Annotated in this window: 106 protein-coding genes and 1 pseudogene (2 of these 107 cut by a window edge); 56 read left to right on the forward strand and 51 right to left on the reverse strand. The window is 55.4% G+C overall.

Annotated elements, in window-relative coordinates; all coding sequences use genetic code 11:
• On the forward strand, window positions 1-178 hold the 3' portion of the coding sequence (locus AC4OVS_RS10775) for an ABC transporter substrate-binding protein (RefSeq protein ID WP_317579081.1). It extends 1421 nt beyond the left edge of the window; only the last 178 of its 1599 coding nucleotides appear in the window; the start codon falls outside the window, past its left edge; it ends in the stop codon at window positions 176-178.
• 101 nt (window positions 179-279) lie between these two features.
• Window positions 280-513 carry a YdcY family protein gene (locus tag AC4OVS_RS10780; protein WP_022648243.1) on the forward strand — a complete coding sequence of 78 codons (234 nt, stop codon included), beginning with the start codon at window positions 280-282 and terminating at the stop codon, window positions 511-513.
• A gap of 3 nt (window positions 514-516) precedes the next feature.
• On the opposite strand, the gene AC4OVS_RS10785 is transcribed toward AC4OVS_RS10780, so the two are convergent.
• Both AC4OVS_RS10785 and AC4OVS_RS10790 read right to left on the reverse strand, forming a co-directional pair.
• Window positions 517-966 carry a DMT family transporter gene (locus tag AC4OVS_RS10785; protein WP_022648242.1) on the reverse strand — a complete coding sequence of 150 codons (450 nt, stop codon included), beginning with the start codon at window positions 964-966 and terminating at the stop codon, window positions 517-519.
• The gene (locus tag AC4OVS_RS10790) at window positions 963-1481 is read right to left on the reverse strand and encodes a GNAT family N-acetyltransferase (RefSeq protein ID WP_023306282.1); all 519 of its coding nucleotides are present in this window, start codon (window positions 1479-1481) and stop codon (window positions 963-965) included. The genes AC4OVS_RS10785 and AC4OVS_RS10790 overlap by 4 nt, the downstream gene beginning before the upstream one ends.
• A gap of 148 nt (window positions 1482-1629) precedes the next feature.
• Between AC4OVS_RS10790 and AC4OVS_RS10795 the strand changes: the two genes are divergently transcribed.
• The 3 genes from AC4OVS_RS10795 to AC4OVS_RS10805 all read left to right on the forward strand — a co-directional run bounded on the left by AC4OVS_RS10795 (window position 1630) and on the right by AC4OVS_RS10805 (window position 4231).
• Window positions 1630-2205 (forward strand): helix-turn-helix domain-containing protein, encoded by a 576-nt coding sequence (locus AC4OVS_RS10795; protein ID WP_017382277.1) that lies wholly within the window; start codon window positions 1630-1632, stop codon window positions 2203-2205.
• Between the two features lie 66 nt (window positions 2206-2271).
• On the forward strand, window positions 2272-3306 hold the full coding sequence (gene curA / locus AC4OVS_RS10800; protein WP_069596603.1) for an NADPH-dependent curcumin/dihydrocurcumin reductase: 1035 nt from the start codon (window positions 2272-2274) through the stop codon (window positions 3304-3306).
• 256 nt (window positions 3307-3562) lie between these two features.
• Entirely contained in the window at window positions 3563-4231 is a 669-nt protein-coding gene (locus AC4OVS_RS10805) for a GntR family transcriptional regulator (protein ID WP_022648238.1), read from the forward strand.
• A 132-nt stretch (window positions 4232-4363) separates the two neighbouring features.
• Here the strand turns inward: AC4OVS_RS10805 and pqqU are convergent, their stop codons facing one another.
• Window positions 4364-6481 (reverse strand): TonB-dependent receptor PqqU, encoded by a 2118-nt coding sequence (pqqU, locus tag AC4OVS_RS10810; protein ID WP_491922390.1) that lies wholly within the window; start codon window positions 6479-6481, stop codon window positions 4364-4366.
• Between the two features lie 247 nt (window positions 6482-6728).
• On the opposite strand from pqqU, the gene yncE reads away from it, so the two are divergent.
• Entirely contained in the window at window positions 6729-7790 is a 1062-nt protein-coding gene (yncE, locus tag AC4OVS_RS10815; protein WP_473003128.1) for a 7-bladed beta-propeller protein YncE, read from the forward strand.
• Window positions 7791-7882: 92 nt separating this feature from the next.
• Here the strand turns inward: yncE and ansP are convergent, their stop codons facing one another.
• Window positions 7883-9379 (reverse strand): L-asparagine permease, encoded by a 1497-nt coding sequence (gene ansP / locus AC4OVS_RS10820; protein ID WP_038416116.1) that lies wholly within the window; start codon window positions 9377-9379, stop codon window positions 7883-7885.
• A gap of 327 nt (window positions 9380-9706) precedes the next feature.
• Window positions 9707-10597, reverse strand: coding sequence for a LysR family transcriptional regulator (locus tag AC4OVS_RS10825; protein ID WP_491922391.1), 891 nt, complete (start codon window positions 10595-10597; stop codon window positions 9707-9709).
• Between the two features lie 112 nt (window positions 10598-10709).
• On the opposite strand from AC4OVS_RS10825, the gene AC4OVS_RS10830 reads away from it, so the two are divergent.
• The 11 genes and pseudogenes from AC4OVS_RS10830 (at window position 10710) to AC4OVS_RS10880 (ending at window position 20694) form a co-directional block, all read left to right on the forward strand.
• Window positions 10710-11108 carry a (R)-mandelonitrile lyase gene (locus tag AC4OVS_RS10830; RefSeq protein ID WP_108367597.1) on the forward strand — a complete coding sequence of 133 codons (399 nt, stop codon included), beginning with the start codon at window positions 10710-10712 and terminating at the stop codon, window positions 11106-11108.
• A gap of 108 nt (window positions 11109-11216) precedes the next feature.
• The gene (locus AC4OVS_RS10835; RefSeq protein WP_491922392.1) at window positions 11217-12218 is read left to right on the forward strand and encodes an MsnO8 family LLM class oxidoreductase; all 1002 of its coding nucleotides are present in this window, start codon (window positions 11217-11219) and stop codon (window positions 12216-12218) included.
• The gene (locus tag AC4OVS_RS10840) at window positions 12215-13336 is read left to right on the forward strand and encodes an amidohydrolase (RefSeq protein ID WP_017382285.1); all 1122 of its coding nucleotides are present in this window, start codon (window positions 12215-12217) and stop codon (window positions 13334-13336) included. Before AC4OVS_RS10835 ends, AC4OVS_RS10840 begins: the two co-directional genes overlap by 4 nt.
• Before the next feature lie 16 nt (window positions 13337-13352).
• A pseudogene (locus AC4OVS_RS10845) lies at window positions 13353-15616 on the forward strand (NtaA/DmoA family FMN-dependent monooxygenase).
• Between the two features lie 9 nt (window positions 15617-15625).
• Window positions 15626-16135 carry a GNAT family N-acetyltransferase gene (locus AC4OVS_RS10850; protein WP_193543642.1) on the forward strand — a complete coding sequence of 170 codons (510 nt, stop codon included), beginning with the start codon at window positions 15626-15628 and terminating at the stop codon, window positions 16133-16135.
• A 9-nt stretch (window positions 16136-16144) separates the two neighbouring features.
• On the forward strand, window positions 16145-17071 hold the full coding sequence (locus AC4OVS_RS10855) for an amino acid ABC transporter permease (protein WP_022648227.1): 927 nt from the start codon (window positions 16145-16147) through the stop codon (window positions 17069-17071).
• Window positions 17055-17828 carry an amino acid ABC transporter ATP-binding protein gene (locus AC4OVS_RS10860; RefSeq protein WP_491922393.1) on the forward strand — a complete coding sequence of 258 codons (774 nt, stop codon included), beginning with the start codon at window positions 17055-17057 and terminating at the stop codon, window positions 17826-17828. The genes AC4OVS_RS10855 and AC4OVS_RS10860 overlap by 17 nt, the downstream gene beginning before the upstream one ends.
• Window positions 17829-17895: 67 nt before the next feature.
• Window positions 17896-18513 (forward strand): glutathione S-transferase family protein, encoded by a 618-nt coding sequence (locus AC4OVS_RS10865; RefSeq protein WP_022648224.1) that lies wholly within the window; start codon window positions 17896-17898, stop codon window positions 18511-18513.
• A 37-nt stretch (window positions 18514-18550) separates the two neighbouring features.
• Window positions 18551-18781, forward strand: coding sequence for a tautomerase PptA (gene pptA, locus AC4OVS_RS10870; protein WP_022648223.1), 231 nt, complete (start codon window positions 18551-18553; stop codon window positions 18779-18781).
• Window positions 18782-18966: 185 nt separating this feature from the next.
• Window positions 18967-19968: a Kdo(2)-lipid IV(A) acyltransferase gene (locus AC4OVS_RS10875; protein WP_171936113.1), complete on the forward strand. Its 1002-nt coding sequence runs from the start codon at window positions 18967-18969 to the stop codon at window positions 19966-19968.
• A 90-nt stretch (window positions 19969-20058) separates the two neighbouring features.
• Window positions 20059-20694 carry an ECs1377 family protein gene (locus tag AC4OVS_RS10880; protein WP_022648221.1) on the forward strand — a complete coding sequence of 212 codons (636 nt, stop codon included), beginning with the start codon at window positions 20059-20061 and terminating at the stop codon, window positions 20692-20694.
• A 140-nt stretch (window positions 20695-20834) separates the two neighbouring features.
• On the opposite strand, the gene AC4OVS_RS10885 is transcribed toward AC4OVS_RS10880, so the two are convergent.
• Window positions 20835-21311: a GNAT family N-acetyltransferase gene (locus AC4OVS_RS10885; RefSeq protein WP_022648220.1), complete on the reverse strand. Its 477-nt coding sequence runs from the start codon at window positions 21309-21311 to the stop codon at window positions 20835-20837.
• Window positions 21312-21396: 85 nt separating this feature from the next.
• Here AC4OVS_RS10885 and AC4OVS_RS10890 point away from each other — a divergent pair, with 85 nt between their 5' ends.
• On the forward strand, window positions 21397-22332 hold the full coding sequence (locus AC4OVS_RS10890) for a LysR family transcriptional regulator (RefSeq protein ID WP_491922394.1): 936 nt from the start codon (window positions 21397-21399) through the stop codon (window positions 22330-22332).
• Here the strand turns inward: AC4OVS_RS10890 and AC4OVS_RS10895 are convergent.
• Window positions 22327-22629, reverse strand: a complete 303-nt coding sequence (locus tag AC4OVS_RS10895; RefSeq protein WP_022648218.1) for an ArsR/SmtB family transcription factor — start codon at window positions 22627-22629, stop codon at window positions 22327-22329. The two genes, AC4OVS_RS10890 and AC4OVS_RS10895, sit on opposite strands and share 6 nt — an antisense overlap.
• Before the next feature lie 161 nt (window positions 22630-22790).
• On the opposite strand from AC4OVS_RS10895, the gene fusA reads away from it, so the two are divergent.
• Window positions 22791-24893 carry an elongation factor G gene (fusA, locus tag AC4OVS_RS10900; RefSeq protein ID WP_023300184.1) on the forward strand — a complete coding sequence of 701 codons (2103 nt, stop codon included), beginning with the start codon at window positions 22791-22793 and terminating at the stop codon, window positions 24891-24893.
• A 67-nt stretch (window positions 24894-24960) separates the two neighbouring features.
• Here fusA and AC4OVS_RS10905 read toward each other — a convergent pair whose 3' ends face one another.
• The 3 genes from AC4OVS_RS10905 to AC4OVS_RS10915 all read right to left on the reverse strand — a co-directional run bounded on the left by AC4OVS_RS10905 (window position 24961) and on the right by AC4OVS_RS10915 (window position 26300).
• On the reverse strand, window positions 24961-25386 hold the full coding sequence (locus tag AC4OVS_RS10905) for a DUF3828 domain-containing protein (protein ID WP_250116436.1): 426 nt from the start codon (window positions 25384-25386) through the stop codon (window positions 24961-24963).
• 3 nt (window positions 25387-25389) lie between these two features.
• Entirely contained in the window at window positions 25390-25602 is a 213-nt protein-coding gene (locus tag AC4OVS_RS10910; protein WP_223862043.1) for a hypothetical protein, read from the reverse strand.
• Between the two features lie 125 nt (window positions 25603-25727).
• Window positions 25728-26300: a flavin reductase family protein gene (locus tag AC4OVS_RS10915; protein WP_045622528.1), complete on the reverse strand. Its 573-nt coding sequence runs from the start codon at window positions 26298-26300 to the stop codon at window positions 25728-25730.
• A 105-nt stretch (window positions 26301-26405) separates the two neighbouring features.
• Here AC4OVS_RS10915 and nhoA point away from each other — a divergent pair, with 105 nt between their 5' ends.
• Both nhoA and AC4OVS_RS10925 read left to right on the forward strand, forming a co-directional pair.
• On the forward strand, window positions 26406-27251 hold the full coding sequence (nhoA, locus tag AC4OVS_RS10920) for an N-hydroxyarylamine O-acetyltransferase (protein WP_017693381.1): 846 nt from the start codon (window positions 26406-26408) through the stop codon (window positions 27249-27251).
• A 94-nt stretch (window positions 27252-27345) separates the two neighbouring features.
• Window positions 27346-27795: a hypothetical protein gene (locus tag AC4OVS_RS10925; protein WP_047365085.1), complete on the forward strand. Its 450-nt coding sequence runs from the start codon at window positions 27346-27348 to the stop codon at window positions 27793-27795.
• A gap of 88 nt (window positions 27796-27883) precedes the next feature.
• Here AC4OVS_RS10925 and narI read toward each other — a convergent pair whose 3' ends face one another.
• From narI to AC4OVS_RS10955, 6 genes are all read right to left on the reverse strand, one after another.
• A complete protein-coding gene (narI, locus tag AC4OVS_RS10930) occupies window positions 27884-28564 on the reverse strand; it encodes a respiratory nitrate reductase subunit gamma (protein ID WP_022648214.1) in 681 nt (226 codons plus the stop codon).
• Window positions 28561-29256 carry a nitrate reductase molybdenum cofactor assembly chaperone gene (narW, locus tag AC4OVS_RS10935; protein ID WP_022648213.1) on the reverse strand — a complete coding sequence of 232 codons (696 nt, stop codon included), beginning with the start codon at window positions 29254-29256 and terminating at the stop codon, window positions 28561-28563. Before narW ends, narI begins: the two co-directional genes overlap by 4 nt.
• The gene (gene narH, locus AC4OVS_RS10940; RefSeq protein WP_023306263.1) at window positions 29256-30800 is read right to left on the reverse strand and encodes a nitrate reductase subunit beta; all 1545 of its coding nucleotides are present in this window, start codon (window positions 30798-30800) and stop codon (window positions 29256-29258) included. Before narH ends, narW begins: the two co-directional genes overlap by 1 nt.
• Window positions 30797-34537 (reverse strand): nitrate reductase subunit alpha, encoded by a 3741-nt coding sequence (locus AC4OVS_RS10945; RefSeq protein ID WP_063145867.1) that lies wholly within the window; start codon window positions 34535-34537, stop codon window positions 30797-30799. The genes narH and AC4OVS_RS10945 overlap by 4 nt, the downstream gene beginning before the upstream one ends.
• Window positions 34538-34604: 67 nt before the next feature.
• Entirely contained in the window at window positions 34605-35990 is a 1386-nt protein-coding gene (locus tag AC4OVS_RS10950) for a NarK family nitrate/nitrite MFS transporter (protein ID WP_058646716.1), read from the reverse strand.
• A gap of 210 nt (window positions 35991-36200) precedes the next feature.
• On the reverse strand, window positions 36201-36776 hold the full coding sequence (locus AC4OVS_RS10955) for a TetR family transcriptional regulator (RefSeq protein ID WP_022648209.1): 576 nt from the start codon (window positions 36774-36776) through the stop codon (window positions 36201-36203).
• 116 nt (window positions 36777-36892) lie between these two features.
• On the opposite strand from AC4OVS_RS10955, the gene AC4OVS_RS10960 reads away from it, so the two are divergent.
• Complete coding sequence (locus tag AC4OVS_RS10960) at window positions 36893-38383, forward strand: MFS transporter (protein ID WP_303756073.1); 1491 nt, start codon at window positions 36893-36895, stop codon at window positions 38381-38383.
• 44 nt (window positions 38384-38427) lie between these two features.
• On the opposite strand, the gene ompC is transcribed toward AC4OVS_RS10960, so the two are convergent.
• Together ompC and yddG are read right to left on the reverse strand one after the other, a co-directional pair.
• The gene (gene ompC / locus AC4OVS_RS10965; RefSeq protein ID WP_022648207.1) at window positions 38428-39501 is read right to left on the reverse strand and encodes a porin OmpC; all 1074 of its coding nucleotides are present in this window, start codon (window positions 39499-39501) and stop codon (window positions 38428-38430) included.
• A gap of 623 nt (window positions 39502-40124) precedes the next feature.
• Complete coding sequence (gene yddG, locus AC4OVS_RS10970) at window positions 40125-41003, reverse strand: aromatic amino acid DMT transporter YddG (RefSeq protein ID WP_045308154.1); 879 nt, start codon at window positions 41001-41003, stop codon at window positions 40125-40127.
• A 220-nt stretch (window positions 41004-41223) separates the two neighbouring features.
• On the opposite strand from yddG, the gene fdnG reads away from it, so the two are divergent.
• Genes fdnG through fdnI form a run of 3 tightly spaced genes read left to right on the forward strand, consistent with a single transcriptional unit; the run spans window position 41224 to window position 45816 of the window.
• Window positions 41224-44271 (forward strand): formate dehydrogenase-N subunit alpha, encoded by a 3048-nt coding sequence (gene fdnG / locus AC4OVS_RS10975; protein ID WP_491922395.1) that lies wholly within the window; start codon window positions 41224-41226, stop codon window positions 44269-44271.
• 11 nt (window positions 44272-44282) lie between these two features.
• Complete coding sequence (gene fdxH / locus AC4OVS_RS10980) at window positions 44283-45167, forward strand: formate dehydrogenase subunit beta (protein ID WP_003857048.1); 885 nt, start codon at window positions 44283-44285, stop codon at window positions 45165-45167.
• A complete protein-coding gene (fdnI, locus tag AC4OVS_RS10985) occupies window positions 45160-45816 on the forward strand; it encodes a formate dehydrogenase-N subunit gamma (protein WP_023300174.1) in 657 nt (218 codons plus the stop codon). The genes fdxH and fdnI overlap by 8 nt, the downstream gene beginning before the upstream one ends.
• Window positions 45817-45875: 59 nt before the next feature.
• Here the strand turns inward: fdnI and ppk2 are convergent, their stop codons facing one another.
• The gene (ppk2, locus tag AC4OVS_RS10990; protein WP_022648203.1) at window positions 45876-46694 is read right to left on the reverse strand and encodes a polyphosphate kinase 2; all 819 of its coding nucleotides are present in this window, start codon (window positions 46692-46694) and stop codon (window positions 45876-45878) included.
• Between the two features lie 161 nt (window positions 46695-46855).
• Between ppk2 and araJ the strand changes: the two genes are divergently transcribed.
• Window positions 46856-48031: an MFS transporter AraJ gene (gene araJ / locus AC4OVS_RS10995; protein WP_491922396.1), complete on the forward strand. Its 1176-nt coding sequence runs from the start codon at window positions 46856-46858 to the stop codon at window positions 48029-48031.
• Between the two features lie 39 nt (window positions 48032-48070).
• Here araJ and AC4OVS_RS11000 read toward each other — a convergent pair whose 3' ends face one another.
• Window positions 48071-49273, reverse strand: coding sequence for an NAD(P)/FAD-dependent oxidoreductase (locus tag AC4OVS_RS11000; protein WP_155018917.1), 1203 nt, complete (start codon window positions 49271-49273; stop codon window positions 48071-48073).
• A 130-nt stretch (window positions 49274-49403) separates the two neighbouring features.
• Between AC4OVS_RS11000 and AC4OVS_RS11005 the strand changes: the two genes are divergently transcribed.
• Window positions 49404-49913, forward strand: a complete 510-nt coding sequence (locus AC4OVS_RS11005) for an RrF2 family transcriptional regulator (protein ID WP_069596592.1) — start codon at window positions 49404-49406, stop codon at window positions 49911-49913.
• 39 nt (window positions 49914-49952) lie between these two features.
• Here the strand turns inward: AC4OVS_RS11005 and adhP are convergent, their stop codons facing one another.
• From adhP to AC4OVS_RS11050, 9 genes are all read right to left on the reverse strand, one after another.
• Window positions 49953-50963, reverse strand: coding sequence for an alcohol dehydrogenase AdhP (adhP, locus tag AC4OVS_RS11010; protein ID WP_022648199.1), 1011 nt, complete (start codon window positions 50961-50963; stop codon window positions 49953-49955).
• 205 nt (window positions 50964-51168) lie between these two features.
• Window positions 51169-52878: an ABC-F family ATP-binding cassette domain-containing protein gene (locus AC4OVS_RS11015; protein ID WP_023300168.1), complete on the reverse strand. Its 1710-nt coding sequence runs from the start codon at window positions 52876-52878 to the stop codon at window positions 51169-51171.
• A 586-nt stretch (window positions 52879-53464) separates the two neighbouring features.
• Entirely contained in the window at window positions 53465-53947 is a 483-nt protein-coding gene (locus AC4OVS_RS11020; protein ID WP_491922397.1) for a DUF2778 domain-containing protein, read from the reverse strand.
• Window positions 53944-54429, reverse strand: a complete 486-nt coding sequence (locus AC4OVS_RS11025; RefSeq protein WP_063152220.1) for an Hcp family type VI secretion system effector — start codon at window positions 54427-54429, stop codon at window positions 53944-53946. Before AC4OVS_RS11025 ends, AC4OVS_RS11020 begins: the two co-directional genes overlap by 4 nt.
• Window positions 54430-54728: 299 nt before the next feature.
• The gene (locus tag AC4OVS_RS11030) at window positions 54729-56426 is read right to left on the reverse strand and encodes an NAD-dependent malic enzyme (RefSeq protein ID WP_022648194.1); all 1698 of its coding nucleotides are present in this window, start codon (window positions 56424-56426) and stop codon (window positions 54729-54731) included.
• Between the two features lie 176 nt (window positions 56427-56602).
• The gene (gene sra / locus AC4OVS_RS11035) at window positions 56603-56740 is read right to left on the reverse strand and encodes a stationary-phase-induced ribosome-associated protein (RefSeq protein ID WP_023300167.1); all 138 of its coding nucleotides are present in this window, start codon (window positions 56738-56740) and stop codon (window positions 56603-56605) included.
• 95 nt (window positions 56741-56835) lie between these two features.
• The gene (gene bdm / locus AC4OVS_RS11040) at window positions 56836-57051 is read right to left on the reverse strand and encodes a biofilm-dependent modulation protein (protein WP_022648192.1); all 216 of its coding nucleotides are present in this window, start codon (window positions 57049-57051) and stop codon (window positions 56836-56838) included.
• 141 nt (window positions 57052-57192) lie between these two features.
• Complete coding sequence (locus tag AC4OVS_RS11045) at window positions 57193-57714, reverse strand: VOC family protein (RefSeq protein WP_169441122.1); 522 nt, start codon at window positions 57712-57714, stop codon at window positions 57193-57195.
• Between the two features lie 51 nt (window positions 57715-57765).
• Window positions 57766-58617, reverse strand: coding sequence for a Vmh family MBL fold metallo-hydrolase (locus AC4OVS_RS11050; protein ID WP_491922398.1), 852 nt, complete (start codon window positions 58615-58617; stop codon window positions 57766-57768).
• A 111-nt stretch (window positions 58618-58728) separates the two neighbouring features.
• Between AC4OVS_RS11050 and AC4OVS_RS11055 the strand changes: the two genes are divergently transcribed.
• Together AC4OVS_RS11055 and AC4OVS_RS11060 are read left to right on the forward strand one after the other, a co-directional pair.
• Window positions 58729-59616, forward strand: coding sequence for a LysR family transcriptional regulator (locus AC4OVS_RS11055; RefSeq protein WP_491922399.1), 888 nt, complete (start codon window positions 58729-58731; stop codon window positions 59614-59616).
• A gap of 69 nt (window positions 59617-59685) precedes the next feature.
• Window positions 59686-60114 carry an OsmC family protein gene (locus tag AC4OVS_RS11060; RefSeq protein WP_003857069.1) on the forward strand — a complete coding sequence of 143 codons (429 nt, stop codon included), beginning with the start codon at window positions 59686-59688 and terminating at the stop codon, window positions 60112-60114.
• 30 nt (window positions 60115-60144) lie between these two features.
• On the opposite strand, the gene AC4OVS_RS11065 is transcribed toward AC4OVS_RS11060, so the two are convergent.
• Genes AC4OVS_RS11065 through AC4OVS_RS11095 form a run of 7 tightly spaced genes read right to left on the reverse strand, consistent with a single transcriptional unit; the run spans window position 60145 to window position 66973 of the window.
• Window positions 60145-61071 (reverse strand): oligopeptide/dipeptide ABC transporter ATP-binding protein, encoded by a 927-nt coding sequence (locus tag AC4OVS_RS11065; protein ID WP_023306245.1) that lies wholly within the window; start codon window positions 61069-61071, stop codon window positions 60145-60147.
• Window positions 61064-62050, reverse strand: a complete 987-nt coding sequence (locus AC4OVS_RS11070) for an ABC transporter ATP-binding protein (RefSeq protein WP_022648186.1) — start codon at window positions 62048-62050, stop codon at window positions 61064-61066. The genes AC4OVS_RS11065 and AC4OVS_RS11070 overlap by 8 nt, the downstream gene beginning before the upstream one ends.
• Window positions 62047-62943, reverse strand: coding sequence for a D,D-dipeptide ABC transporter permease (gene ddpC / locus AC4OVS_RS11075; RefSeq protein WP_022648185.1), 897 nt, complete (start codon window positions 62941-62943; stop codon window positions 62047-62049). The genes AC4OVS_RS11070 and ddpC overlap by 4 nt, the downstream gene beginning before the upstream one ends.
• A complete protein-coding gene (locus AC4OVS_RS11080; protein ID WP_003857077.1) occupies window positions 62940-63962 on the reverse strand; it encodes an ABC transporter permease in 1023 nt (340 codons plus the stop codon). Before AC4OVS_RS11080 ends, ddpC begins: the two co-directional genes overlap by 4 nt.
• Window positions 63963-63985: 23 nt before the next feature.
• Window positions 63986-65518 carry an ABC transporter substrate-binding protein gene (locus AC4OVS_RS11085; RefSeq protein ID WP_491922400.1) on the reverse strand — a complete coding sequence of 511 codons (1533 nt, stop codon included), beginning with the start codon at window positions 65516-65518 and terminating at the stop codon, window positions 63986-63988.
• A gap of 15 nt (window positions 65519-65533) precedes the next feature.
• Entirely contained in the window at window positions 65534-66106 is a 573-nt protein-coding gene (gene ddpX / locus AC4OVS_RS11090) for a D-alanyl-D-alanine dipeptidase (protein ID WP_252065658.1), read from the reverse strand.
• Window positions 66107-66118: 12 nt separating this feature from the next.
• Window positions 66119-66973 carry a MurR/RpiR family transcriptional regulator gene (locus tag AC4OVS_RS11095; protein ID WP_023300159.1) on the reverse strand — a complete coding sequence of 285 codons (855 nt, stop codon included), beginning with the start codon at window positions 66971-66973 and terminating at the stop codon, window positions 66119-66121.
• Window positions 66974-67240: 267 nt separating this feature from the next.
• On the opposite strand from AC4OVS_RS11095, the gene AC4OVS_RS11100 reads away from it, so the two are divergent.
• From AC4OVS_RS11100 to dsbG, 11 genes are all read left to right on the forward strand, one after another.
• Entirely contained in the window at window positions 67241-68716 is a 1476-nt protein-coding gene (locus tag AC4OVS_RS11100; RefSeq protein WP_491922401.1) for an alpha/beta hydrolase, read from the forward strand.
• Window positions 68717-68803: 87 nt separating this feature from the next.
• Window positions 68804-70015, forward strand: coding sequence for a diguanylate phosphodiesterase (locus AC4OVS_RS11105; RefSeq protein WP_063841982.1), 1212 nt, complete (start codon window positions 68804-68806; stop codon window positions 70013-70015).
• An 88-nt stretch (window positions 70016-70103) separates the two neighbouring features.
• The gene (gene cscK, locus AC4OVS_RS11110; protein ID WP_063148908.1) at window positions 70104-71000 is read left to right on the forward strand and encodes a fructokinase; all 897 of its coding nucleotides are present in this window, start codon (window positions 70104-70106) and stop codon (window positions 70998-71000) included.
• Window positions 71001-71171: 171 nt separating this feature from the next.
• Window positions 71172-72689 carry a carbohydrate porin gene (locus AC4OVS_RS11115; RefSeq protein WP_491922402.1) on the forward strand — a complete coding sequence of 506 codons (1518 nt, stop codon included), beginning with the start codon at window positions 71172-71174 and terminating at the stop codon, window positions 72687-72689.
• A 66-nt stretch (window positions 72690-72755) separates the two neighbouring features.
• Window positions 72756-74126: a sucrose-specific PTS transporter subunit IIBC gene (locus AC4OVS_RS11120; RefSeq protein WP_491922403.1), complete on the forward strand. Its 1371-nt coding sequence runs from the start codon at window positions 72756-72758 to the stop codon at window positions 74124-74126.
• Window positions 74126-75532 (forward strand): sucrose-6-phosphate hydrolase, encoded by a 1407-nt coding sequence (locus tag AC4OVS_RS11125; RefSeq protein ID WP_491922404.1) that lies wholly within the window; start codon window positions 74126-74128, stop codon window positions 75530-75532. Before AC4OVS_RS11120 ends, AC4OVS_RS11125 begins: the two co-directional genes overlap by 1 nt.
• 27 nt (window positions 75533-75559) lie before the next feature.
• Window positions 75560-76576, forward strand: a complete 1017-nt coding sequence (locus AC4OVS_RS11130) for a LacI family DNA-binding transcriptional regulator (RefSeq protein ID WP_017693400.1) — start codon at window positions 75560-75562, stop codon at window positions 76574-76576.
• 95 nt (window positions 76577-76671) lie between these two features.
• Window positions 76672-78222, forward strand: a complete 1551-nt coding sequence (locus tag AC4OVS_RS11135; protein WP_491922405.1) for a methyl-accepting chemotaxis protein — start codon at window positions 76672-76674, stop codon at window positions 78220-78222.
• A 191-nt stretch (window positions 78223-78413) separates the two neighbouring features.
• Window positions 78414-78827, forward strand: a complete 414-nt coding sequence (locus tag AC4OVS_RS11140) for a hypothetical protein (RefSeq protein WP_063149932.1) — start codon at window positions 78414-78416, stop codon at window positions 78825-78827.
• 5 nt (window positions 78828-78832) lie between these two features.
• Entirely contained in the window at window positions 78833-79390 is a 558-nt protein-coding gene (locus AC4OVS_RS11145; protein ID WP_173651615.1) for an RNA polymerase sigma factor, read from the forward strand.
• 41 nt (window positions 79391-79431) lie between these two features.
• A complete protein-coding gene (gene dsbG / locus AC4OVS_RS11150; protein WP_250116448.1) occupies window positions 79432-80208 on the forward strand; it encodes a thiol:disulfide interchange protein DsbG in 777 nt (258 codons plus the stop codon).
• 39 nt (window positions 80209-80247) lie between these two features.
• On the opposite strand, the gene AC4OVS_RS11155 is transcribed toward dsbG, so the two are convergent.
• The 3 genes from AC4OVS_RS11155 to AC4OVS_RS11165 form a co-directional block, all read right to left on the reverse strand.
• A complete protein-coding gene (locus tag AC4OVS_RS11155) occupies window positions 80248-81537 on the reverse strand; it encodes a glycoside hydrolase family 10-like protein (protein WP_491922406.1) in 1290 nt (429 codons plus the stop codon).
• A gap of 7 nt (window positions 81538-81544) precedes the next feature.
• Window positions 81545-81832: a VF530 family protein gene (locus AC4OVS_RS11160; protein ID WP_023300148.1), complete on the reverse strand. Its 288-nt coding sequence runs from the start codon at window positions 81830-81832 to the stop codon at window positions 81545-81547.
• A gap of 123 nt (window positions 81833-81955) precedes the next feature.
• Complete coding sequence (locus AC4OVS_RS11165) at window positions 81956-83443, reverse strand: UbiD family decarboxylase (protein WP_045622687.1); 1488 nt, start codon at window positions 83441-83443, stop codon at window positions 81956-81958.
• A 111-nt stretch (window positions 83444-83554) separates the two neighbouring features.
• Here AC4OVS_RS11165 and AC4OVS_RS11170 point away from each other — a divergent pair, with 111 nt between their 5' ends.
• Window positions 83555-84439, forward strand: coding sequence for a LysR substrate-binding domain-containing protein (locus AC4OVS_RS11170; RefSeq protein ID WP_045308132.1), 885 nt, complete (start codon window positions 83555-83557; stop codon window positions 84437-84439).
• On the opposite strand, the gene AC4OVS_RS11175 is transcribed toward AC4OVS_RS11170, so the two are convergent.
• The 4 genes from AC4OVS_RS11175 to AC4OVS_RS11190 all read right to left on the reverse strand — a co-directional run bounded on the left by AC4OVS_RS11175 (window position 84430) and on the right by AC4OVS_RS11190 (window position 87948).
• Window positions 84430-85338, reverse strand: coding sequence for a LysR family transcriptional regulator (locus AC4OVS_RS11175; RefSeq protein WP_155025310.1), 909 nt, complete (start codon window positions 85336-85338; stop codon window positions 84430-84432). The genes AC4OVS_RS11170 and AC4OVS_RS11175 overlap by 10 nt on opposite strands.
• A 1-nt stretch (window position 85339) precedes the next feature.
• Complete coding sequence (locus AC4OVS_RS11180) at window positions 85340-86317, reverse strand: MBL fold metallo-hydrolase (RefSeq protein ID WP_199008561.1); 978 nt, start codon at window positions 86315-86317, stop codon at window positions 85340-85342.
• Window positions 86318-86424: 107 nt separating this feature from the next.
• Window positions 86425-87309, reverse strand: a complete 885-nt coding sequence (locus tag AC4OVS_RS11185) for an SDR family oxidoreductase (protein WP_022648162.1) — start codon at window positions 87307-87309, stop codon at window positions 86425-86427.
• A 111-nt stretch (window positions 87310-87420) separates the two neighbouring features.
• Window positions 87421-87948, reverse strand: a complete 528-nt coding sequence (locus tag AC4OVS_RS11190; RefSeq protein WP_022648161.1) for a GNAT family N-acetyltransferase — start codon at window positions 87946-87948, stop codon at window positions 87421-87423.
• Window positions 87949-88079: 131 nt separating this feature from the next.
• Here AC4OVS_RS11190 and treZ point away from each other — a divergent pair, with 131 nt between their 5' ends.
• From treZ to glgX, 3 genes are read left to right on the forward strand one after another with little or no spacing between them, the layout of a single operon-like run.
• Window positions 88080-89867, forward strand: coding sequence for a malto-oligosyltrehalose trehalohydrolase (gene treZ / locus AC4OVS_RS11195; RefSeq protein ID WP_063149937.1), 1788 nt, complete (start codon window positions 88080-88082; stop codon window positions 89865-89867).
• On the forward strand, window positions 89864-92332 hold the full coding sequence (gene treY, locus AC4OVS_RS11200) for a malto-oligosyltrehalose synthase (RefSeq protein ID WP_427179134.1): 2469 nt from the start codon (window positions 89864-89866) through the stop codon (window positions 92330-92332). The genes treZ and treY overlap by 4 nt, the downstream gene beginning before the upstream one ends.
• A gap of 15 nt (window positions 92333-92347) precedes the next feature.
• Window positions 92348-94423 (forward strand): glycogen debranching protein GlgX, encoded by a 2076-nt coding sequence (gene glgX, locus AC4OVS_RS11205; RefSeq protein ID WP_022648158.1) that lies wholly within the window; start codon window positions 92348-92350, stop codon window positions 94421-94423.
• Here the strand turns inward: glgX and AC4OVS_RS11210 are convergent.
• On the reverse strand, window positions 94420-94968 hold the full coding sequence (locus tag AC4OVS_RS11210; RefSeq protein WP_022648157.1) for a winged helix DNA-binding protein: 549 nt from the start codon (window positions 94966-94968) through the stop codon (window positions 94420-94422). The genes glgX and AC4OVS_RS11210 overlap by 4 nt on opposite strands.
• A gap of 224 nt (window positions 94969-95192) precedes the next feature.
• Between AC4OVS_RS11210 and AC4OVS_RS11215 the strand changes: the two genes are divergently transcribed.
• The 3 genes from AC4OVS_RS11215 to AC4OVS_RS11225 are packed head-to-tail and all read left to right on the forward strand — an operon-like array spanning window position 95193 to window position 97903.
• On the forward strand, window positions 95193-95915 hold the full coding sequence (locus AC4OVS_RS11215) for a DUF969 domain-containing protein (protein ID WP_022648156.1): 723 nt from the start codon (window positions 95193-95195) through the stop codon (window positions 95913-95915).
• On the forward strand, window positions 95912-96898 hold the full coding sequence (locus tag AC4OVS_RS11220) for a DUF979 domain-containing protein (RefSeq protein WP_038416071.1): 987 nt from the start codon (window positions 95912-95914) through the stop codon (window positions 96896-96898). The genes AC4OVS_RS11215 and AC4OVS_RS11220 overlap by 4 nt, the downstream gene beginning before the upstream one ends.
• 9 nt (window positions 96899-96907) lie before the next feature.
• On the forward strand, window positions 96908-97903 hold the full coding sequence (locus AC4OVS_RS11225) for a DUF2891 domain-containing protein (protein WP_155025307.1): 996 nt from the start codon (window positions 96908-96910) through the stop codon (window positions 97901-97903).
• Between the two features lie 3 nt (window positions 97904-97906).
• Here the strand turns inward: AC4OVS_RS11225 and AC4OVS_RS11230 are convergent, their stop codons facing one another.
• From AC4OVS_RS11230 to AC4OVS_RS11245, 4 genes are read right to left on the reverse strand one after another with little or no spacing between them, the layout of a single operon-like run.
• Window positions 97907-98980, reverse strand: coding sequence for a fimbrial protein (locus tag AC4OVS_RS11230; protein WP_023306219.1), 1074 nt, complete (start codon window positions 98978-98980; stop codon window positions 97907-97909).
• Window positions 98981-98995: 15 nt separating this feature from the next.
• On the reverse strand, window positions 98996-101500 hold the full coding sequence (locus AC4OVS_RS11235; RefSeq protein ID WP_491922407.1) for a fimbria/pilus outer membrane usher protein: 2505 nt from the start codon (window positions 101498-101500) through the stop codon (window positions 98996-98998).
• Between the two features lie 44 nt (window positions 101501-101544).
• The gene (locus tag AC4OVS_RS11240) at window positions 101545-102213 is read right to left on the reverse strand and encodes a fimbrial biogenesis chaperone (protein WP_023300135.1); all 669 of its coding nucleotides are present in this window, start codon (window positions 102211-102213) and stop codon (window positions 101545-101547) included.
• Window positions 102214-102272: 59 nt separating this feature from the next.
• Entirely contained in the window at window positions 102273-102884 is a 612-nt protein-coding gene (locus tag AC4OVS_RS11245) for a fimbrial protein (protein ID WP_491922408.1), read from the reverse strand.
• Between the two features lie 367 nt (window positions 102885-103251).
• Between AC4OVS_RS11245 and AC4OVS_RS11250 the strand changes: the two genes are divergently transcribed.
• From AC4OVS_RS11250 to AC4OVS_RS11275, 6 genes are all read left to right on the forward strand, one after another.
• Window positions 103252-103779, forward strand: coding sequence for a fimbrial protein (locus AC4OVS_RS11250; RefSeq protein WP_022648149.1), 528 nt, complete (start codon window positions 103252-103254; stop codon window positions 103777-103779).
• Window positions 103780-103823: 44 nt separating this feature from the next.
• Window positions 103824-104507: a fimbria/pilus periplasmic chaperone gene (locus AC4OVS_RS11255; protein WP_491922409.1), complete on the forward strand. Its 684-nt coding sequence runs from the start codon at window positions 103824-103826 to the stop codon at window positions 104505-104507.
• Between the two features lie 38 nt (window positions 104508-104545).
• Window positions 104546-107128: a fimbria/pilus outer membrane usher protein gene (locus AC4OVS_RS11260; RefSeq protein ID WP_303756092.1), complete on the forward strand. Its 2583-nt coding sequence runs from the start codon at window positions 104546-104548 to the stop codon at window positions 107126-107128.
• Window positions 107128-107706, forward strand: a complete 579-nt coding sequence (locus AC4OVS_RS11265; RefSeq protein WP_491922410.1) for a fimbrial protein — start codon at window positions 107128-107130, stop codon at window positions 107704-107706. The genes AC4OVS_RS11260 and AC4OVS_RS11265 overlap by 1 nt, the downstream gene beginning before the upstream one ends.
• 23 nt (window positions 107707-107729) lie before the next feature.
• Complete coding sequence (locus AC4OVS_RS11270; protein ID WP_063145892.1) at window positions 107730-108866, forward strand: type 1 fimbrial protein; 1137 nt, start codon at window positions 107730-107732, stop codon at window positions 108864-108866.
• 120 nt (window positions 108867-108986) lie between these two features.
• On the forward strand, window positions 108987-109544 hold the full coding sequence (locus AC4OVS_RS11275) for an OmpH family outer membrane protein (protein WP_045622668.1): 558 nt from the start codon (window positions 108987-108989) through the stop codon (window positions 109542-109544).
• On the opposite strand, the gene AC4OVS_RS11280 is transcribed toward AC4OVS_RS11275, so the two are convergent.
• A complete protein-coding gene (locus AC4OVS_RS11280) occupies window positions 109523-110911 on the reverse strand; it encodes an MFS transporter (RefSeq protein ID WP_022648143.1) in 1389 nt (462 codons plus the stop codon). The genes AC4OVS_RS11275 and AC4OVS_RS11280 overlap by 22 nt on opposite strands.
• Window positions 110912-111040: 129 nt before the next feature.
• On the opposite strand from AC4OVS_RS11280, the gene AC4OVS_RS11285 reads away from it, so the two are divergent.
• From AC4OVS_RS11285 to AC4OVS_RS11295, 3 genes are all read left to right on the forward strand, one after another.
• Entirely contained in the window at window positions 111041-111970 is a 930-nt protein-coding gene (locus AC4OVS_RS11285; RefSeq protein WP_126314878.1) for a LysR family transcriptional regulator, read from the forward strand.
• 63 nt (window positions 111971-112033) lie between these two features.
• Window positions 112034-112300, forward strand: a complete 267-nt coding sequence (locus AC4OVS_RS11290) for a type II toxin-antitoxin system TacA family antitoxin (protein WP_003857131.1) — start codon at window positions 112034-112036, stop codon at window positions 112298-112300.
• Window positions 112288-112773, forward strand: coding sequence for a GNAT family N-acetyltransferase (locus AC4OVS_RS11295; protein WP_063139083.1), 486 nt, complete (start codon window positions 112288-112290; stop codon window positions 112771-112773). The genes AC4OVS_RS11290 and AC4OVS_RS11295 overlap by 13 nt, the downstream gene beginning before the upstream one ends.
• A 25-nt stretch (window positions 112774-112798) precedes the next feature.
• Here the strand turns inward: AC4OVS_RS11295 and AC4OVS_RS11300 are convergent, their stop codons facing one another.
• On the reverse strand, window positions 112799-113230 hold the full coding sequence (locus tag AC4OVS_RS11300) for a hypothetical protein (RefSeq protein ID WP_317579057.1): 432 nt from the start codon (window positions 113228-113230) through the stop codon (window positions 112799-112801).
• 204 nt (window positions 113231-113434) lie between these two features.
• Window positions 113435-114658, reverse strand: partial view of a glycoside hydrolase family 28 protein gene (locus AC4OVS_RS11305; RefSeq protein WP_491922411.1) — the 3' portion only. Its footprint extends 69 nt past the window's final position; only the last 1224 of its 1293 coding nucleotides appear in the window; the start codon falls outside the window, past its right edge — the gene reads right to left on this strand; its stop codon occupies window positions 113435-113437.

Below are 114658 nucleotides of genomic sequence, written 5' to 3' on the forward strand. Positions count from 1 at the left end.
GACCAGCAACCCGGACGAACGTGCGAAGCTGTATGGCCAGGCACAGGAGATTTTCTACCAGCAGGCACCGTGGATTGCGTTAGCTAACGGCAAAACGTTCTACGCGACCCGCAGCAACGTGAGCGGGTACAGCGTGAGTCTGATGGGCAGTGACTTCTCGAAAGCGAAGCTGAACTGATCGTATTCTTGCCGTGTGGCGGCTATGCCTTACCCGGCCTACAGTTACCACCCGTAGGCCCGGTAAGCGTAGCGCCACCGGGCATGTGGAAAGGAGTGACAATGTCACATTTAAACGATGTTATCGCCCGCGTCGATGCCACCATCGAAGAGAGCGTAATTACTCACATGAACGAACTGCTGATCGAATTAAGCGATGATGCAGAGCTCAGCCGTGAAGATCGCTATACCCAGCAGCAGCGCCTGCGTACCGCGATTGCGCATCATGGCAAGCAGCATAAAGAAGAGGCGGAGGCGCGCCATGCCCACCTTACGCAGGGCGGGACTATTCTGTAAGGGTCAAAACTGGCGCCGTGCCACCAGCCAGGCGCCGACCACCAGCATCACTGCGCCGCAGACCGGGCCAACCAGCGCGCGCAGGGGAACGCCGTTGCTCTTAAGGATGTCCATCACCAGGCCGCCAATCAGCTGGCTTGCCACCAGGACGGCAATGGTCGTTGCCGCGCCCACATTCTGATAGCCGCTAATACTGGCAAAGACAAAAAAAGACCCCAGCAGGCCGGGGATCAACGTCCACCAGCGCACCGTTGACGCCAGTTCGTTAAACCCCGCCAGGCCATTTTTCACCAGCAAAATGCTGACAAACAGCACAATCCCCACCAGCGAGTTCAGCAGCATGGCGATAAGAATGGTGGAGGAAGATTGCGTAATGCGCACCATCAGGGTGTTTTGCACCACCAGCCCAATCCCGGCGGCTACCAGAAACGCTAACGTCAACGATTGATTCATGGCAGAGCATCCGGATCGCTGCGCTCATCAAGCTGGAGCTGCATAAAGGTTAAGTCCAGCCAGCGACCGAATTTGGTTCCCACCTGCGGCATATTGCCGGTGGTAATAAAGCCCAGGGTTTCGTGCAGATGAATTGACGCCTGGTTCTGCGCCTCAATACCGGCAACCATCACGTGTTTACCGATCTGGCGGGCTTCCTTGATTAACTCCGTCATCAGCAGCCGGCCAATGCCTTTGCCCTGATGTTCGGGATGAACGTACACCGAGTGCTCCACCGTGTGGCGAAATCCGTCGAACGCTCTCCAATCGCCAAATGAGGCGTATCCCGTCACCACTCCGTCTTCTTCACTGACCAGCACTGGATAACCCGACAGAGTACGCGCCTCAAACCATGCGATACGGTTATCGGTGTCGACAGTTTTATCATTCCAGATGGCGGCGGTGTGCAGCACCGCATGGTTATAAATTTCACCGATAGCGGCACAATCTTCTTTGCAGGCATGACGAACAATCATGGGTAACCTCTGGCTGTGTTGTTCACTATAGTAGTACGATTTACTCACAATATTACACAGTTCTTATATTGCATTGCTACGACAAAATCCCTATTTTTTTGTCACAAAACTGCCCCGAAAAACCATCCGTACACTATAGTATGACGTCATGAATACAATGACAGACAATATGAATCAACGCATTAGCGCCCGCATACGCCTTGAACGCGAGTCGCGGGGCTGGTCATTAAGCGAACTGGCCGAACGGGCAGGTATCTCACGCGCCATGATCCATAAGATTGAACGGGGTGACAGTAGCCCAACGGCGACGCTGCTTGCGCGGTTATCCGGTGCCTTCGGTATTAGCATGTCTACGCTTATTGCGCGCGCGGAAATGCAGGAGGGCAAACTGTTACGTCTGGCGAACCAGCCCGTCTGGCGCGATCCGCAAACCCACTATTTGCGTCGCCATGTGTCGCCGCGCAGCGATATGCCTATCGACCTCGTCCAGGTGGAGCTACCCGCAGGTAGCGATGTGCCGATGCCCGCCTCCTCTTATGCGCTGGCACGACAGCTGATTTGGTTGCAGGCAGGTGAACTGGTCTTTCTGGAGGGGGATACTCGCCATGAAATGAAGGCCGGAGATTGTCTGGAACTCGGGCCGCCGAACGACTGCCGGTTTATCAACGAAACGGATGAATCGTGCCTTTATCTGGTCGTGCGGCTTAATCAGTCCGGCTCATAATGCACAGGCGATCCGCAGGATAACGTGCCAGACTTGAATGACATTTTCAGCAGTAAGGAGCGATGAATGAGTCAATCTACTACGCAAAACCGACGCTGGGTACTGGCTTCCCGTCCACACGGCGCGCCGGTTGCCGATAATTTCCGCCTGGAAGAGCAGCCGATCCCCGCGCCCGCAGAGGGGCAGGTGTTATTACGCACCGTATGGCTCTCGCTTGATCCGTACATGCGAGGCCGTATGAGCGATGCGCCATCCTATTCACCTCCGGTCGAGATTGGCGCGGTGATGGTGGGCGGCACGGTAAGCCGCGTCGAGACCTCCCGTCATCCGGATTATAAAGAGGGTGAATGGGTTCTGGGTTACAGCGGCTGGCAGGAGTATGAACTATCCGACGGGCAGGGGCTGGTGAAGTTGGGTGAAAACCCGTCGCATCCTTCATGGGCACTCGGCGTGCTAGGGATGCCGGGCTTCACCGCGTATATGGGGCTGCTCGATATCGGCCAGCCTCAGGCAGGGGAAACCCTTGTCGTGGCGGCGGCCACGGGGCCGGTCGGCGCAACGGTGGGGCAGATCGGTAAAATCAAAGGATGCCGGGTCATCGGCGTGGCTGGCGGGGAGGAGAAATGCCATCATGCGGTCGACGTGCTCGGTTTCGATGCCTGTCTGGATCACCATGCGGATGATTTTGACGAACAACTGGCTAAAGCCTGCCCGCAGGGCATTGATGTGTATTACGAAAACGTCGGCGGTAAAGTCTTTGACGCCGTGCTGCCGCTCTTGAATACCTCCGCGCGCGTGCCGGTTTGCGGACTGGTCAGCGGCTACAATGCGACCAACCTGCCGGAGGGTCCGGACCGCTTACCGCTACTGATGGGGACCATCCTGAAAAAACGCATCCGTATGCAGGGTTTTATTATCGCGCAGGACTATGGTCATCGTATTGACGAGTTCCAGCAGGAAATGGGCCGCTGGGTGCAGGAAGGCAAAATTCACTATCGCGAGCAGGTTACGGAAGGGCTGGACGCGGCGCCGGACTCCCTGATTGGCCTGCTTGAGGGGAAAAACTTCGGCAAGGTTGTGATCCGCGTGGCGGCCGACTAAACAGAGCATCGGTTATGGCGGGCAGTGTCCGCCATAATTATTTGTGAAGATACGATATATTGTCTTTAATTAATCCATAAGCTTTGCGCGCCTCGGCCCAGCTGAGCCAGAAGTAAAAAATGCAATATTATTTGAACGATTTTAATATTACGCGCGCCCCTCATACCAGGCATGACGATACAGGATATATCTAACCGGCGATGTTTTTTTAAACAGACGCTGAAAATGGCATTTTGTTTGGCTACGGGAATTAAACATGCTTGATTTGGAACATATGGAAAAAGCACAAAGAATCAGTCTGACTTTGCAAGTAGAGAACAGTTTAAAGGGAGCATTAATTACGGGCTCATTAAAACCTGGGGCTCGACTCGTTACAAAAGAGATTGCGGATAAATTGGGCACCAGTATCACACCGGTGCGCGAAGCCCTGCTGCGCCTGGTGTCGGCGGGGGCATTACAGGCCACGCCAGCGCAGGCGTTTTTGGTGCCAGAAGTGACGCTGGAACGCTATAACGAAATTAACGCCATCAGAAAGCAGCTTGAACCGATGGCCGTTGCGGCGGCGTGCCAGAATATGACCGAGACCAAACTGGATGCGTTACGCGCGCTGTCAGATAACTTCAGTGCCGCCATGCATCAGGGCGATGTACAGAAAGCGATCCATGCCAACCGCGTGTTCCGGTTCACGCTCTATCAGTATGCCGAGATGCCGACCCTTCACTCGCTGATTGAGCAGCTCTGGGTACGGATTGGTCCGTGCATTCACTATCTGCATGAAGAGTTAAGCGAGGTTCCCGCAGCGACCTATCATTATGACGATCTGCTTTCTGCGCTTGAGCAAAGGGATGTGACGGCCAGCCGGGAAGCGATCGACAAAGCCATTGATGAAGCCAATATTCTTCTGCAACGGCAATACTACAGTTAAGGATCCCTCTGGCGCACTTATTTGTTTATTTGTATCAAACGTCCTTGATTATATTCCCGGCGCATCAGGCAACCGGGAATGATGTTATTTTGCTTATTTTTTTACCGGCAACGTGCGCTGCCGGAGAATGGTTTACTCAAAACGATAAGAGACCGACAGGCCCACGCCATAGTTACGACCAGGGGCAGGTTCGTAATAGCGGTTGTAGCCAGCGTTAACAATCTCTGAACCGGCGTACTCTTTATCGAACAGGTTATCGACGCGACCAAAGACGTCCATTCCCCATTTGCCGTAGTTGAGTTTATAGCCGGTATTCAGGCCCACAACGGTATAAGAGGGCGCTTTAGCGGTGTTGATATCGTTGGCCATGACATCGCTCATGTAGCGGGCATCTGCCCCCGCGTACCAGCCTTCCTCAGGCTCCCAGCCAAACGACGCATATCCCATGTTACGGGCGATCCCCGGCATCCGGTTGCCGCTACAGTCTGCATTGCTACAGACGTTGGTGCGGTAGGTGGCATCAAGATAGGTCCACGCCATCTTCAGCTTCCAGTTCTCGGCAAACTGCTGGTCGAGCGCAATTTCCACACCCTGACGGCGCGTTTTTCCCGCGTTTTTATAAGTCGTGCGACCATCCTTGCTTTCGTCCACCACGATCTCATTGTCGGTATCCGTGCGGAACAGCGCCGCCGTCAGGATGCCATTGCCGATGCGGGTTTTGCTGCCAATCTCATAGGTGTTGTTGGTGGACGGTTGCAGGTTCATATTGAGGCCACCTTTGCCATCAGAACGGTAGGAAAGTTCGTTGATGGTCGGCGTCTCAAATCCCCGTCCTGCCGCGGCATACAGGTTCCATGCGTCGGTCACGGCGTATTTCACCGCACCTGCCGGGAGCCATTTGTGGTAGCTGGCGTCGCCGCTGTCATCACCGTTTTGCGGGGTAATGTAACGATCGTTGGAGTCAAACCAGACGGAGCTATAACGTACGCCCGCCTCTAAGGACAGTTTTTGCGTTAGCTGCCACTGGGTTTGCAGGTAGGGATCCAGGTTCCACATCAGATTGCGTTCGTCACGGCGTTTATTACCCTTCACGCCATAATCTGGCACGCCGTTGCCCATCACGAAGTTCTCATACCCGCGACGATTTTCGCTCATGTTTTCGTAGTTCAACCCGGTGGTAAATGTCACCGGAACCAGCAGTTCGCCGCGGTGGGTCCAGCGCGTATCAATACCCTGATAGTGACGCTGCATATCAATCACACCGCCCGAATGCGCAGGATTCTCGCGCTGAGTGGACGCCGGAATGGACTGGTACTGAGTCATTTCACGCTCACCGGCATACATCATCACGCTGAGGTCGTCCTGTTCGCTCAGCTGACGGTCGTAGCGGATCCCGGCCTGGGTCTGCTTAATGGTCTTACGCGTGTTGTACTGATCGCCACGTGGTGACTGGCGCGGGTTATTCTGCCACTCCTCATAGCTCAGTCCGCCTGGATCGTTGGCTTTCATGTCCACGCTGTTAAAAATCAGCGTCAGCTTGCTGACATCATTAATGCGCACGCCCAGTTTCGCGTTGGCGAGGTTTTTGCGCGCGCCGCTGTGGTCGCGATAGCCATGGGTGGTAAAACGGGTAGTGGATACGGCGTAATCCACATCGCCCGCCTGAGTACCATCACCCACCGCCCCGGTGGCCTTCATACCGTAACGCCAGGTGCCGTAGCTGCCGTAATAGCTGCTGGCTTCAATGGTGGCTGGCTGTTGTCCGGTCTGGGTGTTGATGTTGATCACGCCGCCGGAGGCATTACCGTACAGGGCAGAGAAGGGGCCGCGCAGCACGTCGACGCTCTCTATGCTGTTGAGGTCAATGTTTGATGTCTGCCCCTGGCCGTCGGGCATGGTTGCCGGAATGCCGTCCACGTACATACGGATCCCGCGTACGCCGAAGGTTGAGCGCGCGCCGAATCCGCGAACGGAAAGTTGCAGATCCTGAGCATAGTTCTGGCGGTTCTGGATTTGCAGGCCAGGTACGCTCCCAAGGGATTCAGAAAGGTTGATGCGCGGTGTGGCATGTCGCATATCCTCGCCGCTCACCACGCTGACTGCGGCCGGGGTGTCCAGTTCGGAGACGGTTTGCGGCGTGGCGCTGACGATCAGGGTCTGTTCATCCGCGGCCATCGCACTCAGCGGGCCAAAAATGACGGGAACGAACAACAGGGGTAGTGAGGCCTTATGGGCAGTAATAATTTTCATGGAGTAAGCCGGTTAAGAAAAAATTCGAACCAAATCAACTGGAACCTGTGTATATATGTTAAATCCTTTGTAAATGTTATGAAAACTATAACCGCACATTTCGTGAATGTAAGGTTTTGCAGGAAAGAAATACTCCACATTCAACTCATTAATGATTACTATTCTCATTAAAATAACGGCAAAGCGATGACTTTGCCCGCCGGAAGCGATGTCAGCGGTAAATCTCCTCATTTAAAAAGGAATTGTTATGTCTTTACGTCATCTGTGCTCGCCGCGCCTGCGTGGGTCTCTGCTGTTGGGCTCTTTACTGTTTGCCGGTACGTTCCAGGTTCATGCCGCTGAAGAGATGCTGCGCAAAGCGGTCGGCAAGGGCGCGTATGAAATGGCCGTCAGCCAGCAGGAAAACGCGCTGTGGGTTGCGACGTCACAAAGCCGCAAAACCGATAAGGGCGGCGTGGTCTATCGTCTGGATCCGGTCACGCTGGAAGTGACGCAGGCGATTCATAACGATCTCAAGCCGTTTGGCGCCACGATCGATAACGCCACCCAGACGCTGTGGTTCGGTAACACCGTCAACAGTGCCGTGACGGCGATTGACGCCAAAACGAGCGAGGTGAAAGGGCGCCTGGTGCTGGACGATCGCAAACGTAGCGACACGGTGAAGCCGCTTCAGCCGCGCCAGCTGGTGGCCGATGACACGACCAATACGGTATACATTACCGGCATCGGCAAGGAGAGCGTGATCTGGGTTGTTGATGGCGCAACGCTGAAGCTGAAGGACACCATTAGGAACACCGGCACGTTCAGCACCGGTCTGGCGCTGAATGCGAAGGCAAAACGCCTGTATACCACCAATGCGGACGGTGAGCTGGTGACCATTGATACCGTGACCAACAAAATCCTCAGCCGTAAGAAAGTACAGGAAGACGGAAAAGAGCACTTCTACCTGAACCTGAGCCTGGACACTGCCGGCCAGCGTGCGTTTGTGACGGATTCAAAACAGCCTGAAGTGCTGGTGGTGAATTTGAAAGATGGCAGCGTAATGCAGAAAATCGCCGCGCCAGAATCGCTGGCCGTACTGTTTAACCCGGCGCGTAACGAAGCCTATGTGACGCACCGCGAGGCGGGCAAGGTGAGCGTGATTGACGCCAAAACTTACAAAGTGACCAAAACCTTCGATACGCCGGTTTACCCGAACAGCCTGGCGCTGTCTGCGGACGGTAAAACGCTGTACGTGACGGTGAAACAGAAGTCTACCCGTCAGCAGGAAGCCACTCAGCCTGACGATGTGATTCGTATCGCGCTTTAAGGTAGGAATTGCCCGGTGGCGCTGCGCTTACCGGGCCTGGAAAACCATGAAATGCAGGCCGGGTAAGGCGTAGCCGCCACCCGGCTTTTTTATTAACGCGACGTCTCTTCCACCAGCGGACCATCCTGATTGTCATCTCCAGGATGAACCGGGGCGGTACTGTGGATTTCATTCACGCGTTTACGCACGCCAAACCAGCCAGCAATCAACAGCACCGCCAGCAGCGGGATTGTGGCGATGGTGTAAGTACCGTTCGGGTAGTCGAAGGCCATCAGCACCAGCACACTCAACAAGAACAGCAGGGTAAGCCAGGAGGTCACCGGCGCGCCCGGCAGCTTGAAGCTGACGTCAGCCGCTTTCCCTTCTTTAATTGCTTTGCGCAGACGCATCTGACACACCACGATAAAGGCCCAGGAGGCGATGATGCCCAGCGCAGCGACGTTCAGCACGATCTCAAACACCTGAGACGGCACGAGATAGTTCAGGAACACGCCAAAGATATACACCACCAGCGTAGCCAGAATACCCGCGTAAGGCACCTGCTGCTTGCTCATCTTCGACATAAACTTCGGCGCAGAGCCCCCCATCGACATGGAGCGCAGGATACGGCCCGTCGAATAGAGCCCGGAGTTCAGGCTGGAGAGCGCGGCAGTCAGTACCACGATGTTCATGATGCTGCCCACGTACGGCACGCCCAGCTTAGAGAAGAAGGTCACAAACGGACTTTGCCCCGCCTGGTATGCATTCCACGGCAGCAGCAGTACCAGCAATACCACGGAGCCCACATAGAACAGACCGATACGCCAGATCACGCTGTTGATGGCTTTTGGCACCATCGTCTGCGGATCTTTACATTCACCTGCCGCCGTACCGACCAGTTCGATGGAGGCAAAGGCGAATACCACGCCCTGGACCAGAACCAGCGCTGGCAGCAGGCCGTGCGGGAAGAAACCACCGTTATCGGTAATCAGGTGGAAGCCGGTGGCGTTGCCGTCCAGCGGTTTACCGGTGCCGAGGAATACGGTCCCGACCACCAGGAAGATCACAATGGCCAGCACCTTCACCAGCGCGAACCAGAACTCCATCTCGGCGAACCATTTCACGCCGATCATGTTCATGGTCCCGACGATTGCCAGCGCCCCGAGGGCGAACACCCACTGCGGCACATCGCCAAACGCGCCCCAGTAGTGCATGTACAGCGCAACGGCGGTGATATCGACGATACCGGTCATTGCCCAGTTAACGAAGTACATCCAGCCCGCGACATACGCGGCCTTTTCACCGAGAAATTCACGGGCGTAAGAGACAAAGCTACCGCTGGAAGGGCGGTGGAGCACCAGCTCGCCGAGGGCGCGAAGAATGAAGAAAGAGAAGATCCCGCACACCAGATAGACCAGGGCGAGAGCGGGGCCAGCCATTTGCAGACGTGCGCCTGCACCTAAAAAAAGACCTGTACCGATAGCGCCGCCGATGGCGATCATCTGAACCTGACGGTTGCCCATCGCCTTGTGATAGCCCTCTTCATGAGAGTTCAACCAGCGACGTTTAGCAGCATGATGATCGGCTGCGCTTTTATTGCTTGTTTTCATTGAGTTACCTGTTTGCCTGTCTGAACCATTAACGTGATAGTCCTGCCTGGCAGAAGCCGAAACAAACGATTGCTTCTGCGCAGACACATGCTGCCTTTCCAGTCATTCTGTGTATGGATAAGGCAAAACATGGCGAGGCATCCTACCCGCAATTGATAAGCGACGCAAAATATAACCGTGCCGAAAGTGATGCTCGTCGAAGGAAATCGTGTGGTCAGAGCAGACTGCGATCACAACGCGCTGAATCGTGACGTTTTTTTAGGCAAAAAGGTCGGCGAATGCTGATTTAATCATCAGGTTTACTTAATAGTTACCTATAGGTAGAACTTATGGATGCCGCAGAGCTGCGATAAGTAATGAAAACGCGGAAGTGTGCTGGCGGCGGCTCGGATAATAGAGATGATAACCGGCAAAAGCCGGACACCAGGCTTCAAGCACACGCACTAACCGGCCCTCAGCAAGGGCGTCCTGAACCGCATCTTCCGGGACGTACGCCAGCCCCAGACCGTTTTCGGCGGCATCAATGCGTTGCGGCAGGCTGTTGAGGATCAACTGGCCGTCAACCCGCACGCGCAGCTCACGTCCGTCCCGTTCAAATTCCCAGGCATATAATCCGCCGCGTGTGGGCAGGCGCATATTAATGCAGCGGTGCTGATCAAGCTGCTCCGGCGTTTCCGGTACCCCGAAACGATGCAAATAGTCTGCCGACCCGACGACCGCCATGCGCATGTCCGGCGCAATACGTACCGCAATCATATCTTTCGCCACCTGCTCACCCAGACGCACCCCCGCGTCAAAGCGGCCATCGACAATATCTGTCAGCCCATCGTCCACCGTGACTTCAACGTTGATGTCAGGATACTGCGCCATAAAGGGTTTAAGCACAGGCCACAGCACGGCAGACATGGCGTGCTCCCCGGCGGTTAGGCGTATATTCCCGGCAGGTCTGTCGCGGGTATCACGCAGCGCGGTAAGTTCCTGCTCGATCTCCATCAGATGGGGGCTTAAGCGCATGAAGAGTTGCTCGCCGGCCTCGGTAGGGGCCACGCTGCGGGTGGTGCGGGTTAACAGACGGACTTCCAGCCTCGCTTCCAGATTGCGCATTGCGTGACTGAGCGCCGACTGAGATACCCCAAGCTGCGCCGCGGCGCGGGTAAAACTGCGCTCCCGGGCGACAACCATAAAGGAGAGCAGATCGTTGAAGTTGTCTTTTAACATGGCGGCTTATCCTATTTATGAATTGAACTCATAGTTCCTTTCTGATTATGCACTCTAATGCTCCCCATGGCTTTACGCTACTGTTAACGCAACAGCAAACGAGGAGTTAATCATGAAAATTATCCGTAGCGGTTCGTTACCTTCCGTTCAGGGGCCAGAGGCCTGGTTTACCGGCTGCGTGCGTATTGACGCGCCTTTCCAGGCGACTGAACCGGCAAAAGTCGGCGGCGCGACCGTCACCTTTGAACCCGGCGCACGTACCGCCTGGCATACGCATCCTCTTGGACAAACGCTGATCGTGACGCAGGGGTGCGGCTGGTTACAGGAGTGGGGGAAAGAGGCGGAACCGCTGAATCAGGGTGATATCGCCTGGATCCCACCCGGCGTGAAGCACTGGCACGGCGCAAGCGCGCAGACGGCCATGACCCATATCGCCATCGCAGAAGCTGTCGACGGGAGCCCGGTGGCATGGCTGGAGAAGGTCACCGACGAGCAGTATCCGAACGAGTAGCGGTAAGCTATAGCTGATTTCCGGCAATCCAAATGTAAATTAATTGTTTCTCAGAGGTGAAATCCGCCTTTAATAATGACGACATGTTAAGTCAAACGAGAACGCAACATGTCATGGCGAATCAGCATTCTGGATAAAAGCCCCGTCGCAGAACACGAAACAGCCGCCGATGCGCTGGCGCGAACCTTAGCACTGGCGCAACAGGCAGAAACGCTGGGTTATCACCGCTTCTGGATTGCCGAACACCACAATACCCCGCAGCTTGCCAGCCCCTCGCCGGAGCTGCTGATTGCCTGGATCCTCGGGCAAACAAAACGTATTCGCGTGGGCTCAGGCGGCGTCATGCTGCAACATTACAGCCCCTATAAAGTCGCCGAAAATTTTAACGTACTGGCCGCCATTGCGCCGGGCCGGGTTGATCTGGGCGTTGGCAAAGCGCCCGGCGGTCTGCCGCTCTCTACCCGTGCCTTGCAGCACGGCCTTAATCCGCAGGAAAGAGGCAGCTTTGCTGAACAACTGACGCAGCTCGATCGCTGGATCCGCCCTGAAAATCAATCAGCGGAGGATGACGTTCGCGCCACGCCGCTGCCGCCGGTGCCTGCCCGGGGGTTTCTGCTGGGCGCCAGCACAGAAAGCGCGCTGCTGGCGGCCTCCCTCGACTGGCATTTTGTCTTTGCCGCCCATCTGAACGGTGATCCTGAGCTGCTGCGCGAGGTCGTCACAGCGTGGCGTCAACACAGCGTCCGGGAGGTGATTGTGGCCGTGCAGGTCATTGTTGCCCCAACCCAGACTGAGGCCGATGCGCTGGCGCAGAAGGTTGAAGTGTGGGGCGTGGAGCTGGTAAACGGACAGCGCGTCACCGTGGCCAGCGAAGAACAGGCCTACGCCTTTGCGGGGCAGGCGGGGAGTGACCCGGTGCGCATCGCGCGTCGGGCGCAGTCTCTGATGGCCGGAACGGCGGCGTCGGTGCTTGAACAGCTCAACGCGCTGCATCAGCAGTGGGGAATTGACGAATTTATCATCGACACGCCGGTCGCTGATGGCGCAACGCGCGCGCAGTCACTGCGACTGCTGGCCGAGGCGCGATTTAACAGGGAGGTGACCGTATGAGCTTTAGCGAACAACTGATTGCCTGGCGCCGTGAGCTGCACCAGAACCCTGAACTCTCCGGTCAGGAGGTCGAAACAACGGCGCGCCTGCGCGAGTGGCTGACGGCGGCCGGTATTGCACCGCTGCCTTACGATCTCCAGACCGGGCTGGTTGCGGAGATCGGCACGGGCAACGCACTGGTTGCGCTGCGTGCCGATATCGACGCGTTACCCATCGACGAGCGCAGTGGGGTGCCGTTTAGCTCCCGGCGTGCGGGGGTGATGCATGCCTGTGGCCATGACATCCACACCAGCGTGATCCTCGGCGCTGCGTTAAAGCTAAAGGAGCGGGAAGCCTCGCTCAACGGTCGCGTGCGGATCCTGTTCCAGCCTGCGGAAGAGAATTTCGGCGGAGCAAAAAGTATGGTGCGGGCCGGGGCGTTACGTGACGTACGCGCGATTTTCGGAATGCATAACGAGCCTTCACTGCCGGTCGGCGAGTTTGCTACGCGCGGCGGCCCGTTCTATGCCAACGTCGATCGCTTCGTTATTCATGTTACCGGCAAAGGCGCGCATGCCGCACGTCCCCATGAAGGCAACGACGCCATCGTGCTGGCAAGCCAGCTGGTGACCGCGCTGCAAAGCGTTGCCAGCCGTAACGTCAATACGCTGGATTCGGTTGTTCTGAGCGTGACACGCATCGCCGGGGGGAATACCTGGAACGTGCTGCCGGAAAGCGTTGAGCTGGAGGGCACGCTGCGCACGCACCGTACGGAAGTGCAGCAGAACGTGAAAGCGCGCGTCGGTGAAATCGCCGCCGGATTTGCCAGCGCCTTTAGCGCGCAGATCAACATCACCTGGTACGCCGGACCCACCGCGCTGGTGAACGATGAGCACTGGGCCGGGTTTGCCACCTCGGTTGCGCGCGAAGCGGGATATGAAACCCGGCATGCGGAACTGCACATGGGCGGGGAGGATTTCGCGGTCTATCTGCAAAACATACCCGGCGCGTTTGTCAGCATTGGCAGCAACAGTCCGTTTGGGTTACATCACCCGGCATTTAACCCGGACGAAGCATTAATCGAACCCGCTGCCCGCTATTTTGCTCAGCTCGCGGAAAAAGCCCTGCAACACGTTTAATTAATTTGAGGTGAATATGTCTGCACATCGTCAATTGCGGCTGGGGACCATTTTGCATGGTGCATCCGGAAATATGTCTGCCTGGCGCCACCCGGCGGCGGTCGCGGATGCCAGCATTAATTTTGATTTCGTCAAAGAAACGGCTTTAAAAGCAGAAGAGGGCAAGCTCGACTTTATATTTGTGGCCGACGGTCTTTATATTAACGAGAAATCCATTCCGCATTTTTTAAACCGCTTTGAGCCGCTGACGGTGTTGTCCGCGCTGGCGAGTATCACCTCGCGCCTGGGGCTGGTCGGCACGTTATCCACCTCGTACAGCGAGCCTTTCACCGCTGCACGCCAGTTCGCCAGCCTCGATCACCTGAGCAACGGACGCGCAGGCTGGAACGTGGTGACGTCGCCGCTGGAAGGGTCAGCGAAGAACTTCTCCCGCGAAAAACACCCGGAGCATGCGCTGCGCTACCGCATTGCCGATGAGTATCTCGACGTGGTGAAAGGGCTGTGGGACTCCTGGGAAGGGGATGCCTTTATCCGGAATAAAGAGAGCGGACAGTTCTTTGATGCGTCGAAACTGCATACTCTGGATCACCACGGTGATTTCTTCCGGGTTTCTGGCCCGCTGAATATTGGCCGCACCCCGCAGGGACGTCCGATTGTCTTTCAGGCTGGTGCGTCCGACGACGGTAAAAAGCTGGCGGCAAAACATGCTGACGCGATTTTTACCCACCATGACACGCTGGAAGAAGCCCAGGCTTTTTACCGAGATGTTAAACAGCAGCTGGAAAGTCACGGCCGCCGCGCAGGGGATTTACATATATTCCAGGGCGTCAGCGTGATTGTTGGAAACGACGCCGATGACGTAGAAAACCAGTATCAAACCACGGCGGCACTGGTCTCCATTAATGATGCGCTGAATTACCTTGGACGTTATTTCGAGCATCACGACTTCAGCCAGTATTCCCTCGACGCGCCGTTCCCGGATATTGGCGATTTGGGCAAAAACAGCTTCCGCAGCACCACCGATGAAATCAAGCGTAACGCCCGTGAGCGCAACTTAACTCTTCGTCAGGTCGCGCTGGAAGCCGCATCGCCGCGCCCGCGTTTTTCCGGCACACCGGAGCAGGTGGCCGATGGTTTACAGGCCTGGTTCGAAGAGAAGGCGGCGGATGGCTTCATCATTCAGGGCGGTACGCCGGACACCTTCCCGCGCTTTGTCGACCAGGTGGTCCCCCTTTTACAGGCGCGCGGCCTGTTCCGCACCGACTATCCCGGCACCACGCTGCGCGAAAGTCTGGGCTTAGACGAGCCCAAAAATCAGTTCACACAACAATAAAAGAGAAAAACGCTATGCAGAAATCATCGCTTATTCTGGCGCTTGCGCTGGCTTTTACCCCTGCCGTCTGGGCAGAGAACGTCAATATTAACGGCACCGGCGTGAGCATTGAGGCCAATAAAACGCCGATCAATACCGCCAAAAACAGCGATGCGATCGCGCAACTGCCGAAAGACTATCGCTTTGCCGTGCCGGGGAAATTTACCGTGGCGGTGGCGGGACTGAATCAACCGCCGCTGACGGTCTTTTCCGACGACAACAAGACCCTGCTGGGAAGTGAGGTCGACATTGCGCGTCTGGTGGCGGACAGCCTTGGGCTGGAGCTGAACGTGGTTCCCACCTCCTGGGAGGACTGGCCGCTGGGGGTGGCCTCCGGGAAATACGATGCGGCTATCAGCAACATCACCGTCACCAAAGCGCGCAAAGAGAAGTTCGACTTCGCCACCTATCGCAAGGATTCACTTGGCTTCTACGTGAAATCCACCAGTCCCATCAACTCGCTTGTGAAGGCAGAGGATATCGCCGGGCTGCGCATCATCGTGGGTTCCGGCACCAACCAGGAAGCCATTCTGCTGGCATGGAACGAAGAGAACCTCAAAAAAGGGCTGAAACCCTTTACGCCGATCTACACCAAAGACGACGCGGCCCAAACGCTGGCACTTCAGTCGGGACGCGCGGACGCCTACTTTGGCCCGAACGTGATCGGCGCCTGGAAAGCGGCGCTCAACGGTAAAACCAAACTTGTCGGCAGCGTCGACGGCGGCTGGCCGAAGGCGGCGCATATCGCGGTGACGCTGAAAAAAGGCAGCGGCCTGGTCGAACCGGTTCAAACCGCGCTGAACGGCGCGATCAAGAACGGAGATTACGAAAAGGTGCTGAACCGCTGGGGGGAAGGCGTGGAGCGTATCTCCAGCTCCGAAGTTAACCCGGCGGGTCTGGGCGATTAAGGAGGCGCTATGCTTGAACAATTTCGTGACGTTTCGCCGGAAGATGCCGATCTTCAACCCATTATCGCGGGGCTTTTCGGTGAGTACGCCGCTCGTTACGGCGACTACTTTTCAAAGGATGCGGAAGTCGAGCTGACAGAGTGGTACCTGGCGCCGCAGGGGCTGTTTATCGTCCTGGAGCGCGATGGCGAGATCATCGCCACCGGGGCGTACAAGCCCTTCGACGAACATACCGCAGAGATCAAACGTATCTGGACGAATAAAACGCTGCGCCAGCAGGGACTGGCCGCGCGCGTGGTACAGGAGCTGGAGCGCCGGGCGGTGCTGGCGGGTTACAGCCACATCTACCTGACTACGGGGTTTCGTCAGCCGGAGGCGGTGCGGCTCTATCTCAGTCAGGGGTATCAGCCGCAGTTCGATCTCAACCGCGACCCGGAAGAGTATAGCCAGCCGCCGTTCGACGGTCGGCTGCGTTTCACCAAGACGCTGATCCGCGAAGCGCTCAGCAAAACCGCATAAGGAGCGACGATGAGCAACGTTGAAACCATAAAAGTGGTCCCGGCACGTTATCCGCTGCGCGCTGCTGGCGCCGTGGTGGCGCTGTTTGTGCTGGCTGTCGTGATCCAGTCCGTGGCCTTTAATCCGCGCTGGGAGTGGGCGGTATTTGCCCGCTGGTTCTTTGACCCGGTGATCCTCGAAGGCGTCGGACAGACGCTGCTGCTGACGTTGATAAGCACCGTATTGAGCGTGGTGATTGGCGGCATGCTGGCGCTGGCTCGGCTCTCGTCATCATGGCTGTTGAGCAGCCTGGCGTGGGGCTACATCTGGCTGTTCCGATCGCTGCCGCTGATCGTGGTGCTGATTATCCTCTATAACTTCTCCTATCTCTACGACACGCTCTCTCTCGGCGTGCCTTTTACCGGCATTACCTGGGGCAGCTTTGAAACCATCAATGTTCTCGGGCAGTTTTCTACCGCCATCGTGGGGCTGACGCTGGTGCAGAGCGCCTATACGGCGGAGATCATTCGCGGGGGCTTCCTTGGGGTCGACCACGGTCAGTATGAGGCGGCCGCTGCGCTGGGTCTGCCGGCGTGGCGTCGCACCGTGCGCATAATTCTCCCCCAGGCGCTGCGTACCATCCTGCCGTCCGGGTTTAACGAAATCATCAGCCTCGCCAAAGGGACGGCGATGGTTTACGTGCTGGCGATGCCGGAACTGTTCTACACGATCCAGATGATCTACAACCGCACCCAGGAGGTGATCCCGCTGTTGATGGTGGGGGCCGTCTGGTATCTGGTGATCACCACCGTACTGTCTGCCATCCAGCATGTTATTGAGCGTGGACTCGCCCGCAGCGAGCGCCGCTCCGCCGTAAACCAGAGCCGGGCGACCAGCCGCGCGCGTTCCGTCACCACTTCGTCAGCACAGGAGCCCGTTCATGCAAGCCTCTCCTGAAGGACACATTTCCATAACCGGCGTCAGTAAGTTTTTTGGCCGACATAAAGCGCTCGATAACGTCACGCTTGAGATCCCACCGGGCTCCGTGACGGTGATCCTCGGACCCTCTGGATCGGGAAAATCGACGCTGCTGCGCACTATTAACCATCTGGAGCGCGTAGACGAAGGCTTTATCCAGATTGACGGGGATTACATCGGCTATCGCCGTCAGGGTGACAAACTCTACGAGCTCAAAGAGAAAGAGATCCTCAAACAGCGCGTCAACGTTGGGTACGTGTTTCAGAACTTCAATCTTTTTCCGCATCTTACGGTGCTGGAAAACCTGGTTGAAGCACCCATCGCGCATAAAAAGTTCAGTAAAAAAGAGGCTATTGAAAACGCCTACAGCCTTCTGGATGTGGTAGGTCTGCGCGATAAAGCCGATGCCTGGTCGCGTCACCTCTCCGGCGGCCAACAGCAGCGCATCGCCATTGCCCGCGCGCTGGCGCTGTGCCCGCGCGTGATGCTGTTTGATGAGCCAACTTCGGCGCTGGATCCGGAACTGGTTGGCGAAGTGCTGGACGTGATTAAAAAGCTCGCCCGCTCCGGCACTACGCTGGTGGTGGTCACCCATGAGATCGGCTTTGCCCGGGAAGTGGCGGACCAGGTGGTATTTATGGTCGACGGTAAAATTGTGGAGCAGGGCAGCAGCGACGACGTGTTAAACCGACCGTCGCATCCGCGAACGCGCCAGTTTTTGTCGAAAGTATTGTAGTTTTCCCGCCTGGGATAATCTGGTCCTACTGCTCTACACTTAGGGTTTTCAGCCCTGAGGAGGCAACATGATCAAACTCTATGGCGTACCCGGCTGGGGATCGGCAATCAGTGAGGTGATGCTGACTCTGGCAGACATCCCGTATCAGTTCGTCAACGTGGATGGGTTTGACCAGCCCGGCCCGCAGCGCGAATTGCTGTTGAAACTGAACCCGCTGTGCCAGGTGCCGACGCTGGAGCTGGAAAATGGGGCGATCGTGACGGAAACCGCGGCGATCGCCCTGATGGTGCTCGACAGACGACCCGACCTCGCGCCGCCCGTTGGGCAGGCCGAGCGCCAGCAGTTTCAGCGCCTGCTCATCTGGTTTGTGGCGAACGTCTATCCCACCTTTACGTATGCAGATTACCCGGAACGCTGGGTGCCTGATGCCCCGGAACAGCTGAAGAAAAACTGTATTGAGTACCGGAAATCCCTCTATCTGTGGTTTGACAGCCAGCTCAGCGCCTCGCCTTATGCCTTTGGCCAACAGCTTACGCTGCTTGACGTCTATATTGCCGTCGTGCGTACCTGGGGGCCAGGTCATGAGTGGTTTACCACCAACGCACCTAATATCACCGCCATCGCGGATGCCGTCTGCGCGTTGCCAGAACTGCACAAGGTGCTAAAAGCTAACGACATAATCTGATAACGTGGAACGCTAACCTATAAAAGGAGCCCTGCCCATGCCTCACGTTGATATCAAATGTTTTCCACGCGATCTGACTGACGAACAAAAAACGGCCCTGGCGGCGGATATCGCCGAAACGATAGTCCGTCATCTGAACAGCAAAGATCGCTCAATCTCCGTGGCGCTTCACGAAGTCCAGGAAGCTGACTGGAAGGCGCAGGTCTGGGATACCGAGATTGGACCTAAACTGGATGAACTGATTAAGAAGCCCGGCTATTCGATGTAACTCGCCTGCCGGGTGGTGCAGTATCACCCGGCGATCCCCGCCTTTCATTCCTTTCGCAAAAATCGATAATAAACAGCACAACGTTTCCGCTACAATTCACTCCTCCAAACAATATTCGTTAAATCAGCAGGTAAGCACTACAACTGCACCAGATTAAGTACAGATAGTAAAAGGATAATTTTTTCATGACAAAATTACCTCGGTTTTCACTCGCCTTTATGCATCCTCGTTACTGGCTCAGTTGGGCAGGCATTGCTGCGCTCTGGGGCACGGTTCAGCTTCCGTATCCGCTTCTGTTAAAAGCAGGGCACGGACTCGGGCGTCTGGCCATGCGTCTGCTTCCACGCCGCGTGGAAATCGCCAGACGAAATCTTGAGCTTTGCTTTCCGGAGATGAAAGAGGGTGAGCGCGAGCGTTTGCTTGAGCGTAATTTTGAATCGGTTGGAATGGGCGTCATCGAAACGGGCATCGCGTGGTTCTGGCCTGACTGGCGCGTGCGCAAACACTTCAGCGTGACCGGCTACGAACATATGGAACAGGCAAGGGCGCAAGGAAGGGGCGTGGTGCTCATTGGCATGCATTTTCTCACGCTGGAATTAGGCGCACGCATCTTTGGCATGCTCAACGCGGGTATTGGTGTCTATCGTCCCAACAACAATGCGTTGCTCGACTGGCTACAGACGCGCGGTCGTCTGCGTTCCAATAAAACCATGCTCGACCGTTACGATTTGAAGGGCATGATCCGCGCGCTTAAGCAAAATGAGATCCTGTGGTATGCCCCGGATCACGACTATGGAAAAACGAATAGCGTGTTTGTGCCGTTTTTTGCCGTCCCGGACGCCGCGACAACTGCCGGGAGCTATATGCTGGTGAAAAGTGCCAGACCGGCCGTGATCCCGTTTGTACCACGCAGAAAAGCAGACGGCACAGGGTATGAGCTGATTATCCTGGACGATATTAGCGATACCTTGCAGGGAGGCGATAAAGTGGCCGTGGCTACGCAGATGAACAGGGCAATTGAGCGTGCGGTGATGATGGCACCCGAGCAATATATGTGGCTGCATCGTCGCTTCAAAACGCGTCCTGAAGGGCAACCGGACCGGTATGCGCGAAAAAAACAGGTCCAGTCCTCAGTCAGAACTTTCGCTGCCAGCGATATGTCGGATCGGTCGAGTATCCAGCAGTAGCACAGGGGGCGGATGCCGTTGCGCTCCGCCCTTTATAAAATCTGCGCCGCTGGATAGAATTACCGCATCCACCTTGTCGGGATGCAAAATATGACCGGAAGAGTCGACTATCACCTTGAAAAATATCTCCTCACCGAAGTCGCCGAGCCAGAACGTCTGACCCGCCAGTGGGCAGAAGTGATGCGCGAGTGTCGCGAGCAAAAATCCGGTGCGGAAGAGCGTTTGCGTCTCGCGCTGTTGAATGTGGATTATGTGACCAGCTTTGAGCTTCCCTTCCGGTTACTCCTCACCCGCGCCCCGCAGTTGATTGATGGGATCAGAAATGAGTTCCAGCTCAGTCAAAAAAATGTCCTGTTCAACGGCAAGCGGTTTGGCTGCGTTTACAGCCTTAAACAGGACCTGGAAGGCGTTCCTGACGAATTTACCTATCACCTGAAAACGCGGATCCAGCGAAGCGACAGCACTGGCGGAAGTGAAGTACCTTACCGGCAAATTGCACAGCAGGTGAAAGCGCCCAGGGAACGACTCAAACTGGCACTCGAAAATGGACTATCTGTAACGGCGCTCGACGGGCTTTTCTGGTTTGGCATTCAGCGCATCGCGGCCGATGTGCAGAGGCTTAGAAAAACGGGCACGAGGATTGTGACGTCAGAGACTGAGGTGTTTGATACGCTAACGATGACAACCCGGCGGATCCCCGTATACAGCCTGACGCAGCCGGAATGAACCTCGGCCGCTGAATCGTCGAGCGTCTCAGAGAAAACAAAAAAAGACGGTAAGCTCTTTCTCAGATATACCGTGCTTCAGCAACGCTTTCATTGACATTATGCCCCTTAGAAAGAGGGGCGTTTCACGCGATGGCATTGCTACTCAGCAAATGCCCGCAATGCCTCGCCATCAAGACGATAGCGTACCCATTCGGACTGCGGTACCGCGCCGATGCTCAGATAAAAATCAATTGCAGACTGGTTCCAGTCAAGCACGCTCCATTCCAGCCGGCCGCAGTGACGTTCCACTGCGCATTGCGCGATATTTTTAAGCAGTGCTTTTCCCGCACCCTTGCTGCGGTATTCCGGGGAGACATACAAATCTTCCATATAGATGCCGTTGCGGCCAAGCCAGGTGGAATAGCTGGTGAAAAAAACGGCATACCCCACAGCATGGCCTGCATATTCGGCAACCAGCGCTTCGGTTTTACTGTCTGCACCAAACAGCGTTTTACGGATTTCGTCCGGCGTGGTGACCACTTCTTCTGGCGCTTTTTCATAGACTGCGAGTTCGTAAATCATATCGTATATTGCCGCTGCATCTTCAGGTCGCGCCTGACGAATCGTAATGCTCATTCCTTTCCCTTTATCTTTGTTTGTAGTTGATGGGGATAAGCATAAAGGCTAATGTCAGAAGAATTAAGTGCAATGAAATCAATAAATGATGAATATTATGCATCCAGCCTTAAGGCGCCTTGATTTAAACCTTCTGCCGGTTTTTGACGCGATTTATCGCCACAGTTCCGTTCGACTTGCGGCAGATGAGCTGGCGATGAGCACCTCGGCGCTCAGCCATGCCCTGTCACGGCTGCGTGTTTCGCTCAACGACCCGCTGTTCTACCGGGAAGGACATCGAATGTGTCCCAGCGTCTATGCAACACAGCTTGCGCCAGTTATTGCATCGGCCCTGAAATATCTCGACCAGGAGCTGTCGCCGCAGCCGGAATTTGATCCTGCTATTAGTACAGCGTGTTTGCAGATCGCGATAACGGACTTTACCGCGTTCTGCATATTCCCTGCGCTCATGAATACGCTTCAACAAGCGGCGCCTGGCTTGCGTCTGGAATTACGATATTTGCCGCACAGCCCGGCGTTGACGGAATTACTGGCAGGAGAGGTGGATCTGGCCTTGGGATTCAGCACCATTGAGGATCGCCGGTACCCGGAGCTGGAAGAGATCAGCTGGTTCGAAGATGAATATGTGGTGATTAGCAATGCGAGCCGGAGCGCGCTCACGCTAGAGGATTATCTCGCCGCCCGGCATCTTGTGGTTACGCCGTGGAATGAGAAGCAGGGGGTGCTGGATTTGCAGCTGGAACGCATGGGTTATACCCGACACATTGCGATCAAAACCCCGTCTATGCTCAGCGCCCCGTTTGTTATTGCAGAAAGCGATCTGCTGATGGCGTTACCTCGATTCGCCGCTGAAAAGCTGCTGCCAGCTACCCGTATTAAAATTTTTGATTTACCGTTCCACATCAGTCCGTTTGAAGTAAAAATTTATTCGCACAAGCGCAGCGGGAAACGAGGCGTTACGAACTGGCTCAAAGCTACGCTGCGCGCGCTGGCCGAAAGGCAACAGTCAGTGCGCTTATGATTTCGACTGTAACAGGATCGCCATCAGCCCCGGAAAGCGGGCGTCCAGATCTTCTCTTCTCAGTGAAATCATATTCTCGCGCCCCTGCGGGCGCTGCCAGATCACGCCGCTGTCGCGCAGTACACGCCAGTGGTGAGTCATGGTTGATTTCACCACCTCGTCCGGGCGCAGCGCGTTGCAGCTCAGCTCACTGCCGTCGGCCAGCCGTCGAATAATCGCCAGCCGCAGCGGATTGCCGAGGGCGAACAGCACATTTTCCAGCAGTATTTGTTCAGGTTCCGGGTGGTTTGGGATCATCGTTTTCCTGCGTCTCGCGTGAGATTGAGCTATATCAACAATAGGTCAACCGTTAAAAAATAGTTCGATAATACTCGTACAATAGGACTATTATAACAAACGAACAAACACGCGACTATCCTGGTCGTCACAAACCCGTCATGAAGACGTAAGGAAATATCATGCCCCGACCCATTCCACTCGAACGTTATCGCAACATCGGTATCTCCGCGCATATCGATGCGGGCAAAACAACCACCACTGAGCGCATCCTGTTTTACACCGGGATGAGCCACAAGCTGGGTGAAGTACACGATGGCGCGGCAACCACCGACTGGATGGCGCAGGAGCAGGAGCGCGGGATCACCATTACGTCGGCGGCGGTGAGCTGTTTTTGGCCCGGCATGGACAGAGGCTTTGAACCGCACCGCATCAATATTATCGACACCCCCGGGCATGTGGATTTCACCATTGAGGTGGAACGTTCCATGCGTGTGCTCGACGGCGCGGTGATGGTTTATGACTCCGTCGGCGGCGTGCAGCCGCAGTCGGAAACCGTCTGGCGTCAGGCGAATAAATATCACGTCCCGCGTCTGGCATTCGTCAACAAAATGGACCGCCCGGGTGCGGATTTCTTCCGCGTGGTGCGGATGATGCAGGAGCGGCTGAAAGCTAATCCGGTCCCGATTGTGATCCCCGTGGGCGCAGAGGAACACTTCACCGGCGTGGTTGATCTCATCAAGATGCGCACCATTCTTTGGGATGATGCGACCCAGGGCATGGCGTTCACCTACGCGCCGGTGCCCGACGATCTGCTGAGCACCGCCCAGACGTGGCGAGAAAAAATGGTCTCGTCTGCGGCAGAAGCCAGCGATGAGCTTATGGATAAGTACCTTGAGACGGGCGAACTGGATGAAGCTGAAATCATCAAAGGGCTACGGATCCGGACGATCTCCGGTGAAATACAGCCCATGCTGTGCGGCAGCGCTTTCAAGAACAAGGGTGTGCAGCGCATGCTCGACGCGGTGATTGAATTGATGCCGTCTCCACTGGACGTGCCCGCTATTGATGGGGTAGACGAAGATGGACAGCACGCCGAGCGCCACCCAAGCGATGATGAACCATTCTCTGCGCTGGCCTTCAAGCTGATGAGCGATCCGTACGTCGGACAGTTGACCTTTATTCGCGTCTATTCCGGCATACTGCGCAAAGGCGACGCGGTTTATAACCCGGTGAAGGGCAAAAAAGAGCGAATCGGGCGCATCGTGCTGATGCATGCCAACGACCGCCATGAGGTGGACGAGTTGCGCACAGGGGATATCGCAGCCTGTGTCGGGCTGAAAGACGTCACCACCGGTGACACGCTGACCGACCCGAATGCGGTGATCACCCTTGAACGGATGGAGTTCCCGGACCCGGTTATTTCGCTGGCGATTGAGCCGAAAACCAAGGCCGATCAGGAGAAAATGGGGATCGCCCTACAGCGCCTGGCGGCGGAGGATCCGTCTTTCCGCCTGCACACGGACGAAGAGTCCGGTCAGACCATTATCTCCGGGATGGGCGAACTGCATCTCGAAATCATCGTTGACCGCATGAAGCGTGAGTTTGGCGTTGAGGCAAACATTGGTCGTCCACAGGTCACCTACCGTGAAACCCTGCGTAAAGCGGTGAAGGATATTGAAGGTAAATTTGTCCGACAGTCCGGCGGGAAAGGGCAGTACGGTCATGTGGTCCTGAGTCTGGAGCCGTTAGCAGCCGGAAGTGGTTTTGTGTTTGAAGATGCCACCAAAGGCGGGGTAGTGCCCCGGGAGTACATCCCGTCGGTGGAAAAAGGCTTGCGAGAAGCCATGAATACGGGTGTGCTGGCGGGCTATCCGGTTGTCGATGTGAAAGCGACCCTGACGTTTGGTTCCTACCATGACGTTGACTCCTCGGAGATGGCCTTCCGCATGGCGGCGATCCTCGGCTTCAAAGAGGGCGCGCGGCGGGCGGATCCGGTTATTCTTGAGCCGGTGATGCACGTTGAGGTGGAAACGCCGGAAGAGTATGCCGGGAACATTATGGGCGATCTCTCCTCCCGCCGCGGCATGGTGCAGGGGATGGCAGAGCAGTACGGCAGCCAGATTATTCGCGCTGACGTCCCACTGGCTGAAATGTTTGGCTACGCCACTACGCTGCGCTCGATGTCCCAGGGGCGCGCGACGTATACGATGGAGTTCCATCATTTTGCGGAAGCTCCGCGGAATGTGGCGGATGAGATTATTGCGAAGCGCGTGAAGAGTTAATTAATTGCACATGGTAGTCATTTGGCTACCATGTGTTTTTATTATTACGACAGGGAGTTTATGTCTGTTACTTAATTAGCGTCGCCGATCGCACTTTCCATTTTCCTTGCTCTTCAACGAGACAATCTGCAATAACATGATCTTGCTTCTTACCAAATGCGACATAGACGTTTGTGCAAACGGCGTCAAAATCAGAATGTAAGACGGTTATCTGATTCCAGTCATCATCCCAGTCCTGCGCTTTGATAAACATATCCGCATCGGGCATATCTTTGTCGTTATTGTCGCCAGAGTACATTTCTTTAATTGCTGCAATGGTCCCTGAGGCTACGTACTCGTTCATAATGTCTGGATTGAGTACGGGCGGTTTGTTCTGATCTAACTGCGCTATATACCATTGATTGAATTTAAGCGCCTCCTGACCCGGTGCATAAATGTTTTCTGCGGCCGCGAGCGGAGAAAGGGCGAAAAGTAAAAAGTAGAGTGGTTTCATTAATCATGCCTGAACAGTTCGTAATGAGGTTGTATGTTGCGGTAAGCCTGCATTGACTAATGTGCGCCCCATATCTTTTGCCAGACGCGTGTTGGGGATTTTTAATCGACCACCCGCTCTGATCGCTTCTGTTACGTAACGAGCACAATAACCCGTGCTGCTGGGTTGCGCGTGTGATTTCGCATATGATATTGCGCCATCTTTGTTCCATGACATGGATATTTCCTTTACGAAAGATTGTTTATGCAACAGCTTCTGAAATATCCTCCGTTTAACATCGTTATGATAAACATAAAATGCCATAGAAATTTTATATATTTCAGATGGGTATAATTAAAAAATCAATCAAGCGCCTTCACCATCTTCCCACTCGTCACAAACGTCCCGGCCCCCAGATGATGCAGCGTATTCAGCTTATCCCCGTCAAACTGCCAGCGTCCGGAGACAAATGCGCGTTCATCTGCCGCGGCGGAAACCACTTCGCCAAACAGGGTGTCATATTTCTCGGCCGCAGAAGTGACAGGTAATAACCGACACTCCATCCACGCCAGACATTTCTCTTCTATAACCGGCAGACCAAGCTCAGGGCCATGAATAACAGGGATCCCGTAGCAGTTAAATTTATCCTCGTCGCGCCCGCTGACGCTGCCGACCGCCCAGGTCCAGTTGGCTGCCGCCACGCCGGGGATCACAATGCCGAATTTCCCGCTGCGTTCGATCAACTCCCGTGACCACGCGCTTTTGTCTACCACGATCGCGATACGCGGGGGTTCAAATTCCACCGGCATAGACCATGCGGCGGCCATGACGTTGCGACGATCGATGGTCTCATCCCGACTGGTGATGAGCACGGTTGGACCGTGATTCAGAAGACGGCTGGCATGACGTAATTCAACAGGACGAAAGTGGCTCATAGGATCTCCTCATGTACACGATGAGTATGCCGAAAAAGCACTTTTGCGCATATGCATAAGGGAAAATAGTTTATAAACAGGGGATATCACATCATGGAGCAAATCATGTCCCCATTTCTGAGTGCTTATTTTGCCCGCACGGGCTGGCAGCAGCCCGTACAGGTTAATATCGATACCCTGCGGGGGCTCCATTTACACCATAACTGCGCGATCCCTTTTGAAAATATTGACGTCGTTTTGCCGCGGGAAATCCATCTGGACGACGGGTGTCTGGTGGATAAACTGGTCACCGCACGTCGGGGGGGGTATTGCTTCGAGCAAAACGGCCTGTTTGAGCGGGTGTTGCGCGAAGTCGGGTTTACGGTGCGCAGCGTGCTGGGGCGGGTTGTGCTGGCCAATCCGTCGCAGATGCCGCCGCGTACGCACCGGTTGCTGCTGGTTGAGCTGAACGGCGAGCGCTGGATCGCCGATGTGGGATTTGGCGGACAAACGCTGACGGCGCCGATTCGTTTGATCGCCAACGAGGAACAGGAAACCCCACACGGGCGTTATCGTTTGCTGAGCGAGGGTAACGACTGGGTACTGCAATTCCGCCATCACGAGCACTGGCAGTCGATGTACCATTTTGACCTGGCGACCCAGTACTTCAACGATTACGTGATGGGAAACTTCTGGTCGGCGCACTGGCCGCAGTCCCATTTCCGTCATCACCTGCTGATGTGTCGCCACCTGCCGGACGGGGGCAAGCTGACGCTGACCAACTTTAATTTTACCCACTGGCAGAACGGGCATGTGGAGGAGCAGATCCATTTGCCGGATGCGGAGGCGCTGTATAAGCTGATGCAGGCGCGGTTTGGCCTGGGCGTTGATGACCCGAAGCACGGCTTTACCCTGGCCGAGCTGACGGCCGTGATGGCGGGGTTTGATACGCATCCACAGGCAGGTAAATAGCCCGGTGGCGGCTACGCCTTACCGGGCCTACGGGTGCCCGAACGTAGGCCGCCATTCGGCGGGTTAGTTTAAACATCATCGAAGGCATGCTGATATGGAAATCTTGTTGCGGAATAAATTCAGTTCAGTGGGAATGTTACTCGGGGTTATTGCACTGCTTGTCTCATTAGTGCAGTTCACCTTTGGTCCTTTTTCAACAAAGTCGACAGCGCTTGAAATTGTTGTGGCTGAAAAGGTTTCGGCGGTGAAAAAAGGGATTATTGCTGGCATCAAAGGGGAACAACCGACCGTTGAGGCGAAAAAGAAAACGGTCGATATCGACAGTATTCTTATCAATAGCGGAGTAATTTTGTCTGTGGTGGCATTAGGGCTTGCCTTCACGGGTGGGATGCGCAAAGAGAACCGATGGGGGGTGAGTGGCGCACTGTTTTTTTCTGGGGCTACGCTCGCTTTTCATGCGGCGTTACTGGCTTTTGGTCTGATCGTCGCAGTGTTGCTGCTGCTGTTGGTTATTTCAGTCGTCAGCGGAAGTACGCTGTTCTGACAGTGCGGCCCGGTGGCGGCTACGCCTTACCGGGCCTACAGCGGCTTGAAACGTAGGTCGGGTAAGGCGAAGCCGCCACCCGACAAAATCAACGGCGCGATCTCACCACCTGATAGCGACGGGTGAAATACTCAAACGGCGCACTCCAAACGTGCACCAGACGGGTGAACGGGAAGATAAGGAAGATCGTCATCCCCAGCACCAGATGCACGCGGAAGATCGGCGCGACGCCGCTCAGCATTTCCGACGAGCCTCCCTTAAACGTGACGATCCCCTGCGCCCAGCCCACCAGCTTCATCATCTCGCTTCCATCAGGATACTGGGCGGAGAAAGGAATGGTCGACAGCCCAAGGATGCACTGAAGCAGCAGGATACTCATGATGATAATATCCGGCGTGGTGGACGTGGCACGCACCCGCTGGTTGAACAGGCGGCGGATCAGCAGCATCGACCCACCGATCAGCGTCAGCACCCCGCAAATACCTCCCGCAATCATGGCTAACTGCTGTTTAACCGCGACGGGTAAAAACCAGGCGTACATCCAGTGCGGGGTTAACATGCCGAACAGGTGCCCGAAGAAGATCCCCAGAATCCCAATATGAAACAGGTTCGAAGCCCAGTTCATCCCGCGCTTGCTGAGCATCTGGCTTGATGACGCCCGCCAGGTGTACTGCCCATAGTCGTAGCGCAACCAACTGCCGAGGAAGAAGACGGTGGCGCAGATGTACGGATAAATGTCATAGAAAAACACGTTCAGGTAATGAGTCATTTTGGGCCTCCGGCGCTGACGTCCACGTACTGCGGCGCGACGTCCTGGCTAAAGCGTCGTTGATATTGCTGCATCGGCGAACTGTCGCACGATGTGGCGTTGTCTTCGATAAACTTGACCTGTTCCTCTTCCCACACGGCGTCCAGCGCCTGACGGGTATCATCCCGTTTTTCACCGGATACCTGTTTCGCCACGCTGTCGCTGGAAAGCCGTGTTTCCGCCAGCGACAGCAGGGCGTCAAACAGCTGGTAATGCGCTACCTCGCGCTGTTTCAGGCGGCCTCCAATCAGCGCCAGTATAGGCGCGACGTTTTGCAGCCCTTCACGCGCCTCGTCGTCGCTGACGATACTGAGATATTCCAGATAGAGCGGCAGATAGTCCGGCAGCTCGCGGCAATCCAGCTCCAGCCCGGCTTTCTCATACTGGCTCATCAGGTCGACCATCGCCTGACCGCGATCGCGGGACTCGGCGTGAACGTGCTCGAACAGCAGTAGTGAAGTCGCGCGCCCCCGCTCGAAAACTTCACACCATTCGGCCTGCTTATCCAGCAGCGGGGCGCTCAGGTGCTGCTGCGCAAACGGCAGTAGCATGGGCGCATCCTGTTCCACCAGGGAAAGCGCTTCTTCACGGTTATCCCAAAGCAGCTCATCGGGATACTCAATCAGTAGCGCGATGATTTTAAGGATCTGCATTATTCTCCCTCCCCGTGATCGCGCACCTCGGTAATGTTGATCGCGTCGATGCGGCTGCTGTTGAAGAGGTTGAACCTGGTGTCGGAGCCGTGACAGCCGTCACCGAAGGTGAAGCCGCAGCCGTTTTTCTCCGGGAAGGCGTCGCGCGCCATTTCGCGGTGGCTGGTCGGGATCACGAAGCGGTCTTCGTAGTTAGCGATGGCCAGATAGCGGTACATCTCCTCAACCTGCGCTTCGGTCAGGCCCACTTCCTCAATGGCGCGGGTATCGGTCACGCCTTCCACGGTCTGGGAGCGTTTGTAGTGGCGCATCGCCATCATGCGCTTCAGAGCGCGCAGCACCGGGCCGGTATCGCCCGCGCTGAGCATATTTGCCAGGTATTGCACCGGGATGCGCAGGCTTTCGACCGCAGGCAGTACGCCGTCGCTCTGCGGCAGACCACCCGCGTCCGCGTAGGACTGAATCGGTGACAGCGGCGGCACATACCAGACCATCGGCAGGGTGCGGTATTCCGGATGCAGCGGCAGGGCGAGCTTCCAGTCCATCGCCATTTTGTAAACCGGGGAACGCTGCGCTGCGTCGATGACGTTCTGCGGGATGCCCTGCTTCAGGGCTTCTTCAATCACCGCCGGATCGTTCGGGTTAAGGAACACGTCGCACTGGCGCTCATACAGATCGGTTTCATGCTCGGTGCTGGCCGCCTCTTCAATACGGTCCGCGTCATACAACAGCACGCCAAGGTAGCGGATGCGTCCAACGCAGGTTTCTGAGCAGACGGTCGGCTGGCCGGACTCGATGCGCGGATAGCAGAAGATGCACTTCTCTGACTTGCCGCTTTTCCAGTTGAAGTAGATTTTCTTGTACGGACAGCCGCTAATACACAGACGCCAGCCGCGGCATTTGTCCTGGTCGATCAGCACAATGCCGTCCTCTTCGCGTTTGTAAATCGCACCGCTCGGGCAGGTGGCAACGCAACTCGGGTTGAGGCAATGCTCGCACAGGCGCGGCAGGTACATCATGAAGGTGTTTTCGAACTGACCGTACATCTCTTTCTGGATCTTCTGAAAGTTTCGGTCGCGGGCGCGTTTTTCGAACTCGCCACCCAGCAGCTCCTCCCAGTTTGGCCCCCAGACGATCTTATCCATCCGCTTACCGTCAATCAGCGAGCGGGGGCGGGCGGTAGGGAGGTGATCCCCCTCCGGGGCGCGGTGCAGATCCTGGTAATCGAAGGTGAAAGGTTCATAGTAATCGTCAATCTGCGGCAACACGGGGTTGGCGAAAATTTTCGACAGGACGCCCATTTTTCCGCCGAGGCGCGGGGTCAGCTTGCCGTGAATACTGCGGATCCATCCGCCTTGCCACTCATCCTGATCTTCCCAGTTTTTCGGATAGCCGATACCCGGTTTGGTTTCGACGTTATTAAACCACGCATACTCCATCCCTTCGCGCCCGGTCCAGACGTTCTTACAGGTGACCGAGCAGGTGTGGCAGCCAATGCATTTATCGAGATTCAGTACCATGCCAACCTGTGAGCGTATTTTCATTTTTTCGCCTCCTGAACCTGATCCCGACCTTCGCCGTCCAGCCAGTTAATGTTTTTCATTTTGCGGATCATAATGAACTCGTCGCGATTCGAGCCGACGGTGCCGTAATAGTTAAAGCTGTACGCCAGCTGCGCGTAGCCGCCAATCATGTGGGTCGGTTTCGGACAGACGCGGGTGACCGAGTTGTGGATCCCGCCGCGCCGTCCGGTCACTTCTGACCCCGGAATGTTCAGAATGCGCTCCTGAGCGTGGTACATCATGGTCATGCCCGGCGGCACGCGCTGGCTAACCACCGCGCGGGCGGTGAGGGCGCCGTTGGCGTTGAAGGCTTCGATCCAGTCGTTGTCCTCAATCCCCAGCTCGCGCGCGTCGGTTTCGCTGATCCAGACGATTGGCCCCCCGCGTGACAGGGTCTGCATCAGCAGGTTTTCGCTGTAGGTGGAGTGAATGCCCCATTTCTGGTGCGGCGTCAGGAAGTTAAGCGCTTTTTCCGGGAAGCCATTCGGCGGGATCTCGCGCATATGGGTGACGCTGCGGGTATCAATCGGTGGACGATAGGCCACCAGACTTTCACCGAAGGCGCGCATCCAGGCGTGATCCTGATACAGCTGCTGGCGGCCGGAAATCGTGCGCCACGGGATCAGCTCGTGAACGTTGGTATAGCCTGCGTTATACGAGACATGCTCGCTCTCAAGGCCGGACCACGTTGGGCTGGAGATAATTTTGCGCGGCTGCGCCTGAATATCGCGGAAGCGAATTTTCTCGTCTTCTTTGTTCAGCGCCAGATGGGTGTGATCGCGCCCGGTCAGTTCGCCGAGGGCCTCCCAGGCTTTGACCGCGACCTGACCGTTGGTTTCCGGCGCAAGAGCGAGGATCACCTCTGAAGCATCAATGGCGGTTTCAATGCGCGGTCGGCCTTTGGCCGGGCCGTCGAGCTTGACGTAATTGAGCTTGCCGAGGAAATCGACTTCGTTTTGCGTGTTCCACGATATGCCTTTTCCGCCGTTGCCGAGTTTGTCCAGCAGCGGACCGAGAGAAGTGAAGCGCTCGTAGGTTTCCGGATAGTTGCGCTCGACGACCGCAATGTTTGGCGCGGTTTTACCGGGGATGAGATCGCACTCGCCTTTGCGCCAGTCCAGAATATCAAAAGGCTGCGACAGTTCCCCCGGGGAGTCATGCTGTAGCGGCTGTAGCACCACGTCAGTTTCGGTGCCGAGATGCCCGACGCACACTTCAGAGAAGACTTTGGCGATGCCTTTGTAGATCTCCCAGTCACTGCGGGACTCCCACGCGGGATCAACGGCGGCAGAGAGCGGGTGAATAAACGGATGCATGTCCGAGGTATTCATATCGTCTTTTTCATACCAGGTGGCGGTCGGCAGGACGATATCGGAGAACAGGCAGGTGCTGGACATACGGAAATCGAGCGTCACCAGCAGATCCAGCTTGCCCTCAATGGCGGCGGTTTGCCATTCCACCTCTTCAGGTTTGACATCATCCGTTGAGCCTAAATCCTCGCCCTGAATCCCGCTCTCGGTGCCAAGCAGGTATTTTAGCATGTACTCATGGCCTTTTCCGGACGAGCCAAGCAGGTTAGAACGCCAGACAAACAGGTTGCGCGGGTGGTTCATGCCGTTGTCCGGCTGTTCGCAGGCGAATCGAATATCGCCCGATTTTAACGCCTGCACGGTGTAATCCTGCGGCGACATTCCGGCGGCGTCGGCGCGGGCCTTAACGTGCAGCGGGTTGAGGTTGAGCTGCGGCGCGGAAGGGAGCCAGCCCATGCGCTCGGCGCGGACGTTGAAATCAATCAGATGTCCGGTGAATTTCGACGCGTCTGCAAGAGGAGAAAGCAGCTCCTGTGCGGTGAGCTTCTCATAGCGCCACTGGCTGGCGTGGTTGTAGAAGTAAGAGGTGCTGTTCATCTGGCGCGGCGGACGGTTCCAGTCCAGCGCGAAGGCCAGCGGCAGCCAGCCGGTTTGCGGACGCAGTTTCTCCTGGCCGACATAGTGCGACCAGCCGCCGCCGCTTTGCCCGACGCAGCCGCAGAAGACCAGCATGTTGATCATCCCGCGGTAGTTCATGTCCATGTGGTACCAGTGGTTCACACCGGCCCCGAGGATGATCATCGAACGACCATGGGTTTTGTGCGCCGTGTCGGCAAATTCACGGGCGATTTTTTCTATCAGGTAAGCGGGGACGCCGGTAATTTGTTCGCCCCAGGCCGGGGTGTAGGCTTTGATCTCGGCGTAGTTTGCCGCCGCGTTACTGTCTTCCAGACCGCGATCGAGGCCGTAGTTTGCGAGGACCAGATCGTACACGCTGACCACGCGTCTCTGGCTACCGTCGGCCAGCGTCAGGGTTTTACTCGGTACGCGGCGCGTCAGCACCGGCTCCTGCTTCACGCTGCGGAAATGCGGGTTCTCGTTGCCCCCGAAGTAAGGGAAGGCCACGTCTGCCACACTGTCGTGGGTGATGAGCAGGGAAAGCGTCAGCTCGGTCTCCTGTCCCGCGGCCAGCGACTCCAGGTTCCATTTGCCTTTTTCGCCCCAGCGGAAACCGATAGAGCCGTTCGGCGCCACCAGATTTCCGGCGACGTCAAAGGCGATGGTTTTCCACTCCGGATTATTGGTTTCACCCAGCCCGTCGGCCAGATCCGACGCGCGCAGCATGCGGCCCGGCACCACGCGACCGTCAGCCTGTTCATCCAGCAGGACCAGCATCGGCATGTCGGTGTAGCGGCGGCAATAGTTGAGGAAGTAATCGCTCGGGTTATCAAGGTGGAACTCTTTGAGGATCACATGCCCCATCGCCATGGCAAGGGCACTGTCGGTACCCTGTTTGGGGGCCAGCCACTGGTCGCTGAGCTTCGCCACCTCCGAGAAGTCCGGCGTAATGGCGACGGTCTTGGTGCCTTTGTAACGCACTTCGGTAAAGAAGTGGGCGTCCGGGGTACGCGTCTGCGGCACGTTCGAACCCCAGGCAATGATATAGCTGGAGTTGTACCAGTCCGCCGATTCCGGCACGTCGGTCTGCTCGCCCCAGGTCATCGGCGATGCCGGAGGCAAATCGCAGTACCAGTCATAGAAGCTCAGGCAGGTGCCGCCGAGCAGGGAGAGATAGCGCGTACCGGCGGCATAAGAGACCATCGACATGGCCGGGATAGGCGAAAAACCGGCCACCCGATCCGGGCCGTAATTTTTGATGGTCCAGACGTTGGCGGCAGCAATCAGCTGGTTAAGCTCTTTCCAGTTTGAGCGGATAAACCCGCCTTTACCGCGCGCCTTTCTGTAGCTTTGCGCTTTCTGTGGATCGTTCTGAATGGCATCCCAGGCCAGCACTGGATCGGTATGCTGCGCCAGCGCCTCGCGCCAGAGTTCGATCAGCCTGCGGCGTACCAGCGGGTACTTGAGACGGTTGGCGCTGTAGAGATACCAGGAGTAGCTTGCGCCACGCGGGCAGCCGCGCGGTTCGTGGTTAGGCAGGTCGGGGCGGGTACGCGGGTAGTCGGTCTGCTGGGTTTCCCATGTCACCAGGCCATTTTTGACATAAATCTTCCAGCTACAGGAGCCGGTGCAGTTAACGCCGTGGGTGGATCGCACAATCTTGTCGAACTGCCAGCGCTGACGGTAGCTGTCCTCCCAGTCGCGGTTGGTGTGGTACACCTGGCCGTGCCCATCGGCGAAACTGTCGCCTTTTGTTTTGAAGTAACGGAAGCGGTCCAACAGTTTGCTCATGACATTTCTCCTGCTTCGATAACATGGCCGGAGGGTGAGGCATCACGCTCCGGCGAAGAGGTAGTTATTATTTTTGTGAGGATTTGCGGCCGTACACCAGCCAGGTGACGAGCACGCAGACGATGTAAAACACGAGGAAGACTTTCATGGCGCCCACCGGGGAACCGGTCATCGCCAGGGAGGTGCCAAAGGCTTTGGGAATAAAGAACCCGCCCACCGCACCGATGGCAGAGATAAAGCCCAGCGCCGCAGCCGTTTCGGTCACCGCTTCATGCTGTGCCTGTTCATCGCTCCCGCCCTGTTTTTTCACGCGGTCGAGGGTGATTTGGCGAAAGATAATCGCGATCATCTGGAAGGTCGAGCCGCTACCCAGGCCTGCGGTCAGAAACAGGCCCATAAAGACCAGATAGAAGGCGATAAAGCTGCCTGAACCAGACCCGGGGAGCGTCAGGAAAATCAGGGCGCTAAAGATGGCCATAAAGACGAAGTTGATCAGCGTCACCCTTACGCCGCCCAGTCTGTCCGAAATCATTCCGCCAGCCGAACGCGCCAGGGCGCCGATCAGTGGGCCAAAGAAGGCGAGGTGGAGGATATTAACGTCCGGAAACTGGGTTTTCGACAGCATGGCAAAGCCTGCCGAGAAACCGATAAACGAGCCGAAGGTTGCCAGATAAAGCAGGCTCAGCAGCCAGAGATGAAAGCGCTTAAGCACCGGAAGCTGGCTGGCAATGGACGCTTTCGAGCTGGCGATGTCGTTCATGCCAAAAAACGCCGCAATGGTGGCCAGAATCAGCAGCGGCGCCCAGATCCACGCCGCGTTCGCCAGCCACATCGTCGAGCCATCCTCCTGCGGTACGCCGTGCACGCCGAGGAAGGTAAACATCGGCAGGAAAATCACCAGCGGCGCAACCAGCTGCATCACACTCACGCCCAGGTTACCCAGCCCGCCGTTAATGCCCAGTGCGCTGCCCTGTCTGGCTTTCGGGAAGAAGAAGCTGATGTTTCCCATGCTGGAAGCGAAGTTGGCACCGGCAAAACCGCACAGCAGCGCGATGATGATGAAGATCCAATAGGGCGTGGCGGTATTCTGGATGGCGATCCCAAGCCAGACACAGGGTACGACCAGGATAACGGTGCTTAACACGGTCCAGTAACGTCCGCCAAATATCGGTACCATAAAAGAGTAGGGGACACGCAATATCGCGCCGGAGAGAGAAGGTAATGCCGTTAGCATAAAAAGCTGATCGGTGCTGAAATTAAATCCGACCTTATTAAGATTTACCGCAATAGCGCTAAACAACATCCAGACACAAAATGCGAGCAGCAAACACGCCACGGAAATCCACAGGTTTCTTCGTGCGATATGTTTTCCTTTATTCTCCCAAAATTGCGCGTTTTCCGGTTTCCAGTTACTCAACAGATGCTGATTACTCTTCTCGCTTTGATGTGACATATCACCCTCTTGCTTACCGAAGTGGAGAGAAAAAAGAAGGAAAAACAGAAAGATACCTGTCAGTGGCGTATGAAATTTATAGGATGTTATGGGATACATCTGAAAGGATAGATAAAAAAGCGAATCCCTGAGTTTGGAATGGGAATCAGGGTTCGCTTTATGTGTTACTAATTGTAACTATTTGCGGAAATTAATACTCCGATGGGAGTATTAAAACAATTCGAGGGAGATAAGTTTATCCAGATGCTTATTAAATGCCGCGTCGTCCATTTCAGGCATATTTAAGACGTATATGCCATCCAGGCCACATACCAGACCAATTAAACGCCAGGCGATATTTTCCGGCTGATCAGCAAGCGTAAAGGCGTTGGCCTCCGCACCGGCGCGGATAATTGCGACCGTTTCCTGATGCCACATCTCCATGGTCAAAACGTAGGCGCTTTTGATATCGCTATCCCGGCTGGCGAGAATTTGCGCCTCCCGCCACAGCCGAATGTAGGGCTCAAACCCGCCGTCATCGCTGCCGAGCATGGCATGCAGGCGCTCGCGCCAGCCTGCGTTTTCGCCAACGATTTCAGCATCCAGCAAATCGCGGATCAGCCTGACAAACGCCAGCGATTTAAGCTCGCCCGCCGACGCAAAGTGGTGATGCACCTGCCCGGTGGCGACGCCCGCTTCGGTAGCGATTCGGCGCACGGTCATCGCAGCGAATCCTTCGGTCAGCGCCACGCGCATTGCGGCCTGTAGGATCTCTTCCCGCCGCTCGTCCTTGCTCAGATAACGCATAATTTCTCACTCTCAATGGCAACGAAACGAGTGTAACAAAGAGCTGGACAAGTGTTCAACTTTACGTAGGATCGCAATCTGGACATGTGTCCAGTTTTTAAATGAAAAGGAAATTTATGTTTCGTCAGTGGTTAGCGTTAGTGATTATCGTGCTGGTGTATATCCCGGTGGCGATTGACGCGACGGTGCTGCACGTGGCGGCGCCAACATTGAGCATGACGCTGGGTGCCAGCGGCAACGAATTGTTGTGGATTATTGATATTTACTCGCTGGTGATGGCGGGGATGGTGCTGCCGATGGGCGCGCTGGGCGATCGCATAGGTTTTAAGCGCCTGCTGATGATCGGCAGCGTGCTGTTTGGCCTGTCATCGTTAGCGGCGGCTTTTGCGCCGTCCGCGTGCTGGCTGATTGCCGCCCGCGCGTCGCTGGCGATTGGCGCGGCGATGATCATTCCGGCTACGCTTGCAGGGATCCGCACGCTGTTTATTGACGTGCGGCACCGTAACATCGCCCTTGGCGTCTGGGCTGCCGTTGGGTCGGGCGGCGCGGCGTTTGGCCCGCTGATTGGCGGCATGCTGCTGGAGCACTTTTACTGGGGTTCGGTCTTCCTGATTAACGTGCCGATCGTGCTGATCGTGGTTTCGCTTGCTGCGCGCTTTGTGCCTGCTCAGCAGGGTCGGCCCGAGCAGCCGCTCAATATCAGCCATGCCATTATGCTGATTGTCGCCATTTTACTGCTGGTCTACAGCGCCAAAACCGCCCTGAAAGGGGTGCTGTCGCCGTGGATGGTGGCCTCTACGCTGCTTACCGGGGCGATGATGCTGTTTATCTTCGTCCGTATCCAGCTGCGCGCGCGCGTGCCAATGATAGACATGCGTCTGTTTTGCCATCGCATTATTTTAAGCGGCGTAGTCATGGCAATGACCGCCATGATTGCGCTGGTGGGCTTTGAACTGCTGATGGCGCAGGAGTTGCAGTTCGTGCATGGTTTTACGCCGTTTGAAGCAGGGAAATTTATGCTGCCGGTGATGGTGGCGAGCGGATTTAGCGGGCCGATCGCGGGTGTGCTGGTCGGGCGTCTGGGGCTGCGCATTGTCGCGGCCGGAGGCATGGGGCTAAGCGCGATCAGTTTTATCGGCCTGTCGACGCTCGATTTCAGCACCCAACAGTGGCAGGCGTGGAGCCTGATGGTGCTGCTGGGCTTCAGTGCCGCCAGCGCACTGCTGGCATCGACGTCAGCGATCATGGCTGCCGCGCCGAAAGAGAAAGCGGCCGCGGCAGGCGCGATCGAAACCATGTCCTACGAGCTGGGCGCTGGTCTCGGGATCGCCATTTTCGGTCTGTTGTTAACCCGCAGCTTTTCGGCGTCAATTGTACTGCCGCAGGGGCTGAGCGCGTCGCTGACCGATAAAGCCTCGTCGTCCATCGGTGAAGCGATGAAGGTCGCGCAGGAGCTGACGCCGTCACTGGCCGAGCCGGTGATGACGGCGGCGAAAACCGCGTTCATCACCTCGCACAGCGTGGCCCTGGGCAGTGCGGGAGCCATGCTGATGATTCTGGCGATCGGGATCTGGTTTAGTCTGGCGAAGGTCGGAGGGCAGCAGTAAAAAAAAGGCCAGCCGCGAGGGCTGGCCTTTTGAACTAACACCTCTTAGAACTGGTAGGTCAGACCTACAGCCACGATGTTGTCGGTAGCCACTTTGGCATCTTTGGTGAACTGGCTGTCATCCACGAGGTTGATTTTGTAATCAACGTAGGTGGACATGTTTTTGTTGAAGTAGTAGCTCGCGCCAACGTCAACGTATTCAACCAGGTCCTGGTCGCCATAAGAACCGATGTCTTTACCTTTGGATTTCAGGTAAGCGATGGATGGACGCAGACCGAAGTCAAACTGGTACTGAGCCACAACTTCGAAGTTCTGTGCTTTGTTGGCAACGTGACCGCTACCGAACGCCGTCATGTTGCGGGTTTCAGAGTAGGTGGTTGCCAGGTAGATGTTGTTCGCATCGTACTTCAGGCCAGCAGCCCAGACTTCTGCGTTTTCGCCACCGGCGTTCAGGTTGCTTGCAGCACGAACCTGACGGTCAGTACGGTCAGATTTCGCGTAGGTCGCACCCACACCGAAGCCGTCGAATTCATAGGTAGAAGACAGACCCCAGCCGTCACCGTTGGATTCGGTGATCTCTGAACGGTCGTTTTTACCCTGGTACTGGGCAGCCACGTTAAGGCCGTCAACCAGACCAAAGAAGTCGGTGTTACGGTAGGTGGCAACGCCAGTGGTACGACCGGTCATGAAGCCGTCAGTCTGCGTCCAGGTATCGCCACCGAACTCTGGCAGAACGTCAGTCCATGCGCCGATGTCATAAGCAACACCGTAGTTACGACCGTAGTCGAAGGAACCGAATTCATCGAATTTCAGACCAGCGAAGGCCAGACGGGTTTTGTTGCCGTCGGAACCCTGAGCTTCAGAGCGGTTGCCCTTGAACTCATATTCCCACTGGCCGTATCCGGTCAGCTGATCGTTGATCTGAGTTTCACCTTTGAAGCCCAGACGAACGTATGTTTTGTCGCCGTCGCTACCAGCATCATCAGAAAAATAGTGCAGACCAGTAACTTTGCCGTACAGATCCAGTTTGTTACCGTCTTTGTTAAAAACTTCAGCCGCGTTAACAACGCCAGCCGCCAACATGGAAGTCACTGCCACTGCAACTAATTTAAGTTTCATCTTAACTAACCCTTATAATTTTATTTAGGTATTTCCTAAGCCACCTGAGCGATTTTTAAACGAGGCTTATCGTCAATGGCAGACTATTTTTAAAATTCCGTAGACTGCTTTCAATAATAAGTTTCAAAATATTAAAGATAATTTCAATTAGTGTGATCCTGATCCGATAAATTTCCCTTAAATCGCTCAATAAGGTTACTTTATATACATAAATTGATTATTAACAAAACACGATAATAAGGCTGTAAATAGTTGCCATGCGTTTTTGTTTTTAGAGGGAGATAAAAGGGCTTGGCAGATAATGTCAAGGAATGGGGCGCGTTATTGACTTTTAAAACAGTGGTTTGTGGATTATCCGGAAGCCAGCAACTGCTTTTTAAAAGAAACATCCAGAAATAAACTATTGCACTATGTGCTATATCGCGCGGGAATATTGGGGTTGAATTAATTACACGCGTTGTCAGTTTATGTCAATTTCCACAACGGATCTGACTTTCTGTGAGTACTCTATACAGAAATAGAAATACATACGAATGTTATAAATCATATTCTTTATTGTGATCACATATTAAAATAATGTTAATTTTTACCGGGCATGATTCGTGCCCGGTAAAATTAAAATACTATTTGCGGGTGGCATACCAGCAAAGTAATGATCCGGCGCAAACCATTAATGCCCCTTGCCAGAATGAGAATGAAAGCGGAGAGCTCAGCATAATAGCCGCCAGCGCGGCAGAGAGTACCGGGGTGAAGTAGGAGACGGCCGCAAGCACAGTGACGTTACCGTGGAGGATCCCAATGTTCCAGGCGGCGTAGCCAAAGCCAAGGGCAACACCACACATCAACAGCTTCACGACTACCGGCACGCTGAATACCATTTCGGGCTGATCGCTGACGGCATATTTGACCCACAGGCTCAGGGCGGTCAGCAGGACGAAAAGAGTAATGCCATTTTGCCCTCTGGCATACCTGCTGGTGACGGTGCAGTAGGCGGCCCAGATAAAGGCACCGGCAAATGCCAGCCCGTAGCTCAGCGGGCTGGAAACGATGTTTTGCATGATGTCGTGAACGTGCAGCCCGTTTTCGCCGCCTAAGACCCAGCCCACGCCCAACAGGGAGATCGCTAAGCCGGGGATCACCCACAGGGTGGATTTTTGTCCGTTGAACAAAATGGCGAACACAATCGTCAGGCTTGGCCAGAGATAATTGACCATGCCCACCTCAATTGCCTGCGAGCGCGTCGCGGCAAAGCCAAGCGACAGGGCAAGGCACATTTCATAGCTGACAAACAGGACGCTGCCCGCAATGAGATAGCCTTTCGAAAACCGTTTAATATCAGGGAAACCTACCGTCGCCAGACACAATAATCCGCTGACGGTGTAGATCATCGCTGCGCCCCCCACCGGGCCAAGTCCCTCACTGACGCTGCGGATGAGACCCACCATGGTGCTCCACAGCAGTATGGCCACCAGGCCAATCAGCGTTGCTCTTTTTCTGTCCATTACCCTGCCAGTCTCATAAAAATCAAAGGGTAAACTTATAGCATCTAACCCATTCACCATGCGAATTTTCTGTTTCGCGGTTAACCCGAAAGGAGTAATAAATCATACCGGCGGTGACTATTAAGGGGGCGAAGTTCGGCGACCTTGATTTGACGCAAAAAAAACAGGGGCTTTGCTGTTAGTTTGCGGCGCGAAGTCTTATCAGATAACGAGGACAGCAATGGACGTCAGCCGCAGACAATTTTTTAAAATCTGCGCGGGCGGTATGGCCGGAACAACAGCCGCAATGCTGGGATTCGCTCCCAAAATGGCGCTGGCTCAGGCACGCAACTATAAACTGCTGCGCGCGAAAGAGATCCGTAACACCTGCACATACTGCTCCGTGGGTTGTGGGCTATTAATGTATAGCCTGGGTGATGGCGCGAAGAACGCCAAAGAAGCGATTTATCATATTGAAGGGGACCCGGACCATCCGGTGAGCCGCGGGGCGCTTTGCCCGAAAGGGGCGGGGCTGCTGGACTACGTCCACAGTGAAAACCGTCTGCGCTATCCGGAATATCGTGGGCCGGGCTCTGATAAATGGCAGCGCATCTCCTGGGACGAGGCCTTCTCACGTATTGCAAAACTGATGAAAGCGGATCGCGACGCCAACTTTATTGAAAAGAACGAGCAGGGCGTTACGGTAAACCGCTGGACCTCCACCGGGATGCTGTGTGCATCTGCGGCAAGTAATGAGACCGGCATGCTGACGCAAAAATTTGTGCGCTCCCTCGGCATGCTGGCGGTTGATAACCAGGCGCGCGTCTGACACGGACCAACGGTAGCAAGTCTTGCTCCAACATTTGGTCGCGGTGCGATGACCAACCACTGGGTTGATATCAAAAACGCAAACGTCGTGGTGGTGATGGGCGGTAACGCCGCTGAAGCCCATCCGGTGGGATTCCGCTGGGCGATGGAAGCGAAAAACAACAACGATGCGACACTGATTGTCGTCGATCCACGCTTTACGCGTACGGCATCGGTGGCTGATATTTATGCGCCGATCCGCTCCGGTACGGATATTACGTTCCTTTCCGGCGTGCTGTTGTACCTGATCGAAAACAATAAGATTAACGCGGAATACGTTAAGCATTACACCAATGCCGCCCTGCTGGTGCGGGAAGATTTCGCCTTCGAAGATGGCCTGTTCAGCGGCTATGACGCAGAGAAACGTCAGTACGATAAATCGTCCTGGAACTATCAATTCGACGAAAACGGCTACGCGAAACGCGATGAGACCCTGACCGATCCGCGCTGCGTGTGGAACTTGCTGAAACAGCATGTTTCCCGTTATACGCCAGACGTGGTGGAAAACATCTGCGGTACGCCGAAAGCAGACTTCCTGAAAGTATGTGAAGTGCTGGCCTCCACCAGTGCCGCCGACAGAACAACCACCTTCCTGTACGCGCTGGGCTGGACGCAGCATACCGTGGGCGCGCAGAACATCCGTACCATGGCGATGATCCAGCTGCTGCTCGGCAACATGGGGATGGCCGGTGGTGGTGTGAACGCCCTGCGCGGACACTCCAACATTCAGGGCTTAACCGATCTCGGCCTGCTGTCGACCAGCCTGCCGGGTTACCTGACCCTGCCGTCGGAGAAGCAGACCGACTGGCAAAGCTGGCTTGACGCCAATACGCCAAAAGCGACGCGTCCGGACCAGGTGAACTACTGGAGTAACTATCCGAAGTTTGCCGTCAGTCTGATGAAATCGTTCTACGGCGATGCGGCGCAGAAAGAGAATGACTGGGGTTTTGAGTGGTTGCCGAAATGGGATCAGGCTTACGATGTCATCAAGTATTTCAACATGATGGATAAGGGCGACGTCACGGGGTATATCTGCCAGGGCTTTAACCCGGTGGCGTCATTCCCGGATAAAAACAAAGTCGTTCGCAGCCTGAGCAAGCTTAAGTACATGGTGGTTATCGATCCGCTGGTCACCGAAACGTCTACGTTCTGGCAGAACCACGGCGAGTCTAACGATGTCGATCCGGCATCCATTCAGACCGAGGTGTTCCGACTGCCATCGACCTGCTTTGCGGAAGAGGACGGTTCTATTGCCAACTCTGGCCGCTGGCTACAGTGGCACTGGAAAGGTCAGGATGCGCCGGGTGAAGCGCGTAATGACGGCGAAATTCTGGCCGGGATTTACCATCGTCTGCGCGAGATGTACCGCACCGAAGGCGGCAAAGGCGCAGAGCCGCTGCTGAAGATGAGCTGGAACTACAAGCAGCCGGATCATCCTGAGTCCGAAGAGGTGGCAAAAGAGAACAACGGCGTGGCGCTGGCCGACCTGTACGATGCCAACGGCAATCTGGTGGCGAAGAAAGGCCAGTTGCTCAATAGCTTCGCGCTGTTGCGTGACGACGGCAGCACGGCCTCGTCCTGCTGGATCTACACCGGCAGCTGGACGGAGCAGGGTAACCAGATGGCCAACCGTGATAACGCCGATCCGTCAGGCCTGGGCAACACGCTGGGCTGGGCATGGGCGTGGCCGTTGAACCGCCGCGTACTGTACAACCGTGCCTCCGCAGACGTGAACGGTAAGCCGTGGGATCCGAAACGCATGCTGATCGAGTGGAACGGCACGAAGTGGACGGGGAACGATATCCCGGACTTCAACACCGCCGCGCCGGGCAGCAACACCGGGCCGTTTATCATGCAGCCGGAAGGGTTGGGGCGTCTGTTTGCCATCGACAAGCTGGCGGAAGGGCCGTTCCCGGAACATTACGAGCCGATGGAAACGCCGCTCGGCACTAACCCGCTGCACCCGAACGTAGTTTCCAGCCCGGTAGTGCGTATCTATGAAGATGACGTGCTGCGTTTAGGTAAAAAGGACAAGTTCCCGTATGTCGGAACTACCTACCGCCTGACCGAGCATTTTCATACCTGGACCAAACATGCGCGGCTTAACGCCATCGCGCAGCCGGAACAGTTTGTGGAGATAAGCGAAACGCTGGCGAAGGCGAAAGGCATTGCCAATGGCGATCGCGTGACGGTGAGCAGCAAGCGCGGCTTTATTCGCGCGGTAGCGGTGGTCACCCGTCGTCTGCAAAGTCTGAACGTACACGGCCAGCAGGTAGAAACCGTCGGCATCCCGCTGCACTGGGGCTTTGAAGGGGTGGCGCAGAAAGGTTACATCGCCAATACCCTGACGCCAAACGTCGGCGATTCCAACTCGCAAACGCCGGAGTATAAAGCGTTTCTGGTCAACATCGAGAAAGCGTAAGGAGCGATTAAATGGCGATGGAAACACAAGACATTATTAAACGCTCCGCGACCAACCCGATAACGCCCGCGCCTCGCGCGCGGGACTACAAGGCAGAAGTCGCCAAGCTGATCGATGTCTCCTCCTGCGTGGGCTGTAAGGCCTGCCAGGTGGCCTGCTCGGAGTGGAACGATATCCGCGACGAGGTGGGGCACTGCGTTGGCGTTTACGATAACCCGGCTGATCTGAGCGCCAAGTCCTGGACGGTGATGCGCTTTAGCGAAACCGACCAGAACGGCAAGCTGGAGTGGCTAATCCGTAAAGACGGCTGTATGCACTGTGAAGATCCGGGCTGCCTGAAGGCATGCCCGTCTGCGGGTGCAATTATTCAGTACGCCAACGGGATCGTCGACTTCCAGCAGGATAACTGTATCGGCTGCGGCTACTGCATCGCAGGCTGTCCGTTTAATATCCCGCGCCTCAATAAAGAAGATAACCGGGTCTATAAATGCACGCTGTGTGTCGATCGCGTCAGCGTCGGACAGGAGCCTGCCTGCGTGAAGACCTGTCCTACCGGGGCTATCCACTTCGGCACCAAAAAAGAGATGCTGGAAGTGGCGCAGCAGCGGGTGGATAAGCTCAAAGCGCGCGGCTATGACAAGGCCGGGATTTATAACCCGCAGGGCGTGGGCGGTACGCACGTCATGTATGTTCTGCACCACAATGACCAGCCGGAGCTGTATCACAATCTGCCGAAGGATCCGGCGATCGATACCTCAATCAACCTCTGGAAAGGGGCGCTTAAGCCGCTCTCAGCGGCGGGCTTTATCGCCACCTTTGCCGGGCTGATTTATCACTACATCGGTATCGGGCCGAATAAAGAGGTGGATGACGACGAGGAGGAGCATCATGAGTAAGTCGAAAATGATAGTGCGCACAAAATTTGTCGATCGCGCCTGTCACTGGACGGTGGTCATCTGCTTCTTCCTGGTGGCGGTATCCGGCATTTCGTTCTTCTTCCCGACGCTACAGTGGCTAACGGAAACCTTCGGGACACCGCAGATGGGGCGCATTCTGCATCCGTTCTTCGGCGTACTGATTTTCGTGGTGCTGATGTTTATGTTTGTGCGTTTCGTTCATCACAACATCCCTGACAAGCAGGATATTCCGTGGCTAAAAGGGATTGTTGAGGTTCTGAAAGGCAACGAGCATAAAGTCGCGAAGGTGGGCAAATATAACGCCGGGCAGAAGATGATGTTCTGGACCATCATGAGCATGATTTTTGTGCTGCTGGTGACCGGGGTGATCATCTGGCGTCCGTATTTTGCGCACTATTTCCCGATTCAGGTAGTGCGCTACGCGCTGTTGATCCACGCGACCTCGGCCATTATTCTGATCCACGCCATTCTGATCCATATGTATATGGCATTCTGGGTGAAAGGATCGATTAAAGGCATGATTGAAGGGAAGGTGAGCCGCCGCTGGGCGCAGAAGCACCATCCGCGCTGGTACCGCGACATTGAGCGTCTTGAAGCGCAAAAAGAGAGTTCGGAAGGGTTGAAGTAAACCTTGCGCCGTCGGCATTGTCCGGCGGCGCTGCGCTTGTGCTGGCCTGCTTCCCCGTATCAAAACCGCTCTGCAATATACCGGAAGGGATATTTTGTTGGCTTCACTTTGCCGATCTTGCGTTTCGGTAAATCCACCTTGTCAACGTGAATTTCTTTATAGGGGATCTGTGAAAGCAGATGCGAAATAATATTCAACCGAACCCGTTTTTTATCTTCTGAGCGCGCCACAAACCACGGCGCCCAGGCGGTGTCGGTCGCTTTAAACATCGCATCACGGGCGAGGGTATATTCATCCCACAGATTGAAAGATTTTATGTCCATTGGAGACAGCTTCCAGATCTTGCGACCATCATTAATGCGATCGCGCAGGCGGCGTTCCTGCTCTTTTGGCGTTACTTCAAGCCAGTATTTCAACAATATGATACCGGCATCGACCATCGCTTTTTCCATCACCGGCGTTCCATCAAGAAATTTGTCGGCCTGCTCTTCGGTACAGAAACCCATTACTCTTTCCACGCCTGCGCGGTTGTACCAGCTCCGGTCAAAAATGACGATTTCACCGGCAGAGGGCAGATGGGGAACGTAACGCTGAAAATAGAGCTGACTTTTCTCTTTATCGGTGGGGGCCGGTAACGCAACAACGCGAAACACCCGGGGGCTGACGCGTTCGGTGATGGCTTTGATGGCGCCGCCTTTACCCGCGCCGTCTCGCCCTTCAAAAACAATACAGACCTTTAACCCTTTGGCGACCACCCATTGCTGGAGCTTAACCAGTTCAACATGGAGGCGGCGAAGCTCTTGCTCGTACGCTTTGGTTTTGAGCGGCGCGTTTTTAACGACATCATCAACAACACGGGTTTTCTTCTTACTGACCATGGCGGGTCTCCCTATGGGTCCGGTCGCGGGATCGAGGCCGTACTAAGCGTGTAATCGGCCTGAATGAATGGATTAATGTGTCAGAAAGCTGATTTGAACTGGTTCACCATACAAGTTTAATCAATAATGCACGCTGCGTATTTTTTAACAGTGGTCGCGGTATGAAAAAAACAATTTTTTCGTTAGCACTGGCTACCTTTGGCCTGGGTATGGCTGAATTTGGCATCATGGGCGTGCTGACAGAACTGGCTCATGATACGGGCATTTCGATTCCCTCCGCCGGAAATATGATTTCGTTTTACGCTTTTGGCGTAGTGATCGGCGCGCCGATTGTGGCGCTGTTCTCCAGTAAATTTTCGCTGAAAACAACGCTGCTGTTTCTGGTGGCGATGTGCGTCGTCGGTAACGCGCTCTTTACCTTCTCTGACACCTACATAGGGCTGGCGGCGGGGCGCTTAATCTCTGGTTTCCCGCATGGCGCGATTTTCGGTGTGGGGGCGATAATCCTGTCAAAAATTGCGCCACCGGGTAAGGTGACGGTTGCTGTAGCAGGGATGATTGCCGGGATGACCGTTGCCAATTTGCTTGGCGTCCCGCTCGGGACGTGGCTGGGACATGAATTTAACTGGCGCTACACCTTCTTTTTGATTGCCGTCTTTGATGCGCTGGTGATCCTCTCTGTTCTGCTGTGGGTGCCAGACATTCACGACACGACAACCACCCGGCTGACAGAACAATTCCACTTCCTGAAAAAACCGGAACCGTGGCTGATTTTTGCCGCTACGATGTTTGGCAATGCCGGGGTGTTTGCCTGGTTTAGCTTCGTGAAGCCGTTTATGGTCAACGTGTCAGGCTTTTCCGAGGGCGTCATGACCGCGATCATGATGCTGATGGGGCTGGGCATGGTGCTGGGTAATGTCTTCAGCGGCAAGCTGTCGTCGCGCTTTAGCCCGCTGCGCATTGCTGCCACCACCGACATGGTGATTGTGGCTTCGCTGCTGTTACTGTTCGCGTTTGGCGAGCTTAAAACAGCTTCACTGGTAATGGGATTTGTTTGCTGCGCCGGGCTGTTTGCGCTCTCTGCGCCGCTGCAAATACTGCTGCTGCAAAATGCGAAAGGCGGCGAGATGCTGGGCGCCGCAGGCGGGCAAATGGCGTTTAACCTCGGCAGCGCAATAGGCGCGTATTTCGGTGGAATGATGATTACGCTCGGCTTTAGCTGGAGCTATGTCACGCTTCCGGCAGCGATGTTATCCTTCTCAGCAATGACCTCTCTGTTGATGTACGGTTTTTTATGTGCCAAAAAGCGTCAGGCCAACGCAGGAGCGCTGGCCTGATTTCACGCTTTGCCCGCTGGTCGCGGGCACAGGAGGGGACTACACGAATTTCGCCAGTGGGTCAGCGGCGGCAAATGCGACTGCTTTGTCTGCTGCTGGCGGGTAAATCAGTTCGTTGGTGATGGCGACTTTGATCTTTTTGCCTTCCTCGCGCACGGATTTAACACGCTGTTCCCAGCCCTCGGTGTACACCGCGCCCCAGCCACCCAGATCCAGACAGGTGACGTAATTCACCTGACGGTAAGGATACGGCTCCAGATTTAACAGGCTGGCAGCTGCGTTATGTCCGGCGAATTTCCCCAGCTGGATCGCGTGCTGGCAGGTCATCAGTGCCGTGTTGCCCGCATCGTCCGTTTTGGCGTGCGCCATATCACCCGTCGCGTAAACCTCCGGATGCGCAGGGACCTGCAACGTGTCGGTGACGATAAGGCGTCCCTGAGTGTCGCGTTCCCCGTCAATTTGCAGGCTTAGGGGGTTAGCTTCTACCCCTGCCGTCCACACTACAGTCGCGCTGGCAATGCGCTCTCCGTTTTTCAGCGTCACGCCGCTGGCATCAATAGCTTCAATTTCACTGTTTAAACGCCATTCAACATCCAGCGCGTTGCTTGCTTCTTCAATGGTGTTACGCAGCGCCTCGCTGTAACGCCCGCCAATGGTTGCACCTCTTTCAACTACGATTATTTTAGTCTTTGTATCGGCGCCGAAGCGGGTGCGAAGACGAGCAGGGAGTTCCGTTGCCAGCTCAATGCCGGTAAAACCGCCGCCACACACGACCACGGTATTGCGTTCTGGGGTGGAGGGGCGCGAAACCAGCGAATCAAGATGTTGCTCGAACAGCCTGGCGGAGTCGAGTTGGTCGATATCAAATGCGTATTCAGTCAGACCGGCAATCGGCGGACGTTTAGTCTGGCTACCGGTTGCGAGGATCAGACGTTCCCAGTTGACTTCGGCAATGGCGCCGTTTGAATCGCGATACAAAACGGTTTTAGATGAGGTATCAATATGTTGTGCTTCGCCCGAAATAAAGGCAATACCCAGCTCAGCAAACAGTTCGGTCAGTGGCGCGACCATCGTCGACACGTTCTCTTCATAAAAACGTGGACGAACGCGCAGTTCCGGCACCGGGGCCAGCACGGCAATGCTGAGGCTATTATTACCTTCCAGAGCAGAAAGACGCGCGGCGCTGACCGCAGCCCACATACCGGAAAACCCACTACCCACAATTAAAATCTGCTTTTTCATACTCGATCCTTTTGTTCGTCAGGCTGTGTGTCTGACATAACTGCCACTATACTTATCGGAGTTAACTACGACAACTTCTTTCTGAGTTAAAATTCGTTATAATGCAGCGAACAATAACCCGGAGTGAGCCATGGCGTTTTACAGTTCTGGTGTGGAATATGGCATTCATAGCCTGATGTGTATGGTGGATGCAAAAGGCAATGAGCGTGAGATGAGCGTCCGGGAGATGGCGGCCTTGCAGGGCGTACCGTACGACTATCTTGGGAAGATTTTCACTCGTTTGTCACGCGCGGGGCTGGTTATCAGCACCGAAGGCAAGGGGGGAGGATTCCGGCTGGCGCGTCCGGCAGAGCTGATCAGCGTGCTGGACGTGGCACACGCCATCGACGGCGATAAGAATATGTTCGAATGTCGGGAAGTGCGTCAGCGCCTGGCGGTATTTGATGAAACGCCACCGACCTGGGTCTGTGACGGACCGTGCGGGGTGCGATCGGTTATGGACAGCGCGCAGCAGCGGATGGAAGAGGAGTTAGGACGCCATACCATCCTGGATCTGGCGCGGAAGATGTATCGAAAAGCGCCGGACACGTTCCAGATCGAGGTTCAGGAGTGGATTTCCGATCGCCGTTCGTCTACGTGACAGGCCGGGCAGGGCAAACCCGCTACCCGGCCACCGCGGTTAAGAACGTAAATCAATCACCATACGGCCACGGATCTGGCCCTGTTCCATCTCTTTAAAGATGGCGTTGATATCTTCCAGTGGGCGCAGCGTGACTTTCGGAACCACCTTACCTTCAGCCGCAAACTGGAAGGCTTCGAGCAGATCCTGACGAGTACCCACCAGAGAGCCCACCACCTGAATCCCATCCAGGACCAGACGTGGAATATCCAGGCTCATCGCTTCCGGCGGCAGGCCAACAGCCACCACGCGGCCTCCGGCGCGAACCGCGTCAACGGCAGAGTTGAAGGCCGCTTTCGCTACCGCCGTCACCACTGCCGCATGTGCGCCGCCGGTTTTCTCCTGAATCACTTTTGCCGCATCTTCACTGCGGGAGTTCACGGTTAAGTCTGCGCCCATGCTGGCAGCGAGTTTCAACTGCTCGTCATTCACGTCAATGGCGATAACTTTCGCATTAAAGACATTTTTGGCGTATTGCAGTGCGAGGTTGCCCAGACCGCCCAGGCCATAGATCGCAATCCACTGGCCGGGTTTGATCTCAGAGACTTTTACCGCTTTGTAGGTGGTGACACCGGCGCAGGTGATGCTGCTGGCCGCCGCAGAGTCCAGCCCCTCCGGGACTTTAACCGCGTAATCCGCGGTCACGATGCACTCTTCCGCCATGCCGCCGTCGACGGAGTAACCCGCGTTTTTTACGTCACGGCACAGAGTTTCGTTGCCGGTATTACAATATTCACAGTGGCCACAGCCTTCGAAGAACCACGCCACGCTTGCACGATCGCCAACTTTCAGTGACGTGACGCCCGGACCAATCTCTTTGACAATACCAATCCCTTCATGGCCGAGGATCACCCCGGTCTTGTCGCCAAAATCGCCATTTTTAACATGGAGATCGGTATGGCAAACGCCACAGCACTCCATCTTCAGCAGCGCTTCACCATGTTTGAGCGCGCGTAAGGTTTTCTCTGTAACGTTAACCTGATGATCCTGAGTGACAACAGCAGCCTTCATGTGTTTCTCCTTTTACTAATGAGTATCTGCATAGCAGGTGTAATACCCATTAAGGATTAATACTTTGGCGCTGTAATGCAAGGCAACCGCAACATAATGTCATCAATTAATTCAGTTTCAGATTAAGAATACGGTGATCCTCTAATAATCAGTAGGGGAAAACGCTAACGTAAAAAACCCGGCGTAACGACCGCCGGGTACAGATTTATAGTTGGGCTTCTATCTCCTCAATCTCTCTTCGCCATTGCGCCTGCAACTGCGGTTTTTGGTGTTTTGGCTTGCGCGCCAAATCCTCTTCCAGCAGCATTTCCAGGGCAACCAGGCGTTCGAGCAGATCGTCAGACGCTGAAGGTGGTGCCTTCGATGCAGTCTTCGACGCCTCAGGCACCACCGGACCGGTGCCCGCACGCAGGCGCTCAAACACCGCCTCCGCATCGTGCCATTCGTTAAGCCTGCCGTCCTCAATCAGCCAGTAGCGGTTACAGCTCTGGCTAATTAACTGACGATCGTGGCTCACCAGCAGCACTCCGCCTTCAAACTGTTGCAGTGTTTCCGCCAGCGCCTCTTTGCCTTCCATGTCCAGGTGGTTGGTTGGCTCATCCAGCATCAGAAGGCTATAGCGAGCAAGCGTCAGGCCGATGAACAGCAGCCGCGAACGTTCCCCACCGCTCAGCGTACTGACTTTTTGTCCGTGTCGCGCCCACGGGAACCCGGCACTGATGAGGGCCATTTTACGGGTCTGCGGATCTGGCGCGAAAGGCTCCAGCGCGTCAAAGATTGTTGCCTCCTCCGAAAGCTGATTCAGCGTCTGATCGTAATAGCCTGGCGACACGCGAGGATGAAGTTTCAGGCCAGCCTCTGAAGGTTCACCTGAGAAATGCCGCCAGATAAGCTTCATCAGTGATGATTTGCCGCAGCCATTACGCCCGACGATAGCCACGCGATCGCCACTTCTAAGCCGCGCAATGTCGACGTGAAACAGCTCAGACAGGCCAGGCTCAGGCGCTACGCTTAGGTTTTCCATCTCCAGTAGCCGGTCTGCCCGCAGGGCGTCACCGCGCAGGGTTAATGTCCACGGACTGCCTGCGGTGAGCTCTGTCTGACTCTCCTTAAGCCGTTCGACCTGCTTTTCCATCTGTTTGGCTTTGCGGGCCAGATCTTCGTTATCGTAGACCTTGCCCCAGGTGGCCAGCCGTCTGGCACTGGCGGTTACGCGGTCAATCTCCTTTTGCTCCGCCTTATGCCGCAGCGCATCACTTTCGTCTTTGGCTACCAGCGCCTGACGCGCGGCGGTGCAGGGAAGGGCGAAGTAGTGCAACATCTTATCGCGCAGGATCCAGCTGCCGTTGGTGACGGCATCCAATAGTTGCCTGTCGTGTGAGACCAGCACAAAGCTGCCGGACCAGTTCTGTAAAAACTGTTCCAGCCAGAGCAGGGTCGGCAAATCGAGGTGGTTACTCGGTTCGTCCAGCAGTAACAGATCCGGATCGCCGATCAGCGCCCGCGCCAGCAGAAGACGCGTGTGCTGCCCGCCGCTCAGCGTTGCCGACGTTAAGGCCATGTCCTGCGGTGTAAAGCCCATACCCGCCAGCAGCGTTTCAGCTTTCCAGTGCAGACTCTCGCGTTCAGTCGCGGGCAGTTGCGCCAGCACGGCATCCAGCATGGTCAGGGGATAAATGGCTTCTGGCAGGTGTTGCTCAACGCGCGCCATCAGACAGTATCCGGCCAATGCGACGGTTCCGGCAGCAGGGGAGTCTGTGCCGTCCAACACCTTCAGCAACGTACTTTTGCCGCAGCCGTTGTCGCCCAGCAGGCCAATACGGTCGCCTTTTTTCAGCGTAAAGGAGAGGGAGTCGAATAGCGTGCCAAACGCCGTATCAACACGTAAAGATTGTGCAGTGAGTAAAGTGCTCATTGTTGCTTACCCAAGAGTTACAGGCATGTTTATGCCTCGTCAAACATCGCTGACGATAACTCAGTAAGCCCGAGAGAAGGGATTTCAGGGGTTGGTGTCTTCGCTCAAGCGGAAGTTATCGCAGCACGATACCGATAACGCTTGAGCTGGTGCGATCACCAAATGTATGTGAAACATTGAAAATTTCACAGTACAGCATAATTGGCCTCCTTATAAGTTAAGTGATTATTAGTAACCATCACTATACAACATTTTCATAGAATGAACATACTACTGCGGCAAAAAGCGATATCTTCGGTTGCGGATACAGAACTAAGCGCGTGATGTGATAAAAGGAAGGGCAGCGTCGCTGCCCAGAATCATCTTTTTCGTATAAGCAAATACAGGGATAGCGTGATTACAGACGCAATGAATATGGCCATGCCGAAGAAAACATACAAAACAAAATCCATTATCCTTTCGTCGCCATATATTCCAAAAAGCTCCACAAAATCGTACTGCGTTTCTGGTGGAACAATCTTGTAGAGTGTGAACATTGATAGAAACACGGCTATACACCACAACAACACAAGGAATGCCGCCTTCATTAATAGACCTGCACAACGCCATGTGCAATCATGTAGTTTCCCAATTGCTGCCCTCCAGTTCGAAGTAAGGCTGATGCCAGAATCTTAAAATCGCTCTGACTATAAAGTGTAATACAACCCTTACTTATGCCAGATGGCCCGATAGGGTGTAACCGGAATTCACCTTGCCTTACGCCTTTCACAAAAGTCTCATCATTTATCAATCCGTCATCGCGATATAATGCAAACCATTCGTTCCGATTCGAACCGGTGAAAAATGCGTTAACACTATCCTTAGTTTGAGTATACCAACCCCCTAATCCACGTAAAAGTATGTTATAGGGACCAGGTGGGAGTGGGCCGATATCAGTTATATTTGCGCTTTCTGCACGGTTCGTCGCGTCACCATTCCCTGAAAATGCAGGAAAAAAGCCAACTCCGGGCACAGACAAAGTAGCGTACGTACCTCCGTTGAGGTGGAAAAAGCACTGTAGGAGATTCATGATCTGTCATTCCAGGAATCAGCAAAGATGATATTACCGTCACAGTGTCGCCATGTGATCTTCTCGTAACGGAGGGAAATATTTTCTAAATGATTATGTTTTTCCATTGCTGGATTTTTTACGTCATGCATCACCGGGCATATTGAGACCACTTTAACGTTCTCAAGGAACATGTTGAAGTATTCGACCTCTTGACCAGCATCATTGATTTTGTACCACTTAAACTCGGCACTTTTTAGCGTTTGGCCTTTTGCTACAGCCTTGTATAAGTAAGGGCTGGAACTGTCGAACTCCTTTTCAAAAACCAGAGCGCTATGCATGCGCGTACCCGTGATTTTTCCTGGCATATTATCTGTCGGTAGATGCAGTCCATGACCGAATCCTAATACTTCAATACTGCCCTCGCGATATTGCACATCAACCGCGCCTTTGATTTCTGCGCCGCCGTCATCTTTCAGCCATAGATATGCTGGGATTGCCATTTCAAAACTCCTTTTCAATAAATGAATTTAGTGATGCAAAACGTTACTAAACGCTTAAGAAAAACTATTTGTTAGGCAAGAAGTGTTATGTAAAATTTATATATTTTAAAAGGATATAGATTTTGATTAGGTATGCATTTTTAAAATGATCGATCCTGCTGCATTTTTAAAGCCAAATTATCATGAGTGACTTTCAACAAAGCATTTATAGGCAGGATTAAGGGAATTAGAGGAAAAAGGGAGAAGGGACTTCACGTTCCCTCTCCCTTGTGAAGAGAGGGAACGTTCAAAACTCCGATTTAAATCGAAGTACGACGATAGCTACGGTATTCCGGCATCCAGAAGTTATCATCAATCGCCTGCTGCAACGCATCGGCAGAGGTTTTCACCGCGACGCCTTGCTGCTGCGCCATTTTGCCTACCGCGAAGGCAATTGCGCGGGACACTTTGTGAATGTCTTTCAGCTCCGGCAGTACCAGGCCTTCACCGTTATTCACCAGCGGAGAGTGACCTGCCAGCGTTTCGCTCGCGGACATCAGCATTTCGTCGGTGATGCGGGACGCGCCGGAGGCGATAACTCCCAGACCAATACCCGGGAAGATATAGGAGTTATTGCACTGCGCGATGGGGTAGAGTTTGTCCTTCCACACCACCGGATCAAACGGACTGCCGGTTGCGACCAGTGCCTTACCTTCGGTCCAGGCGATGATGTCCTGCGGCGTTGCCTCCACGCGTGAAGTCGGGTTAGACAGCGGCATCACGATAGGGCGTTCGCAGTGCTTGTGCATCTCGCGAATAATCTCTTCCGTGAAGAGGCCGGTCTGCCCGGACACGCCGATCAGAATGTCCGGCTTAACGTTGCGCACCACGTCAAGAAGCGAGAGCACTTCGTTATCCGTATCCCAGTTTTTCAGGTTTTCGCGTTTCTGCACCAGTTTGGTCTGGAACGGGAGTAAGTTTGGCATGCCGTCGGTCAGCAGGCCAAAACGGTCCACCATAAAGACGCGGGAGCGGGCCAGCTCTTCGCTTAAGCCTTCGCGCTGGGTCTGGGCAATAATTTGCTCGGCGATGCCGCAGCCCGCGGAGCCTGCACCCAGGAAGACAATTTTCTGATAGCTGAGCTGGCTGCCTGCCGCACGGCTCGCAGCAATCAGCGTACCGACGGTCACTGCCGCAGTGCCCTGAATGTCATCGTTGAACGAGCAGATCTCATCGCGGTAGCGGTTCAGCAGCGGCATGGCGTTTTTCTGTGCGAAGTCTTCGAACTGCAACAGCACGTCAGGCCAGCGGTGCTTCACGGCCTGGATGAAATCATCCACAAACTGATAGTACTCGTCGTCGGTAATGCGCGGGTGACGCCAGCCCATGTACAGCGGATCGTTCAACAGTTGCTGGTTATTGGTCCCCACGTCAAGTACCACCGGCAGGGTGTAGGCCGGGCTGATCCCGCCGCAGGCGGTATACAGCGAGAGCTTACCGATGGGGATCCCCATCCCGCCAATGCCCTGGTCACCGAGGCCCAGAATACGTTCGCCATCGGTCACCACGATCACCTTGATGTTGTGGTTAGGCACGTTTTGCAGAATGTCATCCATGTTGTGACGGTTCTGATAAGAGATGAACACACCGCGGGAACGACGGTAGATCTCTGAGAAGCGTTCACACGCCGCGCCGACGGTGGGGGTGTAAATGACGGGCATCATCTCTTCAAGATGGTTCTGCACGAGGCGGTAGAAGAGGGTTTCGTTGGTGTCCTGAATATTACGCAGGTAGATGTGTTTATCGATTTCGGTTTTAAAGCCCTGATACTGGATCCAGGCACGTTCTGCCTGTTCTTCAATGGTCTCAACCACTTCAGGCAGCAGGCCCAGCAGGTTAAAGCTGCTGCGCTCTTCCATGCTAAAGGCGCTGCCTTTGTTCAGAAGGGGGAACTCCAGTAAAACCGGACCGGCGTAAGGAATATAAAGGGAACGATGTTTTTTCAGTTTGTTGTCCATGTCACTCACTCTTTTTAAGAAGATCCGTCCCTGACACTGCTGTTTGTCATCTTTCTGGCCTGTGCTACGGGGTGCGGTCGGTTGGTATTATAAAGGAGCTGAATATTAATTACCGCAACACATAAAGAAAAACACCACCGGGGTGACCGATGGTGTTGTGAATATCGTGCCGGAACTTACTTGCCGGAAGGGCGTTTTCTGCCGGTAGCGTGGGTAACTTGCGTTTCGCTACCCTCCTCAATAACCACTTTACGCTGGTTAGAGAGCTTGTAGTTCAGTCCCAGAATATGGCGTGCCTGACGGTTCGATTTCATGTTAACTCCTCAATCCTGTTGATAGTTTTAAGGACAAGCTTGCTTACGCAAACGAAATGTAACCCCTTAGGTTGCAGATCCAGCTTAGCAGGTTTTTACAGAGGTGCGTTTCGCCCACTAACCACATAGTTGATGGTTTGCTGGTAGATGTCACTGAGGATGTCATTGTCCGTGGCTTCCACCCACTTGGTCAGTTCCATCAAAATGTCATCTTCAGTAACAACACCGTGCTCGGCGTGAAGACCTTGTGCGATCGCATTAACAAGTTCCGGTTGTGCTGCTGTGGTATGTGCCGGGTAATAAGTAAACATGCTGCCTCCGTGTCGTTGTCTGTTTAATGTTACGGCGTGCAAAATCGTAATTCACATTCAGATTGGCAAATATTTTTGCCGTTGTGGTTCAGATTCGTCCTGGAATTAAAAATAACATCTCCCGTAGCACAGAAATAAAACTCAGGGTTTCCAGCGGCGTAAATTCGTGGTTTTTTCATAAGGCATGGGCGTCGGCCAGGAGATCAATTCCACAATGCTGCCCCAGGGGGTTTGACCATAGCAGAAAGCATTGCCTTCACCTTGCTCATCCGGAAAGCTAAGCGGCTTCGGCGCGGTGAACATCTCGCCGCCGGCGGCGGTGAAAGCCGCGATGGCACTATCAAAATCATCAACATAAACAGCAAAATGCTGAAGTCCAAAGTCGCTGGCGCGAGCGGGCAATCCCTGTTCAGGGCCATGCATTTCGAAAAGTTCTATGCCTGGTCCGTGCGGCATAACAAGCATGCGAATGGCATGAATTTTAGTGCCGGGAAATAATTTTAAGGTGTGTTGCTGGGCGGGCTGATCGATATTATCGGTTTCTGCATCGACAGAATGATATAAAACCTGTGCGCCGAAAGCGCGTTCAAAAAATAGGGTGGCTTTTTCAATGTCGGGCACCGTAATACCGATATGGTCAATACCCCTTACTGACGATGTCATAGTAAACTCCTGCTATAAAAAATTTAAATATAGCAGGAGATAGTCAGCTTATTACCACTTCATTTCGCCGGTATTCACTTTGGCACTCAGTTCCAGCGAACTGGCTTCCGCAAGGTTCGGCCACTGTTTTTTCATCGCGATGATGACGTCGGTAGACGCTTTATGTGTCGTGAGGGCCTTTTCAAACTGCTGTAGATAGCGACGGGTAAAGTCGATAGCGCCGGTACCCGCTGGCGGTGTCCCAAGGTAGTGGCCCGGAATAACGCGTTCGGGCTTAAGGGCAGCCATGCTATCCAGCGTCTGCTGCCACTGTTTACGGCTTTCCGGCGTTTGGGTATCCGCCGTCCAGACGTGAATGCCCCATGAGACGCCCGTGCCGCCGAGGATGGTTTTGGCGGATGGGATCCAGACGTACGCCGCATAGCTTTCAGGCTCTTCAATGCTTACTCTCTCACCGTCAATCATAAAGGTGGTTGAGGCAAGCACTTGCGGCACGTAGAGCTGCGTCGGCGCGCCATCTTTCATCTGTGGCCCCCAGAAGGCGAGCTTCGCGTCTTTTGTGGCCCTGATATGGTCCACCACCTGTTGCGTGGCGACAACTTTGGCATTAGGGAAGGCTTTCATAAGCGGTTGCAGGCCGAAATAGAAATCCGGATCGCCGGAAGTGATCACGATTTTGTTCAGCGTTTTACCGCTGTGGCGAATTTTTTCTACCAGCGCTTCGCCATCTTTCACGCTGAACTGGGCGTCAAACAGTACCGCCTCTACCGGACCAGATACCAGCGTGGAAGAAACGGCAAAAATGCCTTTTTCCTGCGGGTTATACGTATCAACGGCCAACGGCGCGGCAAAGACGGCCGGAGTGAAAAGGGTTGTCAGCAAAGCAAGGCGGGCGATTGTCATGGTCAGGTCTCTGTTCTTCAGGAAAGTCTCTATTGTACGGATCTCTGCATTTGCCAGAATTCCTGAAACAGGAGATGCTTAGTTTCGTAGATCGAGCAAATGGAGGTCAAAATGGATCGCGTTATTGCCGCCCAGGTGTACAACCGCATCTGTGAGCTGGGGAGTTTAAGCGCGGCGGCGCGGGCGCTGGGGATCTCCCGTCCAATGGTGAGCCGTTATCTGGAGCAGATGGAGAAGTGGGCCGGGGCGCGGCTGGTTAACCGCTCCACCCGCAAGCTGACGCTGACGGCGGCGGGGGAGAAGGTCCTGCAAAAGACGCGCACGCTATCGCAAATTTCTCAGGAAATTGAAGATCAGTCAGTGAAGGATTTACCCTCAGGCACGCTTCGTGTCGCCTGCGCGCATTTTACCGCGATGCAGATTATCGCTCCGGTGCTGCCCGATCTGTTGCAGCGTTACCCTCAACTGCGCATTGAGCTGGATGTTAACAACCATCCGGTGAGCCTGGTGGGCGAGCGAATTGACGTGGCGATCCGCATTACCGATAACCCCGAACCGGGTATGATCGCTCGCCGGTTGGGAGAGTGTCGGTCCGTGCTTTGCGCCTCGCCGCACTACCTTGCAAGCCGGAGCGTTCCAGAGGAACTGGAAGACTTAGCCCGGCACAACTGCCTGCATTACAGCTTTTTTGCCGGTCAGTCGTGGCGTTTTTTAACGCCGGCAGGGGAGCCGGTCACGACGGCGGTCAGCGGCAATCTCAGCGCCAGCATCTCATCTCTGCTGATGGAGGCGGCGATAAATCACTGTGGTATTGCCATGCTGCCCGAGCGCGAGGCCGACGCGGCGCTACGGCAGGGAAGCCTGGTGCCGGTGCTCAGCGCCTATACGCCAAAACCGATCGGCATTTTTGGTATTTATCAGTCGCGAGACTATCAGCCTGCGGCGCTGCGTGTGTTCCTCGACGCGCTGGCAAACCACCTTGCCACGCGATCGGACTAGTCTGTCTTCCCTGCAAAATAGATTATGCGTCCTATACTTATCCCTTTGTAAGCCAAAAGGAGAGCAAGAATGACGATTCATAAGCACGGTTCAGCACACTGGTCTGGCGACATCAAGCGCGGCAAAGGGACGGTATCGACCGAAAGTGGCGTCCTTAACCAGCAACCTTACGGCTTTAACACCCGCTTCGAGGGCGAGAAAGGGACTAACCCGGAAGAGCTGATTGGCGCAGCGCACGCGGCCTGTTTCTCTATGGCCCTGTCGCTAATGCTGGGCGAAGCGGGTTATACCGCCGATTCCATCGATACCACGGCGGATGTCTCGCTGGATAAAACCGACAGCGGTTTTGCCATCAGCAAAGTCGCGCTGCAAAGCAAGGTGACGGTACCGGGTATCGATCCGCAGCAGTTCGACGGCATTATCCAGAAAGCCAAGGCCGGTTGCCCGGTCTCGCAGCTGTTGAAAGCGGAAATCACGCTGGATTACAAACTGAACTGATATCGGGCCGGGCGCATGCCCGGCTCATTTTTAACGGTTACGCCAGCAGCGCACGCTTCGGCTTGCGGAAGAGGGCTGGAGCTGTTGCGGCTGTTCACATCCCTGCGTCGCCAGCGAACAGCGGTCGCGGAAATAGCACCCAACGGGCAGGTGGCGATTACCCGGAAGATCGGTTTTTCGCAACGCCAGATCCTCATCCAGCGGTTCTCCGGTCCGGGGAACGGAGTCAAGTAGCAGCTGCGTATAAGGATGGCGCGGCTGACCCAGCACCTGGTTCGCCGGACCCAGTTCCACGATTTGCCCCAGATACATTACCGCCACCCGGTCGCTCATGTGCCGGACCACCGAGACGTTGTGCGAGATCAGCACGTAGGTCAGATTTCGCTGCTGTTGCAGGGCAACCAGCAAATTGAGGATCTGTGCCTGGACGGAAATATCCAGCGCGCTGGTGGGTTCATCCAGCACGATGATGTCCGGATCCGAAGAGAGCGCCCGGGCAATAGCGATTCGCTGGCGCTGTCCGCCCGAAAACGCATGCGGCAGGCGGTCAAGATATTCCGCTCGAATCCCAACCTGCTGCGCCAGCGTTTCAGCCAACTGACGACGCTCCCGTTCGCTGCGACGTTGCTGTATCCACACCGGCTCGGTGATGGTGCGCCAGACGGGTAAACGCGGATCGAGGGACGAGAGCGGGTCCTGAAATACCATCTGCATACCACCCGCCGCATTCGCGCGCTGACAGGCACCGGTACTCGGTTTGAGCATGCCCATCAGCAGCTGCGCCAGCGTGCTCTTTCCACAGCCGGATTCCCCCACAACGCCCAGCGTTTCGCCGCGATGGATCCGGAGATCCATGCCGTTAAGGGCGTGTACCTGTTCCGTCACGCGCCCCAGCCAGTTTTTGCGCGCAGGAAAATTCACATGCACGCTATCCAGTTCCAGCAGTACCTCAGACATGGCGTCTCTCCTGTTGTGGGTACCAGCAGGCAGCCTGCTGGCCTTCTGCGCCCGTGGAAATTAAGCGCGGCGTTTCGCTGCATTTCGCCCCGGCAGCAAAACAGCGTTCGCGAAAAGCACATCCGCGCGGGAGGTGGCTGAGGTTAGGTACCGTGCCGGGAATGGCCGGGAGGATCTCGCGCGGTTCACCATTTTCCGGGGCACACCGCAGCAGGCCAATCGAATAGGGGTGCACAGGATGGTGGATCAAGGTCTGCGTGCTGCCGCTTTCGATCACGCTGCCCGCGTACATAACGTACATCCGGTCACAAAGCTGCGACACCACCGCCATATCGTGACTGATAAACAGCACCGACGTTCCGCTGGCGCGCGCTTTATGTTTCAGCAGACGCAGCACCTGAAGCTGGACGGTCACATCCAGCGCGGTAGTGGGTTCATCAGCGATGATTAGCTCCGGCTCGCAGGAGAAGGCAAGGGCGATCATTACCCGCTGGCGCATACCGCCGGAAAGCTCAAACGGATAGCGATCCATTACCTGCGCCGCATCCGGGATTTGCATCTCGCCCAGCAGGGAGATCGCCTTCTGCCGCGCGTCGCGGCGGGAAAGCGACTGATGCTGGCGGATCACCTCCACCATCTGCCTGCCAATCCGGCGCGTGGGGTTAAGCGCCGTCATCGGCTCCTGAAAAATCATCGCCACCCTGGCGCCGCGCCACTGACGAAGCTGTTTTTCCGACGCGTTCAGCACATCTTCCCCGAGCAGCGTGACCCGGCCATGGTGAACATGGTAACTGCCTTCCGGCAGCAGGCGCATCGCCAGCATCGCGGTGACCGATTTTCCCGAGCCGGATTCGCCCACCACGCCGACAATTTCACCCCGGCCAATCTCCAGCGAGACGTGGTTGAGCGCGTGGACGTCACCGCGAAAAATGGGGAAGCTCAGGTGCAAATCTTCAATCGATAATACGGAATCACTCATGACTGCTTCCCTCCTGATTTGGGATCCAGCAGGTCGCGAAGTCCATCGCCAAACAGATTAAAGCCAACCGCCGTGATCAGAATTGCCGCCCCCGGAAATGCGCAGTACCACCACTGGTCAAGCACGTAGTTACGCCCTACGGCCACCATTGCCCCCCATTCGGCGGTCGGCTGCTGCGCGCCTAATCCAATAAAGCCCAGCGTGGCGGCCATCAGAATGGCGCTGCCGATATCCAGCGACGCTTGTACGATCAGCGGCGGCAGGGCGTTACGCAGGATATGCCAGCTGATCAGGTGCCAGCGCGATGCGCCAAAGGTGCGGGCGGCCAGCACGTAGGTGAACTGGCGCACCACCAGCGTTTGCCCGCGTGCCAGCCGCACGTAAAACGGAATGCGTACAATCGCAATCGCCAGCATCGCGTTAAACAGGCTTGGGCCGAGCGCGGCGGCTAGGGCCATCGTCAGCACCAGCGAGGGGATGGAGAGCATAATGTCCATGATGCGCATAATGATGGCGTCGCCGCGCCCGCCAAGTACGCCGGACAAACAGCCGAGCAGCGAACCGATGCCGCCCGCAATCACCACCACCGCCAGCCCCGCTGTGATGGACTGCTGGCTGCCCACCAGCACGCGGCTGAACAGATCCCGGCCCACCTCATCGGTGCCAAACCAGTGCTGGGCTGACGGTGCCTGCAAGCGCGCGGTCAGATCCAGCGCGTTCGGATCGTGCGGGACTATCCACGGCGAGACCACCATCATCAGCAGCATCACGATCATAATGACCCCGCCGATCAGCGTGAGCGGGCTTTTGCGTAACATCCAGAACAGCTTTGCCCAGTTGATGCGCTGTTTAGCGGTGCTGACGGGGACGGGCGTTTCCTGAGTTAACATCATTCGGCACCTCCGCGCCCGATTCGCGGGTCGATCCACAGGTACAGCAGATCCACCACCAGATTAACGAAGACATAGGCCAGCGATACCACGACCGCGAAGCCCATGACGGCGGGGAAGTCCAGCGCCTGAATGGAGGTCACCACCCAGGCCCCCATTCCCGGCCAGGCAAACACGGTTTCGGTAAGCACCGCCCCGTACAGCAGATCGCCCAGCGCCAGCCCGAGCACGGTAATGGAGGGGATCATGGCGTTGGGTAAGGCGTAGCGCAGGACGATGTACCAGCCCGGCAACCCGCTCGCGCGGGCGGTACGAATATAATCCTCGCTCAGTTGCTCCAGCATCGCGGAACGTACCTGACGCGCCACAATACCCAGATGCACGAAGGCCAGGGTCAGGGAGGGTAAAATCAGGTGCTGCAGGGCGTTGAAAAACACCTCGCCGTTGCCTTCCAGCAGAGCGTCCAGCAGATAAAAACCGGTAACGTGGGCGGGCGGATCGAGCCAGTCGTCCAGCCTGCCGCCGCCGGGCAGAATTTGCAGTTGACCGTAGAACAGAACGATAACTCCCAGTCCCAGCCAGAAGGCAGGCGTCGAGATGCCCGTCATCGCCATCAGTCGCACCAGGTGATCCAGCCAGCGGTTACGGTACACCGCCGATAAAATGCCCAGCGGCACGCCAATCACCAGCGCCAGCAGCAGGGAGCAAAAGGCAAGCTCCAGCGTGGCGGGGAAAAAAGCTTTCAAATCTTCCGCAACGGGGCGACCGGTGCGAATAGACGTGCCCAGATCGCCATGTGCCAGCGCCTCAACGTAGCGGCCAAACTGAATATAGAGTGGTTGATCCAGCCCCAGTTGCTGGCGGATGCCCTGCACGATTTCATCGCTGGCGCGATCACCGGCCAGCAGGCGGGCCGGATCGCCGGGGATCAGGTGTGAAATAATAAAAGTAATAATACAGACACCGGCCACCACCAGGATTAACCCCCAGCAGCGCTGGCGCACAATGCTCCAGAACGTCATACACTTCCCCCAGGCGTGGGCCGTTACTTACTCATGGTGGCGATGTTAAAGACCTGCTCAAGCATCGGATTAAAGGTGAAGCCTTTGACCTCTTTGTTCATCGCCAGCTGGTAGTTCTTCTGGAACAGATAAACGTAAGCCGCCTCGTCAATCACCACTTTCTGCGCCTGCTGGTAATCTTTGGTGCGTTCCGCCTGAACGGTGGTTTTCAGTGCCGCCTGCAACAGCGCATCGACCTCTTTGTTCTCATAGAATGAGCGGTTCCCCGGCAGCCCTTTTTTGTCCGATTCGAACCAGTAGTTCATGAACATGTACGGGTCAGCGAAGTCCGGGCTCCAGTTACCAATCGCAATGTCATAATCACCTTTGCCGACGCGGTCGCGCATGGTGGCGTTCGCCAGTTTCTCGAGCTTGACGTTAATCCCCAGCTTGCCGAGGCTCGCCTGCGTGGAGAGGGCGATAGGCTCCCAGTTCGGGTCGTTATCGGAATAGAGGAACGTCAGGCTGGCAGGTTTATCTTTGACTTTCTCCAGCGCCGCTTTGGCTTTGGCCTCGTCAAAGATGTACTGCATGGCGTTCGCATCGAAGCCCCACATGCCCTCCGGGATCGGGCCGCGCATCTGCTTGCCGTTCCCGCTGAGAATGCCTTTCACCATCCCCTGGTAATCGGTCGCCCAGGAGACCGCGCGGCGCAAATCCACCTGATTCATTGGAGGCTTACTGTTGTTCAGATAGAGGTAGGTCACCCGCAGGGACGGGTATTCCGCCACGGCCACTTTGCCTTCCTGCTTCAGAGCAGCAAGCTGATCCACCGGCAGGGCGTCGGCGATATCCAGATCGCCACGGGAAAGTTGCAGGCGACGCGAGGCGCTTTCACCGATAATCTTCACCGAGACGCGCTTAAAGTGCGGCTTTTCACCTGGCCAGTGTGGGTTGGGCACCATCACCAGCTGTTGACCTTTCCGCCAGCTTTTCAGCATAAACGGTCCGGAACCCGCGGTGTTTTGCGCCAGGAAACCGCGTGCGTCGTCGGCGGCATTGGCCTTCAGCACCGCCGGGTTGACGATCGACGCGCCGTCATTGGCCAGCGTGTAGAGGAACGGGGCAAACGGCTGGCTGAGGGTGAATTTCACCGTATGCTCATCCACCACGTCCACTTTCAAATCTTTCGGGAACGCTTCGGAAGGTCCCTGGTTGATTTTAAGCAGACGTTCAAACGACAGCTTGACCGCTTCGGCGGTCACCGGCGTGCCGTCGGAGAATTTTGCATTATCTGCCAGGGTGAACGTCCACACTTTCTGGTCGTCTGACGCCTTCCAGCCCGTCGACAGATCGCCTTCCACCTCCGTGGTGCCAGGCTTGTATTTCACCAGACGCTGGTACGAGGGGTAGGTCACCGTCCAGTCGTTGTTATCGATAGTGACCGCCGGATCCAGCGTTTGCGGATCGGCAGCTTTCCCTATCACCAGCATATCTTTTGGCACCGCCGCCAGAGCGGGAAGGGTGCTCAGGGCGAGCGTAGCGGCAATCAGGGTAGTAAGCAGCGTTGTTTTCATGGCCGGGCTCCAGAATTACAGTGAGTGTGTGGTCGGATAACAGGCGAACTGGTCATCTAACAGCGGATAGCTGGCGGCGATCGGCAGCTCGAAATGCCACCACTCGCTGCTGATGCCCACAAAACCGCCGCCGTACATAACGGCGTTCAGGAGCAGACGATTTCGCTGCGCCTCGGGCGGAACGGAAGGGTGCCAGGCATGAGAACGGTCGTGCATTTCGTCAAACCCGGCGCCCATATCCAGCACGTTGTCGTGTTCATCCATCAGCGTGACGTCAATGGCAGTGCCCCGGCTGTGGTTCGAGCCAATCGCGACATCCACCACGTATTCCGGATTGGGGCAGGCATCCCAGAGTTGCGCCTGTGCCTGCTGGGGGCGGTAGGCGTCGTAGACCACCAGCTTCAGACCGGCCAGCGCGGCGATACTGATCGATTTCGCCAGCGCGGTGGCGGCATCCGTGTGCAGCAGGCACGCGGCGTGCTGGTAGATCGGGCGGCCGGTAATGTTATCGGCGGTCGCGTATTTCAGATCGATATGCAGCGTGGGAAAAGTTTTCGCCACATCAATCAGTTGACTCTCTTCAGGCATAGCTCCGCTCCTTTAGCGTTCAAATTGACCAAATTCTTGTTGTAGTTGTCGGTTGATTGCCAGACGTTCCGGCAGCGCTTCCCCCAGCGCCTCCACAACGCCCGACAGCAGCAGGTTGAACAGACAGCTCACCGGCGCCAGCGAGTCCCAGAAATGGCCGGTATCGGTCTTCACCTGGAGTAAATCAATCGGGTAATCCCGCGCCCACGGGCACCAGATATCGGTGATCAGCGCCATCGCCAGGCCTTTTTCGCTCGCCACGCGGCAGTACTGGCGGGCAATGGCGGAGTAGGCGCGGGTATCGGTCAGCACGATATACGGGTTAGCAAAGCCGGAGTTAAGCGACTCCACCCAGCTACCGGAGAGCCCTTCGGAATAGCTTACCCGCGGGCGCAGATACTCCAGATGGCTGAAGAACGCATTGGCGATCCCGCGCGTGGACTGGATCCCCAGCACGAAGACGGCGTCGGCATGGGAAAGTTGCTGGACCACCTGCCTGAACGTTTCGCTTTGCGCCAGCTGGTAGACATGGGCAATGGCGTCCACCTCCAGTGACAGGGAGTGCTGAAGGCGATCCGACAGCGGCTGTTGCTGTTTCCAGGAATCCAGACGCTCGTTTATGCCCCAGGGCTGATGGGGATCGCGCAGGCTTTTTTTGGCGTCATCAAGGTTGCGATAGCCCAGCTTGCGCAGAAAGCGTCCGACGGTGATCCCGCTGGTGGCCGTGGCCAGCGCCACGCTCTCAGCCGTTTCAAAGGGGATCTGCCCGACGTGCGCCAGCATCCAGCTTGCCACCCGCTTTTCGCTCGGGGTGAGCTGGCTGAAGGTCGCTTCGATACGGCTCAACACCTCTGGTTTGGTCGTCATACCGCCTCGCTGTTAACTGGCTGTCAAAGGCCGGGTTTCTGTTATCGGATTAACAATGCAGGACGCGTGCCATGTTCACATTGCGGCGAAAACGCGCTGTGCAGCAAAGTTAATGCAATATTTGTTTAACAGATGCTCAACATTTGTGCAGCGTAGTTCACTTTTGGTGCAGTGTCCGGCCTGAGCGGTATCTATTTGGTGAATACGACAGCCTCTTCACATTTTTTGGTAAGATGAAAGCTCTGTGGATAAGAGAGGGAGCCTTACATGGCGAATTTGCCCTGGCTGGTCAGCGTGCGCCTGATGGCTCTCGCAAAAAAAATAGCGATGGTCATCGGGATCATTGTGCTCGTTCTGCTGGCGGTGCGGGTTTATCTTTCGCAGCAGGGGCCGGCTCTGCATCACTGGCATACCTGGCGGGCTGACGAAATGTCCGTGCAGGAGATGGATAACGCGACCTTCGCAGCCTATGTCGCGCGGGAAAACGCCATCTTCACCGCTCTTGATGCTGAGGTGACGGCGAAAGTCACCCCCGCAGAGCGCACGCCGCTGAACCGCTATTACCGTCAGAGCCTGGTGTGGCCAGGACACTTTACTCCGGATGCAAACCGGTCGTTTGTGCTGATGCCTGCCGGAAAGCCGCGCGGGGCGGTAGTGTTGTTGCACGGTCTGACGGATTCGCCCTACAGCGTCAGGCGTCTGGCTGTGAATTATCAAAAGCACGGCTTTGTGGCCGTAGTACCTCGTTTGCCCGGACACGGCACGGCGCCGGGCGCGTTGACAGACGTTGACTGGGAGGCGTGGCTGGCAGCTACGCGCCTTGCGGTTCGTGAAGCAACACGCCTGACGGGGAACGATCTCCCCCTGCACCTGGTGGGCTATTCCAACGGCGGGGCGCTGGCGATGAAATACGCCCTCGACGCCCTTGATGCGCCTGAACTGCGTAAACCTCAGCAGATCGTTTTGCTCTCACCGATGATTGGCGTCACGGCGTTTGCGCGCTTTGCCGGATTCGCCGGGCTACCGGCTATGTTACCGGCGTTTGCCAAAGCCGCGTGGCTCAACATTTCTCCGGAATATAATCCTTATAAATACAATTCGTTCCCGGTGAATGCGGCACGTCAGTCCTGGCTGCTTACCCGGGCGCTGCATGAGCAGATAAACCGCGATGTTCATGATCACAAACTAACGCAGCTTCCGCCGGTACTGGCGTTTCAGTCGGTCATGGATTCAACGGTCAGTACCCGCGCCGTAGTCAGCGGGCTGTTTGACCAGCTTCCGGCAAATGGCAGCGAACTGGTGGTATTTGACATCAATCAGGCCGGGAGTTTCCGTCCACTGTTCAGGCCATCATCCTGGACGGCGGCGGCTGACCTGCTGCCCGAGGCGAAAAGACGTTACAGTGTAACAATCGTGACCAATGCCAGCCCTGACAGGTTTGATATGGTGGCAAAGACAACGCCTGCGGGCAGCACCCGGGAAACGGTGACGCCGCTGTCGGTCTCGTATCCGCAGGAGGTTTATTCCCTGTCGCATATTGCCATTCCGTTCCCGCCTGAAGACGATCTGTATGGCCGCCATCCTGAGGTGAAAAACCGCTATGGAATCAGTCTCGGGACGATAGCCCTGTGGGGAGAAACCTCAGTTCTGAGCGTCGGCAAAGATGCGCTGATGCGCGTGACGTCGAATCCGTTCTACGACTATATGCAGACGCGGATCGACAGCCGTATCGGGGAGAATTAAGCCCGACGTGGAATAGATTAGGTCACACCGGGGAACTGTGTTAAACAATACCGTTCAGGCGTATACCCCATACCGGACCCCGTTTCTGTGCTGACAACTCTCATTTATCGAAGCCAGCTGAGCTTAACCTGCACCTCCGCAGCGTTAAGCTCGCTGGTTGAAAAGGCCAGGATCCGTAATACGGAGCAGGGCATCTCAGGCATTCTTCTCTCCAGTGGACGTGACGTTCTGCAAATTCTCGAAGGCACGGAACAGAGCGTCGTCGCGCTTTTTAACACCATCCGTGCGGACAACCGGCATACCGGCGTGGTGGAGCTGATGCGCGATTACGGTCCGCGCCGACGTTTCGAAGACGTGGGAATGCTGCTGTTTAACATGGACGTTCAGACCCCGAAAGCGGTTCTGGCATCGGTTCTGCATTACAGCAAGCTGGAAAGCTACCTGACTTCTGAGGATCGGGTCTTCAAATTTATTCAGACCTTTATCGCCGGCAAAACCGCTATCCCACCCGCTTCGGACTATGAGCCTGATAAATGGACGCTTTCGCGAGAGCGCGCGCCGTTTGGTAAAGGGTTAGGTCTGCTGGCGGGACAGCCCTGCCAGTTTGCGCTGCAACCCATTGTCGAGCCGTCCGAAGGCAAAATCAGTTCTCTCGAAGCGCTTATACGCGGAAACGACGGCGGCAGCCCGGAGCATTTTTTCCGTAGTCTCGATCGTGAAAAGATATACGAAGTCGATCTGCATACCAAAGCCTGGACCTTTGCGCTGGCGCAAAAGCTGGGCATCGGCAGCCACAAACTGGCGGTGAACCTGCTGCCAATGTCGCTGGTTAACGTGCCGGGTGCGGTAGAGTTCCTGGTAACGCAGATCAAAAAGCACGGTCTACAGCCAGAGCAGGTGGTCATTGAAGTCACTGAGAACGAGATGATATCCGGCTTTAACCAGTTTAACAGCGCCATTAAACAGCTGCGAGCGGAAGGGGTTGGGCTGGCAATAGATGATTTTGGTTCCGGCTATGCCGGTCTGTCGCTGCTCACCCGGTTCCAGCCGGATAAGCTCAAAATCGACAGAGAGATCGTCAGCGATATCCACCAGAGCGGACCCAAGCAGGCGATTGTGAAGTCGATAATCAGCTGCTGCACCGATCTGGAGATTACGCTGGTCGCAGAAGGCATTGAGAAGGTAGAAGAGTGGTGCTGGCTTGAATCCGCCGGTATTCGCCGCTTCCAGGGCTTTTTGTTCGCCCGCCCGCAACTCAATGGCGTGGGTGATATCCACTGGCCCCAACGGGTAGGTTAAGCAAATTTTCCCTCGCCATATTTCCCCGACACCCTGCCTGTGCTTAAATAGCTAAACCGGTTTAACATTATTTAGCTAAGAAGGTGATATGGAGACGATCTGGGTACTTGGCGATGCAGTGGTGGATCTGTTGCCCGACGGAGAGGGCAAACTGCTGCAATGTCCGGGCGGCGCACCGGCCAACGTCGCGGTTGGGATTGCGCGTCTGGGCGGCAGAAGCGCCTTTATAGGCCGGGTGGGCGACGACCCCTTCGGGCGCTTTATGCAAAAAACGCTTGCGGATGAGCAGGTTAATACAGAATGGCTGAGACGGGATCCGCGGCATCGCACCTCCACGGTGGTGGTGGATCTCGATGACGACGGGGAACGTTCATTTACCTTTATGGTTCGCCCGAGTGCTGATCTGTTCCTCGACGCCGCCGATCTCCCGCCATTCCGCGCCGGGGAGTGGCTGCACGTCTGCTCTATCGCGCTTAGCGCCGAACCCAGCCGTTCCGCGACGTTTCAGGCGATGGCCGCTATCAGACAGGCGGGCGGTTTCGTCAGCTTTGACCCCAATATCCGCGCCGATCTCTGGTACGATGAAGTCGAGCTGCGCCAGTGCCTTGAGCGGGCATTAGCCTGTGCAGATGTGGTGAAAATCTCGGTGGAAGAGCTGGCGTTCTTGACCGGAAATGCGCAGGTCCATGAGGGTCTGGCGGAGCTAATGCGCACCTGTCCGGCCAGGCTGGTGCTGGTGACGCAGGGAAAAGAGGGCGTGACCGCCTGGCAGGGAGGCGCGTTGACGCACTATCCTGCATCACCCGTGGAATGCATTGATACCACCGGTGCGGGGGATGCTTTCGTCGCCGGGCTGCTGTTCGGTCTGGCATGTCATGGCCAGGCCCGTCTCTCAGAGGTCATCACGTTAGCGCAGCGCTGCGGAGCGCTGGCGACAACCGCAAAAGGGGCAATGACCGCGCTGCCTTATCATCACGAACTGTAATTCACGTCGCCAGGCCTCCGGTCGGGGGCCTGAATTGTCGCCTCGATCACACTTACTAAAACGGTTTAGCAAAAAACGTTGCCGATTCAAAATTTAACGGTTTAGTATCACTCGCCTAAACCGGTTTAGCAATTTAGCACTTTTACCGATAGTTATTAGGGATGCGACAAAATGTATAAAAAACGCAGACTTGCCGTGATGATAGGCATGCTGGCCGGCAGTACCTCTGTTTTTGCCCAGACGGATATGACCCGTATCGAAGCGCGCCTGGCAGCGCTGGAGCAGCGTTTGCAGGAGGCGGAAACCCGTGCGCAGGTTGCTGAAAAACGCGCCACGGCAGCGGAACAGAAAACGCAGCAACTGGTGGCTGCGCAGCAGGAAGCGCAAACCTCCACACAGGCGGTGGCGCAACGTACCACCGCGCTGGAAGAGAAAGCCAATCGGACAGGCGGTTTTGAGTTTCACGGTTACGCCCGTTCCGGGCTGCTGATGAACGACGCGGCCTCAAGCAGCAAAAGCGGTCCTTATCTGACACCCGCAGGGGAAACGGGTGGGGCCATCGGGCGTCTGGGGAACGAAGCGGATACCTACGTTGAGCTGAATGTTGAGCACAAACAGACGCTGGAAAATGGCGCGACGACGCGCTTTAAGGCGATGCTGGCCGACGGTCAGAAAACCTATAACGACTGGTCGGCAGACAGCAGCGACCTGAACATTCGTCAGGCCTTTGCCGAGCTGGGCAATTTGCCGGACGTTACCGGTGCGCTGAAAGGCAGCACCTTCTGGGCGGGTAAGCGTTTTGACCGCGACAACTTCGACATTCACTGGCTGGATTCCGACGTGGTATTTCTCGCCGGGACCGGCGGCGGCGTCTACGACGTGAAGTGGAACGATACGCTGCGCAGTAACTTCTCCCTTTATGGCCGTAATTTCGGCAGCGAAGAGGAGATCGACAACAACGTCCAGAACTACATCTTAAGCATGAACCACTTCGCCGGGCCGGTGCAGTTGATGGTCAGCGGCTTACGGGCAAAAGATAATGACGACCGTAAGGACAGCAACGGCGATCCGATTAAAACCGATGCGGCGAATAACGGGGTGCATGCGTTGGTGGGTCTGCATAACGAGAGCTTCTACGGCCTGCGGGAAGGTTCCGCCAAAACGGCGCTGCTTTACGGCCACGGTCTGGGGGCCGAGGTGAAAAGCATTGGTGCAGACGGCGCATTGCTGTCAGAAGCCGATACCTGGCGTTTTGCAAGTTACGGTGTCACGCCGCTGGGCGGTGGCTGGCACATTGCGCCCGCCGTACTCGCGCAAAGCAGTAAGGACCGCTACGTGAAGGGCGACAGCTATGAGTGGGTCACGCTCAATACGCGTCTGATCAAAGAGGTGACCCAGAATTTCGCCCTCGCGTTCGAGGGCAGTTATCAATACATGGATTTAAACCCGGAAGGCTACAAGGATCGCAATGCGGTTAACGGTAGCTTCTACAAGCTAACCTTTGCCCCGACGTTAAAGGCGGGCAAGATTGGCGATTTCTTCAGCCGTCCGGAGCTGCGCCTGTTCGCCACCTGGATGGACTGGAGCAGCAAGCTGGATAACTACGCCAGCGATGACGCCTTTGGCAGCAGCGGCTTCAACGCGGGCGGGGAATGGAACTTTGGGGTGCAGATGGAAACCTGGTTTTAACCCTTCACGCTCCCGCATTGCGGGGGCGTTTCGAACATCATAAAAAGAGGTCAGGAAGAGGTATCTATGGATTTTAATCATATTGCGCGCGAGCTGATTCCGCTGCTCGGTGGCAAAGAGAACATTGCCAGCGCGGCACATTGCGCCACGCGCCTTCGTCTGGTGCTGGTCGATGATGCGCTTGCCGACCAGCAGGCTATCGGCAAGGTTGAAGGCGTGAAAGGCTGTTTTCGAAATGCCGGGCAGATGCAGGTGATCTTCGGCACCGGGGTGGTGAATAAGGTTTACACCGCGTTTATTCAGGCGGCAGGGATTAGCGAGTCCAGTAAATCGGAAGCGGCGGATATTGCAGCCCGCAAGCTGAACCCGTTTCAGCGCATCGCGCGTCTGCTCTCCAACATCTTCGTGCCGATTATTCCGGCGATCGTGGCCTCGGGTCTGCTGATGGGCCTGCTCGGGATGGTTAACACCTACGGCTGGGTTAATCCGGATAACGCGCTCTATATCATGCTGGATATGTGCAGCTCGGCGGCGTTTATTATTCTGCCGATCCTGATTGGCTTCACCGCCGCGCGGGAGTTTGGCGGCAACCCGTATCTGGGCGCAACGCTCGGCGGCATCCTGACTCATCCGGCGCTGACCAACGCCTGGGGCGTAGCGTCCGGCTTCCACACCATGAACTTCTTCGGTCTTGAAATCGCCATGATTGGCTATCAGGGAACCGTCTTCCCGGTACTGCTGGCGGTGTGGTTTATGAGCATTGTGGAAAAACAGCTTCGCCGGGCGATCCCGGATGCGTTAGATCTGATCCTGACGCCGTTCCTGACCGTCATTATCTCCGGCTTTATCGCGCTGTTGATTATTGGCCCGGCGGGACGCGCGCTGGGCGACGGGATCTCCTTTATTCTTAGCACCCTGATTGCCCACGCGGGCTGGCTGGCCGGGCTGTTGTTTGGTGGGCTCTATTCGGTGATTGTCATTACCGGCATTCACCACAGCTTCCACGCTATTGAGGCCGGACTGCTGGGTAACCCGTCGATTGGCGTGAACTTCCTGCTGCCGATCTGGGCGATGGCGAACGTGGCGCAGGGCGGGGCATGTCTGGCGGTGTGGTTCAAAACCCGTGATGCCAAAATCAAAGCCATTACCTTACCGTCGGCGTTTTCCGCGATGCTGGGCATCACCGAAGCGGCAATTTTTGGCATCAACCTGCGTTTCGTGAAGCCGTTTATCGCGGCGTTGATCGGTGGTGCGGCGGGCGGTGCCTGGGTGGTGTCTGTGCATGTCTACATGACCGCCGTTGGCCTGACGGCGCTTCCCGGTATGGCGATCGTTCAGGCCAGCTCGCTGCTCAACTATATTATCGGCATGGTGATTGCCTTTGGCGTGGCGTTCACCGTCTCTCTGCTGCTGAAATATAAAACGGACTCTGAATAATGACCTTACCTTCCCGCTGGCCTGCCGTGTTGCAGGCCGTTATGCAAGGCCAGCCGCGTGCGCAAGCGGACAGCCACTATCCGCAGTGGCATCCCGCACCGGTGACGGGGCTGATGAACGATCCGAACGGCTTTATCTGGTTTGCCGGACGTTACCATCTGTTTTATCAGTGGAACCCGCTGGGCTGCGATCATCGCTACAAGTGCTGGGGACACTGGAGCTCAGCAGATCTGGTGCACTGGCAGCACGAGCCAATGGCGCTGATGCCTGACGAAGAGTATGACCGCAATGGCTGTTACTCCGGCAGCGCCGTGGATAACAACGGCGTGCTGACCCTGTGCTATACCGGCAACGTTAAGTTTGACGATGGCGGCCGCACCGCCTGGCAGTGTCTGGCGGTGCAAAATGACGACGGCACGTTTGCCAAACTGGGACCGGTGTTGCCCCTGCCGGACGGGTATACCGGGCACGTCCGCGACCCGAAAGTGTGGCGCCATGACGGGCAGTGGTACATGGTGCTCGGGGCGCAGGATCAGCATAAGCGCGGCAAGGTGCTGCTGTTTACGTCAGCCGATTTGCACACCTGGGCGTCCTGCGGCGAAATCGCTGGTCACGGCGTCAACGGACTCACGGATGCGGGCTATATGTGGGAGTGCCCGGATCTGTTTGCGCTTGATGGCACACACGTCTTGATCTGCTGCCCACAGGGGCTGGCGCGCGAACCGCATCGCTATCTCAACACCTATCCGGCCGTCTGGATGAGTGGGGCATTTGATTATCAAACGCCTGCATTTGCGCACGACGAATTGCATGAGCTTGATGCCGGTTTCGAATTTTACGCGCCGCAAACCACGGTGGCAGAAGACGGCCGCCGCATCCTCATCGGCTGGATGGGCGTGCCGGACGGCGAAGAGATGCTCCAGCCTACACGGGTCCACGGCTGGATCCACCAGATGACCTGTCCGCGCGAGCTGCGCTACCGCAACGGTAAGCTCTGGCAAACGCCGATCCGTGAGCTGGAAACGCTGCGCGAGGATGAACATCACTGGCAGGGACGCGCCAGCGATGCCCCGGTGCTGGAGGGAACCCGTCTTGAGTTCGAACTGAGCGCATCGTGCGTAAACGTGGATTTTGCCGGCGCGTTGCGGCTGATTGTGGATGATGCGGGGATCCATCTGGAACGCGCCAGCCTGGAAACCGGAGAGACGTTGAACCGCTACTGGCGGGGCACTGTTCATCATTTACGCGTGCTGTGTGACCGTTCCAGCGTCGAAATTTTCATCAATCACGGTGAAGGCGTCATGAGCAGCCGCTATTTTCCTGACCATCCGGCCCAGGTTCGCTTCGAAGGTGCGTCCGACATCACATTACGCTACTGGTCGCTGCGCAGCTGCATGATAGAATAGGGTTTTGGCAGCCGGATCTAAGTCGTTGTGAGAAAAACAAAACGCGTCACCATTAAAGATATCGCGGAGCTGGCGGGGGTATCAAAAGCCACCGCCAGTCTGGTTCTGAACGGCCGCAGCAAAGAGCTTCGGGTGGCGGAGGAGACACGCGAGCGTGTGCTGGCGATTGCCAAAGAACATCATTATCAGCCCAGTATTCACGCCCGTTCGCTGCGGGACAACCGCAGCCACACCATTGGTCTGGTGGTGCCGGAAATCACCAACTACGGGTTTGCCGTTTTTTCTCATGAGCTGGAGACCCTCTGCCGCGAGGCGGGTGTTCAGCTGCTGATCTCCTGTAGCGATGAAAATCCGGGCCAGGAGACGGTGGTGGTCAATAACATGGTGGCCCGCCAGGTGGACGGGCTGATTGTCGCCTCCAGCATGCTCAACGACGCGGATTATCAAAAGCTGAGCGAGCAGTTGCCCGTTGTGCTCTTTGACCGTCATATGAACGACAGTTCTCTGCCGCTGGTCCTCACCGATTCAATTACCCCGACCGCCACGCTGGTGGCCGACATTGCGCGCCAGCATCCGGATGAGTTCTACTTCCTCGGCGGCCAACCGCGGCTTTCCCCGACGCGTGACCGTCTGGAAGGGTTTAAGCAGGGGCTGCGTGACGCTGGCGTCGAGTTACGTCCGGAGTGGATTATTCATGGTAATTACCATCCGAGCTCCGGCTACGAAATGTTTGCCGAACTTTGCGCGCGCCTGGGCCGCCCGCCAAAAGCCCTTTTTACCGCCGCCTGCGGTCTGCTGGAAGGGGTGTTGCGCTATATGGGGCAACATAATCTGCTGCAAAGCGATATGCGTCTGGCCAGCTTTGACGATCACTATCTCTATGATTCTCTGACCATTCCTGTCGATACCGTTCGTCAGGATAACCGCCAGCTCGCCTGGCACTGCTTTGATCTGATTGGCAAACTGATTGAAGGGGAAACGCCGGAGCCGATCCAGCGTAAACTGGATGCCACACTGCAACGGCGATACAAGGCCGTGGAGTGACAGGGTAACGTCTGAAGGATATATCAATAACTTTAATTAATTAAAGATCGGATTCAGCCGATAACCAAAGGGAAATTATATCCCTGAGGTGTGTTATGTCGTTGAAAAAATCATCCCTGATTATCCTGTTTTCTCTGCTTTTCTTCTTTGTGGCCAGCACCATCACCAGCGTTGGGCTCATCATTAAAAGTAATACTTCGCTGGATAATGTGAACAAAGAAATTCAGGTTGTCCTGTCCATTATTGATCCCATTAACCATAGCCGAACCCTGCGCGTCAGGGTTATGGAGTATGTAAAAATGGTGGAAGCGGGGGACGCCACCGACTCGTCTGCGAAACTGGCCTCGGTTAAAGAGGCGCTGACCAAAGCCGATAGTGCATTTTCGGCGTTTATGGCCTCGCCGCGTTTACAGGACGAAGCCCCGCTGGTCACTGCCTACCAGCAGGCGTGGCAAAACTACCGTAACCAGGGACTGGCACCGCTGATTGCCGCTGCCGCCGCTCACGATGTGTCGCGGTTCAACGCTCTTATTCCCGTGGTGTCTCAACTCGATCGCCAATATGAAATTGTGCTCGATCAGGTTCTCTCCGTTCACCAGAAGTACGCCAAAACGCTGAACGAGGATGCGAGCCATAATTTTGTGTCGGGTCTGGTTATTATCGCCTGCATTGCGGTGCTGTTCGTGGTGGTGATCCTCGTCGTCAGCCTGCTGATGAACCGCGTGGTCTTTGCGCCAGTGAACCTGGCGCGCGAGCACTGTCGACAGATTGCGGCCGGGAAGCTGGACGTACCGGTACCGATCAAGCGTGATTCCGGGAATGAAATCGATCACCTGATGTCCTCGATGGAGCAGATGCGCCAGGCGCTGCTCTCCACCATTTCTCAGGTGCGCGATGCCAGCCACACCGTAACGCATGCGGCGCAGGAAATTGCTTCCGGCAATATCGACCTGGCCTCCCGTACGGAGCAACAGGCTTCTGCCCTGACCCAGACGGCCGCCAGCATGGAAGAGCTGAGCGCGACGGTGGCGAATAACACCGATAACGTGTTCCAGGCCGGTAAGCTGGTGCAGGATGCCGTGAAAAATGCCCATACCGGTGAAGCGGTAACCCGTGAAGTCATCGAAACGATGAATACTATCGCGTCCAACTCGAAGCGTATTGAGGACATCACCAGTGTCATCAACAGTATTGCTTTCCAGACTAATATTCTGGCGCTGAACGCGGCCGTTGAAGCGGCGCGTGCCGGTACGCAGGGGCGAGGATTTGCCGTGGTGGCAAGTGAAGTGCGCACCCTGGCCCAGAAAAGCGCGGTGGCGGCGAAGGATATCGAAAGCCTTATCGCCCAGTCTGTTTCCAGCGTGAAAAACGGTGCGGAACTGGTGAATCGTTCGGGAGAGGTGATTGATTCTATTATCAGCTCTGTGAATAAAGTGCATACGCTGATGGAACAGATTTCGGTTGCCTCAGAAGAGCAGAGCCGTGGAATTGGTCAGGTTGGGCAGGCCGTAACGGAGATGGACGGTGTGACCCAGCAGAACGCGGCGCTGGTGCAGCAATCCGCCGCAGCCGCGGCCTCGCTGGAGGAGCAGGCGCAGCAGCTGTCGCAGAGTATTTCGAGTTTTCGTCTGCCGGCAATTGCGTGATTAAATGAGGAAGGCTCCTGTTGGAGCCTTTTTAATGTCTGCATTCAGCCGCTGCACAATCTCCTTCAGCCATTACTGTTATCCGTACAAAGCCGCTATCACATAAATTTTATCTTTCCCCGGCAATATTTCTGTTCCTCATCCGTCTACCTCATCAGAGACCATAATCATTCAACATAAACGAGGTACACATGAGAAATTTTGATATGCACGGAAAAGGTCACGGGCGTGGTTTGGGCCGCCATCGTATGTACAAGGGCATCGTGATAGGCGCAGTCCTGTTCGTGGTGCTTGGCCTGCTGGTCATGTCCCTGTGGAACGCGTTACTCCCGGCCATCCTGGGGGTTAAAGCCATTGGCTTCTGGCAGGCGCTGGGGATCCTGCTGCTGAGCCGCATTCTTTTCGGTGGGCTGGGTTTTCGTCCAGGCATGTTCGGTGCACACCGTCGTATGCACGCACATTGGATGAATATGACCCCCGAACAACGTGAAGCCTTCATTCAGCAGCGTCGGGCAGGATTTGGTCGTCACGGTCATTGCCGGTGGCACGATGACCGGGATGAGAAGCGAGATGATAACGCTGCGAAAGCGCCGGAAACTGAGTGAGCGATATGAAAGCCGGTGAGGCGGGGGAATCATTACTGATCTCGGCACTCAATGCCTGCCGCGCACGGCTAAAAGCCTTCATTCGCGGACGGACTGCGGTTCGTGATGATGTCGATGATATTCTTCAGGAAGTGACCTGGCAGTTGATGAAAGTGGAACAACCGGTGGAGAACGTCGCCGCCTGGCTGTTTCGCGCCGCGCGGAATGAGATGATCGACCGGGCGCGAAAAAAGCATGAGGTTTCACTGCCGGGGTACCTGACGGCAGATGATGAGGACTTTCCGGAGCAGGAGATTGCAGAAACGTTATTCGGCGTACCGCAAACGCCGGAGGAGGAGTATCTCAACATGCTGCTGTGGGAAGAGTTGGGGCAAGCCCTGTCGGAACTGCCGCCACCACAGCGCGAGGTGTTTGAAAAAACGGAATTTGAGGGATACACCATGAAGGTGCTGGCGGAGGAAACGGGCGACAGCGTGCAGGCGTTATTATCCCGCAAACACAAAGCTGTGCGATTTTTGCGTAGTCGCCTCAAGGATATTTATGAAGCGTTGACAGGGCAATAAAGTTCGACCACTCTGAAAAACAATATCTTAGAGGGGTCGTTATGCTTCAACTGTTAGCAAAGAAAAAGATGCTGTTACTCTCTGCTCTGCTGGTTTCAGGGTTGGTCAGGGCAGAGGAGTCGCTTCCGGATGTGGTAAAGCACTTCAGTGAGCAGCAGGATATCAAAATCATTAAGAAAATTGATGCCCCCGGCGGCGCGCCAGCGTGGCTGGGGCAGTATCAGGACATGGGCGTGACGCTCTTTCTGACCCCTGACGGAAAGCACGTGGTGTCTGGCTATCTGTATGATGAGAAGGGAACCAACCTCAGCGAGGCCTTTTTCCAGAAAGAGATCTACGCCCCGATGGGCCGCGAGATGTGGAAAAAGCTCAATGCGGCGCATCCGCTGAAAGAGGGCGCGGAGAGCGCCCCGCGCAAAGTCTTTGTTTTTGCCGACCCGTTCTGCCCGTACTGCAAGCAGTTCTGGGCTGAAGCGCAGCCGTGGGTGAAGGCCGGCAAGGTCCAGCTCAACACGCTGCTGGTTGCGTTTCTTAACCCGAACAGCGGGCGTAACGCCTCCGCGATCCTGAATGCCAAAGATCCGGTGTCGGCCTGGAAAGAGTACGAGCTGTCCGGCGGTAAAAAGCTGCCTAAACCTGAAGGGGCGGCTTCACGGGAAACCGTTGAGATCCTGCAAAATCACCAGACGCTTATGGACAGTCTCGGCGCAAATGCCACACCAGCTATTTATTACCTGAATGAGCAAAACGAACTGCAGCAGGTCGTGGGCATGCCAGACGCAAAACAGCTTGAGGCGATGTTCGGGCCGAAGCCGTAAAAAGAAAGGCAGAGACAAGGCGTTTCTGCCTTTTTTCAGTCAACTACCCCAGCGCCCCCGGAGGTAATTTACGGCTTCCTGCGTCTGCGGCTGGTTAAGATAGTCTTCACGGAACAGGATGGTGCCTTTTACGTCTGGCAGTGAATCGTTGAGGTCGAGCTGTTTTTTCAGCTCCGGTACGCCGCCGTTCACCGTCCAGTCCGGTTCGTTTCTGGAAGGCGCGCCCACTTTGTAGAACGCGATCCCGATATACAGGCGGGTATGGGTCGGTTTCACCACGTCAGCCCACCATTTTGTCAGCACATCGTATCGTGCCGCGTCGCGGGCGAAGGGCCAGTAGATCTGCGGCGCAATATAATCCAGTAAACCCTGCTGTACCCATTTTCGCGTGTCAGCGTAGGATTCATCGTAGGCTGCGGCACCGCGCGTGTCCGATCCTGCCGGGTCGAAGGAGCGGTTGCGCCATACACCCGCAGGGCTGACGCCAAATTCAACCTCAGGCTTTGCCTGCTTGATCGCCCTTGATACCTGCACAATCAGCTGCTGCGTATTGTGCCGACGCCAGTCAGCTTTCGACGCAAATCCCTCGCCGTAGCGCCTGAAGGTCCAGGCATCGTTCAGGGTTGAGCCCGGCGTCTCGGTGTAAAAATAGTCATCGAACTGAACGCCGTCGACAGGGTAGCGATTCACCACTTCCATCACCACCTGGGTTATCCAGTCCCGCACCTCGGGAATGCCCGGGTCGAGAACAAAACGATCCCCCGAGGTGCGGATCCACTCCGGATGCTGGACATAGACGCTGGAGGGATGAAGCGACGAGGTACGGTTAAGCGCGGCGATGGTCGACGGATTCGTGTTGGTGGAGACGCGGTAAGGGTTGAACCAGGCGTGAACCTTCATCCCGCGCTTGTGCGCTTCATCCAGCATAAACTGGAGCGGATCGTAACCGGGGTCTTCCCCGATAGTCCCGGTCAGGGTATCTGACCACGGCAGTATTTCAAAGGCCCACAGCGCCGTACTGTCCGGTTTTACCTGAAAGAAGACGGTGTTGATCCCAAGCTTTTTCAGCTTATCGAGCTTGTCCGTCAGCGCCTTCTGTTGCTGGGCGATACGCTGGTCCGCGCTGCGGCCATTCACCGATGACACGGGGGGCCAGTCGAGACGGGAGACGGTCGCCAGCCAGATCCCGCGCATGGGTTCGTTAGTCTGCTGTACAGGTTTCGCCTGCGGCAGCGGGGTAACGAGTGATTTGGGTGGTTTGGAAGTGCAACTTACCAGTAAAAGCGCGCAGCCAAGCAGCGCGCCAGTCCGTTTTACGTGTCGCATCATTTGCGTGTTAGCTCCTGGGTGTCCGGCCATCCGTCCAGGGATTAAACGCCGGTTCGTCCTGTTCCTCGTTACCGTCATCGTGAAGGGAGTCGAGGTAGAGGGCTTCAACTTCCGCCCGCGCCCATGGGGTCCGGCGCAGGAACTTCAGACTCGATTTAACACTCGGGTCCTTGCGAAAACAGTTGATTTTGATTCGGTTGCCCAGTTCATTCCAGCCATATCGCGCAACCAGCGCGTTAACCTGCATTTCAAGCGTTACGCCATGCAAAGGATCGTTGGAAATATGTGCTGTCATAGGCGTCCGGTAGTCTCATTTTTTATGGGGATGTGATAAACGCTCAAAGGTTACAAGAAAGCAGGGGACGCGGCAATTTCAGCGTGAGGTTCTTCACCCGTAAAGGGTGAAGAGGATTGCCGGTTAATACAATTTTTTAAACAATTCAGGTGCCCACGGCGTCGGGTCTACCTCCATAAAGGGTGCACGCTCAAAGCGGGACTTCAGCGCCCAGGGCACCGTACAGTCGAAAATCGTTTTGCAGGTGATCCCGTTGCCACGAATGGAGGGACTGTAGTCCGGCGCCTGAGACGGATCGAGCTGGTGACCGCGGATCCCCGGCAGATGGGTGATACTGACATCGCCCTGCATACGGGTCGTCATCGCCCACAAAATGTCGTCGCTGTCGAAAATATCCACGTCTTCGTCGACGAGAATAATATTTTTAAGCTCGGAATAGGTGGCTAACGCGATGAGGGCCGCCTGACCCTGACGCCCTTCGTCAGAAGGCTGGCGTTTTTTAACCTGCAATACCCCAAGGAATTTGCCCCCGCCAGCGGTATGCGCATAGACGTTTTGCAGGAAACCGGGGATGGCTTCTTCCACCGCATTCCGGATGCTGGCCTCCGTTGGCAAACCGGCCAGCGTGGTGTGCTCTTCGCCCGGTCCTACCAGGGTTTGCAGGATCGCCTGATGACGCATCGTGACGGCCTTCACTTTAATTACCGGCAAGGAGGGGTTAGCCTCCCCGCAGTAGCCGGGAAATTCCGGCATCGCGTGCCCGGTGTGGGTATGCTGATCTTCTTCTACGCGCACGCCCGGCAGCAGTTCGCCTTCGATGATGATTTCCGCACGCGCAATCGCTTTTTCATTTACGGCCACACCCTGCACCAGCTCGACGGGAGCCTGACGTAACGCACCGGCGACACCCAGCTCGTTGTAGCCGAAGGGCGTAGTAGGGGCTTCGAAACAGGCGCCAATATAGATAGCGGGATCGAGACCCATATTGATCGTGACCGGCAAGGGTTTGCCCGCCTCTTCGGCTTTCTTACGGAACACTTCAATATGGCGGCCCGCGGCAAGGAACATGGAGAGCTCATCGCGCTCTTGAACGCAAAGACGGTGAATAGTGACATCGGTCAGCGAGGCGTCTTCCGGATCGCTTGCCAGCACCAGCCCCAGACAGAAGAACGGACCGGCATCTATCGGCGTGTTGGTCGGTGCCGGAAGCAATTTACGCAGATCGAAGTCCGGATCGTCGGCATAAAACACCTGCTCCTGACACGGCGCCTGGGCCGCCGGGACGACAACGGGAGCAATCGGGTTTTTCACCGCCTGGCCGACATGTTTTGCCAGTTCAGAGGGCTCGCAGCCCAACAGGAGCGCCGCCCGCTCGCGGCTGGCGTGCATACCGACCAGAATACGGGAGTCGGGATACCCCTTAATAGCGTTAAACATCATGGCCGGGCCGATGCGCGTCGGACGTTTTACCGTGCCGCCAGCACCAATGTGCCGGTACACACCCGCCAGCTCCGCGTCAGGATCGACCGGATGGCTGGTTTCAAGGTATTGACCTTCATGGCGTTTAAGCAGTTCGATAGCACTTCTGAGATCGTTGATGTGGTTTTCCATATTTTCCCCCTCGGATGATTGCATCCATTCTTAACCGGACGAAGAAGGCTATCAATTGCATCATTCATGCTATTTTAATATGAATTTTATTATCAATAATGAAGGCACAGTATGCAGTTTCGACTGATGCGCAATTTTATCGTGGTGGCGGAAGAGCTTCACATGCATCGTGCGGCGGAGCGCCTTAACATGGCGCAACCGGCACTAAGCCAGCAAATCAAAACGCTTGAAGATCGTCTGGGGGTAGTGCTCTTTAGCCGGGCGAATCGTCGCCTGACGCTGACGCCAGCCGGTGAGGCGTTTCTCAGTAAAGCCAGAGTGGCGATTTTTATGACCGATCAGGCGATTCTGGATGCCAGACAGACGGCCAGAGGGGAACAGGGCGTGCTGAATCTCGGATGCGTTTCAAGCGCGATATTCGACAGTAAGCTGCCCGACGCGCTGCGGCTTTTACATGAGAAATGGCCAGCCATCAGCCTTTCCATGATGACGGGAAACGTGCAAACCCTTTATACCGGCGTGCAAAGCAACCAGCTGGATGTGGCCATTATTCGTGCCCCGTTACCGCTGCTGCCTGACGATCTTCAAAGTCGTCCTTTCACAACGGAAAAAGCCGTGCTGGCCTTACCTCGTCAACACAGTCTGGCGGGCTCCGCCGCGCTGACGCTTGCGTCGGTGAAAGAGGAGAAGTGGATCGCCCTGCGCGACCCGGAGGGGATGGGGCTGGAGCAATATTTCTATGATGCCTGCCACAGCGCGGGCATACAGCCTGACGTTGTGCAAAATGCCACCGATGTCCCCACGGTGATAAGCCTCGTCTCGGCAGGGTTTGGCATCGCCATGCTGCCAGCTTCAGCGAAGGCGATATGCGTACAGAACGTCGTCTTTGTGGATATTCTTGACCGACTCCGGGAGAGCGAGCTGACGCTGGTTTGCCACCGGATTATTCGCTCTGAGGTGCTGAAAAAATTGCTGAGTATCCTCGATCATACCTGACGTCCGGCGGCCTGAAGAAGCTGTTCACGTAGCCAGCGGTTAGCCGGATCCTGACTGTTTTTCGGGTGCCAGTACATACCGATGACGATCGGCGGGAGATCCAGCGGCGGCGGAAAAATATCAAGCGTTTGCGTAAAGCGTAGCAACATGCGCCTGGGTAGGGTGCAGAGTAAATCGGTACCGGCAACAATCGCAGGCGCCATCGCATAGCTTTGCGTCGACATCACCACGTTACGCTGGTGGCCAAGCCCCGCCAGATGCTGATCGACAAAGCCCGCGAACGGGTCGCCCTCGGATGAAACCACCAGGTGTGAAAGACTACAATAGCTTTCCAGATCCACCGGCCCCGTACCGCGCGGATGGCCTTTCCGCTGGGCTGTGGCATATTCATCGTCAAACAGTTTGCGTCTGACCCATGCATCGTGCGCCCCCGCGTTAACGCCGATATAAATATCCACATCGCCATTTTCCATCTGCGCTGACAGCAGCTGGGTTTCCGGGAGCGCCAAACGCAGGCGGATACCTGGTGCCGCACTGCTAATCTGATTCTGCAACTCTGCCCCCAGCATTAGCGCCGGGTTTTCGTGCAGGGCAATAACAAAGGTGCGGTTGCTGTTCTGCGCGTTGAACGTGGTGGGTTCAAGCATCGCCGCTATGCCCTGCAAAACCGTCGCGACCTGCGGCCTTAACGCTTCGGCGCGCGGCGTCGGTAACACCCCACGTCCGTGTGGGGAAGGGACAAACAGCGGCTCACCAAACAACACGCGCAGGCGTGCCAGGCGGGCAGACATTGCTGGCTGGCTGATGCCCAGCCGCGCGGCCGCATGGGTGATATTCTGGTCCCTGAGTAACGCATCCAGCGTCAGGATCAGGTCCATATCCATATCGGAGGGGGACATCTTATTTTGCGTCACGGTTGGTATAGGTCACCGGGACCCACGCGTAGCCTTCCCGCTCACCTTTCGTCACATAGCCGATCCCGGGGAAAGGCAGATGTGGCGCCGCAATCAGATCTTTGTTTTTCACAAACTCAGCGAAAGCTGCGTTGCGCACCCGGGCGGCGCCGTCCTGATCCTCATCGTAAGCAATCGTCACGTTGGGCTGCGGGAACTGAACTGCGGCGACGTGGATGATGTCGCCGACAAAAGTAATTTTTTCACCTTTGCTCTCCAGCGTGTAAAACGCGGAACCTGGGGTGTGGCCCGGGTGAACCGTACCGCTGATGCCCGGCAGAAGCTGTTCGGTGCCTGAGAAAGTCTTCACTTTTCCGGCATCCAGATAAGGCTTTAATGTCTTGTGCGCGACATCAAAGTAGTTCTGGTCATAGCCAGACTTTTTCTGGTTCTCGTCGTTAAAGAAGAAATCGATATCCGGTTTGCCGACATAGACCTGCGCGTGGGTAAACACGCGCTGACCGTCTTTGACCAGACCACCGGCGTGATCGGAGTGCGCATGGGTGATTAGAACATCGGTAATATCTTCGGGTTTGATGCCCTGGGTCGCCAGGCATTCAATTAGCCGCCCGCCTTTGCCGGGGCCAAAGAGCTGACCGGAACCGGTATCCACCAGGATTTTGTGACCGGGCAAGGCGATATAAAACGCGTTAATCGATGCTTCCACCGGATTGGCCTGGAAGTTTTTGGCCAGTAACGCATCGGTATTTTCCGCCGTCGTCCGGCGCAGTAAGGCGTGCAGATCCTGCGGCACGCTGCCGTCCGTAAAGGCGGTGATAATCGTGTCGCCAACCTGAACGCTGTAGCCGCCAGCCTGCTGTTTCACCACATGCTGCGGAACGCTGGCCACCGCGTGGATCGCTGGAAAGAATAAAACTGAACCGGTCAACAGGGTTGATATCGCAAGTTTTTTCACAGTAAACATGATGGGCTCCTTAATAGTAAGTTCATCATAGTTCAACTGCGATTTTTGAGAACAGCAGGGGAGTGAATGTGACCTATCCATGAAATGGATAGGTCTGAGAGGATGCTTTACAGCACGCCGGTACCGCCGTCAGAACACCACACTTGCCCGGAAGCGTATGAGCAGGAATCGGAGGCAAACAGCACATACAGCGGTGCGATTTCAACCGGCTGACCCGGTCTCCCCAGGGGCGTATCTTCCCCGAACTTCTGAACTTTAGACTGAGGCTGACCGCCGCTGGACTGAAGAGGCGTCCAGTATGGACCTGGCGCGACGGCATTCACCCGAATGCCACGCGGCCCAAGCTGCTGGGCCAGAGACTTGGTAAAGGCCACGTTACAGGCTTTGGTCTGCGCATAGTCCACCAGGATCGCGCTCGGTTTAAACGCCTGAACGGAAGTGGTGTTGATGATCACGGCACCTTCCTGCAAATGGCGCAGCGCAGCTTTGGTGATCCAGAAGGGGGCATAGACGTTGGTCTTAAACGTCGCGTCAAAATCTGCCGTGGTGAGATCGTCGATAGATTCACAGTACTGCTGGCGTCCGGCGTTATTCACCAGAATATCCAGGCCGCCCAGTTCGGCAACGGCTTTTTCCACCAGCGTGTCGCAGAAGGACTCCACGCGAATGTCGCCGGGAATGGCGACCGCTTTACGGCCTTCGGCCTGAATCAGCGCAATGACCGATGCCGCATCGGACTCCTCTTCCGGCAGATAGCCAATAGCGACATCTGCACCTTCACGGGCATAGGCGATGGCTACCGCGCGACCTATGCCGGAATCACCGCCGGTAATCAGCGCTTTTTTTCCTGCCAGTTTTCCTGACCCGATATAACTTGTTTCACCATGATCCGGTATTGGCTTCATTTCCGATGCCAGCCCGGGAGCCCTTTGCGGTTGTTCTGCAAACGGTGGACGAGGGTAATGCAGCGTGTGATTATTTCCTGTAGACATACCGGCCTCCTTAATAGTGAATTCCAAGATTAGTCGTTAATTAAACGTAAGCGGGCAAAATTGACAAATTCAGACAAATCTATATTCCAGTGGCGGATATAAAATATTTTCTCAAGCCAGCATGTAATACCAGAAAAGGGCGACCTCATCTTTTTCCGGCAGGGCGTTGTAAAGGTAACGATCGTAACCGCCCAGAATAAACCCATAGTGACGATAGAAAAGGCAGGCAGAAACATTAACGTTCTGCGTCTCCAGCCGTAAACCGGGCGCGTTGAGGCTTCGCGCCCAGACGTGGGTGGCAGACATCAGTTTGTGCGCCGCGCCCGTTCGGCGTTTTGAACGCTCCACGGCAATGTAATCCACCGAAATAAATTTATTCCAGTTGCAGGACGCGGTAATAAAACCGGCGATTTCACCATCATCCGTTTCGGCGATAAGAAATATTGAATCGGGATTAACGCAATGATTTTCCAGCGTCTGGAGATCCAGTTCATAGGTTTTATGATAAGGATCGGTTAGCGCCTCGATATGCAAATCACCATTGAGAAAAGGTTCTCTGGCAATCTCATCGACCGTAAAAGAAAAATCACAACATTCAAGACGGGCGAGGTCGGTGCTTAATCCTTTTCGAATATGCATAGTATTCCTTAAGTGGGAGTTATAAATAGATAATAGACGAAGCGGCATACCCTGCTGGCATAACACTCTGTTCATCCTGGTCTAAGCTTGTATTTCGTTCCGCGTAAAATGTGGTCATTCGAGGACAATGAATGGAATTCAGAACATGTCGCAGGCACTGGGGTGCTGAGTTTATTTCCGATGACGTTGTACGTTTTCGCGTCTGGGCAGAAGGGCAGAAAGATCTCACGTTGCGTTTAACCGATACCGACATTCCGATGGCGGCGGTGGGCGACGGCTGGTTTCAGGTTGACGTGCCCGGCGTCAGACACGGTACGCCGTATCAGTTTGTTTTACAGGATGGAATGGCGGTGCCGGATCCGGCCTCGCGCGCGCAACAGGCTGACGTCAACGGCCCGTCGGTGGTAATCGAACCGCGTCACAACCTGCCCGCACAGCGGGAATGGCAAGGGCGGCCATGGGAAGAGACGGTGATCTACGAGATGCATATCGGCACCTTCACCGGGGAAGGAACCTTCAGGGCGGCCATCGATAAATTGCCTTATCTGGCCGAACTGGGTATTACGCAACTGGAAGTGATGCCCGTGTCCCAGTTCGGGGGCGCGCGCGGATGGGGGTATGATGGCGTACTGCTGTATGCCCCGCACTCAGCTTATGGCACACCGGATGATTTTCATGCCTTCATCGATGCCGCCCACGCGCTCGGGCTTTCCGTGGTGCTGGATATTGTACTCAACCACTTTGGCCCGGAAGGGAACTACCTGCCGTTGCTCTCGCCGGCGTTTTTCCATCAGGATCGTATGACCCCGTGGGGCAACGGTATAGCCTATGAGGTTGAAGCCGTCCGGCAATACATCGCTGAGGCGCCGTTATTCTGGCTCTCGGAGTATCATCTTGACGGTCTGCGCTTCGACGCCATCGACCAGATCCATGACAACGCTGAGACCCATATTCTTCCCGAGATAGCGCAACGGATCCGCGACGCCTTTCCGGATCGGCATATCCATCTGACCACCGAAGACAGTCGCAACGTGATTTTCCTGCATCCGCGCGATGAGCATGGTCAGACGCCGCTTTTCACCGCCGAATGGAATGATGATTTTCACAACGCCGCGCATGTCTTCGCGACCGGGGAATCACACGCCTATTATCAGGATTTTGCCTTTGAGCCGGAGAAAAAGCTGGCGCGGGCGCTGGCAGAGGGCTTTGTCTACCAGGGGGAAATCTCGCTTCAGACCGGGAAATCGCGCGGGGTAGAGTGTCGCGAGCAACCACCGCAGTTTTTTGTCGATTTTATTCAGAATCACGACCAGGTCGGCAACCGTGCCCAGGGGGAGAGGCTTATCTCTCTGGCTGGGGCGGAGAAAACGCGCGTGCTATTCGCGGCGCTGCTCCTGTCGCCACATATCCCGCTGCTGTTTATGGGTGAGGAGTATGGCGAAACGCATCCGTTCCTCTTTTTCACTGACTTCCACGGCGACCTGGCGAAAGCCGTGCGGGAGGGGCGCGCGAAAGAGTTTACCGGCCATGCCGGGCACGATGAAACCGTACCGGATCCCAATGACGTAAATACCTTTATGCGGTCGAAGCTTGACTGGAACAAGGCAGACACAGAGGAAGGCAGGGCGTGGCTGCACGTTACGCGCGAACTGATTGCGCTGCGTCAACGCTTTATCGTCCCGTTACTGAAACAGCGAGGCGCCGTGGAGGGTAACGTCCTGCAAACGGCGCTCGGCATGGTTGCCGTGAGCTGGCGTTTTCCGTCCGGTACGCTGTCGCTGGCGCTGAATATCGGCAAAAAGCCCCTCGCCTTAGCGGACCTGCCCGGAAAAACGATCTTTAGCTGGCCGGAGGCAGTCGAAAACCTGCCGCCGAACAGCATTGTTGTTCGCTTTGCTGATGGAGAAGCAGCGCTATGATCCCTTCCTCTACTTACCGAATTCAGTTTCGCAACGGCATGACCTTCGATCGCGTGGTGGACCTGATTCCGTATATGAAAGACCTCGGAATTAGCCATCTTTACGCGTCACCTGTTTTCACCGCAACCACGGATTCCACCCACGGCTATGACGTGACCGACCCCAACGAAATCGACCCGGCGATTGGCGGGCGGGAAGGGTTTGACCGCATGGCGGCAGCGCTGAAACAGGCGGGAATGGGGCTGATTCTGGATATCGTTCCTAACCATATGTCGACCTCGCTGGAAAACCGCTGGTGGCGCGATGTTATCGAGCATGGTCGGCAGAGCCGCTATGCGGCATATTTTGATATCGACTGGTCCCGACCGCTGACGTTGCCGTTTCTTGGCGACACCTTTGAAGCCGAGCTGGAGCGGGGGGCTATCACCCTGAAACGTGACAGTGTCACCGACAGCGCGGCGTTGGTTTACTATGATACCGCCTATCCGCTTAATCCCGGCACGTATGCCGAAGGCAAGAGCATCGCTGAGATCCACGAGGCGCAAAGCTGGCGGCTGATGTCCTGGCGGGAAGCGCCGAAACAGCTTTCATGGCGGCGCTTTTTTGAAATCACCGGGCTGGTCGGCGTGCGGGTAGAGGATGAGGCGGTATTCGCAGACACGCACCGCCTGATCCTTGAGCTTGTCCACGCCGGGGTTGTCGACGGCCTGCGCATTGACCATGTGGACGGGCTTGCCGATCCGCTGGGCTATTTGCAGCGACTGCGTGCGGCGACCGGACCGGATTGCTACATCACGGTAGAGAAGATCCTCGCCAAAGGGGAACAGCTTCCTCCGGAGTGGCCCATCTCAGGTACTACGGGCTATGAGTTTATCGCCTCCCTGGCGGAAGTGCTGGTGGATGATACCAACCTCTCGCGGCTGGAGACGCTCTACGACGAGACGCTGGGTACGACCGTTGACAGGCAGGCGGAACTTCGCAACGCCAAAGGACTGATGACCGATCGTAATTTTGAAGGTGAATTTACCACGCTGCTCAAAATAGCCAGCGAGCTGGCCGGGCATAACGGTGCCGAAGTGGAGCATGAGGATATCCGCCATGCCTTGCGCGAGCTGCTTATCGCGTTTCCGGTGTATCGCACCTACGGCACCGCACAGGGGCTGACGTCACCGGATGTTGCGCTGCTCAGCCGCGTGGTCGCCAGTGTCAACACCTCTGAACCCGCTCTGAGTCTGATTGTGCGTATTCTTTCCGGCGATCTGCCGGCGCATGACCACGCACTGGCCTCGCTTTTCCGCACCCGTTTTCAGCAGCTGACCGGGCCGCTGATGGCGAAATCGGTAGAGGATACGCTGTTCTTCCGCCATAACCTGGAGCTGGCCCTGAACGAAGTCGGCGCCGACCCGACGCCGCGCGCGTTTTCACTTTCCCGTTTTCATCAGGAGATGCGCATTCGACTTGCCCGCCAGCCCGATGCGCTGCTGGGAACCTCCACCCACGACACCAAACGCGGCGAGGATGCACGAGCTCGTCTGTATACGCTGACGGAAGCGCCAGATCTGTGGGGAGAAAATCTGGCGCGCTGGCGGCAAATGAACCAGACGCAGGTCCGATTCCTCAACGATGGCACCGCGCCGAACGCCGCCGACACCTGGATGATCTTCCAGGCGCTGGCGGGCGTCTGGCCAGCAACCCTGTCGCCTGAGGATCGTGATGGCCTTAAGTCACTGGAAGAGCGTTTCCTCGGCTTTATCGAGAAAGCCCTGCGCGAGGCCAAGCAGCGTACCGACTGGATCGACAGCAACGAAGGTTACGAGAGCGTGGTCCTGGACTACGTGCGCCATCTGCTTTCCCCGGATAACACCCTGTTCCTGCGTGATTTCAGTGCCGCACTCCAGCCGTTTATTCGGGCTGGGTTAATGAACAGCCTGAGCCAGACGGTGATCAAACTGACTGCGCCTGGCGTACCGGACATCTACCAGGGCAGCGAGGGGCTTAACTTCAGCCTCGTCGACCCGGATAACCGCCGCGAACCGGATTTCGCCGCACTGGCGGAAAACCTCAGCGTAGCGGATGGCACCGTTTTTAACGATGCGCAACGCTGGCGAGACGGCAGCGTGAAGCAGTACGTCACCGCCACGCTGTTACGGCTTCGGCCACATTACCCCGCGCTTTTCCGCTACGGCGACTGGCTGCCGCTGAAGGTAACCGGCGAGCGGGAGGAGAATCTGATCGTTTATGCCCGCATCAAAGATGACGAGGCGCTGATCGTCGCCGTGCCGCGCCTGGTGTTTGACGTCACCGATAATGCGATGCTGTGGGCCAATACTACCGTGGCCATACCCCAGGCGCTGGCCGGGAAGCACTACCGGGATCTGTTTACCGGTGAGCGTCGCCTTCTGCCAGAGACGCTGGATTTAACGTCTGAAAAGGGATGTTTGTTGGTTCTGCTTACCTGCGAATAATCGAGGAGAACAAAAATGCCAAAGGATACAACGTTTGAAATTCGGGCCGGTCATGGCCAACAGTTGGGCGCAAATTATGACGGAAAAGGGGTGAACTTCGCCCTGTTTTCTGCCCACGCGGAGCGGGTGGAGCTGTGTCTGTTTGATCCTTCGGGAAAAACAGAAATCGCCCGTCTGGAACTGCCGGAATATACCCATGAGGTCTGGCACGGCTATGTGCCGGACCTGAAACCGGGGGCGCTGTATGGCTACCGCGTTTACGGCCCCTACGATCCGGAGAACGGTCACCGCTTCAACCCCAATAAGCTGCTTATTGACCCCTATGCCCGTGAACTGGTAGGTGAAATTGAGTGGAACGATGCCCACTTCGGCTATGAGCTGGGACACGACGAGCTGGATCTCAGTTTTGACACGCGAGACAGCGCGCCGTTTACGCCCAAATGTAAGGTCATCGACCCCAATGCCGTTGACTGGCAGGACTCACGCCGGCCCGATATCCCGTGGCCGCATACCGTGGTCTATGAAAGCCACGTAAAAGGCTTTACCCAGCTTAACCCGGCTATTCCGCCTGAACTGCGCGGTACGTTTGAGGGGATGGGGCATAAAGCCTCGGTGGAGTACATCAAAAGCCTCGGCATTACCTCGGTCGAGCTGCTACCGGTTCACTGGTTCCCTGACGATCAGCACCTGCTCGATCGCGGCCTGAAAAACTTCTGGGGCTATAACTCGCTCGGTTTCTTTGCGCCAGCGTCCCGCTATTACGGCCCGGCGGGGATCCAGGGTTTCCGCGACATGGTGCGTGCTTATCATGACGCGGGCATCGAGGTGATCCTCGACGTGGTCTATAACCACACGGCGGAGGGCAACGAGCTGGGGCCAACCCTGTCGTTTAAGGGGATTGATAACTTCTGCTATTACCGCACCATGCCGGATCAGCATCGGTATTACATCAACGACACCGGCACCGGAAACACCGTAAACACCTCGCACCCGCGCGTGTTGCAGATGGTCATGGACTCCCTGCGTTACTGGGCGGAATCGATGCAGATTGACGGTTTCCGCTTTGACCTCGGAACCATTCTCGGACGCGAGCCGGAGGGATTCGACCCGCGCGGCGGCTTCTTTGATGCCGTGACCCAGGATCCGGTGCTGTCGAAGCTGAAGCTTATCGGTGAACCGTGGGATATCGGCCCAGGGGGGTATCAGGTGGGGGGCTTCCCGCCAGGCTGGGGCGAGTGGAACGACAAATACCGCGACACGGTACGTGAATACTGGAAGGGAGATAACGTTTCTAACGATTTTGCCGCCCGTCTGTTAGGGTCCGGTGATTTGTACGATCTGCGCGGACGTCGTCCGTGGGCCAGCGTCAATTTTATCACCGCGCATGACGGCTTTACGCTGAACGACCTGGTATCCTACAACGAGAAGCATAACGCCGATAACGGGGAAGATAATAACGACGGACATAACGATAACCGGTCGTATAACTACGGTGAAGAAGGGCCGACGGAGAACCCCGATATCATCGCCACCCGCGAGCGGCAAAAGCGCAACTTCCTCACCACGCTCTTCTTCTCCCACGGCACGCCGATGCTGCTGGCAGGTGATGAGTTTGGCCGGACGCAAAAGGGCAATAATAACGGCTATTGCCAGGACAGCGAGATCTCCTGGATAAACTGGGAAGGACTCTCTGAAAACGACGAGAAGCTGCGCGACTTTACCCGTCGGTTGATTGCTCTGCGCGCTGAGCAGCCGCTGCTGCGCCGTGAAAACTGGCGCGACGGGCTTGAGATCCGCTGGTTTAACGCCGGTGGCGGACCGCAGCAGTCTGAGCAGTGGGACGAGGGTTCCACCCTTGGTCTTGCCATCAGCCGTCCGGATCTTGAGCAGGAAGAGGGCATCTGGCACGACGTGCTGATGCTGTTTAACCCGTTTGAAGGCACGGTGCCATTTCAGATCCCGCAGTTTGGCGAAGGGGGCTGGGTGCTGGAGCTTTCGACGGCGGATGATGCCCCCACAGGGGAAATCATCACGGAATCCGTCGATTATGAACTGGCCGGGCGGAGCATAACGCTTTTCCGCCGTCCTTAAAGCGAGGCCGCCGCGCGTGCGGCGGTATCATACAGGGAGGAGATCGCGCGGAGTAATTGCGCGGTCTCGCCAATCGACGCGCCCGGAATGCCGCTTTCCGCATGAATGTTGATCAGGCAGGCTTCCCGTACCTCCCGGTACTTCATGCACAGCGCTTTGCCTTCCTCCGTCGTCGAGAAAAAGAGCTCTTTCCCCGCTTTTTCACTGGTGACGTAACCCGCCTTTACCAGCTTTTTCAGCGCATACGTCACCACGTGGGTATCTTCCACGTTCAGCACAAAGCAGATGTCGGCCAGCTTTTTCTTGCGGTTGCGGTGGTTTACGTGGTGCAGAAGCGAGACGTCGAAAGCGCCCATATCCGGTTCCCCTGCTGCGGTCATGCAGCGTACCATCCATTTGTTAAACGCATTGCTGGTCATGATCAACGCGTATTCCAGCTCCGACAGTTCGGCACACCGCTCTGAGACGAGATGGCGGGAGGAGACGATACGTCCGTCCGCAATATCGTCGTGGTTTAACGCTGTTTTCGTTTTCTTTGTCGTCATACCGATCCTTTCTCCAGAATGTAAACCCGTCGATAAAATAAGAACATTTTATTGATAAATTGTTTACATGTTTTTGACGTTCAGATATAGCTTTTTAGTGCAGGTTCTGTGGAGCCTCACGCAACACACAACATCGCGCGCCGTAATGCACCGGCTTCGCTCTGCTGCGAAGTATAAAAAATAGCCGTCGGCGCGCAACGCTCACTTTGGATAGGGTAACGTTTATGGACAGTTCTACACTGTTGCCACTTATCGGGATTCCGGTGGTGGTTATTGGTTTTGCACTGCGTTTCAACCCGCTGCTGGTTGTCGTGGTGGCGGGGCTGGCAACGGGCCTGCTGGTTGGCATGGATTTCGGTATGCTGCTGGAAACCTTTGGCGAAAAGTTCGTGAATAGCCGATCGCTCGCCACTTTCATTCTGATCCTGCCGGTGATTGGCCTGCTGGAGTATTACGGGCTGAAAGAGCGCGCCCAGGCCTGGGTCGCGAAGATCGCCAGCGCCACCTCGGCGCGTATCCTGATGCTCTACTTTGTTGCCCGCGAAGGGACGGCTGCGCTGGGCCTGATGTCGCTTGGCGGCCACGCACAAACGGTGCGTCCTCTGCTGGCGCCGATGGCCGAAGGGGCGGCCCTGAATGAATACGGCGAACTGCCGCAGACTATCCGCGACAAAATCAAAGCCCATGCCGCCGCCTGTGACAATATCGCGGTTTTCTTTGGGGAAGATATCTTTATCGCCTTTGGCGCGGTACTGCTGATTGATGCGTTCCTGAAAGAGAACGGGATCGAGGGGATCGAACCGCTGCATATCGGCCTGTGGGCCATTCCGACCGCTATTGCGGCACTGATCATCCATATGACGCGTCTGCTGCGCCTCGACGCCAGCATTCGTCGCGACGTGATGGCCTGGAGAGCAGAGCAGGGTACGCAGGAGATCGCACCATGATGACCTTTATCACCATTAACCGCGTGTACTACCTGATCGGCTTTGTCGTGATGCTGCTGGTTGTGATGACCCTTCGCGATCGCGCTAACCCGAAACGCTATACCACCGCGCTGTTCTGGTTTCTGTTTGGCGGGATCTTCCTGTTTGGCGATCTGATGGTGCAGGAGTTGGGTAAGTCGCTGGCGTATCGCATTATTGGCGGCGCCGTTATCGTGATTGCGTTACTGGCCGGTTTCGGGCTGGTCGGGAAGGGGCATTATAAAATGTCCACCGAGGAGGAGCGGGTTGCCTCATCACACCGGCTGAAAAACTGGCTATTCTTGCCCGCGCTGATGATCCCGGTGGTGACGGTCATCGGGACGCTGTTTCTGAAAGGCGTGTCGATTGGCGGTGTCTATCTGCTAGACCAGAAGCAGCTTACGCTGGCGGCGCTGTGCGTGGCCTGTGTGGCAGCTATCCTCACCGGCTGGTGGCTGACAAAAGGTACGCCGCTGCATGCGGTTCGTCAGTCGCGTCGGCTGGTCGATACCATTGGCTGGGCGGTGATCCTGCCGCAGATGCTCGCCATGCTCGGCGGGGTGTTTGTGGTGGCGAATACCGGTGAATCGGTACAAAAGGTGGTCAGCCTGTTTGTGAACCCGGACAGCCGCTTTATGCTGGTGGTCATTTATTGCGTGGGGATGGCGCTGTTTACCATGATTATGGGCAACGCCTTCGCTGCCTTCCCGGTGTTAAGCGCCGGTATCGCTCTGCCATTCCTGATTAACGTCCATCACGGTAACCCGGCACCATTGCTGGCTATCGGCATGTACGCAGGCTATTGCGGCACGCTGATGACCCCGATGGCCGCCAACTTCAACATCGTGCCCGCCGCGCTGCTGGAGCTAAAAGACAAATATCAGGTTATCAAGATCCAGATCCCGACCGCGTTAACCTTGCTGGTGGTGAACGTGTTCTTAATGTATTTCCTCGTGTTTCGCTAAGGAGCTGCAATGGAATTAACGCAACATCAGGCTGACGCCTTCGCCAGAATGCCGTTGACCTATTTACGTCAGGAATATCCGAACCACATTATGCATCTGCTCAACGATGACGGCGACGTTCTGCCGCCTCGCGAGCTGCACCCGATCTTTTACGGCTGTTTTGACTGGCACTCTGCGGTGCACGGCTACTGGCTGCTGCTGCGCTGCCTGCGTCTCTGGCCCGAACTGCCGTGTCGGGAAGAGATCATCACTCTCTTCGAAGAACACCTGACCGACGAGAAGGTGGCGAAGGAGCTGGCCTATTTTACTGCGCCGTTCCGCACGTCGTTTGAGCGACCTTATGGCTACGGCTGGCTGCTGGCGCTGGCGCAGGAGCTGAAACAATCGTCACTGCCGCAGGCGGAGCACTGGTACCAGACGCTGCAACCGTTAACACGGGATATTCGCCAGCGGCTGGTGGATTACCTCAGCAAGCTTACCTATCCGATCCGCGTCGGGACGCACTACAACACGGCGTTTGCGCTCGCGCTGGGGCTGGATTATGCCCGGGCGGTGAACGATGATACGCTTGAGCGCGCCATCCTGGACGCGGCAACGCGGTTTTACCTCGCGGACACGCATTATCCTGCGCATTATGAGCCGGGTGGCGACGAGTATATCTCCGGAGCGCTGACCGAGGCCCTGCTGATGAGTAAGGTGGTGGAGGATTTCCCAGCCTGGTTCGATGCGTTTCTGCCTGAAGTGGGCGCCATTTCTGCGCTCATGAACCCGGCTGAGGTGAGCGATCGCACCGACCCGAAAATCGCGCATCTGGACGGTCTCAACCTCAGCCGTGCCTGGTGTATGAAGCACATTGCCCGCGCCCTACCGGAAAATCATCTCGCCCGGAAGCCATTACGCGATGCCGTTGCGCGCCATCTCTCGGCAAGCGTGGAGCATGTTGTCGGCAGTCACTACAGCGGCGGGCACTGGCTGGCGAGTTTTGCGCTGCTGGCACTGGAGTAGCGCTTAGTTGTATATCAGACTAAATGTCGCCAGGCTGTCTGCCAGCCCCGCGGTGGCCTGGGTTTCGGTGCGCACATATTGTGCGTCGTAATCCAGGGAAAACGCGGTCTGCCGGGCAGCGTTGGCAAAAGGTTCGACACCGGTGCTGTTGAGAGGAACGGTTGTACCTCTGGCGGCACCGTAGTTATCGCCATACAGAATGCGGATCCCCACGCCGGTAGCGGCGCTCTCCTGTTGACTTAGCGCCAGCACATCGTGATTCTGCGCGTCTTTTTCAGTCGGACCAAAGAACCCGATCTTCACCGCTGCCGTTTGGGATGCGTCACAGACCAGAGGGATGATGAAGCGGTGTTTATCCCCATCCATTCCTTTGTTGAGATCGCTTACGCTACTTTGTCCCATATTGACGGTGATGTTGTTATCCGAGATATAACAGCTCGATTTATGCACTTTCAGGTCGGCGGCAGCGACTTCCACCGTCACGCCAGCTTCAGATATCACCGCGCCGTTAGTATCCTCCAGAATCAGCGTTCCTGCGCGAATTTGCCCGCTGTTCGGCTGTTCATAGACAATCTCCTGCGCGGTTTTATAAAACACGACGAAGAACTGGGTCGCCATTTGCGAGGGATCGTTTGTGCTGCAAATCGCAACGCTGTCATCCCCCGAGGCGATGTAATGCACGGGTTCAGCTGCACAGTGCGTGGTTTCGCGAATGCCCACCGCAAACCCGACGCCGGGAATATCTGGCACGTCATAAACGGAGGCCGGGGCGCCCGTACCGTTCGGCGCCACGCCGCTGACGGGCGCTACGGTTAAGGCGTTATTGGCCACAAAGCGCATCGTTACCGGGCCGGTTCCCTCAGGACAGTTATAAAACGAGCGGTTTTCCTGGCCCAGGATAGCGCCTGAAAGCATCGACCCCGGAGGGATCGAGGGGTTATCAGTGATCGAGTAGTTTTGAAAGTTAATGACCGCATCGCCCATGGTCGGCGGGCAGGTCTGAGACGCCCTTGCCGTAGCGTGAATCAGCAAAAAAGCGAGCATCAGGAGATTGATTAAACGGTTGATATTGTTCACAGGTATCTCAGTAAGTTATTGGCACTGAAGGTTCATAAGCGTGACCGGAGTGCGGCCAGCGGTATCCGGAAGGCGTAATGGGGCGCTACAGCGCATATCCTGGCCTTTCTGCCGCCAGCTGGCATGCAAGGTCCCGCGTAGCGGCACGCCGCTGAGATAGACCTGTCCTGCTTCGCCAACGATGCCGACGCTTGATTTCGCAGACGTCCCGTTCGAGACATACGCGCTGGCGCCAAATGGAAGCGGGCGCCCGTGTGCCGTAAGGGTGATGAGCGTTCTGATGCCCACGTGGGTATGGTAATTCGCCAGGACGACCGCGCCGCTGGTCGGCACAATCGTTCTGCTGTTCTGGTCCAGATCGACATTTTCTGCCAGCGTTTCGGTATCCAGCGAAATGGTGTTTTTGTGATACGCCGATAAGGTTGGCATCACGGCATAACCTCGGGAGTCGGTGTGAACATTGGTCGCCCCTTCAACCTGAACGTCCGACGCCTCGTCAGCGCGGATCAGCGCCAGGGTATCCCCAAGGCTTTGGCTCAACGTCACCCCATACTGTGTTGCCACAATGCCGCCTGCTGCGCCGTAGTTCACGCGGTTGCTATAGCGATCGTGGCTGTACCCGAGACTGGCGCTGCCATAACCGCCGTGATAAGCCAGCGCAAGGTTGCTGTTCGCGGTATTGGCCTGGTTGTCGAAGCCCTGCTGGAGGTTATAGTTCAGGCGATCGTGGGCCAGCGCCGTACCATACAGCGAAACCTGCCGGGTAGTATGGCCATCAAGGTTATTGTTGAGGCTGTAGCTGGTTGTTGCGCCGGGTAACCAGCGGCTGAGTGGGACGCTGATGCTAAGGTTTATCGCCCGTTCGTTGTCGCTATCATCAGCGCTTGAGCGGGTGAGATAATACCCAACACTCAACGACACCCCTTTGTAGTTAGCGTAATAGCCAAAATGGACGGTTTGATCGACCGCCGAGGCGTTCCAGTAATCCTGACGGTAAAAAGATGCGCTGATATTGCCCAGCGCACCGAGATCCTGCGTCAAACTGAACTGTGTGCGGTTACGCCGGTTATGCACGTGCTGGTCTGGATCGCTGTCATCATTTGCTTCACTGAAACTGTAAAAGTCATGCGTCGTATAATGGCTGGTCGAAAGGGTGAGCGACGTGTTCGTCTCAGCGAGATTTTTTTGGTACTGAGCGCGTATTTGCTGCCCGAGGGCCAGTCTGTCATCACTGAGGTGTGCTTTCGCCGCAACGGTGTCCACACCCAGTGCCCCAAACCGGCCAAAATCTTTACCTAATCCCAGCGCGAGAGCCTGATAGTGGCCGGAAAGCTCCGCTCCGCCGTACAGCGTCAGGCTTGAAGACAATCCGTAAAAGGCGGAGGCCTGAACAAACGGCGGGGTGTCGCCCTCGGCGCCAGGGCTGTTATACCGTCCGGCGCTGGCGCTGAATTTCAGTCGTTTCTCCCGTAGCATAAAGGCCACCGAGGAGTAGGGTTGGGTGAACGTGCGTTCGCTGCCATCACTTTCATGGACCGTGATCTCAAGATCGCCGCTTTGCGAAGTGGGGAAGAGATCGCTAATGACAAATGCGCCAGGCGCAACATAGGTTTCATAGATGGTATAACCGTGCTGGCGAACGCTGACGCGGGCATTGCTGTGAGCGACCCCGCGGATCGTGGGCGCGAAACCGCGCTGGCTGTCCGGCAGCATATTCTCATCCGAGGCAAGCTGAAGCCCCGTAAACTGAAAACTCTCAAAAACCTCGCCAGACGTGTAGGCATTCCCTATTGTTAACGCGCTCTTCAGCGGCGTAATGGCCCGCTGGAGGGATGTTCCCTGAGACTGCCAGTGATGGGTATTACCATATTCAAACGTGGCGTAATTGCGTAAACGCCACGCCCCCAGGTTGATACCGGATCGCAGGCTCAGATAGCTGCTGTTGTCATGAATATTGTCGATGTTGGTTGTCGAGCCCGTAAGATTGTAATCGACATAAGCAGCGGGGATGCCGTCGTCCCACTGTTCGGGAGGAATATAATCGGCACTTTTTTGCAACATGGCTGCCTGCGGAATGCTGAAAACCAGCCGATGATGGGTGAAGTCAAAATGCGTCGACGCATCGGGAATATATTTGCCGATGTCCGTAAATGTCTCCTCGTCATGCAGCGCATCGAACGAAGAGAAGGCTGCGATGTTTACCCCAAGTCTCTTGAGGTACGCCAGGTTGAGGACTGGTGAGAGCGTTCCGCCGGTATCAACGAATGCAATTTCGCGCTCATCCCGCTGCGTCTGGTTAACAACAACCGCGACACGATAACGTCCCGGCTGCTGACCGCCTTGTCGGGAAAAATAGCTTAAGTCGCTAGCCTGCTGCTGATCTGCGGTGATCTCCAGCGCCTGAGGATCGAAGTACTCATCGGCCTGTGCCCGGCGCACATGAATGCCAGACGTGACCGCACCCGCAAGCATCGCGAGCGTATAAATGCGGGGTAAATTGCGTGGGCCGAGAGAATGCATGTGCGGTCGTTGGCTACATTCGCCAAAGGCGTGTTGTCACAGCGTCAGGATTGCGTGGCGACTCTCGTCAGCCCGCCGTAATCGTTGATCGCCTGCCAGCGAATGGTCCCCGAGCAGGGAATGTGCCATTGACGATCGGAGAAGGGGTCAATCATTCCCGGCATTTCAACGTCGGTGTTCCCAACGCTGACCTTGTAAAACGATACAAACCAGGGCGAGGGGTTATGTGCGCTAAGCGTATTATTACGACAGGTAAATTTTAATTTTTTGTAGGCAAGTTCGGCATTGCCTTTCAACCCTGCGGGACGGAAAAATAACTTGAATTTTGACTTCACGTTAATCTGCAATTTGTTGCTGTTTGCTTTTTTGCTCGGGGCAATATTTTTGATGTTAAGCCAAAAAACAGATTCCCGGTCAGTGGGTAATGGCGTTCCAAGATAATTGATGCGCAGCGAGTTTTTCTGTTCCGCATCTAAACGAAATAACGTAGGCGTCACGATAAAGGGCGGCGCGGTTTTATTCTTACTGTCAATATTTTCAATCCACGACTGAATAAGATAAGGGGTTTCTTTTTCCATATTGGTAATGGAAAATGCCACTTCTCTTTGCCCCTCAAGGTAAACAACACGCGTACCGCCCATCACAACCCCCGCGTGTGCTGACAGACTCATGCCGAGCGAATAAAAGAACAGGGCCGCGGTGAGTTTCTTCATTTTCAGATCCCCGTAGAGGAAAAAGATAAGCAGAGAAAGCTCTGCTTATCATCAGTCGATCAGTTATAAACCATCAGGAAATTGGCATGTGCGTCGGCTTCTCCGGTGCTGACGACATCGGTGGTGGCATTATAATTGGCGTAGAAATTGAGTGTTTTTGAATCTTCCCCTTCGGCAAGGTCGATACTCTGAGAAATATCACCAATTTTAATCTGCGTGTTACGGTCGCTTTCATAGAGTTTAACGGCAACGCCAGTCGCCGTATTGCCATCGCTGTCCACGGAAGAATTTAAACCCAGCAGGGTATTATCATTCGCATCTTTGTTACCATCAAACAACACGGCAACGGTTTTAACGGAATCCGGGCAACCTTCAACTGAGATCTGGAAAGGCGTGCGCGTGGTCTCTTTTTGGGTGGCAAAGTAGCTTGCAGCCCAGGTGCCTAATTCAACGGTTTGCCCTGCTGAGTCGGTGGTGATATTACAGGATGCATCGGTAATCTTACCGGTAAAATGGACTACGCCGCCCGTGCCCTGAGTCCCCGCATCGTTCTCTGGGTTGGTATTAATATTATTGTCGCTGTCACCAGAAGGAAGGCCCGCCAGCGCACTGCCACTTGCCATCATCAGGCCACAAAGGGTTAATGCGATCATGTTTTTTTTGTTGATCATGCCTATTGTTCTCATTCGCTCAAATATGTCAGTCTGGATATGCTGCTAGCAACACTGCCGGTGGCGTTATTGCTCAGAAAAAACAGCGCGAATGCTAACAAAATGCCAATTCAGGCCATAACAAAAGGTTGTCTAAAATTAAATTACTTTATTTTACGAAACTCCGTAACTTTCTTGTAACCTTACTTCGGGTTTGCTGATGTCGTTTATTGATGTTGCGAATCTAATTCCTGCCTGAGGGTTTATATTTGCCTTGTCACAAACGGTGCATTATTCATTGTGAGCTCAGTGGAGCTACTTTGTTATTGTCTCGTCCTGGCAGGAATAAAAATGAAGATATTTATTATTTCTATTGGGATATCAACGAATGAAACTGACTAAAATTGGTGCGACGCTTATTCTGACTTTCTGTGGCGCGAGCGCGGCGACGGCTTCTAACACTATCACATTTAATGGAACGGTGCTCGATCAGGGTTGTGATATTGCCGTTGATGGCGGCACGGCAAATGCGACCGTTGATCTGGGCTCAACGGCGGCAACCGACCTCGCTACAAAAGGCGACCTTGGCGCGCCAAAACAGTTTGTGTTCGACCTGAATAACTGCCCAACCAGCACGACTGCAAATATTGTCTTCTCAGGCCCTGTTGATGCTGTTGCAGCCGATCCATCCTATTTTGCAAACACTGCTACGCTGGGTGCGGCAACCAACGTGGCCGTTCAGCTCAAGCAGGGCGGCTCAAATGGTACCATCGTCAAAAATAATGCAGATAACGATCCTATTACTTTCACCGATGGCACAGCGAGTCAAACCTATACCGCGCAGATGATTGCCACCGGGCAGGCCGTTGCCGGCGATGTTAACGCTGTTATTACCTACAACGTCCGTTATAACTGATTCCGCAGGAGGGGAAACCCTCCTTTTTAGTTTGTGAGTGCATTATGAAACCCATCGCCGCTGTTATTTTTTGCGTGGCCAGCGCCGCCAGCCTGAACGCGTCCGCCAGTATTGTTACCGGGAGTACGCGGGTTATTTTTGACGGCTCCCGCCAGGCCGCCTCTTTGTCCGTTGAAAACTCTGACAAGGTTACTAACCTGGTACAGTCGTGGATTAGCCCGGCTAAAGGCAGCCCGTTAAAAAAAGAAAATATGATTATTACGCCACCGCTATTCCGTCTGGAAGCCGGGAAAAAAGCGTCAATTCGTATTGTGCGTTCAGGTTTACCTGTTCCGGAAGATCGTGAATCGCTGTTATGGCTGAACGTGAAAGGGATCCCCGCTACCGACGGTAGTGAAGGTAAAAATACGATGCAAATTGCCATCAACTCAAAGATTAAGCTGATCTACCGTCCGGCAGCATTACAGGGGCAGACGCCAGAATCCAGTGTGGAAAAGCTTAAGTTGAACCTGACCGCGAAGGGTTTACAGGTCAATAACCCGACACCTTTTTATATGAACTTCTCACGAATTGAAATTAATCACCAGGCGTTAAGCGGACAGTATTTTGTTGCGCCATTCTCCACGTTAAGTATTTCTGAAGGTGTTATGTCACCTCACGGCAAAGTAACCTGGTCGCTTATTAATGATTATGGCGTGAAAGGCCCGGACAAAGTCACCTCATATTAATCGACACCGTAAGTCTCCCGCACGGATACAGGGTTACAATGGAAAAAGTGAAACAAACCTACGTCCTTTCTTTAGGGCTCGGGCTCAGTGTTGTCTTTAGTTCTTTCAGCGCACGTGCGCAGGAACATTTCAACCCTCATCTTTTGGAAACAGACAGCGCAGAAGTGCCAGCAATGGATCTCAGTCTGTTTGCCAAAGATGAGGTGCCGCCCGGGGACTATAACGTCGACATTTTTATCAACGGCAATCTGGTAGACAGTAAAACCCTCTCTTTTCGACGGTTGAAAAGTGCCCCTACGTCAGACCGCACAGGGGTATGCTTAAACGTCACTCAGCTGAAAGCCTGGAACGTTCGTGTCGATAACTATTTTGGCGAACAGGAAAAAGCCAGCGAATGTGTGGATCTGTATGCCATCCCAGGCGCGGACGAAAAAATCGATCTGGCGCAGCAGCGTTTCGACCTGATCCTGCCGCAGGTTGCTTTATTTAACACCGCAAGGGGTTATGTTTCACCGGAGCGCTGGGATGAAGGGATCACCGCGGGTTTACTTAATTACAGCGTCTCAGGTCAACAGGATCTGCATCAGCGCAACGGCACCGACAGCAGTAATCAGTTTCTTAGCCTGCAACCGGGGCTGAACGTAGGCGCCTGGCGCTTTCGCAACTATTCCACCTATACCCATTCCGAATCCGAAAATGACTGGGATTCCGTGTATACCTACGCCTCACGGGATATTAAATCTCTCAAAAGCCAACTGGTGCTGGGACAAGGAACCACGCGCGGCGGCATTTTTGATAGCGTTGGTTTTACCGGTGTACAGATGTACTCGGATAACGATATGAAGCCGGACAGCATGCAAGGCTTCGCCCCGGTAATACGCGGTATAGCCCGCAGCAATGCCGAAGTGACGGTATACCAGAACGGTCACAGCATTTATAAGGCTACCGTGCCGCCGGGGCCGTTTGAATTCAGCGATATGTATCCGACCGGCAGCTCCGGCGATCTGCAGGTGGTGATCAAAGAGTCCGACGGTACGCAAAGTAGCTTTATTGTGCCTTACGCCACGCTGCCGGTATTGCAACGTGAAGGTCAGGTGCAGTATGGCCTGGTGGCGGGCAAAACCCGTCAGGACGGGTCGGGTTCACGTGCAGAGGATTTTAACTTTATTCAGGGATCAGCGGCCTGGGGCGTCGGAAAAGGGATCACGCTTTACGGCGGCTATATTCAGGCGGAAGACAATTATTCCAACCTGATTGCCGGAACCGGTTTTAATATGGGCAGCGCCGGAGCGCTCTCATTTGATATTTCCCAGTCGTGGGCGGATATCCCGCAGCCGGACAACATGCGACAACAGGAACACCATAGCGGCCAGTCGTATCGCGTGCGCTACAGTAAGACGCTTCAGCAGACCAACACCGATATTGCCGTCGCCGGTTATAAATTTTCAACCCGGGGTTATCTTTCGTTTCAGGACTTCCTCAATGACTGGGATCCGGGCAATAGCACTATTGATAATGGCCGGGAGCGAAACCGTTTTGATGTGACAATCTCACAGACGTTGCCTTTCGGCACCCTGTCACTGAGCATGTACGACGCCTCTTACTGGAACAGTGAACATGCGGACTCCATGAACCTGGGCTTCAGCAGCACGCTTGGACCGGTGTCGTACTCGCTGAACTATGCCCACTCTAAAAACGTCAATGGCGGTTACAATAACGATTCCGATAACTACGACGACGATAACGTCTTCTCGCTTAACCTGAGCGTACCGTTCAGCGCCTTCAGCCACAGTGAAGCGGCCCGGTCTGTTTCGGCTAACTATTCGATGAACAGTAGTAAAAACGGCGATACCACGCACAACATCGGAATTTCCGGTACCGCGATGCAGGAAAACCAGCTGAACTGGCAGGTTTCAGAAGGCTATAACGCCGATTCTGAAGCTACTAACGGCAATGTCACTGTGGGTTATCAAAGTACTTATGCCGATATGTCCGCAGGCTATAGCTACGACGATTACAGCCGACGAGTGAATTACAGCCTGCGCGGGGGCATGGTGCTGCATCGCGACGGTATCACCCTGGCGCGTCAGCTGAACGATAGCGTAGCGCTGGTTGAAACACCGGGTGTTTCCGGTATGCCGATCAACGGGCAGACGAACGTTCATACCGATTATTTCGGTAACGCCATTGTGCCGTACGTTCGTCCGTATCACAGCAATTCGATCTCACTCAACACAGTGGATGCCAGCGATACTTCTGCGGCCATTGATAACATCGCCAAAACCGTGGTGCCGACCAAAGGGGCGGTAGTACGCGTGAAGTACAACACCTGGATTGGACAAAAGGCGATGATGACGCTGACCTACAACGGTAAACCGGTGCCGTTTGGCGCAGTAGTAACACAAACCAGCGGCGAGTCGGATGACACGCGCAGCAGTATTGTTGGCGACGGCGGGGAAGTGTATCTCGTCGGGCTCGCCGGGAAAGGGCGGTTAATTGTTAAGTGGGGGGAGGCGGCGAACAAGCAGTGCGCCGTTGATTACACACTTGCCGGCGCAAAAACAGAGGCCGATATTTTATTCATCAACGGGGTTTGCCATCCCGTATCGGGAGCAAATTAATGTCACGCTTCATTATTCTCCGTTCCGGCCTTAAATCGCTCATCGGCCCGGGAATGGTATTCATGCTGAGCGTGTCGCCGGCAATGGCGTACACCGATCGCAATGATATTAAGTTCCATGTCACCGGAAACATTATTGATGGCTCATGTAACGTCACCAAACCGGAGGCAGTCGACCTCGGGAAATATTACTGGAAAGACTTTGCCGTAGCGGGGGGGAACACAGGAAATGTGCCAGTGACCATCGCGTTTGACAGCTGCACCGCAGGGTTAAGCCAGGCAACGGTTACCTTTACAGGCGCACCTTACGCTGAAGATCCGGCTTATGCTTCTGTCATTTACGCCAATCAGGTGGCGGCAGATGCAGGCGGCGCGACCGATGTCGGCCTTCAGTTGTTTATCCGTGATCACGAACATCCCATCAGCGGTGTCGCGCTGGCCAACGGCGTGAGCTACCCGGTTGCGCTCGAAAACCAAACCGGCGCGATGACTTTTACTGCCCGAATGTATACCCCACATGGGACCCCAACACCGGGTGCATTCAGCAGTGCGATTACATTGAATGTTGTTTATAACTGAGCTTAAGTGAGCAGACTAATTTCATGTCAAAATATTTATATTATCTGGTGTTATTGCTGGGGACAGTCCCACTATTAAGTCATGCAGCCTGTAACCGGGATAACGGCGATGATGTTACCGTTACGACGATCCCATTACCCTCGAAACTGTTGGTCAGTGCGAAAAATTATACCTTTGGCGAAGTGTTATACGATTCCGGATATATCAGCGGGACGGATGGGGATGTCACGATTAAAAACTGTAGCAGGGATTATTACGTAGGATTTCATTATAACCCGACTCATTTAGCATCGGCGTCGCCGGTAGGAGATAATATCTACCCGACCACGATACCGGGTATCGGCATTAAGACCTACACGCTTAACCAGGCCGGTCCGTATGATTATGAACGTGCGGTTGATAACTCATGGCAGTCCGGCGATGGCGAGAGCAGCCATACGCTGGCGGGCTCGGCCTATCGTGTGCAGTTGATTGCGACGGGGGGTACAATCCCGAGCGGTAATCTGGCCCTTGAGAGCGGCAAACTGGCGACGGTGGAATTTCGTGAAGGGCAGAGCAGTTCGGATAACGGTGATAATGCGTCAGAAGTCTATTTGTCAAATACGCAGATAGAAGTCTATGCGATGGGATGCTCAGCATCCGTTTCTTCCCTGCTGTTTAATATGGGCGATGTGGATACCTCTGCGTTTGATAATCTTAAGATGGTGGAAGGACCCGAACAGGATGTTGGTCTGAGCTGTCAGCCAGGCACCAACGTGACCATGACCATCAACGGGCCGCTTGCCGAGGGCGACAATGATAATGGCTCAGTGATTGCCTTAGACCAGACTGAATCGGGTACAACGGCGACCGGTGTGGGGGTCGTGATATCAGCCTATCAACCGGCGCTACGCAGTTTTACCTACTGGGCCATTGGTCAGGAGGTACAAGCTTTTAATTCCAGTCGTGTAAAAGCCGCATCACAAGGCAGTGGGCTTGGTGCCGATGGTACCGCGATTTCTGATATCGGCTCCGCAACCACCTATAGCGATCCGGCAAATACAGGCGGGGCCGGAGAGTCTGAAACCTTACGTTTTAAAGCGTGGTATTACAAAACCAGTGACGTTGTCACGCCAGGGCAAGCAAATGCCACTGGGACAATCACCCTTAAATATAATTGATACCTTTGATCATGACAGGGGGTAGCGCTGCGGTTTATTTTTGTACACCTCTGCGCTACCGTTATGTGTTTCTGTCGTGTACATTTCCTCTGCGACCCTATTTATTCGGTGGAACTGACAATGATTACTAAACGGTCTGAGCCACGCTTTTCAGTCATTCTGTTAATTTTTGTGTGTCTTGTAGGATTATATTCTTTTAACGGTCACCTTAAGCCTCACGCCGGACAAAAAGGGGTTGCATGTATTTCTTACAAGCGGATCCTGCGTGAATCACCGTTACTGGCACAGGAAAAAAAGCAGAACGAAATACTTCTCGCATTAGCTAAAAAATCCGCGCTTGAAGTTGAGAAAAAATATTACGCTCTGCCAGAACCCTTGCGCCGTGAAATGAAAGCGATCGATGATATGAGTAAAAACACGCAACTGCGGGCAGAGCAGGGTCGCCTGCGGCATATAAGCCAGCGAGTCATATCTGATACCGTTGAAAAATACAGAATAGATCATCACTATTCGGTCGTTTTCAATAAAGATAGCGCCTCTACAGTGGATTATGGTCACGACATCAGTAATGAAATCATTAATGAATTACAGCATGTAAAAGTGGTGTACGGGCCGCGCCCTAATTTTGAAGATGCGACCCGGGAGCTTTTGCTCGCTCAACCTGTTTCCGCAGGATGAGTGATTTTACGCAGTCGGCTCGCGCTGACGATGACCGCTACGGCAGAAGCCGCCGCAGCGATCCACAGTGCAGCATGAATTGCTCTCTCATTTGTCGCCAGCAGTACGCCCACAGCGGCGGTCCCCAGACACTGCCCGAACGTGCGCATAATGGATAACACACCGGATGCATAGCTCGCATAGTCACGACTAACGTTTGAGAGCATTTCCCGGTTATTGGGACTCTGAAAGCAGCCAAATCCCATCCCGCAAACCAGGCTTCGCAGGCAGATATCCCACATCGAAGGGCTGGCGGGTAATGTTGCCAGCAGAATCAAACCGACGACAAAAATCATCAGCCCCAGAGTTGAAATCACCGGGGCGGAAATCGTGTCCGCCCACCGGCCTGCATGCGGCGCAATCAGCACGATCCCGAGCGGCCACGGCGTAAATAGCAGGGCAGAAATCACCGGACTGTAGCCGTATTCGCTCTGAAACAGGAAGGGCAGCGCAATAAAGGTGATACCCTGGCTGACAAAAGCAATCATCGACGTTAAGGCCGCGAGGGTAAAACGTTCATTTTTAAATATGGCTGGCGGCAGTAAGGGGTTATCCGTGCGGCGGATCTGCCAGATAAAAGCCATGCCGCTCAGCGCAGCGAGAACCGTCCAGCAAAGACTACCTGTGTGATAAGTAGCATCCTGGAGGCTGTTCGCCGCCACGATCGTCGAACCCAACAGCAGCGCCGACAATATGGCGCCCAGGGTGTCAAAGGGCGCTTGCTTTCGAACCGCATCCCGCGGCAGCGCTTTGACCGCCAGCAGCAAGGCGAGGGTGCCGGGAAGAACGTTTATCGCAAAAAGCCATTGCCAGCTCAGGGTGTGAAGGATCGTACCGCCCAATACCGGGCCGATAGCGGAGCTGGAGGCGATGAGCAGGGCGTGCAAACCCAGAATGCGGCCAAGCAATCGTCCGGGAAATACGGACCGAAGTATCGCGGGAGCAATACTCAGCGTCGCTGCGCCGCCGATCCCCTGAAGCACGCGCATACCGATAAGCACTTCGGGCGTTTTCGCCAGCGCGCAACCCAGCGATGTCAGGGTAAAGGTCGTCAGGCCTGCCAGAAATACGGGGCGATAACCCAGGCGGGCCGCAAGCGCCGCGAATATCGCCAGCGTCATTGCAGCCGCCAGCAGATACCCGTTGGCGAACCAGACGGCATAACTGGCTGGCACCTGTATCTCCTGAGCCATGGAGGGCAGGGCAATATTGATCATGGTGCCATCAAACACGCCCATTACCGTGGTGGTCATTATCGCGGCCATCACCCGTGCGCGCGTCGGGCCAGGCAGTCCATCGTCGCCGGGTTGGCTGGAAAAAAGCATCATCTTGTTGTCCTTAGAGAAGAGTGTGTGGATGACAAAACTATAAAGATGGCTTTTGCAGGGCGGAAGGCGCACCATTTACACTTTATCGTTGCATGAAACGCCTTATCTGAATATGCAGGGTGGAAGGAGATGTCCGAACCCGATTTTAATTTGCTGATAGCACTCGACATATTGCTGAGCGAAGCGAGCGTGGCAGGCGCGGCACGTCGTCTGAACCTCAGCACCTCGGCAATGAGCCGGACATTAAGCAGGTTACGCGACGTCACTGGCGACCCGATTCTGGTGCGCGCCGGACGTAACATGGTACTGACCCCGTGGGCCGAAGCGACCCGGGACCGTGCCAGGCGTGCAGTGCACGAGGCCAGGGCGGTATTACAGCCCTCAACTGAAACGTTCAGCGCGCGAAGTCTGGCGCGACTTTTTACCATCAGGGCAAACGATGGTTTTGTGGTGGCGTTTGGGCCTGCGCTTATAGCGGCTGTGGCCGACGCCGCGCCGGACGTCTGTATACGCTTTGCGCCTAAGCCGGAAAAAACATCGCGCTATCTTCGGGAAGGGCTGGTTGATCTGGAGATTGGCGTCCAGAGTAATATGGGGCCTGAAATACGGCTGCAACGACTGTTTGAGGATCGGTTTGTGGGCGTCGTGCGTAAGGGGCATCCGCTGGCTAAGCAGGCAGAAATAGGGGTGAAGGATTATGTCGCCTGGGGCCATGTGGTAGCGTCACCCGAGGGTGCACTGCACGGATCCGTTGACGATGCGCTGGCCGAACTCGGAACAAAACGTAAAATCGCGAGCGTCGTACCGGGATTTCCGACGGCGCTGTCCGTGGCGGTGGCATCGGATCTTATCGCCATGATACCCGCTCTCTATTTACTCAATCAGCAGGTAACGGACCAGGTACAGGTTTTCGAGCTGCCGTTCAAAAGCCGTCTAATTACGGTATCACAGATGTGGCACCCAAGAATGGAACGCGATCCCGCGCACCGCTGGCTGAGAGAGCAAATTCTTGCGATATGCAGAGTGAAGAAGTCAGACATGATTAAGGGACCTGTATAGCGATTGCTATACGCGCCGCTTATGCTATGCTTGTAAAGCAATTGCTATACAAGAGGTATACCCATGAAATCAGATGTTCAACTCAATCTTAGAGCCAAAGAATCCCAGCGGGCGCTTATCGATGCCGCCGCAGAGATCCTCCATAAATCACGTACTGACTTCATTCTGGAGATGGCCTGTCAGGCAGCCGAAAATGTGATCCTCGATCGGCGTGTATTCAATTTTAACGATGAACAGTATGCAGAGTTCATTGATATGCTTGATGCCCCGGTCGCCGACGATCCTGCCATAGAAAAACTGCTGGCAAGGAAACCTCAGTGGGACGTGTAACCCCCCCAGAGCCCTTATCCAGCGTCCATCAACTGGCGGAGTTCGTCAGTGGAGAGGCCGTGCTTGACGAATGGTTAAAACAAAGAGGTCTGAAAAACCAGGCGCTTGGCGCAGCGCGAACGTTTGTCGTTTGTAAAACGGGCACAAAGCAGGTCGCGGGATTTTACTCTCTGGCTACCGGCAGCGTTAACCATACGGAAGCGACAGGTAATTTGCGGCGTAACATGCCGGATCCCATTCCCGTGATTATTCTTGCCCGTCTGGCTGTCGATGTCTCAATACGCGGAAATGGGTTGGGAGCCGATTTACTCCAGGATGCGGTTTTACGCTGTTATCGGGTAGCAGAGAATATTGGGGTGCGGGCGATCATGGTTCATGCACTCACTGAGGACGCCAAAGCGTTTTATATCCACCATGGTTTTAAAGCATCGCAGACTCAGGAACGGACACTGTTTCTCAGGCTTCCTCAGTAGCGGCGGGATTTTATGGAATGAATGTTCAGCCCGTCTGGCTGATAAGCTTGCGCCAGACTCTGTTATGCAAAGTAAATAGCAGCATCTTATAGAAAGCGGTAGAGAGGATACAGCTGCCGCTAAGCCCAAGCATGACAATACTTACCAGTGCCGCGGTCAGGCTGACGCCCGGAGAAGAAGTACCGCTCAGCGCAGCCAGCAGATAGGCTGCCGTTAATACCAGGCTTAGCACCGCCAGCGTAAGATGTAACCGCACGGCGCGCATGCTACCTTTGCCAATCATAAACATCGTCACTCCGTTGATGCCGGCAAAGAGCAGGGCGATCAGCACAACCCACACGAAAACGCGCTCTGCTGGCTGGCCGAGCGCGGTAAGTACGCCATACCCCAGCCACAGTTGCGGAATGGTGAAACTGACAATCACCCCGAGCGTACTAACCGCTGCCGGAATACCCATGGTATGAAGCTCGTCAGTTTAGGCAACCGACTGATTCATCGGTAAGCTCCTGAAAGAGAGGAACTCATGAACTAAAGAATAAACTCACCGAATTTAACATAATATACATTATGCGCACTTAGATTGAATACGAGTAAATCCAGCCAGTTCAGACCCATCCTTGTTCTGCTCATTCCGCGCATCATGTCCCTCTGTTCTGTGCCATCAACGTTCATAACTGTCGTTACGGTCTTGCGTGATCTCCACGGCAGTCACCTGTACATCCTTAAAGCGCAGCCCATCCACACCAGAAATTTTCCCGAACTCTGACGCGTCAATCAAAATCCCCTCCAGCGTTAACCCGACCACAGGACGCTCCGGATATCCCTCGATGAAAAATGCCCGCGAAAAGCATTTGCTGTCTGATCGACGCGCCGTCATATTTTTAATCGTCAGTCCGCTGACCGCAGTAAGACCGGCTTCGCCCTCAACACCTTCAGCCAGTTTGCGCCAGTGTGCTGGTTTATCAGATAAATTGCTCTGGTCGCCATAGCTATACTGCGGAAACCAGTTCAGTTGGATCAGCACCGGAAAACGCACGTCCGTAAGCCGTAGATTTTGTACGGTGATATCACGGATAAATCCACCCCGGTTGCGAGCAGATTTAATGCGAAACCCGACGCCCGTTCCGTTAAACGCGTTATCTTCTATCAGGACGCGTTCAATGCCACCTGAAGTTTCACTCCCCAGTGTGATCCCGGATCCCTTATTCAGCGTACATCCTCGAATCACTATATCCCGCGCGGCACGAGCTTTTTGCGCCGCTTCGCGTCCTCGTCCAGATTTGATGCAGATATTGTCGTCATTGCAGGACACTATGCAGCGTTCAATCCGCACCTGTTCGCAGGAGTCGACGTCAATCCCGTCGGTGCTCGGCCCCGCAGAATTGCTGATTTGCACGCCCTCAACCGCGATATGGCGCGAATAACAGAGGTGCATGTTCCAGAATCCGGACTCCCGACTGGTAAAATCACGCAGCAGAATGCTCTGGCTTTCAAAGACCAGAATATTGCGCGGGCGCTGACAGTCATAATCAACAACCCAGCGCAATCCTCTTGCGCTGTAATCGCCGACCATGCCGCTGCGCTCGTCATCGCCCCAGTAGCGTTGCCACCAAATTGCACCCTGCCCGTCTATCGTGCCTGTACCGGTAATGCTGACGTTTTCACAATCGATGATATTAATAATGCCTGCCGGCCAACGCATATCAATGCCGGCTACCCGGGTATTTATCAGGGGATAATCAGCCAGATCCTGGCTTCCAACGAGCTGTGCGCCAGCGTCCAGGCGAAGTGAAACACCGCTTTTCAGAAACAACGCTCCGGTCAGAAAACGGCCTTGCGGAATAACGATGACATCGTTCTGTTGAGCACTTTTTATGGCCTGCTG

Source organism: Enterobacter sp. 4974935 (genome assembly GCF_058661735.1).

Bases quoted from the DNA above. Each gene is read 5' to 3' on its own strand.
- AC4OVS_RS10780 (WP_022648243.1), top strand. From the start codon at position 280: ATGTCACATTTAAACGATGTTATCGCCCGCGTCGATGCCACCATCGAA.
- AC4OVS_RS10785 (WP_022648242.1), bottom strand. From the start codon at position 966: ATGAATCAATCGTTGACGTTAGCGTTTCTGGTAGCCGCCGGGATTGGG.
- AC4OVS_RS10790 (WP_023306282.1), bottom strand. From the start codon at position 1,481: ATGATTGTTCGTCATGCCTGCAAAGAAGATTGTGCCGCTATCGGTGAA.
- AC4OVS_RS10795 (WP_017382277.1), top strand. From the start codon at position 1,630: ATGAATACAATGACAGACAATATGAATCAACGCATTAGCGCCCGCATA.
- curA (WP_069596603.1), top strand. From the start codon at position 2,272: ATGAGTCAATCTACTACGCAAAACCGACGCTGGGTACTGGCTTCCCGT.
- AC4OVS_RS10805 (WP_022648238.1), top strand. From the start codon at position 3,563: ATGCTTGATTTGGAACATATGGAAAAAGCACAAAGAATCAGTCTGACT.
- pqqU (WP_491922390.1), bottom strand. From the start codon at position 6,481: ATGAAAATTATTACTGCCCATAAGGCCTCACTACCCCTGTTGTTCGTT.
- yncE (WP_473003128.1), top strand. From the start codon at position 6,729: ATGTCTTTACGTCATCTGTGCTCGCCGCGCCTGCGTGGGTCTCTGCTG.
- ansP (WP_038416116.1), bottom strand. From the start codon at position 9,379: ATGAAAACAAGCAATAAAAGCGCAGCCGATCATCATGCTGCTAAACGT.
- AC4OVS_RS10825 (WP_491922391.1), bottom strand. From the start codon at position 10,597: ATGTTAAAAGACAACTTCAACGATCTGCTCTCCTTTATGGTTGTCGCC.
- AC4OVS_RS10830 (WP_108367597.1), top strand. From the start codon at position 10,710: ATGAAAATTATCCGTAGCGGTTCGTTACCTTCCGTTCAGGGGCCAGAG.
- AC4OVS_RS10835 (WP_491922392.1), top strand. From the start codon at position 11,217: ATGTCATGGCGAATCAGCATTCTGGATAAAAGCCCCGTCGCAGAACAC.
- AC4OVS_RS10840 (WP_017382285.1), top strand. From the start codon at position 12,215: ATGAGCTTTAGCGAACAACTGATTGCCTGGCGCCGTGAGCTGCACCAG.
- AC4OVS_RS10850 (WP_193543642.1), top strand. From the start codon at position 15,626: ATGCTTGAACAATTTCGTGACGTTTCGCCGGAAGATGCCGATCTTCAA.
- AC4OVS_RS10855 (WP_022648227.1), top strand. From the start codon at position 16,145: ATGAGCAACGTTGAAACCATAAAAGTGGTCCCGGCACGTTATCCGCTG.
- AC4OVS_RS10860 (WP_491922393.1), top strand. From the start codon at position 17,055: ATGCAAGCCTCTCCTGAAGGACACATTTCCATAACCGGCGTCAGTAAG.
- AC4OVS_RS10865 (WP_022648224.1), top strand. From the start codon at position 17,896: ATGATCAAACTCTATGGCGTACCCGGCTGGGGATCGGCAATCAGTGAG.
- pptA (WP_022648223.1), top strand. From the start codon at position 18,551: ATGCCTCACGTTGATATCAAATGTTTTCCACGCGATCTGACTGACGAA.
- AC4OVS_RS10875 (WP_171936113.1), top strand. From the start codon at position 18,967: ATGACAAAATTACCTCGGTTTTCACTCGCCTTTATGCATCCTCGTTAC.
- AC4OVS_RS10880 (WP_022648221.1), top strand. From the start codon at position 20,059: ATGACCGGAAGAGTCGACTATCACCTTGAAAAATATCTCCTCACCGAA.
- AC4OVS_RS10885 (WP_022648220.1), bottom strand. From the start codon at position 21,311: ATGAGCATTACGATTCGTCAGGCGCGACCTGAAGATGCAGCGGCAATA.
- AC4OVS_RS10890 (WP_491922394.1), top strand. From the start codon at position 21,397: ATGATGAATATTATGCATCCAGCCTTAAGGCGCCTTGATTTAAACCTT.
- AC4OVS_RS10895 (WP_022648218.1), bottom strand. From the start codon at position 22,629: ATGATCCCAAACCACCCGGAACCTGAACAAATACTGCTGGAAAATGTG.
- fusA (WP_023300184.1), top strand. From the start codon at position 22,791: ATGCCCCGACCCATTCCACTCGAACGTTATCGCAACATCGGTATCTCC.
- AC4OVS_RS10905 (WP_250116436.1), bottom strand. From the start codon at position 25,386: ATGAAACCACTCTACTTTTTACTTTTCGCCCTTTCTCCGCTCGCGGCC.
- AC4OVS_RS10910 (WP_223862043.1), bottom strand. From the start codon at position 25,602: ATGTCATGGAACAAAGATGGCGCAATATCATATGCGAAATCACACGCG.
- AC4OVS_RS10915 (WP_045622528.1), bottom strand. From the start codon at position 26,300: ATGAGCCACTTTCGTCCTGTTGAATTACGTCATGCCAGCCGTCTTCTG.
- nhoA (WP_017693381.1), top strand. From the start codon at position 26,406: ATGTCCCCATTTCTGAGTGCTTATTTTGCCCGCACGGGCTGGCAGCAG.
- AC4OVS_RS10925 (WP_047365085.1), top strand. From the start codon at position 27,346: ATGGAAATCTTGTTGCGGAATAAATTCAGTTCAGTGGGAATGTTACTC.
- narI (WP_022648214.1), bottom strand. From the start codon at position 28,564: ATGACTCATTACCTGAACGTGTTTTTCTATGACATTTATCCGTACATC.
- narW (WP_022648213.1), bottom strand. From the start codon at position 29,256: ATGCAGATCCTTAAAATCATCGCGCTACTGATTGAGTATCCCGATGAG.
- narH (WP_023306263.1), bottom strand. From the start codon at position 30,800: ATGAAAATACGCTCACAGGTTGGCATGGTACTGAATCTCGATAAATGC.
- AC4OVS_RS10945 (WP_063145867.1), bottom strand. From the start codon at position 34,537: ATGAGCAAACTGTTGGACCGCTTCCGTTACTTCAAAACAAAAGGCGAC.
- AC4OVS_RS10950 (WP_058646716.1), bottom strand. From the start codon at position 35,990: ATGTCACATCAAAGCGAGAAGAGTAATCAGCATCTGTTGAGTAACTGG.
- AC4OVS_RS10955 (WP_022648209.1), bottom strand. From the start codon at position 36,776: ATGCGTTATCTGAGCAAGGACGAGCGGCGGGAAGAGATCCTACAGGCC.
- AC4OVS_RS10960 (WP_303756073.1), top strand. From the start codon at position 36,893: ATGTTTCGTCAGTGGTTAGCGTTAGTGATTATCGTGCTGGTGTATATC.
- ompC (WP_022648207.1), bottom strand. From the start codon at position 39,501: ATGAAACTTAAATTAGTTGCAGTGGCAGTGACTTCCATGTTGGCGGCT.
- yddG (WP_045308154.1), bottom strand. From the start codon at position 41,003: ATGGACAGAAAAAGAGCAACGCTGATTGGCCTGGTGGCCATACTGCTG.
- fdxH (WP_003857048.1), top strand. From the start codon at position 44,283: ATGGCGATGGAAACACAAGACATTATTAAACGCTCCGCGACCAACCCG.
- fdnI (WP_023300174.1), top strand. From the start codon at position 45,160: ATGAGTAAGTCGAAAATGATAGTGCGCACAAAATTTGTCGATCGCGCC.
- ppk2 (WP_022648203.1), bottom strand. From the start codon at position 46,694: ATGGTCAGTAAGAAGAAAACCCGTGTTGTTGATGATGTCGTTAAAAAC.
- araJ (WP_491922396.1), top strand. From the start codon at position 46,856: ATGAAAAAAACAATTTTTTCGTTAGCACTGGCTACCTTTGGCCTGGGT.
- AC4OVS_RS11000 (WP_155018917.1), bottom strand. From the start codon at position 49,273: ATGAAAAAGCAGATTTTAATTGTGGGTAGTGGGTTTTCCGGTATGTGG.
- AC4OVS_RS11005 (WP_069596592.1), top strand. From the start codon at position 49,404: ATGGCGTTTTACAGTTCTGGTGTGGAATATGGCATTCATAGCCTGATG.
- adhP (WP_022648199.1), bottom strand. From the start codon at position 50,963: ATGAAGGCTGCTGTTGTCACTCAGGATCATCAGGTTAACGTTACAGAG.
- AC4OVS_RS11015 (WP_023300168.1), bottom strand. From the start codon at position 52,878: ATGAGCACTTTACTCACTGCACAATCTTTACGTGTTGATACGGCGTTT.
- AC4OVS_RS11020 (WP_491922397.1), bottom strand. From the start codon at position 53,947: ATGAATCTCCTACAGTGCTTTTTCCACCTCAACGGAGGTACGTACGCT.
- AC4OVS_RS11025 (WP_063152220.1), bottom strand. From the start codon at position 54,429: ATGGCAATCCCAGCATATCTATGGCTGAAAGATGACGGCGGCGCAGAA.
- AC4OVS_RS11030 (WP_022648194.1), bottom strand. From the start codon at position 56,426: ATGGACAACAAACTGAAAAAACATCGTTCCCTTTATATTCCTTACGCC.
- sra (WP_023300167.1), bottom strand. From the start codon at position 56,740: ATGAAATCGAACCGTCAGGCACGCCATATTCTGGGACTGAACTACAAG.
- bdm (WP_022648192.1), bottom strand. From the start codon at position 57,051: ATGTTTACTTATTACCCGGCACATACCACAGCAGCACAACCGGAACTT.
- AC4OVS_RS11045 (WP_169441122.1), bottom strand. From the start codon at position 57,714: ATGACATCGTCAGTAAGGGGTATTGACCATATCGGTATTACGGTGCCC.
- AC4OVS_RS11050 (WP_491922398.1), bottom strand. From the start codon at position 58,617: ATGACAATCGCCCGCCTTGCTTTGCTGACAACCCTTTTCACTCCGGCC.
- AC4OVS_RS11055 (WP_491922399.1), top strand. From the start codon at position 58,729: ATGGATCGCGTTATTGCCGCCCAGGTGTACAACCGCATCTGTGAGCTG.
- AC4OVS_RS11060 (WP_003857069.1), top strand. From the start codon at position 59,686: ATGACGATTCATAAGCACGGTTCAGCACACTGGTCTGGCGACATCAAG.
- AC4OVS_RS11065 (WP_023306245.1), bottom strand. From the start codon at position 61,071: ATGTCTGAGGTACTGCTGGAACTGGATAGCGTGCATGTGAATTTTCCT.
- AC4OVS_RS11070 (WP_022648186.1), bottom strand. From the start codon at position 62,050: ATGAGTGATTCCGTATTATCGATTGAAGATTTGCACCTGAGCTTCCCC.
- ddpC (WP_022648185.1), bottom strand. From the start codon at position 62,943: ATGATGTTAACTCAGGAAACGCCCGTCCCCGTCAGCACCGCTAAACAG.
- AC4OVS_RS11080 (WP_003857077.1), bottom strand. From the start codon at position 63,962: ATGACGTTCTGGAGCATTGTGCGCCAGCGCTGCTGGGGGTTAATCCTG.
- AC4OVS_RS11085 (WP_491922400.1), bottom strand. From the start codon at position 65,518: ATGAAAACAACGCTGCTTACTACCCTGATTGCCGCTACGCTCGCCCTG.
- ddpX (WP_252065658.1), bottom strand. From the start codon at position 66,106: ATGCCTGAAGAGAGTCAACTGATTGATGTGGCGAAAACTTTTCCCACG.
- AC4OVS_RS11095 (WP_023300159.1), bottom strand. From the start codon at position 66,973: ATGACGACCAAACCAGAGGTGTTGAGCCGTATCGAAGCGACCTTCAGC.
- AC4OVS_RS11100 (WP_491922401.1), top strand. From the start codon at position 67,241: ATGGCGAATTTGCCCTGGCTGGTCAGCGTGCGCCTGATGGCTCTCGCA.
- cscK (WP_063148908.1), top strand. From the start codon at position 70,104: ATGGAGACGATCTGGGTACTTGGCGATGCAGTGGTGGATCTGTTGCCC.
- AC4OVS_RS11115 (WP_491922402.1), top strand. From the start codon at position 71,172: ATGTATAAAAAACGCAGACTTGCCGTGATGATAGGCATGCTGGCCGGC.
- AC4OVS_RS11120 (WP_491922403.1), top strand. From the start codon at position 72,756: ATGGATTTTAATCATATTGCGCGCGAGCTGATTCCGCTGCTCGGTGGC.
- AC4OVS_RS11125 (WP_491922404.1), top strand. From the start codon at position 74,126: ATGACCTTACCTTCCCGCTGGCCTGCCGTGTTGCAGGCCGTTATGCAA.
- AC4OVS_RS11135 (WP_491922405.1), top strand. From the start codon at position 76,672: ATGTCGTTGAAAAAATCATCCCTGATTATCCTGTTTTCTCTGCTTTTC.
- AC4OVS_RS11140 (WP_063149932.1), top strand. From the start codon at position 78,414: ATGAGAAATTTTGATATGCACGGAAAAGGTCACGGGCGTGGTTTGGGC.
- AC4OVS_RS11145 (WP_173651615.1), top strand. From the start codon at position 78,833: ATGAAAGCCGGTGAGGCGGGGGAATCATTACTGATCTCGGCACTCAAT.
- dsbG (WP_250116448.1), top strand. From the start codon at position 79,432: ATGCTTCAACTGTTAGCAAAGAAAAAGATGCTGTTACTCTCTGCTCTG.
- AC4OVS_RS11155 (WP_491922406.1), bottom strand. From the start codon at position 81,537: ATGATGCGACACGTAAAACGGACTGGCGCGCTGCTTGGCTGCGCGCTT.
- AC4OVS_RS11160 (WP_023300148.1), bottom strand. From the start codon at position 81,832: ATGACAGCACATATTTCCAACGATCCTTTGCATGGCGTAACGCTTGAA.
- AC4OVS_RS11165 (WP_045622687.1), bottom strand. From the start codon at position 83,443: ATGGAAAACCACATCAACGATCTCAGAAGTGCTATCGAACTGCTTAAA.
- AC4OVS_RS11170 (WP_045308132.1), top strand. From the start codon at position 83,555: ATGCAGTTTCGACTGATGCGCAATTTTATCGTGGTGGCGGAAGAGCTT.
- AC4OVS_RS11175 (WP_155025310.1), bottom strand. From the start codon at position 85,338: ATGTCCCCCTCCGATATGGATATGGACCTGATCCTGACGCTGGATGCG.
- AC4OVS_RS11180 (WP_199008561.1), bottom strand. From the start codon at position 86,317: ATGTTTACTGTGAAAAAACTTGCGATATCAACCCTGTTGACCGGTTCA.
- AC4OVS_RS11185 (WP_022648162.1), bottom strand. From the start codon at position 87,309: ATGTCTACAGGAAATAATCACACGCTGCATTACCCTCGTCCACCGTTT.
- AC4OVS_RS11190 (WP_022648161.1), bottom strand. From the start codon at position 87,948: ATGCATATTCGAAAAGGATTAAGCACCGACCTCGCCCGTCTTGAATGT.
- treZ (WP_063149937.1), top strand. From the start codon at position 88,080: ATGGAATTCAGAACATGTCGCAGGCACTGGGGTGCTGAGTTTATTTCC.
- treY (WP_427179134.1), top strand. From the start codon at position 89,864: ATGATCCCTTCCTCTACTTACCGAATTCAGTTTCGCAACGGCATGACC.
- glgX (WP_022648158.1), top strand. From the start codon at position 92,348: ATGCCAAAGGATACAACGTTTGAAATTCGGGCCGGTCATGGCCAACAG.
- AC4OVS_RS11210 (WP_022648157.1), bottom strand. From the start codon at position 94,968: ATGACGACAAAGAAAACGAAAACAGCGTTAAACCACGACGATATTGCG.
- AC4OVS_RS11215 (WP_022648156.1), top strand. From the start codon at position 95,193: ATGGACAGTTCTACACTGTTGCCACTTATCGGGATTCCGGTGGTGGTT.
- AC4OVS_RS11220 (WP_038416071.1), top strand. From the start codon at position 95,912: ATGATGACCTTTATCACCATTAACCGCGTGTACTACCTGATCGGCTTT.
- AC4OVS_RS11225 (WP_155025307.1), top strand. From the start codon at position 96,908: ATGGAATTAACGCAACATCAGGCTGACGCCTTCGCCAGAATGCCGTTG.
- AC4OVS_RS11235 (WP_491922407.1), bottom strand. From the start codon at position 101,500: ATGCATTCTCTCGGCCCACGCAATTTACCCCGCATTTATACGCTCGCG.
- AC4OVS_RS11240 (WP_023300135.1), bottom strand. From the start codon at position 102,213: ATGAAGAAACTCACCGCGGCCCTGTTCTTTTATTCGCTCGGCATGAGT.
- AC4OVS_RS11245 (WP_491922408.1), bottom strand. From the start codon at position 102,884: ATGATCAACAAAAAAAACATGATCGCATTAACCCTTTGTGGCCTGATG.
- AC4OVS_RS11250 (WP_022648149.1), top strand. From the start codon at position 103,252: ATGAAACTGACTAAAATTGGTGCGACGCTTATTCTGACTTTCTGTGGC.
- AC4OVS_RS11255 (WP_491922409.1), top strand. From the start codon at position 103,824: ATGAAACCCATCGCCGCTGTTATTTTTTGCGTGGCCAGCGCCGCCAGC.
- AC4OVS_RS11260 (WP_303756092.1), top strand. From the start codon at position 104,546: ATGGAAAAAGTGAAACAAACCTACGTCCTTTCTTTAGGGCTCGGGCTC.
- AC4OVS_RS11265 (WP_491922410.1), top strand. From the start codon at position 107,128: ATGTCACGCTTCATTATTCTCCGTTCCGGCCTTAAATCGCTCATCGGC.
- AC4OVS_RS11270 (WP_063145892.1), top strand. From the start codon at position 107,730: ATGTCAAAATATTTATATTATCTGGTGTTATTGCTGGGGACAGTCCCA.
- AC4OVS_RS11275 (WP_045622668.1), top strand. From the start codon at position 108,987: ATGATTACTAAACGGTCTGAGCCACGCTTTTCAGTCATTCTGTTAATT.
- AC4OVS_RS11280 (WP_022648143.1), bottom strand. From the start codon at position 110,911: ATGATGCTTTTTTCCAGCCAACCCGGCGACGATGGACTGCCTGGCCCG.
- AC4OVS_RS11285 (WP_126314878.1), top strand. From the start codon at position 111,041: ATGTCCGAACCCGATTTTAATTTGCTGATAGCACTCGACATATTGCTG.
- AC4OVS_RS11290 (WP_003857131.1), top strand. From the start codon at position 112,034: ATGAAATCAGATGTTCAACTCAATCTTAGAGCCAAAGAATCCCAGCGG.
- AC4OVS_RS11300 (WP_317579057.1), bottom strand. From the start codon at position 113,230: ATGGGTATTCCGGCAGCGGTTAGTACGCTCGGGGTGATTGTCAGTTTC.